General features: G+C 37.0%; 120 protein-coding genes, 3 tRNA genes and 3 other annotated features (2 of these 126 only partly in view). Of the genes, 18 read left to right on the forward strand and 105 right to left on the reverse strand.

Going from position 1 to position 115,343, the window contains the following annotated elements; all coding sequences use genetic code 11:
- Positions 1-933 carry the 3' portion of a type 2 isopentenyl-diphosphate Delta-isomerase gene (fni, locus tag AC6UDE_RS04135; protein ID WP_500696708.1) on the forward strand. 93 nt of this gene lie to the left of the window's left edge, so 933 of the gene's 1,026 nt are visible here — the last part of the coding sequence; its start codon lies off the left edge, out of view; the stop codon is at positions 931-933.
- Positions 934-972: 39 nt separating this feature from the next.
- On the opposite strand, the gene AC6UDE_RS04140 is transcribed toward fni, so the two are convergent.
- The gene (locus tag AC6UDE_RS04140) at positions 973-2,316 is read right to left on the reverse strand and encodes an RsmF rRNA methyltransferase first C-terminal domain-containing protein (RefSeq protein ID WP_500696709.1); all 1,344 of its coding nucleotides are present in this window, start codon (positions 2,314-2,316) and stop codon (positions 973-975) included.
- A 15-nt stretch (positions 2,317-2,331) separates the two neighbouring features.
- Entirely contained in the window at positions 2,332-3,828 is a 1,497-nt protein-coding gene (glpK, locus tag AC6UDE_RS04145) for a glycerol kinase GlpK (protein WP_500696710.1), read from the reverse strand.
- A 137-nt stretch (positions 3,829-3,965) separates the two neighbouring features.
- Here glpK and AC6UDE_RS04150 point away from each other — a divergent pair, with 137 nt between their 5' ends.
- Positions 3,966-5,396: a C69 family dipeptidase gene (locus AC6UDE_RS04150; RefSeq protein WP_500696711.1), complete on the forward strand. Its 1,431-nt coding sequence runs from the start codon at positions 3,966-3,968 to the stop codon at positions 5,394-5,396.
- A gap of 58 nt (positions 5,397-5,454) precedes the next feature.
- Entirely contained in the window at positions 5,455-6,978 is a 1,524-nt protein-coding gene (gene yjeM, locus AC6UDE_RS04155) for a glutamate/gamma-aminobutyrate family transporter YjeM (RefSeq protein ID WP_500696712.1), read from the forward strand.
- A gap of 40 nt (positions 6,979-7,018) precedes the next feature.
- On the opposite strand, the gene rplS is transcribed toward yjeM, so the two are convergent.
- From rplS to AC6UDE_RS04230, 15 genes are all read right to left on the reverse strand, one after another.
- Complete coding sequence (gene rplS / locus AC6UDE_RS04160; RefSeq protein ID WP_500693725.1) at positions 7,019-7,378, reverse strand: 50S ribosomal protein L19; 360 nt, start codon at positions 7,376-7,378, stop codon at positions 7,019-7,021.
- Positions 7,379-7,487: 109 nt separating this feature from the next.
- Positions 7,488-8,240, reverse strand: a complete 753-nt coding sequence (gene trmD, locus AC6UDE_RS04165) for a tRNA (guanosine(37)-N1)-methyltransferase TrmD (RefSeq protein ID WP_500696713.1) — start codon at positions 8,238-8,240, stop codon at positions 7,488-7,490.
- 2 nt (positions 8,241-8,242) lie between these two features.
- On the reverse strand, positions 8,243-8,758 hold the full coding sequence (gene rimM / locus AC6UDE_RS04170; RefSeq protein ID WP_500696714.1) for a ribosome maturation factor RimM: 516 nt from the start codon (positions 8,756-8,758) through the stop codon (positions 8,243-8,245).
- 55 nt (positions 8,759-8,813) lie between these two features.
- Positions 8,814-9,062 carry a KH domain-containing protein gene (locus AC6UDE_RS04175; protein WP_500696715.1) on the reverse strand — a complete coding sequence of 83 codons (249 nt, stop codon included), beginning with the start codon at positions 9,060-9,062 and terminating at the stop codon, positions 8,814-8,816.
- A 10-nt stretch (positions 9,063-9,072) separates the two neighbouring features.
- Positions 9,073-9,351 carry a 30S ribosomal protein S16 gene (rpsP, locus tag AC6UDE_RS04180; protein ID WP_500693721.1) on the reverse strand — a complete coding sequence of 93 codons (279 nt, stop codon included), beginning with the start codon at positions 9,349-9,351 and terminating at the stop codon, positions 9,073-9,075.
- Positions 9,352-9,440: 89 nt separating this feature from the next.
- Positions 9,441-10,886 (reverse strand): signal recognition particle protein, encoded by a 1,446-nt coding sequence (gene ffh, locus AC6UDE_RS04185; RefSeq protein WP_500693720.1) that lies wholly within the window; start codon positions 10,884-10,886, stop codon positions 9,441-9,443.
- Positions 10,887-10,896: 10 nt separating this feature from the next.
- On the reverse strand, positions 10,897-11,238 hold the full coding sequence (locus AC6UDE_RS04190; RefSeq protein ID WP_500696716.1) for a putative DNA-binding protein: 342 nt from the start codon (positions 11,236-11,238) through the stop codon (positions 10,897-10,899).
- A 12-nt stretch (positions 11,239-11,250) separates the two neighbouring features.
- Positions 11,251-12,561, reverse strand: coding sequence for a signal recognition particle-docking protein FtsY (gene ftsY / locus AC6UDE_RS04195; RefSeq protein ID WP_500696717.1), 1,311 nt, complete (start codon positions 12,559-12,561; stop codon positions 11,251-11,253).
- A gap of 2 nt (positions 12,562-12,563) precedes the next feature.
- Positions 12,564-16,097 carry a chromosome segregation protein SMC gene (smc, locus tag AC6UDE_RS04200; protein WP_500696718.1) on the reverse strand — a complete coding sequence of 1,178 codons (3,534 nt, stop codon included), beginning with the start codon at positions 16,095-16,097 and terminating at the stop codon, positions 12,564-12,566.
- A gap of 13 nt (positions 16,098-16,110) precedes the next feature.
- Positions 16,111-16,842 carry a ribonuclease III gene (gene rnc / locus AC6UDE_RS04205; RefSeq protein ID WP_500693716.1) on the reverse strand — a complete coding sequence of 244 codons (732 nt, stop codon included), beginning with the start codon at positions 16,840-16,842 and terminating at the stop codon, positions 16,111-16,113.
- 80 nt (positions 16,843-16,922) lie between these two features.
- The gene (locus AC6UDE_RS04210) at positions 16,923-17,195 is read right to left on the reverse strand and encodes an acyl carrier protein (protein ID WP_500696719.1); all 273 of its coding nucleotides are present in this window, start codon (positions 17,193-17,195) and stop codon (positions 16,923-16,925) included.
- A gap of 12 nt (positions 17,196-17,207) precedes the next feature.
- Entirely contained in the window at positions 17,208-18,239 is a 1,032-nt protein-coding gene (gene plsX, locus AC6UDE_RS04215; RefSeq protein ID WP_500696720.1) for a phosphate acyltransferase PlsX, read from the reverse strand.
- A gap of 15 nt (positions 18,240-18,254) precedes the next feature.
- Entirely contained in the window at positions 18,255-20,285 is a 2,031-nt protein-coding gene (recG, locus tag AC6UDE_RS04220) for an ATP-dependent DNA helicase RecG (protein WP_500696721.1), read from the reverse strand.
- 76 nt (positions 20,286-20,361) lie between these two features.
- Positions 20,362-22,062, reverse strand: a complete 1,701-nt coding sequence (locus AC6UDE_RS04225; RefSeq protein ID WP_500696722.1) for a DAK2 domain-containing protein — start codon at positions 22,060-22,062, stop codon at positions 20,362-20,364.
- Between the two features lie 30 nt (positions 22,063-22,092).
- Complete coding sequence (locus tag AC6UDE_RS04230) at positions 22,093-22,455, reverse strand: Asp23/Gls24 family envelope stress response protein (protein WP_010021513.1); 363 nt, start codon at positions 22,453-22,455, stop codon at positions 22,093-22,095.
- Between the two features lie 193 nt (positions 22,456-22,648).
- On the opposite strand from AC6UDE_RS04230, the gene rpmB reads away from it, so the two are divergent.
- Positions 22,649-22,834 (forward strand): 50S ribosomal protein L28, encoded by a 186-nt coding sequence (gene rpmB / locus AC6UDE_RS04235; protein WP_500693710.1) that lies wholly within the window; start codon positions 22,649-22,651, stop codon positions 22,832-22,834.
- Positions 22,835-22,896: 62 nt separating this feature from the next.
- Here the strand turns inward: rpmB and AC6UDE_RS04240 are convergent, their stop codons facing one another.
- The 24 genes from AC6UDE_RS04240 to miaA form a co-directional block, all read right to left on the reverse strand.
- The gene (locus AC6UDE_RS04240; RefSeq protein WP_500693709.1) at positions 22,897-23,541 is read right to left on the reverse strand and encodes a thiamine diphosphokinase; all 645 of its coding nucleotides are present in this window, start codon (positions 23,539-23,541) and stop codon (positions 22,897-22,899) included.
- 2 nt (positions 23,542-23,543) lie between these two features.
- Positions 23,544-24,203, reverse strand: a complete 660-nt coding sequence (rpe, locus tag AC6UDE_RS04245) for a ribulose-phosphate 3-epimerase (RefSeq protein WP_500696723.1) — start codon at positions 24,201-24,203, stop codon at positions 23,544-23,546.
- Positions 24,204-24,205: 2 nt separating this feature from the next.
- Complete coding sequence (gene rsgA, locus AC6UDE_RS04250) at positions 24,206-25,111, reverse strand: ribosome small subunit-dependent GTPase A (protein ID WP_500696724.1); 906 nt, start codon at positions 25,109-25,111, stop codon at positions 24,206-24,208.
- Positions 25,112-25,120: 9 nt separating this feature from the next.
- Entirely contained in the window at positions 25,121-26,461 is a 1,341-nt protein-coding gene (rsmB, locus tag AC6UDE_RS04255; protein ID WP_500696725.1) for a 16S rRNA (cytosine(967)-C(5))-methyltransferase RsmB, read from the reverse strand.
- A complete protein-coding gene (gene fmt / locus AC6UDE_RS04260) occupies positions 26,448-27,392 on the reverse strand; it encodes a methionyl-tRNA formyltransferase (RefSeq protein ID WP_500696726.1) in 945 nt (314 codons plus the stop codon). Before fmt ends, rsmB begins: the two co-directional genes overlap by 14 nt.
- Positions 27,393-27,402: 10 nt before the next feature.
- A complete protein-coding gene (priA, locus tag AC6UDE_RS04265; protein WP_500696727.1) occupies positions 27,403-29,826 on the reverse strand; it encodes a primosomal protein N' in 2,424 nt (807 codons plus the stop codon).
- 20 nt (positions 29,827-29,846) lie between these two features.
- Positions 29,847-31,052 (reverse strand): bifunctional phosphopantothenoylcysteine decarboxylase/phosphopantothenate--cysteine ligase CoaBC, encoded by a 1,206-nt coding sequence (coaBC, locus tag AC6UDE_RS04270; RefSeq protein WP_500696728.1) that lies wholly within the window; start codon positions 31,050-31,052, stop codon positions 29,847-29,849.
- A gap of 104 nt (positions 31,053-31,156) precedes the next feature.
- Positions 31,157-31,360, reverse strand: coding sequence for a DNA-directed RNA polymerase subunit omega (gene rpoZ / locus AC6UDE_RS04275; protein WP_500695688.1), 204 nt, complete (start codon positions 31,358-31,360; stop codon positions 31,157-31,159).
- A complete protein-coding gene (gene gmk / locus AC6UDE_RS04280; RefSeq protein ID WP_500696729.1) occupies positions 31,360-31,977 on the reverse strand; it encodes a guanylate kinase in 618 nt (205 codons plus the stop codon). The genes rpoZ and gmk overlap by 1 nt, the downstream gene beginning before the upstream one ends.
- Before the next feature lie 82 nt (positions 31,978-32,059).
- Positions 32,060-33,766 (reverse strand): DNA repair protein RecN, encoded by a 1,707-nt coding sequence (gene recN / locus AC6UDE_RS04285; protein WP_500696730.1) that lies wholly within the window; start codon positions 33,764-33,766, stop codon positions 32,060-32,062.
- Between the two features lie 12 nt (positions 33,767-33,778).
- The gene (locus AC6UDE_RS04290) at positions 33,779-34,597 is read right to left on the reverse strand and encodes a TlyA family RNA methyltransferase (RefSeq protein ID WP_500696731.1); all 819 of its coding nucleotides are present in this window, start codon (positions 34,595-34,597) and stop codon (positions 33,779-33,781) included.
- Positions 34,598-34,604: 7 nt separating this feature from the next.
- Positions 34,605-35,477, reverse strand: a complete 873-nt coding sequence (locus tag AC6UDE_RS04295) for a polyprenyl synthetase family protein (RefSeq protein WP_500696732.1) — start codon at positions 35,475-35,477, stop codon at positions 34,605-34,607.
- Positions 35,464-35,715, reverse strand: coding sequence for an exodeoxyribonuclease VII small subunit (locus AC6UDE_RS04300; protein ID WP_500693697.1), 252 nt, complete (start codon positions 35,713-35,715; stop codon positions 35,464-35,466). The genes AC6UDE_RS04295 and AC6UDE_RS04300 overlap by 14 nt, the downstream gene beginning before the upstream one ends.
- Positions 35,715-37,064: an exodeoxyribonuclease VII large subunit gene (xseA, locus tag AC6UDE_RS04305; RefSeq protein ID WP_500696733.1), complete on the reverse strand. Its 1,350-nt coding sequence runs from the start codon at positions 37,062-37,064 to the stop codon at positions 35,715-35,717. The genes AC6UDE_RS04300 and xseA overlap by 1 nt, the downstream gene beginning before the upstream one ends.
- Positions 37,054-37,917, reverse strand: a complete 864-nt coding sequence (locus tag AC6UDE_RS04310; RefSeq protein WP_500695693.1) for a bifunctional 5,10-methylenetetrahydrofolate dehydrogenase/5,10-methenyltetrahydrofolate cyclohydrolase — start codon at positions 37,915-37,917, stop codon at positions 37,054-37,056. The genes xseA and AC6UDE_RS04310 overlap by 11 nt, the downstream gene beginning before the upstream one ends.
- A 91-nt stretch (positions 37,918-38,008) precedes the next feature.
- On the reverse strand, positions 38,009-38,407 hold the full coding sequence (gene nusB / locus AC6UDE_RS04315) for a transcription antitermination factor NusB (RefSeq protein WP_500693694.1): 399 nt from the start codon (positions 38,405-38,407) through the stop codon (positions 38,009-38,011).
- Positions 38,404-38,832, reverse strand: coding sequence for an Asp23/Gls24 family envelope stress response protein (locus tag AC6UDE_RS04320; protein ID WP_500695695.1), 429 nt, complete (start codon positions 38,830-38,832; stop codon positions 38,404-38,406). Before AC6UDE_RS04320 ends, nusB begins: the two co-directional genes overlap by 4 nt.
- A gap of 43 nt (positions 38,833-38,875) precedes the next feature.
- The gene (gene efp, locus AC6UDE_RS04325) at positions 38,876-39,436 is read right to left on the reverse strand and encodes an elongation factor P (protein ID WP_039143941.1); all 561 of its coding nucleotides are present in this window, start codon (positions 39,434-39,436) and stop codon (positions 38,876-38,878) included.
- A 114-nt stretch (positions 39,437-39,550) separates the two neighbouring features.
- On the reverse strand, positions 39,551-39,847 hold the full coding sequence (gene rpmA, locus AC6UDE_RS04330; RefSeq protein WP_010021538.1) for a 50S ribosomal protein L27: 297 nt from the start codon (positions 39,845-39,847) through the stop codon (positions 39,551-39,553).
- Between the two features lie 26 nt (positions 39,848-39,873).
- Complete coding sequence (locus tag AC6UDE_RS04335) at positions 39,874-40,194, reverse strand: ribosomal-processing cysteine protease Prp (RefSeq protein WP_500693692.1); 321 nt, start codon at positions 40,192-40,194, stop codon at positions 39,874-39,876.
- Positions 40,195-40,199: 5 nt separating this feature from the next.
- A complete protein-coding gene (rplU, locus tag AC6UDE_RS04340) occupies positions 40,200-40,508 on the reverse strand; it encodes a 50S ribosomal protein L21 (protein WP_500693691.1) in 309 nt (102 codons plus the stop codon).
- A 16-nt stretch (positions 40,509-40,524) separates the two neighbouring features.
- Positions 40,525-40,597, reverse strand: a sequence feature (ribosomal protein L21 leader region).
- A 100-nt stretch (positions 40,598-40,697) separates the two neighbouring features.
- A tRNA-Arg gene (locus tag AC6UDE_RS04345) sits at positions 40,698-40,771 on the reverse strand.
- A gap of 74 nt (positions 40,772-40,845) precedes the next feature.
- Complete coding sequence (locus AC6UDE_RS04350) at positions 40,846-41,370, reverse strand: hypothetical protein (protein WP_500696734.1); 525 nt, start codon at positions 41,368-41,370, stop codon at positions 40,846-40,848.
- On the reverse strand, positions 41,357-42,277 hold the full coding sequence (gene miaA, locus AC6UDE_RS04355; RefSeq protein ID WP_500696735.1) for a tRNA (adenosine(37)-N6)-dimethylallyltransferase MiaA: 921 nt from the start codon (positions 42,275-42,277) through the stop codon (positions 41,357-41,359). Before miaA ends, AC6UDE_RS04350 begins: the two co-directional genes overlap by 14 nt.
- A gap of 92 nt (positions 42,278-42,369) precedes the next feature.
- Between miaA and AC6UDE_RS04360 the strand changes: the two genes are divergently transcribed.
- Positions 42,370-42,546: a DUF3042 family protein gene (locus tag AC6UDE_RS04360; RefSeq protein WP_500693688.1), complete on the forward strand. Its 177-nt coding sequence runs from the start codon at positions 42,370-42,372 to the stop codon at positions 42,544-42,546.
- 43 nt (positions 42,547-42,589) lie between these two features.
- Here AC6UDE_RS04360 and AC6UDE_RS04365 read toward each other — a convergent pair whose 3' ends face one another.
- The 7 genes from AC6UDE_RS04365 to AC6UDE_RS04395 form a co-directional block, all read right to left on the reverse strand.
- Positions 42,590-42,994 carry a rhodanese-like domain-containing protein gene (locus AC6UDE_RS04365; RefSeq protein ID WP_500696736.1) on the reverse strand — a complete coding sequence of 135 codons (405 nt, stop codon included), beginning with the start codon at positions 42,992-42,994 and terminating at the stop codon, positions 42,590-42,592.
- 20 nt (positions 42,995-43,014) lie between these two features.
- Positions 43,015-43,977: an ROK family glucokinase gene (locus AC6UDE_RS04370; protein WP_500693686.1), complete on the reverse strand. Its 963-nt coding sequence runs from the start codon at positions 43,975-43,977 to the stop codon at positions 43,015-43,017.
- A gap of 1 nt (position 43,978) precedes the next feature.
- A complete protein-coding gene (locus AC6UDE_RS04375) occupies positions 43,979-44,206 on the reverse strand; it encodes a YqgQ family protein (protein ID WP_010021549.1) in 228 nt (75 codons plus the stop codon).
- 36 nt (positions 44,207-44,242) lie between these two features.
- Positions 44,243-44,917: a rhomboid family intramembrane serine protease gene (locus AC6UDE_RS04380; protein WP_500695700.1), complete on the reverse strand. Its 675-nt coding sequence runs from the start codon at positions 44,915-44,917 to the stop codon at positions 44,243-44,245.
- A gap of 10 nt (positions 44,918-44,927) precedes the next feature.
- Positions 44,928-45,461 carry a 5-formyltetrahydrofolate cyclo-ligase gene (locus AC6UDE_RS04385; RefSeq protein ID WP_500696737.1) on the reverse strand — a complete coding sequence of 178 codons (534 nt, stop codon included), beginning with the start codon at positions 45,459-45,461 and terminating at the stop codon, positions 44,928-44,930.
- Positions 45,462-45,516: 55 nt separating this feature from the next.
- The gene (gene rpmG / locus AC6UDE_RS04390; protein WP_500693683.1) at positions 45,517-45,666 is read right to left on the reverse strand and encodes a 50S ribosomal protein L33; all 150 of its coding nucleotides are present in this window, start codon (positions 45,664-45,666) and stop codon (positions 45,517-45,519) included.
- Between the two features lie 122 nt (positions 45,667-45,788).
- Entirely contained in the window at positions 45,789-47,852 is a 2,064-nt protein-coding gene (locus AC6UDE_RS04395) for a peptidoglycan D,D-transpeptidase FtsI family protein (RefSeq protein ID WP_500696738.1), read from the reverse strand.
- Positions 47,853-47,999: 147 nt separating this feature from the next.
- Here AC6UDE_RS04395 and AC6UDE_RS04400 point away from each other — a divergent pair, with 147 nt between their 5' ends.
- Positions 48,000-50,639: a YfhO family protein gene (locus AC6UDE_RS04400; protein WP_500696739.1), complete on the forward strand. Its 2,640-nt coding sequence runs from the start codon at positions 48,000-48,002 to the stop codon at positions 50,637-50,639.
- Between the two features lie 45 nt (positions 50,640-50,684).
- Here AC6UDE_RS04400 and greA read toward each other — a convergent pair whose 3' ends face one another.
- The 8 genes from greA to AC6UDE_RS04440 all read right to left on the reverse strand — a co-directional run bounded on the left by greA (position 50,685) and on the right by AC6UDE_RS04440 (position 58,472).
- Positions 50,685-51,161, reverse strand: a complete 477-nt coding sequence (gene greA, locus AC6UDE_RS04405) for a transcription elongation factor GreA (RefSeq protein ID WP_500693680.1) — start codon at positions 51,159-51,161, stop codon at positions 50,685-50,687.
- 63 nt (positions 51,162-51,224) lie between these two features.
- Complete coding sequence (gene udk / locus AC6UDE_RS04410; RefSeq protein WP_500696780.1) at positions 51,225-51,899, reverse strand: uridine kinase; 675 nt, start codon at positions 51,897-51,899, stop codon at positions 51,225-51,227.
- A gap of 12 nt (positions 51,900-51,911) precedes the next feature.
- Positions 51,912-53,039 carry an endolytic transglycosylase MltG gene (gene mltG, locus AC6UDE_RS04415; protein ID WP_500695705.1) on the reverse strand — a complete coding sequence of 376 codons (1,128 nt, stop codon included), beginning with the start codon at positions 53,037-53,039 and terminating at the stop codon, positions 51,912-51,914.
- A 13-nt stretch (positions 53,040-53,052) separates the two neighbouring features.
- Positions 53,053-55,464, reverse strand: coding sequence for a phenylalanine--tRNA ligase subunit beta (gene pheT, locus AC6UDE_RS04420; protein ID WP_500696740.1), 2,412 nt, complete (start codon positions 55,462-55,464; stop codon positions 53,053-53,055).
- Between the two features lie 14 nt (positions 55,465-55,478).
- Positions 55,479-56,516: a phenylalanine--tRNA ligase subunit alpha gene (gene pheS / locus AC6UDE_RS04425; RefSeq protein ID WP_500696741.1), complete on the reverse strand. Its 1,038-nt coding sequence runs from the start codon at positions 56,514-56,516 to the stop codon at positions 55,479-55,481.
- Between the two features lie 262 nt (positions 56,517-56,778).
- Positions 56,779-57,117, reverse strand: a complete 339-nt coding sequence (locus AC6UDE_RS04430; protein ID WP_500693676.1) for a winged helix-turn-helix transcriptional regulator — start codon at positions 57,115-57,117, stop codon at positions 56,779-56,781.
- A 17-nt stretch (positions 57,118-57,134) separates the two neighbouring features.
- Positions 57,135-57,617 (reverse strand): HDIG domain-containing metalloprotein, encoded by a 483-nt coding sequence (locus tag AC6UDE_RS04435; protein WP_500693675.1) that lies wholly within the window; start codon positions 57,615-57,617, stop codon positions 57,135-57,137.
- 87 nt (positions 57,618-57,704) lie between these two features.
- A complete protein-coding gene (locus tag AC6UDE_RS04440; RefSeq protein WP_500696742.1) occupies positions 57,705-58,472 on the reverse strand; it encodes a TrmH family RNA methyltransferase in 768 nt (255 codons plus the stop codon).
- 86 nt (positions 58,473-58,558) lie between these two features.
- Here AC6UDE_RS04440 and AC6UDE_RS04445 point away from each other — a divergent pair, with 86 nt between their 5' ends.
- Complete coding sequence (locus AC6UDE_RS04445) at positions 58,559-58,843, forward strand: acylphosphatase (RefSeq protein WP_500693673.1); 285 nt, start codon at positions 58,559-58,561, stop codon at positions 58,841-58,843.
- Positions 58,844-58,913: 70 nt separating this feature from the next.
- Positions 58,914-59,885, forward strand: a complete 972-nt coding sequence (gene yidC / locus AC6UDE_RS04450; protein WP_500695709.1) for a membrane protein insertase YidC — start codon at positions 58,914-58,916, stop codon at positions 59,883-59,885.
- Between the two features lie 87 nt (positions 59,886-59,972).
- On the opposite strand, the gene rpmF is transcribed toward yidC, so the two are convergent.
- From rpmF to AC6UDE_RS04575, 25 genes are all read right to left on the reverse strand, one after another.
- Positions 59,973-60,152 (reverse strand): 50S ribosomal protein L32, encoded by a 180-nt coding sequence (gene rpmF / locus AC6UDE_RS04455; protein ID WP_010021570.1) that lies wholly within the window; start codon positions 60,150-60,152, stop codon positions 59,973-59,975.
- Between the two features lie 42 nt (positions 60,153-60,194).
- A complete protein-coding gene (locus AC6UDE_RS04460; RefSeq protein ID WP_500696743.1) occupies positions 60,195-60,749 on the reverse strand; it encodes a YceD family protein in 555 nt (184 codons plus the stop codon).
- Positions 60,750-60,831: 82 nt separating this feature from the next.
- Positions 60,832-61,950 (reverse strand): nucleotidyltransferase, encoded by a 1,119-nt coding sequence (locus AC6UDE_RS04465; protein WP_500696744.1) that lies wholly within the window; start codon positions 61,948-61,950, stop codon positions 60,832-60,834.
- Positions 61,951-61,955: 5 nt separating this feature from the next.
- Positions 61,956-62,693 (reverse strand): class I SAM-dependent DNA methyltransferase, encoded by a 738-nt coding sequence (locus AC6UDE_RS04470; protein WP_500696745.1) that lies wholly within the window; start codon positions 62,691-62,693, stop codon positions 61,956-61,958.
- A 1-nt stretch (position 62,694) separates the two neighbouring features.
- Positions 62,695-63,054 carry a ribosome silencing factor gene (gene rsfS, locus AC6UDE_RS04475; protein WP_500693669.1) on the reverse strand — a complete coding sequence of 120 codons (360 nt, stop codon included), beginning with the start codon at positions 63,052-63,054 and terminating at the stop codon, positions 62,695-62,697.
- Between the two features lie 8 nt (positions 63,055-63,062).
- A complete protein-coding gene (gene yqeK / locus AC6UDE_RS04480) occupies positions 63,063-63,665 on the reverse strand; it encodes a bis(5'-nucleosyl)-tetraphosphatase (symmetrical) YqeK (RefSeq protein WP_500693668.1) in 603 nt (200 codons plus the stop codon).
- Positions 63,658-64,227, reverse strand: coding sequence for a nicotinate-nucleotide adenylyltransferase (locus AC6UDE_RS04485; RefSeq protein ID WP_500695712.1), 570 nt, complete (start codon positions 64,225-64,227; stop codon positions 63,658-63,660). Before AC6UDE_RS04485 ends, yqeK begins: the two co-directional genes overlap by 8 nt.
- A gap of 11 nt (positions 64,228-64,238) precedes the next feature.
- Complete coding sequence (gene yhbY, locus AC6UDE_RS04490; protein WP_500695713.1) at positions 64,239-64,550, reverse strand: ribosome assembly RNA-binding protein YhbY; 312 nt, start codon at positions 64,548-64,550, stop codon at positions 64,239-64,241.
- Positions 64,551-64,562: 12 nt separating this feature from the next.
- Positions 64,563-65,681, reverse strand: coding sequence for a ribosome biogenesis GTPase YqeH (gene yqeH / locus AC6UDE_RS04495; RefSeq protein ID WP_500695714.1), 1,119 nt, complete (start codon positions 65,679-65,681; stop codon positions 64,563-64,565).
- The gene (locus AC6UDE_RS04500; RefSeq protein ID WP_500695754.1) at positions 65,681-66,226 is read right to left on the reverse strand and encodes a YqeG family HAD IIIA-type phosphatase; all 546 of its coding nucleotides are present in this window, start codon (positions 66,224-66,226) and stop codon (positions 65,681-65,683) included. Before AC6UDE_RS04500 ends, yqeH begins: the two co-directional genes overlap by 1 nt.
- A 103-nt stretch (positions 66,227-66,329) precedes the next feature.
- On the reverse strand, positions 66,330-66,686 hold the full coding sequence (gene rplT / locus AC6UDE_RS04505) for a 50S ribosomal protein L20 (protein WP_010021582.1): 357 nt from the start codon (positions 66,684-66,686) through the stop codon (positions 66,330-66,332).
- 34 nt (positions 66,687-66,720) lie between these two features.
- The gene (rpmI, locus tag AC6UDE_RS04510; RefSeq protein ID WP_010021583.1) at positions 66,721-66,915 is read right to left on the reverse strand and encodes a 50S ribosomal protein L35; all 195 of its coding nucleotides are present in this window, start codon (positions 66,913-66,915) and stop codon (positions 66,721-66,723) included.
- A 41-nt stretch (positions 66,916-66,956) separates the two neighbouring features.
- Complete coding sequence (gene infC, locus AC6UDE_RS04515; RefSeq protein ID WP_500693664.1) at positions 66,957-67,463, reverse strand: translation initiation factor IF-3; 507 nt, start codon at positions 67,461-67,463, stop codon at positions 66,957-66,959.
- A gap of 38 nt (positions 67,464-67,501) precedes the next feature.
- Positions 67,502-67,626 (reverse strand) — a sequence feature (ribosomal protein L20 leader region).
- Positions 67,627-67,643: 17 nt separating this feature from the next.
- Positions 67,644-69,617 carry a threonine--tRNA ligase gene (gene thrS / locus AC6UDE_RS04520; protein WP_500696781.1) on the reverse strand — a complete coding sequence of 658 codons (1,974 nt, stop codon included), beginning with the start codon at positions 69,615-69,617 and terminating at the stop codon, positions 67,644-67,646.
- Positions 69,618-69,878: 261 nt separating this feature from the next.
- A complete protein-coding gene (gene dnaI / locus AC6UDE_RS04525) occupies positions 69,879-70,805 on the reverse strand; it encodes a primosomal protein DnaI (protein ID WP_500696746.1) in 927 nt (308 codons plus the stop codon).
- A gap of 2 nt (positions 70,806-70,807) precedes the next feature.
- Positions 70,808-72,151 (reverse strand): DnaD domain protein, encoded by a 1,344-nt coding sequence (locus tag AC6UDE_RS04530; protein WP_500696747.1) that lies wholly within the window; start codon positions 72,149-72,151, stop codon positions 70,808-70,810.
- On the reverse strand, positions 72,148-72,639 hold the full coding sequence (nrdR, locus tag AC6UDE_RS04535) for a transcriptional regulator NrdR (RefSeq protein ID WP_500693661.1): 492 nt from the start codon (positions 72,637-72,639) through the stop codon (positions 72,148-72,150). Before nrdR ends, AC6UDE_RS04530 begins: the two co-directional genes overlap by 4 nt.
- Before the next feature lie 17 nt (positions 72,640-72,656).
- Positions 72,657-73,250 (reverse strand): dephospho-CoA kinase, encoded by a 594-nt coding sequence (coaE, locus tag AC6UDE_RS04540; RefSeq protein WP_500696748.1) that lies wholly within the window; start codon positions 73,248-73,250, stop codon positions 72,657-72,659.
- Entirely contained in the window at positions 73,243-74,085 is an 843-nt protein-coding gene (gene mutM, locus AC6UDE_RS04545) for a DNA-formamidopyrimidine glycosylase (RefSeq protein WP_500696749.1), read from the reverse strand. The genes coaE and mutM overlap by 8 nt, the downstream gene beginning before the upstream one ends.
- Before the next feature lie 12 nt (positions 74,086-74,097).
- Positions 74,098-76,761 (reverse strand): DNA polymerase I, encoded by a 2,664-nt coding sequence (gene polA, locus AC6UDE_RS04550; protein WP_500696750.1) that lies wholly within the window; start codon positions 76,759-76,761, stop codon positions 74,098-74,100.
- Positions 76,762-76,854: 93 nt separating this feature from the next.
- Positions 76,855-77,556, reverse strand: coding sequence for a Bax inhibitor-1/YccA family protein (locus AC6UDE_RS04555; protein WP_500693657.1), 702 nt, complete (start codon positions 77,554-77,556; stop codon positions 76,855-76,857).
- Between the two features lie 12 nt (positions 77,557-77,568).
- On the reverse strand, positions 77,569-78,900 hold the full coding sequence (gene murC / locus AC6UDE_RS04560; protein ID WP_500693956.1) for a UDP-N-acetylmuramate--L-alanine ligase: 1,332 nt from the start codon (positions 78,898-78,900) through the stop codon (positions 77,569-77,571).
- 77 nt (positions 78,901-78,977) lie between these two features.
- Positions 78,978-81,296: a DNA translocase FtsK gene (locus tag AC6UDE_RS04565; RefSeq protein ID WP_500696751.1), complete on the reverse strand. Its 2,319-nt coding sequence runs from the start codon at positions 81,294-81,296 to the stop codon at positions 78,978-78,980.
- A 44-nt stretch (positions 81,297-81,340) separates the two neighbouring features.
- Positions 81,341-81,979 carry a YtpR family tRNA-binding protein gene (gene ytpR, locus AC6UDE_RS04570; RefSeq protein WP_500693655.1) on the reverse strand — a complete coding sequence of 213 codons (639 nt, stop codon included), beginning with the start codon at positions 81,977-81,979 and terminating at the stop codon, positions 81,341-81,343.
- A gap of 19 nt (positions 81,980-81,998) precedes the next feature.
- Positions 81,999-82,322 carry a thioredoxin family protein gene (locus tag AC6UDE_RS04575; RefSeq protein WP_500695722.1) on the reverse strand — a complete coding sequence of 108 codons (324 nt, stop codon included), beginning with the start codon at positions 82,320-82,322 and terminating at the stop codon, positions 81,999-82,001.
- Positions 82,323-82,404: 82 nt separating this feature from the next.
- Here AC6UDE_RS04575 and AC6UDE_RS04580 point away from each other — a divergent pair, with 82 nt between their 5' ends.
- The gene (locus AC6UDE_RS04580) at positions 82,405-82,737 is read left to right on the forward strand and encodes a hypothetical protein (RefSeq protein ID WP_500693653.1); all 333 of its coding nucleotides are present in this window, start codon (positions 82,405-82,407) and stop codon (positions 82,735-82,737) included.
- On the opposite strand, the gene trmB is transcribed toward AC6UDE_RS04580, so the two are convergent.
- The 3 genes from trmB to AC6UDE_RS04595 are packed head-to-tail and all read right to left on the reverse strand — an operon-like array spanning position 82,734 to position 85,329.
- Positions 82,734-83,375, reverse strand: a complete 642-nt coding sequence (gene trmB / locus AC6UDE_RS04585) for a tRNA (guanosine(46)-N7)-methyltransferase TrmB (protein WP_500696752.1) — start codon at positions 83,373-83,375, stop codon at positions 82,734-82,736. The two genes, AC6UDE_RS04580 and trmB, sit on opposite strands and share 4 nt — an antisense overlap.
- A 9-nt stretch (positions 83,376-83,384) precedes the next feature.
- Positions 83,385-84,608, reverse strand: coding sequence for an ABC transporter permease (locus AC6UDE_RS04590; RefSeq protein ID WP_500696753.1), 1,224 nt, complete (start codon positions 84,606-84,608; stop codon positions 83,385-83,387).
- Entirely contained in the window at positions 84,592-85,329 is a 738-nt protein-coding gene (locus AC6UDE_RS04595) for an ABC transporter ATP-binding protein (RefSeq protein WP_500695725.1), read from the reverse strand. Before AC6UDE_RS04595 ends, AC6UDE_RS04590 begins: the two co-directional genes overlap by 17 nt.
- 115 nt (positions 85,330-85,444) lie before the next feature.
- Here AC6UDE_RS04595 and AC6UDE_RS04600 point away from each other — a divergent pair, with 115 nt between their 5' ends.
- From AC6UDE_RS04600 to AC6UDE_RS04610, 3 genes are all read left to right on the forward strand, one after another.
- Positions 85,445-85,885, forward strand: a complete 441-nt coding sequence (locus AC6UDE_RS04600; protein ID WP_500696754.1) for an HIT family protein — start codon at positions 85,445-85,447, stop codon at positions 85,883-85,885.
- A 3-nt stretch (positions 85,886-85,888) separates the two neighbouring features.
- Positions 85,889-86,179 carry a hypothetical protein gene (locus AC6UDE_RS04605; RefSeq protein ID WP_500696755.1) on the forward strand — a complete coding sequence of 97 codons (291 nt, stop codon included), beginning with the start codon at positions 85,889-85,891 and terminating at the stop codon, positions 86,177-86,179.
- Between the two features lie 120 nt (positions 86,180-86,299).
- Positions 86,300-87,181, forward strand: a complete 882-nt coding sequence (locus AC6UDE_RS04610) for a peptidylprolyl isomerase (protein WP_500695727.1) — start codon at positions 86,300-86,302, stop codon at positions 87,179-87,181.
- Between the two features lie 36 nt (positions 87,182-87,217).
- On the opposite strand, the gene AC6UDE_RS04615 is transcribed toward AC6UDE_RS04610, so the two are convergent.
- The 7 genes from AC6UDE_RS04615 to AC6UDE_RS04645 form a co-directional block, all read right to left on the reverse strand.
- Positions 87,218-88,177, reverse strand: coding sequence for a 3'-5' exoribonuclease YhaM family protein (locus tag AC6UDE_RS04615; protein ID WP_500695728.1), 960 nt, complete (start codon positions 88,175-88,177; stop codon positions 87,218-87,220).
- Positions 88,178-88,192: 15 nt separating this feature from the next.
- Positions 88,193-90,754 (reverse strand): AAA family ATPase, encoded by a 2,562-nt coding sequence (locus AC6UDE_RS04620; RefSeq protein ID WP_500696756.1) that lies wholly within the window; start codon positions 90,752-90,754, stop codon positions 88,193-88,195.
- A complete protein-coding gene (locus AC6UDE_RS04625; protein WP_500696757.1) occupies positions 90,744-91,955 on the reverse strand; it encodes a metallophosphoesterase family protein in 1,212 nt (403 codons plus the stop codon). Before AC6UDE_RS04625 ends, AC6UDE_RS04620 begins: the two co-directional genes overlap by 11 nt.
- Positions 91,956-92,014: 59 nt before the next feature.
- On the reverse strand, positions 92,015-92,362 hold the full coding sequence (locus tag AC6UDE_RS04630; RefSeq protein ID WP_500693643.1) for a YlbF family regulator: 348 nt from the start codon (positions 92,360-92,362) through the stop codon (positions 92,015-92,017).
- A gap of 53 nt (positions 92,363-92,415) precedes the next feature.
- Positions 92,416-94,530 carry a transglycosylase domain-containing protein gene (locus AC6UDE_RS04635; RefSeq protein WP_500696758.1) on the reverse strand — a complete coding sequence of 705 codons (2,115 nt, stop codon included), beginning with the start codon at positions 94,528-94,530 and terminating at the stop codon, positions 92,416-92,418.
- A 100-nt stretch (positions 94,531-94,630) separates the two neighbouring features.
- Positions 94,631-96,322 carry an arginine--tRNA ligase gene (gene argS / locus AC6UDE_RS04640; RefSeq protein WP_500693641.1) on the reverse strand — a complete coding sequence of 564 codons (1,692 nt, stop codon included), beginning with the start codon at positions 96,320-96,322 and terminating at the stop codon, positions 94,631-94,633.
- A gap of 220 nt (positions 96,323-96,542) precedes the next feature.
- Positions 96,543-96,613, reverse strand: a tRNA-Gly gene (locus AC6UDE_RS04645).
- Positions 96,614-96,704: 91 nt separating this feature from the next.
- Here AC6UDE_RS04645 and AC6UDE_RS04650 point away from each other — a divergent pair.
- Entirely contained in the window at positions 96,705-97,040 is a 336-nt protein-coding gene (locus AC6UDE_RS04650; RefSeq protein ID WP_500693640.1) for a DUF1516 family protein, read from the forward strand.
- Between the two features lie 32 nt (positions 97,041-97,072).
- On the opposite strand, the gene AC6UDE_RS04655 is transcribed toward AC6UDE_RS04650, so the two are convergent.
- The 4 genes from AC6UDE_RS04655 to AC6UDE_RS04670 form a co-directional block, all read right to left on the reverse strand.
- Positions 97,073-97,786, reverse strand: coding sequence for an aspartate/glutamate racemase family protein (locus tag AC6UDE_RS04655; protein ID WP_500696759.1), 714 nt, complete (start codon positions 97,784-97,786; stop codon positions 97,073-97,075).
- Positions 97,787-97,790: 4 nt separating this feature from the next.
- Positions 97,791-99,047 carry a carboxylate--amine ligase gene (locus tag AC6UDE_RS04660; protein WP_500696783.1) on the reverse strand — a complete coding sequence of 419 codons (1,257 nt, stop codon included), beginning with the start codon at positions 99,045-99,047 and terminating at the stop codon, positions 97,791-97,793.
- A complete protein-coding gene (locus AC6UDE_RS04665) occupies positions 99,037-100,584 on the reverse strand; it encodes a UDP-N-acetylmuramoyl-L-alanyl-D-glutamate--2,6-diaminopimelate ligase (RefSeq protein ID WP_500696760.1) in 1,548 nt (515 codons plus the stop codon). Before AC6UDE_RS04665 ends, AC6UDE_RS04660 begins: the two co-directional genes overlap by 11 nt.
- A 210-nt stretch (positions 100,585-100,794) precedes the next feature.
- Complete coding sequence (locus AC6UDE_RS04670) at positions 100,795-101,253, reverse strand: MarR family winged helix-turn-helix transcriptional regulator (protein ID WP_500693637.1); 459 nt, start codon at positions 101,251-101,253, stop codon at positions 100,795-100,797.
- A 131-nt stretch (positions 101,254-101,384) separates the two neighbouring features.
- Here AC6UDE_RS04670 and AC6UDE_RS04675 point away from each other — a divergent pair.
- A tRNA-Leu gene (locus AC6UDE_RS04675) sits at positions 101,385-101,468 on the forward strand.
- A 111-nt stretch (positions 101,469-101,579) separates the two neighbouring features.
- Here AC6UDE_RS04675 and AC6UDE_RS04680 read toward each other — a convergent pair.
- The 3 genes from AC6UDE_RS04680 to AC6UDE_RS04690 form a co-directional block, all read right to left on the reverse strand.
- Positions 101,580-102,425 carry a glycosyltransferase family 8 protein gene (locus AC6UDE_RS04680; protein WP_500696761.1) on the reverse strand — a complete coding sequence of 282 codons (846 nt, stop codon included), beginning with the start codon at positions 102,423-102,425 and terminating at the stop codon, positions 101,580-101,582.
- Between the two features lie 104 nt (positions 102,426-102,529).
- Positions 102,530-103,801, reverse strand: coding sequence for a BspA family leucine-rich repeat surface protein (locus tag AC6UDE_RS04685; RefSeq protein WP_500696762.1), 1,272 nt, complete (start codon positions 103,799-103,801; stop codon positions 102,530-102,532).
- A gap of 297 nt (positions 103,802-104,098) precedes the next feature.
- A complete protein-coding gene (locus AC6UDE_RS04690) occupies positions 104,099-104,335 on the reverse strand; it encodes a hypothetical protein (protein WP_500693634.1) in 237 nt (78 codons plus the stop codon).
- Between the two features lie 588 nt (positions 104,336-104,923).
- Here AC6UDE_RS04690 and AC6UDE_RS04695 point away from each other — a divergent pair.
- On the forward strand, positions 104,924-105,151 hold the full coding sequence (locus AC6UDE_RS04695) for an SH3 domain-containing protein (RefSeq protein ID WP_500693633.1): 228 nt from the start codon (positions 104,924-104,926) through the stop codon (positions 105,149-105,151).
- Positions 105,152-105,182: 31 nt separating this feature from the next.
- On the opposite strand, the gene AC6UDE_RS04700 is transcribed toward AC6UDE_RS04695, so the two are convergent.
- From AC6UDE_RS04700 to AC6UDE_RS04710, 3 genes are read right to left on the reverse strand one after another with little or no spacing between them, the layout of a single operon-like run.
- Positions 105,183-105,683 carry a phosphatidylglycerophosphatase A family protein gene (locus AC6UDE_RS04700; protein ID WP_500693632.1) on the reverse strand — a complete coding sequence of 167 codons (501 nt, stop codon included), beginning with the start codon at positions 105,681-105,683 and terminating at the stop codon, positions 105,183-105,185.
- Positions 105,684-105,686: 3 nt separating this feature from the next.
- Positions 105,687-106,313, reverse strand: a complete 627-nt coding sequence (locus AC6UDE_RS04705) for a hypothetical protein (protein ID WP_500696763.1) — start codon at positions 106,311-106,313, stop codon at positions 105,687-105,689.
- Positions 106,314-106,327: 14 nt separating this feature from the next.
- Complete coding sequence (locus AC6UDE_RS04710; protein WP_500696764.1) at positions 106,328-107,002, reverse strand: CPBP family glutamic-type intramembrane protease; 675 nt, start codon at positions 107,000-107,002, stop codon at positions 106,328-106,330.
- 169 nt (positions 107,003-107,171) lie between these two features.
- On the opposite strand from AC6UDE_RS04710, the gene AC6UDE_RS04715 reads away from it, so the two are divergent.
- On the forward strand, positions 107,172-107,804 hold the full coding sequence (locus AC6UDE_RS04715; protein WP_500696765.1) for a deoxynucleoside kinase: 633 nt from the start codon (positions 107,172-107,174) through the stop codon (positions 107,802-107,804).
- A 36-nt stretch (positions 107,805-107,840) separates the two neighbouring features.
- Here AC6UDE_RS04715 and pepV read toward each other — a convergent pair whose 3' ends face one another.
- Complete coding sequence (gene pepV / locus AC6UDE_RS04720) at positions 107,841-109,244, reverse strand: dipeptidase PepV (RefSeq protein WP_500696766.1); 1,404 nt, start codon at positions 109,242-109,244, stop codon at positions 107,841-107,843.
- A gap of 110 nt (positions 109,245-109,354) precedes the next feature.
- Between pepV and AC6UDE_RS04725 the strand changes: the two genes are divergently transcribed.
- Positions 109,355-110,179 carry an NAD(P)H-hydrate dehydratase gene (locus tag AC6UDE_RS04725; RefSeq protein ID WP_500696767.1) on the forward strand — a complete coding sequence of 275 codons (825 nt, stop codon included), beginning with the start codon at positions 109,355-109,357 and terminating at the stop codon, positions 110,177-110,179.
- Between the two features lie 43 nt (positions 110,180-110,222).
- On the opposite strand, the gene AC6UDE_RS04730 is transcribed toward AC6UDE_RS04725, so the two are convergent.
- Together AC6UDE_RS04730 and leuS are read right to left on the reverse strand one after the other, a co-directional pair.
- A complete protein-coding gene (locus tag AC6UDE_RS04730; RefSeq protein ID WP_500693626.1) occupies positions 110,223-111,905 on the reverse strand; it encodes a putative polysaccharide biosynthesis protein in 1,683 nt (560 codons plus the stop codon).
- Between the two features lie 73 nt (positions 111,906-111,978).
- Complete coding sequence (leuS, locus tag AC6UDE_RS04735) at positions 111,979-114,396, reverse strand: leucine--tRNA ligase (RefSeq protein WP_500696768.1); 2,418 nt, start codon at positions 114,394-114,396, stop codon at positions 111,979-111,981.
- Between the two features lie 62 nt (positions 114,397-114,458).
- Positions 114,459-114,652 (reverse strand) — a binding site (T-box leader).
- 87 nt (positions 114,653-114,739) lie between these two features.
- Here leuS and mnmM point away from each other — a divergent pair.
- Positions 114,740-115,309, forward strand: coding sequence for a tRNA 5-(aminomethyl)-2-thiouridylate-methyltransferase MnmM (gene mnmM / locus AC6UDE_RS04740; protein ID WP_500696769.1), 570 nt, complete (start codon positions 114,740-114,742; stop codon positions 115,307-115,309).
- A 2-nt stretch (positions 115,310-115,311) separates the two neighbouring features.
- Here the strand turns inward: mnmM and AC6UDE_RS04745 are convergent, their stop codons facing one another.
- Positions 115,312-115,343, reverse strand: the end of a protein-coding gene (locus AC6UDE_RS04745; RefSeq protein ID WP_500696770.1) for an MDR family MFS transporter. Its footprint extends 1,438 nt past the window's final position; only the last 32 of its 1,470 coding nucleotides appear in the window; the start codon falls outside the window, past its right edge — the gene reads right to left on this strand; its stop codon occupies positions 115,312-115,314.

Raw genomic sequence — 115,343 nt, forward strand, 5'->3', positions numbered from 1 at the left:
CATTTTATGCCAGTAACATTCCCTGAAATGACATATCAGGATGTAGATATCTCAACTCAATTAGGCTCGCTGCCTTTAAGGGTCCCCTTCTACATTGAGGCGATGACTGGTGGCAGTGAGTATACCAAAAAATTAAATTTTCACCTAGCTTCTATCTCAAGGCGCTGTGGAATCGCAATGGCATCCGGCTCAGAGAGTGTAGCAATCAAACATCCGGAACTAATCGATACCTTTTCGATCATTAGAAAGCAAAACCCAGATGGACTGATCTTTGCTAACATTGGTGCTGGGACAACCCCAAAAGCGGCTGAGCAAGCAATTGATATTCTTCAAGCTAATGCATTAGAGATCCACGTTAATTCAGTTCAAGAACTCATCATGCCCGAGGGATCAAATTCATTTAACTGGCTATCCAATATTTCAAACATTGTCCAAAATATTAAAGTACCAGTAATCGTCAAGGAAGTTGGATTCGGGATGAGTTCTAAATCAATTCAAACCCTTTTGGACCTTGGAGTTGAATATGTAAACATTGGTGGTCGTGGCGGAACTAACTTTGCTCAAATTGAGAACTTCCGTCGTCATCAAAAAGAAATGGACTATTTTAAAGACTGGGGGATTACCACGGTGGAATCTCTCTTTGAATCCCAAAAAGTTCCTAGCATGAACATCGTAGCAACTGGTGGCATCACTAATCCCATGGAAATCGTCAAATCATTGTATTTGGGTGCCGATGCTGTTGGCATTGCGAGTCAGATTTTGGTGAAACTAATTGATGACGGTGAAGACGAGACCGTGAAAATGATTAACGATTGGATTATTGGCATTAAGTCCATTTTCACCGCACTAGGCGCACACAACATTAATGAACTGCGTCAATGTGAATCAGTAACCAGTCCAGAATTACAAAGTTACTTAAATCAACGCAAATAAAAAGACCTTCGTTTAAAAAACGAAGGTCTTTTTATTTTCTCATGCTTTAAACCTTAATCCCTTAGGGAAAAAGTTTTTTAACGTCCCATTCACGACTTTACCAAATCCAACACTCATTCCGCGACATTGAATTAAGTACCACCCCTTCTTTAAGTTGGGATCCACGGCAACGGTGTCACCATGGACATAACTCTGCCACTGATGATCAGTAATTTTAACGATGTTTTTTACGTCATTAGGATTAATTGCCAATGCCAATGCATACGAAGGCTCAATCCGATTCTTTTTAATCGTTCCAAGTGGCGTTCCGGGTCGCATTACTTTTAAACCATCTAAATCGGGAATTGCCGGATTAAATGAATAAAGGGTACTCCCAAATTCTAGAAGATCCTCTGTCAAAAAATCGCGCTTAAAGTTAACGTTACAGAACTCTTTCCACTCTTTTTTTATACTACTTGAGACGTTACTTCTTTGATGCTTAATCTTTTTGGATTTTCCAACATCTGTACTCTGCAACTTGGCAATAAAATGACCATCACCTTTAAATAAGTTAGGAAACAGACGAGCCGTTTTAGTTAACTCTTCGTTTCCATCCGCCCATTCCGGTTTTCCGTCGATCATCCCATCATACTTCTTAATCGGGAGAGCCTTAAAATCATAATTAGCTAAGATCCAGGCAATTATCTGTTCGTCTTCTTCTGGTGAAAAAGTACAAGTTGAATAAATCAATTGTCCACCTGGTTTTAACATCTTAACAGCTTCTCTTACAATGTCTTTTTGCCGCGCAGCACACTCTTTCGGATAATCAATTGACCAGTATTTTGTTGCGTCATGATTTTTTCTAAACATCCCCTCACCCGAACATGGCGCATCAATCAAAATTTTATCAAAATACCTTGGAAAATGCTTTGACAGGTTATGTGGATCTTCATTCAAGATTAACGGATCCCACACCCCAAACCGTTCCAGATTTTCAACTAGAACCTTAGCTCGGCTCCGGTCAATCTCATTTGATACAAGTAAGCCCTTGTTTTTCATCATACCAGCCAAATGAGTCGACTTTCCTCCTGGGGCAGCACACAAGTCTAATACCTGATCTCCCATACTAGGATCAACCACCTCTGCTACGTACATGGCAGATGGTTCCTGACTGTAAACGTAACCACTCTGATGCTCGACGGTTTTCCCGCTCACTTTCCCATAATAACCATTTTGGGTATAGGAAATCGGGCTTGTCATATCCAAACGAACATCAGCTTTAGTTTTGAGCGGATTAGTTCGAAAGGCATTGTAAGAATCTTCATCAAAAGAATCAATAAAACTTTGATAATCATCTTTTAACAGATTATGATATTTACTTTTAAAATCTTCAGGTAATTTCATACTGATAAGTCCTTATTATTCAAATTGCTTGGCAGCTCTCACGGCCATCTTCCATCCCTTGTATAGTTTTTTTCTTTTATCGCCACTCATATGTGATTCAAAAAAAGTACCAACACGCTTACTTCTTTTAATTTCATCAATATCCTTCCAAAATCCAACAGCCAAACCAGCCAGATAAGCTGCTCCCTGTGCCGTAGTCTCTGAAATTAATGACCGTTCAATTTGATCATTTAAAATATCGGCTTGAAACTGCATTAAGTAATCATTTTTAGCAGCTCCACCATCTACTACTAGTGATTTAACCGGAATCTTAGTCTCTTCTACCATCGTATCAAGAACATCCTTTGTTTGAAATCCTAACGATTCAATGGTCGCACGAACTAATTGATTACGCGTCGTTGATGATGTCAAGCCAAAAATCGATCCACGAATTTCCTGATCCCAATATGGTGCCCCTAGTCCAGTAAACGCTGGCACTACGTAAACTCCGTCACTCGTTTTGGCATCATAAGCCATTTGCTCAGAGGCCTTAGCCGATGAAATTAAACCCATCTCATCCTTTAACCATTGAATTGCCGATCCAGCCACAAAAATGCTACCTTCTAAAGCATATTTAACTTCTCCATTCAATCCGTAGGCAATTGTGGTTAACAATCCATTACTAGAAAACCTTGGCGTTTTTCCTGTATTCATCATAATAAAGGCACCCGTTCCATAAGTATTCTTCGTCATTCCGGGTTGTAATGCTAATTGTCCAAATAATGATGCTTGTTGGTCACCGGCAATTCCGGCAATTGGAATCTGTACCCCTAAAAATGAATATCCCTTCGTATATCCAAAGAAGTGTGACGATGGTTTCACTTTAGGTAACATTTTCTTAGGAATATCGAAGAGCTCTAACAGATCATCATCCCATTTCAAATCGTTGATGTTATATAACATTGTCCTACTAGCATTAGTAAAATCAGTGGCATGAACGGTTCCGCCGGTCAGATTCCATAGCAACCATGAATCAATGGTTCCAAATAATAAATCTCCATTCTCCGCCCGTCTCTGGGATCCCTTTACATGATCTAAAATCCATCTAATTTTCGTACCAGCAAAATAAGAATCAACAATCAGTCCCGTCTTTTGGTGAATTAAATCAGCGTAACCATCAGTTATTAACCGATCAGCAATTTCACTGGTCTGTTTTGATTGCCACACCACAGCGTTGTAGATGGGCTTTCCACTTCGTCTATCCCAAATTACAGTCGTTTCACGTTGATTAGTAATGCCGATACTTCGCACTTTATAGGGAGGAACTTCAGAGTTAATCAATACCTCAGAAATCACAGATTCAACGGCATTCCAAATTTCAATTGGATCTTGTTCTACCCACCCTGGATGAGGAAAAGATTGTTTAAACTCACGTTGTACTTTTCCCACAATCTGGCCATCATGATCAAATAACATTGCTCGAGCAGAGGTCGTTCCTTCATCAATTGCCATTATGTATTGCTTGCTACTCATATTTCCCCTCGTTTTTTCAAATAAATGTTATGTGTTAATTATACCCTAAGTAATTTAGCATACCAAACGTGAAGTTATACCATAACAAAGGCAATATGGTAGAATACTTACATGTGATTTAATAGGAGGCAATCTAAATGACAAGTTTTAATGAATATTCCGCATGTACCAGCATTTTAGTTGGAAAAGATGCTACGGTTGATGGCAGCACTTTAATTGGTCGCAATGAAGATGCTAAAGCATCATGGCCAAAACGATTTGTTGTCCATGAACATAAGGAGTTTCAGGATGATCAGGAATTCAAATCAACTGATAACGGCTTCAAAATGCCGCTACCAAAAACACGGGGAAAATACACTGCTACTCCCGAATGGACCGACCAAGACGGTTTATTCGAAGAGGATGGTATTAACGAATATGGGGTTGCTATGAGTGCAACTGAAAGTACGTACGCTAACGCACGTGTCCTAGGTTATGATCCCCTTGTAAAAGATGGAATTGGCGAAGAAGCCATGGTAACCGTAGTCTTGCCTTATGTCCATTCCGCAAAGGAAGCCGTCAAACGTCTTGGTAACATTGTTGAAAAATATGGGGCCAGTGAAAACAACGGAGTCCTTATGTCCGATAAAGAAGAAGTTTGGTACTTAGAGATCGGTTCCGGACACCAATGGATCGCTGAAAGAATTCCTGACGATGAATACGCCATCGTTGCTAATCAAATGGCCATTGAAGAAGTTAACTTTAAAGATAATGATCACTTCATGTGGTCACCAGGGATTAGGGACTTTGTATCAAAAAACAATTTAAATCCAGATCGTTCTGGTTTTAACTTTAGACACATTTTTGGAACCCATGACTTATCAGACACCTACTACAACACCCCTCGAGTTTGGTACGGACAAAAAATGTTTAACCCAGAAATCAAGCAGGATCCTACTTCCCAAAACATCCCCTTTACAAGGAAAAGTGAAGAATTAATATCGGCGCTCGATGCCCAAAAGTTGCTCAGTTCACACTATCAGGGAACTCAGTTCGATCCAATTGGTGCAGGCGAAGAAGCTGATCGAACTCGATTTCGTCCCATTAGTTTAGCCAAAACCCAAGAATCACACGTGCTCCAAATCAAACCTAATCTACCAATTGAAATTGGTGGAATTCACTGGCTTGCTATGGGTGTAGCGGCTCAGAGTACTTACGTCCCATTTCTTGAGGGAATTTCTGATACTCCCAAAGCATATAAGTACCACGTCAAGATGGATTTTGATCCTAAATCGGCTTACTGGATCTTCAAGCTAGTTGGAATCTTAGTTGACCCCCACTACCTTGAATTTGGTGACAAACTTAAAAACGTGCAACAAAATTTAATCGAACAATACGAACAAATCTTACAGCAGGTAGAACAAGAGTCCGACGGCTTGGATTCAACAGAACTAACTCAGCTTGCTAATGAGGCCAGTTCTAAGACAAGTAAACTCGCTTTGCGTAGCTTTAAGAACCTTGGTCAATACTTGATTACAAACTCAACGGATTTCTCTCCTCTCAACTATCACCAAGATTTAAATCTATAAAAAAAGAGAGTATACTTTATTAGTATTTCCATTAAATTTAATCAAGGAGAGTGACTTTATGTCTAAAGGGAAAAAGCAAAGTAAATTAGGCTTAATGTCTTTAGTTTTAATGATACTCACTGCGATATTTGGCTTTGGTAATACGACCGTCGCCTATGATCAAATGGGCTACGCCAGTATTATCTGGTACATATTTGGAGCACTAGTATTTTTCTTACCGGTTTCATTAATGTTTGCCGAATATGGTTCGACTTTCAGTAGTGCTAAAGGTGGAATTTATTCCTGGCTTAAAGAGTCAATTGGTGAACGCTTAGCCTTCATCGGAACCTTTATCTGGCTATCATCATGGATCATTTGGATGATCTCGACTTCTTCTAAGGTTTGGATCCCATTTTCTAACATTATTTTCGGAACGGACAAAACCCAAACATGGCATTTGTTCGGAATTTTTACCCCAATGCAAACAATTGGAATCCTTGGGATTGCCTGGATTTTAATTATTACTTTGTGTGCGAGTCATGGTTTTGATTCAATTGCTAAGATTGCAAACATCGGGGGAGTATTATCAATTGCTTTGCCACTGATCTTTGCTATCTTATCAGTAATTGTTTGGGTCTTAAATAAGGGCCAACTTGCTGAGCCAGTCAATGGCGCTAAAAGTTTCATTCAATCCCCTAATCCATTATTTGTAACCCCAATCGCCATCATGTCATTTGTTGTTTATGCGATTTTTGCGTATGGAGGAATGGAGTCAATTGGTGGAGTCGTTGATAAGGTCAAAAATCCTACGAGGACTTTTCCCCGTGGGGTCATCATTGCGGCAATCATCATGGCAGTCATCTATTCTGGATCCATTTTTTTGGTTGGTATTACAGCTAACTGGCATGAAGTTGTCGGAAAGGGTTCGGTCAACCTGGGTAACATCACTTACGTTTTAATGAATAACCTTGGTTATGTTTTCGCTAAAACCCTTGGCTTTTCAGCTGGATCAGCAATGGAATTTGGTCGCTTCATGGCCCGAGTAGCCGGTTTAGGGATGTTTATTCCATACTTAGGTTCTTTCTTTGTTCTGATATATTCCCCAATCAAATCATTTATTGAGGGATCCAATCCAGATTTATGGCCTAAAAAAGTGGTTAAATTAAATAAACATGGTATGCCAGGGTTTGCAATGTGGATTCAAGCATTTGTTGTTGTTGCCGTTATCTTTGTCATTTCTTTCAGTGGCAATAATGCTCAACAATTTTACTTAATTTTAACTGACATGGCTAATATTTCGACAACTTTCCCATACTTATTCTTAGTTGGAGCTTTCCCATTCTTCAAGAAACTAAAGAATGTTCCTCGTCCCTTTGTCTTTTACAAGAATCGAATTGCTACTAACATCATGGTAACCATTATCTTGGTTGTACTAGTGTTGGGAATTGGCTTTACTGCTATTCAACCAATCTTGACTCATGATTACACCACCGCCTTCTGGACCATTGTGGGACCACTAGCTTTTGCACTGGTTGGTTGGTTAATGTATGAATACAACAGTCGAAGAGGTACTAAAACTGCTAAAGAAATTGATGACCAATAAAAAAAGAGTTCGCAATGCGAACTCTTTTTTTTACATAAAATTAATGCTTACGACTTGCTTCTTTAATACGAGCAGCCTTACCAGAACGATCACGTAAGTAATACAACTTAGCACGACGAACTGAACCATGTCTAACAACATCAATCTTAGCAATTCGTGGTGAATGTAATGGGAAGATTCTTTCAACCCCAACTCCACTGGCAATTCTTCTTACTGTGTAAGTAGCTTGAATGCCTGAACCATGACGTTTAATTACAACACCAGTAAACTTCTGGATACGTTCGTTACTACCTTCAACAACCTTTACGGAAACCGTAACGGTATCACCAACACGAAATTCAGGAATATCTGAACGAAGTTGATCACTATTGATCTTATCAATCAATTTATTTTGACGCATAATCATTTCTCCTAACTAGCATTCTTATCTTCTCGACAGCGGAATACCGTTTTATTTAGCCATAAAAGACCACTTAAAATTATAACATACAAACCAAAAAACTCAATACTTACCGATCTTCTTCCTCAATTTTAACGTCCGCCAATAATTCCTTTTGCCTTTTTGACAGTTTGTTGTAATTAATCAGATCTGGTCGTCTTAAATATGTCTTTCTTAAAGATTCCTTCTGTCGCCAATCATCAATTTTTTGATGATCACCACTAGTTAAAATCGGTGGAACTTTTAACCCCCTAAAGTCTGCTGGTCGCGTGTATTGAGGATATTCAAGCAATCCACTTGAAAAAGAATCTCCTGGGGCTGACTCTTGATTACCAAGGACACCCTTAATGAGTCGAACGGTCGCATCAATCATTACTAGCGCAGGCAATTCACCACCCGTCAGGACAAAATCACCAATTGAGTACTCGTCAGTTACTACAGATTTAATTCGTTCGTCAAACCCCTCATAGTGACCACACAAAAAGGTTAAATGGTCCTCCCCGGAGAGTTTTGCAGCATCGTTTTCATCAAATCTTTTCCCTGCCGGATCAGTTAAAATGACTCTACCAGATGAATAACCCTGTTTTTCTGAAACTTCTTGAGAATGCGTAAAAGCATCAAGCATTGGTTGAGGCTTAAGTAACATTCCAGCTCCCCCACCAAAGGGGGTATCATCCACGTTATGATGTTTATTAGTCGAAAAATCACGAAAATTAGTAATATCAATATTTATGATTTCTTTTTCAATGGCCTTACCGATAATGGATTCACTCAAAGGGCCCTTTAAAATATTAGGGAAAAGGCTCAATATATCGATCTTCATCGTTACTGCATTCCCTCCATTAACTCAACGACTACTTTATGATTAGGAATATCCACTTTTTTTACGACCGAATCAATCTTTGGAAGTAACAAATCATCTTTATTTTCACGCTCCACTACCCAGACATCATTGGCAGGCATATCCATAATATCACTTATTACACCAATTTTATTATCATCTTTATCGATAACATCCATGCCGATAATTTGTTGATAGAAATATTCGCCTGGTTGTAAGTCAGTATTTTTTCTTTGCTCCGACGTAATTTTTAGGATGGCAGGTTTAAGGTATTCAACATCATTTATAGAATTGCGACCAGAAAAATGCAACAGAATAAATCCCTTATGGCTTCTAACCCCGTCAATCTTCAATTCTTCCATTTTTCCGTCTTTGGGGAATACATAAACAAGATTACCAACTTTAAAGCGTTGATCAATAAAATCAGTAGTAGGTTTTATTCGTACTTCACCTTTAATTCCCTGAGTATTTACTAATTTCCCAATTTCTAAGTAATCCATAGTTCACCTATTTCTATAAAAAAACTCTTAAATAAAAACGAGTTTTATCTAAGAGCTAATCTTTGCCATCATCAATAACGAGTTTAATTCGCTTTCCATCATTAACGTGAACACTATAAATTATGGTTCGAATCGTCTGAGCAACTCGACCCTTTTTTCCAATAATACGTCCAACGTCATTAGGATTGGTAGACAATATATATTCGCTAAATTGATCAGTATCCTGATGATTAATACTAATATCATCAGGATATTTAACTAATGGCTTAACGATTGTTTTAATTAAATTATCAAAATTAACCATAATCAATCACTTATTTCTTAGCTGCTAATTTAGCATCATGTAATTGTTTCATAATACCTGCATCTGACAAAATATTACGAACAGTATCAGAAGGTTTAGCACCTTTTTCCAACCAGTCCATGATTGATTCTTCTTTTAAAGTTACTTGATCAGGTTCAGTTAATGGATTGTAAGTACCAACATTTTCAATAAAACGACCGTCACGAGGACTACGTGAGTCAGCAACCACGATACGGTAAAACGGACGCTTCTTTGAACCCATTCTTCTTAATCTAATTTTTAATGACATAAACACACCTCCTAATAGTTTTCTTAACAGTTACTAATATTACCAATAAATATTAATGATGTAAAGGCTTTTTTCTTTACAGTCTGAAATTAATGTCTTTTTTTATTTTTTCGTCGCTTCTTTTTATTCTTTTTGATCTTGCGACTCATCCGCTTCATGGCGAGATTCGACAATTTACCAGTCATTCCTCCACCCATTCCAGCAGAATCCATCATATTTGACAAACCCGACATATTTCCGTTAGACACTTTGTTCATCATTTTCTTCATTTGATCAAATTGTTTAATGAGTCGATTGACTTGTTGAATCGGTTGAGCCGATCCGCGAGCAATTCGACGTCTCCTTGAAGGATTTAACACATCCGGATTGGATCGTTCCTCATCAGTCATTGAATAGATAATCGCTTTAATATGGTCTAAATCTTTGGGATTAACGTTTAAATTCTTCAATGCCGGATTATTAGCCATTCCTGGAATCATTTTAACCAAATCTTGAATTGGACCCATCTTTTGAATTTGTTCTAATTGATCAACAAAATCATCAAAATCAAAAGAATTTTCCTTGATTTTTTCGGTTAATTCCTTAGCTTGATTTTCATCATACTCTTTCTGAGTCTTTTCGATGAACGAGAGCATGTCTCCCATTCCCAAAATTCGAGAGGCCATTCGATCTGGGTGAAATACATCCAAATCATCTAACTTTTCACCTTGACCCACAAACATAATTGGTTTGTCAGTCACAGCCCTGATTGACAAAGCAGCTCCACCACGAGTATCTCCGTCTAACTTTGTTAGAATAACCCCGGTAATATCTAAAGCATCGTTAAATCCGACCGCCGTATCAACGGCATTTTGACCTGTCATAGCATCAACAACTAAAAGAATATCATTTGGATTGGCCACCTTTTTAATATTCTTTAATTCATCCATCAAGTTTTCGTCAATTTGAAGCCGACCGGCCGTATCAATTAACACATAATCGTTATTATTTTTGCTAGCTTCCTTTAAACCATCTTGAACAATTTGTACTGGGTCAACATCCGTTCCCTCTTGAAATACTGGAACATCAACTTGTTCGCCCACCTTTTCTAACTGTTCAATTGCTGCGGGACGATAAACATCGGCAGCGATCATTAATGGACGCGCATTATCTTCAGATTTAAGCCTTTTAGCTAATTTACCTGCTGAAGTAGTTTTACCTGCTCCTTGAAGTCCTACCATCATAATGACTGTAGGAATCTTGTCTGATTTAACTAGCGGAGTGGCAGATTCACCCATCATGTTAGTCAGTTCATCGTTAACGATCTTAACAATTTGTTGGGCCGGATTTAATCCTTCAAGAACGTCAGCGCCCTTAGCTTTTTCTTGAACCCTCTTTACAAACTGACGAACCACCTTAAAGTTAACGTCCGCTTCTAGTAATGCTAATCTAATTTCCCGCATTGTTTCACGCAAATCAGATTCGCTGACCTTACCTTTTCCTCTTAAGTTTTTAAAAGCTTTTTGTAATCGATCGGTTAAACCTTCGAAAGCCATCTTTTCACCCCTAATTTTCTTCCGTAATTTCTAAGTGATCCACTAACTCATTTAAGTGTTCATCATTTGGATAATACTTCTTAACGTAATCTCTAATTTCATCGGTTTGCTGATTGCGTAATACAAATAATTGATATAGGTGCATTTTACTTTCATAGTCTTCAAGAATTTGCTCAGTTCTTTTAATGTTATCATAAACCGCTTGGCGACTAATATTGAAATTTTCTGAAATCTCACCTAACGAAAAATCATCTGCATAGTATTCTTGAATGTACTCTGCCTGTTTCTTAGTGAGCAATTCACCATAAAAATCGTACAGAGCATTAATCCGATTATTCTTTTTAATGTCCATCTAAAGTCACCACTAATTATCTTGAATTAATCCCTTAAATAAACCGTCAATAAAGCTCTTAGAATCAAATTTACGCAAATCATTAACCGTTTCTCCAAGTCCAACGAACTTTACCGGCATATTAAGCTTATTTTTGATTGCAATTACAATTCCACCCTTGGCAGTTCCATCAAGCTTTGTTAAAACAATTCCCGTAATGTTAGTAATTTCATTGAACATCTTGGCTTGATTCAAAGCATTTTGACCAGTAGTTGCATCAATCACTAGCAATACTTCTTGAGGTGCGTCTGGAATTTCACGCTTAATGACCTTATCAATTTTAGCAAGTTCATTCATTAAATTAACTTTATTTTGCAATCTTCCGGCTGTATCAACAAATAAAACATCATAATTTTCTTTTTTGGCTTTATCTACTGCTTCAAAAACAACCGAAGCTGGATCACTACCAGCGGACTTTTTAACAATATCAACATCATCACGTTTAGCCCATTCATCTAATTGTTCAATGGCGCCCGCTCTAAATGTATCAGCAGCCGCTAAAAGCACCTTTTTATTTTGCTTTTTAAAATTATTGGCCATCTTACCAATGGTCGTCGTTTTTCCAACTCCATTGACACCAACAAATAAAATCACAGTTGGGCCAGTTTGAGATAATTTGATTGAACTATCTTTATCACTTGGTGCATCATACAAATCGATCATCTTTTGGACGATTAGATTTTGAACTTCTTTTGGTTTCTTGGCATTTTTTAATTTAACCTCTTCTTTTAGTTCATCAGTTAGTTGGATTGCAGTTTCAAATCCAACATCGGATTCAACCAGCGTATCTTCTAAATCATCAAAGAAATCATCATCAACTGAGCGAAAATTAGCAAATAGCGCATTTAATTTTTGTCCAAACGAAGACCGTGATTTTGCCAGACCATGTTCGTATGCTTTTTCAGTTGATTCAGGCTGCTTAGTTACATCATCAGTAGACTCTTTGACATCTTCATTTTTATTAGAAGAATGATCTGTATCAACCACAGACTGGCCTTTTTCATCTGACTTGTTATCGTCAGTGCTTCGAACACTATTTTTTGATGTTTGCGTTTGTTCTTCCGGTTCTTCAGAAACATCAGCTCCATCATTCTTACTCTCACTTGATCCATCATTTTTCTGACTAACTTCATTTTCTTCAGTTTGTTGAGAGTGGTCACCTCGATCAGAGGTGTCGTCACCAGTAGCCTTTGCTTTCTCATCTTCTCTTTTAGACTGCTTGGTTTCGTTCTCTTTGTCGTCAGATTCCTTCTTCTTACTTTTAAAAATATCAAATAAACCCATAATTATTCTCCTAGCTTTTTAGATTCATCCAAGTTGACCGAAACAACCTTAGATACACCCGAATCTTGCATTGTAACTCCATAAAGATGATCCGCATAGACCATCGTTTCCTTTCTGTGAGTAATTACAATAAATTGTGTATTATTCTTTAAACTCTGCATATACCGCGCAAAACGATCCACATTAGCAGGGTCAAGAGCAGATTCAGCTTCATCCAATATTACAAACGGAACTGGTTTTACCTCAAGAACCGAAAAAAGCAGTGCCAAAGCCGTTAGAGCTTTCTCACCACCAGAAAGTAAATTGAGATTACGGTATTTCTTTCCGGGTGGTTTTACCAAGATATCGATCCCAGTTGTAAGTAAATGATGCGGGTCATCCATTTTTAGTTTGGCTTCTCCACCACCAAAAATATTGCGAAAAATATGACTAAACGCAGTTGCAATTTTATCATAAGTTTCGCTAAATTTAACTTTTACCGTTTGATCCATTTCATTCATTATCCCAATCAGTTGGCTCTTAGATTCAATTAAATCATCAAGTTGATGATTCATAAATTCGTAACGGTCTTTCACTTCTGCATAGGCATCAATTGAATTAACATTAATCGGACCCAACTCGTCAATTTCAGATTGGATTGATTTAATCAATGAATCGATTTCGGGTAATGCAAGTTCCACCTTCTTCATTGAGCTAGTTCCTTTAATCATGTTATCGCGTTGATAACGCTCAGAATCAAGGTTATCTATAGCAGTTTTTAAATTCGATTCTAGCTTTTGAACTATTTCTGTTTGAGAAATTAAACGATCCTGAAGATCGGAAACTTGATGATCATATTTTTGATCATCTTGGTTAAACTTATCAATTTTTGAATTAAGATCGTTAACATCCCGCTTAGTACTTTGGATTTGTTGTTCTAGTTCGGGAATATTAGTTTTTACTGCCACCACTTCTTGATTAATTGATTGCTTAAGTCCATTTATACTATTGGCTAAGCTTTTTAATTGAGTTTCAAAATTCAACCTTTGTTTTAAAAGACTTTCCCTGCTGGACTTGAGTTGACTATTTTGTTCCTTTAAGCGAATCAACTTTTCTTTGATTTCAGATGATTTGATATTATTTTCGTTAACATTCCGAGTAAGTTTTTCAATCTGACTTTTGATTGAGGTATTCTTAGACTGATTTTGCTTAATTTGCATTTTTAAATCATTAATCTTATGAGAAAGATCAATCTCATTTACACCATCATCACTAGTTGTGTTTTTTAATTGTAATCGAATTGCATCAGCATTTCTTTGAGACTCCTTTAAACTACTTTGATTCATACTAATGCTTTTTTGTCTAGCTTGAATCTCTCCTTTTAATTCATTTAATTTTTGACGAAGTTCATCGTGCTTATCCTGCTTTATTGTGTGCTGATCTTGGAATTTTTTGATAGTCTCCTCACCAGCATTCATCTTCTGGCTCATTTCTTCAACTTGCTGATTTAAGTGGACCAATTTTTCTTTTTGACTTAATAAGCCAGTGGACTGGTTGTGATTTGATCCACCAGTGATTGCACCTCCAGCATTAACGACATCCCCATCTAAAGTTACCACTTTAGCCTTATGACCAATTGTCTTACTGATCTTTGTAGCACTTTTTAAATCAATCGCAATTATCGTACCACCCAACAGGTGATTCTTAACTCGTGTCATATTCGACGGCATTTTGACTAGGTCCGAAGCAATTCCAACAAGGCCAGAAATCGACTTTACCTCATTTAACACATTAGAGGATAAATAACGTTCATTAACGGCATTCATCGGTAAGAACGTAACTCTTCCCAGTTTCTTCTCGCTTAAATAATGAATTGCTTCTCTAGCGTCTTTAACGTTCTCGGTGATAACCTGCTGGACCTGGCTTCCTAGTGCTGTTTCAATGGCTAGCACATAACGATCAGGAACTTCAATAAAATCACTCACCGTTCCTTTAATCCCGACTAAATTTGCTTTGTTTTTTAATAAGTTTCGCGTTCCGCGATAAAGCGAATTATGATTTTCCAAGATTGACTTAATGCTGTCTCGTTCCGTTTTAGTCTCCTGAAAAACACGCAATGCAGCATACCAGCTTGCCTTTAATTCTTTTTCTTTATCACTTGAATCTGACAACTTCTTATCAACTTGCTTTAATTCATCCACCATTTGTTTCTGGTTGTTTTGAAGTTTCGATAATTCGGTCTCTTCTGAAGTGATTTCTTGCTTTAAAAGGTTGCTTTGATCTTCAATCGCATTAATCCGCTGGTACTTCTCTTTTACCTCACTATCACTACGCTTGGATAATTTTTGCATTAACTTTAAATTATTCTTGGCACTGGCTAATGACTGCATCAAATCTATGTAATCATTTCTTATATTTTCAAGTTCTGTTTGCTTTTCCAATAAATTTTGTTGAATAGGAGCCGTTTCAAGCTGCTTCATCTTATGAGAATAGTTGGAAATGAGAGCCTGCTTTTTACTAATTTGGCTTTGATTATCAGTAATATTGTTTTTAACGTTTCCCAGTTGCTCTTTTAAATCACTTACTTTACTTTCTAAGTCGTTAATCTTTTGTTGATTAAATTCACGTCGTTGCTGAGATAACTGCTGATCACTATGAGCTGATTCGAGTGATTTAGTGTCACTTAAAAGTTGATTTTGAAGTTGTTCACGCTTCCGAACTAAACTTTTAATCTTGCTCGTTAACCCTTGTTTGCGTTCTTTAACTTCCTTAACTTGTATTTTTAAATTAGTAAAAGTAGTATTTTGCTCTTTGAGCTCCTTTTCTAGATTCATTTTCACGTTTTCATGATTTTTAATCTTAATTACTAATTTAGAATACTTCAATTGATCAAGATACTTTTTCTTATTTAAATAGAGCGAAGCAGCATCACTTTGCTCCTTTAGAGGCCCAATTTGTTTGTCCAACTCGTTAATAATATCTGAGATTCGATCCAAATTTCCTTGAGTATCAGCTAACTTTTGTTCAGTTTCCACCTTTTGTTTTTTATATCGGTAAACCCCAGCAGCTGTCTCAATAATTGATCGCCTTTTTTCAGCATCATCATTAAGAATTTCGTCAACATTCCCTTGCGAAATAATTGAAAGGGAACCTTCACCTAATCCAGTATCCATAAAAAGATTATTAATATCCTTCAAACGACAATCTTTATCATTGATTGAATAAGAACTATCACCATTTCGATAAACTTTACGTGTGATTTTAATTTCGGTATAATCAGAATCCAAAAAATGATCAGAATTATCAAAATAAATGCTAACTTCTGCACGACTAAGAGCTCTGCGCCCCTTGGACCCAGAGAAAATGACGTCTAACATTTTTTTACCACGTAAAGTTTTGGCCGACTGCTCACCTAAAACCCAACGAATTGCCTCGATGACATTACTTTTTCCGCTACCATTTGGACCAACAATTCCAGTAAGCCCATCCTGAAAGTCAATTGTGGTTTTATCTGCAAAAGATTTAAATCCTGCAATCTCAATTGATTTTAACTTCACCTTAATGCCTCATTTACTTAATACTTGTGCTTACTCCCAGTTCATTGAGTGCTTTCTTTGCCGCTTTCTGTTCTGCATCTTTCTTGGAATGTCCTAACCCGACTCCCATTTCTTTGCCGTTAATTTTTACCGCAACTTTAAATTTACGGTCATTATCAGGACCATCTTCACTAACTAGTTCATAGTCTAAATCGACTGGGCCATTTTCTTGAACAACTTCCTGTAATTCAGTTTTATGATCAAAGAATTCGTCAAACCAACCCTCATCAAGCTTAGGAAAAATCACAATCTGACAAAAATTCCTCACCGTTTCTATTCCTTGATCGAGATACACCGCTCCAATAAATGATTCAAAAATATCACATAAAAGTGAGTCACGTTGTCTGGCATTCGCCTTTTCTTCACCTTTGCCGAGTCGGATATACTTGTCAAAATGACATTCACGGGCAAAACGACTAAAGCTATGCTCATTAACCATAGCAGCCCTTAATCTAGTCAGTCGACCTTGTGGTAATTCAGGAAAACGTCTAAAGATGTAGTCTGAAACCACTAATTGATAGACAGCATCCCCTAAAAACTCCAGACGTTCATAAAATTTTAATCCTTGACCGGGATGCTCGTTCACGTATGATGCTTGGGTCATTGCTTCATCTAAAAGTGCTTCATCGTTAAACTTAATATTAAACTTGTCTTTTAACAAGTCATCAAACTGCTTTTGCAATTCTATTTCCTCCAAAGGTAACATTTTTTCTTTTAATTATATCATTAATGCCTAAATTACGATAATTGCATAATAAAAAATGACCCGTCATAACAACGAATCATCTATTTCTTTGCAATGTGTTTTTTCGTTTTTGGATCAATATCTCGCATAATTACATCTACTAGATCGCCGACATCACTGATATTCTCAGTATTTTCACTGGTGAAAACATCGCCAAACTCATCCTCTAATTCAACGATAAATCCCGCCATATCAATAAAATCAGCGCCTAAATCATTAGTAAAGTTTAAGTCATTCGTTACCTTATCAACCGGAACCTTAAAACGACTTGAGGTGATTTCTGCTACTTTTTTAAATACTGTTTCTCTATCCATCAGTGATCCCTCCTACTGCTCACTATTTTTAATACTATCCATTTCATCAGTATGATTAGAAAAATAATCTTTCACTGAATCAACAAAATTAGAATTAATAATTTGCTGAATTTGAAGTATCGTATTTCTAATTGTCTTAGCCTTACTGCTACCGTGGCTCTTCACCACTGGGGCCTTTAATCCAAGCAGGACGGCACCCCCGTACTTAGTGTAATCCATCTTGTGGGCAATCTTTCTTAAAGTATCCTTGAGTAATAAAGCACCCACTTTGGACTTCACTCCACCATTTATAATGCCGTCTTTTAACATATTAATCATTGACAATGCAGTTCCTTCAATACTCTTTAAAACCGCATTACCGGTAAAGCCATCGGTTACCGCTACATCGGTAACTCCATCCAGCAACCCTCGTGATTCGATATTACCAATAAAATTAATGTCATCATTTTTTCTTAAAGCATGATACATTTTTTGATGGATCTTATTTCCTTTGTCAGACTCGGTGCCATTATTAATCAACCCAACCCGTGGATTTTTAATCTTTAAGACTCTTTCAGCATAATACTTACCTAGTAGTGCATACTGATAAACGTTAACAACCTTAGCATCAGCATTTGCTCCACAATCAATTAACGTGAAACCAGTATCGTTATCAATTACTGGTAAAGTAGTAACCAGTCCCGGACGATCAATTCCTTTGATTCTACCGATTATCAATAAACCAGCAACTAGAATGGCACCAGTATTTCCACAGGAATAAAATGCATCAGCTGTTCCATCTTTAACAGCTCGAGCAGCCATTACCAGACTTGATCCCTTTTTTTCTTTTACTGCTTTAACGGGTTCATCTTCCATTTTAATAACTTCATCTGATTGAATCACTTTGATATTTTCTTTGTTATTTAACAACGAATTGATTTTATCAGAATCACCAAAGAGTTGAAACTCCACGTGATCCATTTCATCACGAGCAAGCTCAATCCCTCTGACAATTTCATCAGGTGCATTATCGCCACCCATTGCATCAACAGCAATTTTTATCATTATAGGCAAAGCTCCTTAATCAAACTTAACATCTTGATTTAAAGATTTAAGTCTTTTTACTAACTTTCGATTTTGCGGTTCCTGTTCCCAGTTAACATCATCAACAATTTCTTTTGCAACGGTCTGCGCTGTGCTCAAAATATTAATGTCAGCAACTGGATCTCCAACTTTAAAGGTTGGCATTCCAGACTGATTTTTACCGAGAATGTCCCCAGGACCTCTTAATTCTAAATCTTTTTGTGAAATAAAGAAACCATCAGTTGATGAACACATCACATTCATTCGTTTTCTACCAGTTTCATTTTTAGGATCAGCAATTAAAATACAATAAGCTTGCTGGTCCCCTCGCCCCACACGACCCCGAAGTTGATGTAGTTGAGCCAACCCAAAATGGTCAGCATCATAAATCACAATGGTACTTGCGTTGGAAACGTCAACTCCGACTTCAATTACAGTTGTAGAAACTAGAACTTGTACCTTATTAGTCTTAAAAGCATCCATTACTTTATTTTTGTCTTCATCACTCATTTGACCATGGAGTAAGCCAACCGTGTATTTATCACCAAGTTCTTGCTGAAAGTTTTGGTATGTATCAGTCACGTTTCTCATATCCACTGCTTCAGATTCACCGATAAGGGGGACTACCACGTAAACTTGTTCTCCATGATTTAAGCGCTTTTTGACAAAATTAAGCATTGCATCAATCTGTTGATTCTTAATCCAAGCCGTTTTAATTGGTTTTCTACCACCTGGCAACTCATCAATTACCGAGACATCCATTTCACCATACGCTGTGATCGATAGAGTTCGTGGAATAGGCGTAGCGGTCATCGATAACACGTTTGTTGATTTACCCTTTTCTCGCATGGCCTTTCTTTGGTTAACTCCAAACCGATGCTGCTCATCAATGACAGCTAATCCTAAATTATGGTATTTAACCTCTTTTTGAAACAATGCATGAGTACCCACCACCAAGTTAATCTCGCCACTTTCAATACGGGGTAAAAGTTCATTTCGAGCGGATCTAGAAGTATCACCAGTCAATAGTCCAATACTAACACTAGTATCCTTAAAAAGATCAGCAAGTCCGTCAGCATGTTGTTCGGCTAAAATTTCAGTGGGAGCCATTATTACGGCTTGTTTCCCAGAAAGAACCGCAGCATAAATTGCGATAGCCGCTACAACCGTTTTTCCGCTCCCAACATCTCCCTGTAAAAGCCGATTCATCTGATATGGGCGCTTTAGATCAGATAAAATTTCTGAAATAACCTTTTTTTGTGCCAGGGTCAATTCGTACGGAAGAGAACTCACAAACGTCTGTAATTTAGCACGATTAATGGTTATCGCAGAATTAGGGGCCTGATTTTTCTGATGTTTTAAAGTTTGCATTCGCATTTGAAACAAGAAAAATTCATCAAACTTTGCGGTTCTACGTGCGAGTGCTGCTGCTCTTTGATTCTTTGGAAAATGCATGTTAGAAATGACACTTTTTAAATTTTCTAATTTATACTTTTTTAAAACCCAATTAGGAATGAAATCTTCAATTTGACCTTGGTACTGATCATAGGCTTCGGTTACCAATTGGCGAATGGTATTCTGGGTAATCTTATGGTTAGCAGGATAAATTGAACCAAATTTTTCGCCATCACCAGCTTTCAAAATTTTAATTCCGGCCATCGATTTTTTATTTGCATCAAACTTTCCGTAAATCAAAATTTCATCCCCGGCTTCAACCTGTTTCTTTAGCCACGGCTGATTAAAAAAAGACACCGGAATCACATCATTACCAACTAGTAACTTAATAGTTAAACGACTTCTACGTCTTCCAAAAAAATTAACCGTTGGATTGATAGCAACCTTACCCTTCAGAGTGACCACCTGCTGATCAGAAATTTCAGAAAGATCTTTAGTTCGAAAATCTTCATAACGAAATGGAAAGTATGTCAGTAAATCATAAATGGTCACAATCCCCAAATCATTTAGAGCTTCAACTTTTTTGGGACCGACTCCTCTAAGCGTTTCCACATGGTCATCTAACCCACTCATCAAATTCACCTCCTAAAAAGACTGTTAATCCACAAGGACTAGCAGTCTTATTAAGTATCTATCTATATAATATTACCTATTCAACGGAAATAATCAACGGATAAACTGGTTGATCCCCCTCATGAGTCTCAACTTCTAATTCATCGTCCACTGATAAGGCAGCGTTCGAAACTTTATCAGCATCATCCTGATCAGCGTCTTTTCCAAAAATAATCGTAACGTTTTCGCTATCATCATCTAACATTTTTTTCAGCATCTTAATAGCTGCATCATCTAAAGAAGAACCAAGGACCTGAATGTCTCCATCAATAATTCCCATGTAACTACCCTTTTTAATGTCCATTCCATTAATCTTTGTATCACGAACAGCAGTCGTCACTTGGCCACTTTTAACGGTATCTAAAGAGTCGTCCATCTGGGTCTGGTTTTCTTTAAAAGTATTATCAGGATCAAATGAGAACATCGCGGTTAATCCTTGTGGGATTGTCTTGGTGTGGACAACTTCCATCGGAATGTCTGTGATTCCCTGGGCTTGCTCTGCCGATAGGAAAATATTCTTATTGTTAGGGAGAACGATCGCTTTTTTAGCATTACTGTTATTGACAGCGTCAACAATATCTTGCGTACTAGGGTTCATCGTTTGTCCGCCACTAATGATGTTAGTTACTCCTAAGCTCTTAAAGAGCTTCTCTAAACCTGCTCCCGCAACCACCGCAATAATTGCTAAGTCACGCGGCTTTTTATGCTCTTTTTCTTCCTTTAAATCATCGGTCTTTTGAGCTTTTTCATCGCTTTCCATGATTGATTCTTGTTGCAGTCGCATGTTATCAACTTTAACGGTTGCTAAGTCACCAAATTGTTGTCCCCACGACAAGACCTTGCCAGGATGCTCCGTGTGAACGTGAACGCGAACCACTTCATCATCATTAATAACCAAAAGCGAGTCCCCTAATTTCGCCAGATAGTTATAAAAAGTATCGTAGTCGAATTTCTTGGTAACCTGCTTTCCCTTCCCAATTCGCACCATAATTTGGGTACAATACCCATAAACAATGTCTGCTGGGTTTAATTTACCTTGAGCACTCTTATGATGCTCAACATCAATCATTTCGTTCATTTCTTCAGAATTAGGTTGATGTTCACCTTTGTCTTCAATCTTTCGACCATTTAAAACATCATCAAAAGCTTGAAAAACAAATACCAATCCTTGTCCACCAGAATCCACCACTCCCACTTGCTTTAATACTGGGAGAAGATCTGGAGTTTTTTTAAGAGCTTTCTCAGAAGCATCAAGAATTGAGTCCATTACCTTTATAACATCATCAGTATCTGAAGCAGTATTTTCACCAGCTTTAGCAGCTAGTCTAACTACCGTCAAGATGGTCCCTTCAGTGGGTTTCATGACCGAACTATAAGCAGTCTTAGCTCCAGCGATAATAGCATCTGCAAATTCTTGAGCATCAAGATCCTTTTTACCTTCAACGTTTTTTGCAAAACCACGGAAAATCTGAGACATAATGACACCAGAGTTACCTCGCGCTCCCATTAATAGACCCTTAGCAAGTGCAGAAGCTTTACCGCCAATCGTATCATCATTTGATTTATCGACGTAACTTTCCCCACTTGATAATGACAAACTCATGTTCGTTCCAGTGTCTCCGTCTGGAACTGGGAAAACATTTAACGAATTAATAAAATCCGTATTATTATTAAGAACGACCGCGGCGGCTTGAACCATTTGGTCGAACTCTTTAGTAGTAATCTTAGTTAATGACACTATTATCAAATCCTCCTTATACTCAAACCACTAGTCGTTAATAACCTTAACACCCTGAACAATTACGTTTACTGAATCCGCATTAATCCCTAACATTGATTCCAAATTATATTTAACTTTTGACTGAACATTACGAGAAACTTCAGAGATCTTGGTTCCATAACTCACAATGACGTTGACGTCAACTTGAACTTTCTTGTTAACTTCTCTGACAACTACTCCTTTTGAGTAACTATCCTTTCGAAGAATTTCATTCATATTATCTTTAAATTGGTTTTTGCTAGCCATGCCAACAACTCCATAATTATCAGTTGCGGCACCGCCGACTACTGTAGCAATTACATCATTATCAATATCAATTGATCCATATTGAGTGTTTAACTTTACAGCCATCGTTTGCATCCCCCTTATCCTTTCGAGCTCATAACGATATCTAATGTTACCACACCCCATTATAAAACAAAAATATGAATCATGGTGTCAAGGACATTTACTTGAAAGAAACTTTGCATTTATGACGGTATTATGGTAAGTTATTTAGGTGAACTATTGAATATAAAAGAATTCCAAAGTAAGGAGGGATATTATGGCTAAGGATCAAATTAATGGTAAGAGAACTCATTTCGGCAATCGTCGTTCTCACGCTTTAAACTCATCAAGAAGAAGTTGGAAGCCAAACCTACAAAAGGTACGCATCTTAGTTGATGGTAAGCCCAAACGTGTTTGGGTTAGTGCCAGAACTTTAAAATCTGGTAAGATTACCAGAGTATAATCATTATTATTTTAATTAATTAATTAAAAAACAGTACAACCATTCAATGGTTGTACTGTTTTTTAGTCTCGGCTTTGAATCACCATCAATACTCCTTCATCAAAAACAAACGAAGCACTATCTCCAATAAATTCATTACTTGAATAAGAAGTTGGATACCCCACCCAATGATGATTTAATTGATATCTTTCATCATTGAGCGTTAAATGCATTGGTAACAGCGGACAAAAGTCTAAATATTTCATTCCAGTGATTTTCTTAATATGATACGACCCACTTAGAAAGTATCGGATTACATTTTGACTATCAATGAGTCTCAGCCTTGAAAGATAGGGTTTAATATTTGGCTTTAAGACCATCAAAAAATTGGTCAGCAAGTGATCAAGACGCCCGCCTGAAAAGCCATAAATATCGATCTCATTCTTAGGAAAATACTTGCCAGCGGTCCTGATACCCAATTCAGTATCAGTCTCATCCTTTACCGGATCAACCCGAATAACGTGCTTGGCTTTTTGTAATATTATTTTAAATTCCGAATCTGAAACCGAATCGAAGTCACCAACAGCGTATTCAGGAATAATGCCCAATTTGATTAGTCGTAAACTTCCTCGATCAACCCCAATGAAGGGACCCTTTATTTTTTTAGTCTTTAAGTTAGATGGCCATAACTCAATTGGTCCCCCAACAACGACATTTACCTTATTCATAACTAAAAATTAGTAGCGTTCTTAAGAGCCTGAATACGAGCAGCAGGATCTTTTGCATCAAAAACATATGAACCAGCTACAGCGACGTTTGCGCCAGCTTTATAGGCGTCAACCACCGTCTTATTGTTAACACCACCATCAATTTCAATGTCATAGGAATATGAATCATTTTCTTCACGTAATTTATTTAATTCTCTAACCTTACTAATCGTTTCAGGAATAAACTTTTGACCACCAAATCCGGGATTAACAGTCATCACAAGAACTTGATCAACCATGTACAAGACTGGCTTAATCATCTCCACTGGGGTTCCCGGATTAATTACGACTTCAGCTTTAACGTTTTTATCTTTAATCATTTGAAGAGCACGATGAATATGGGGAGTTGATTCAACATGAACCCCAATAATATCTGCGTTAGCATCAGCAAAAGTATCAATATATCTTTCAGGATTCTCAATCATTAAATGACAGTCAAGTGTTAATCCAGTAATGGGGCGAATCTCTTTGACCCAGCCTGGACCATAGGCAATCGCTGGAACAAACATCCCATCCATAACATCGATATGTAGTAATTCCGCACCACTCTTATCGACCTTTTCAATGTCTTTTTGTAGGTTTACGTAATCCGCACTTAAAATTGAAGGAGCAACTTTAATCATGTTTAATTTCCTCTTTTCTTATTATAAATTGGCTTTTGTGCTTTTAATAAATGATATTCTTGCAGATAATCATCATACCTGCTCGATAGAATTGTACCACTTTCAACCCCAGCTTTCACGGCACAACCAGGTTCATTAACATGCAGACATTCACGAAACTTACAGTTGGGTGAAGCACGTACAAATTCCGGGAAATAATTTTTTAATTCATTTGACTTAATTTCCAAAGTATCAAAAGAAGAGAAGCCTGGTGTGTCAGCAATCAAGCCGCTATTTACCGTTAGTAAAGACACCTTCCTAGTGGTATGCTTCCCTCGACTTAAAGACTTAGATACGACTCCAGTTTTAAGCTTTAACTTAGGGTCAATTTCGTTAAGCAGTGTTGATTTTCCTGACCCAGTCTGACCCATTACGATTGATTGTTTGTGAGGAAGTAACTTCGAAACATCGCTCACTGCATTTACATCATCTTTTTTATCAGGTAACACAACTTCATAACCAATTTTCCTATAATCAGCCGCAACCGTTTTAAAAAAATCAACCTGCGCTTTTGACGTTAACAAGTCAGTCTTACTAAGATAAATAATCGGGATAATCTTCTGCTTTTCGAGGGCCACAAGTTGCTTATCTAATAGTGAGAAAGAAAAAGCAGGTTCAATGGCTGAATTAACTACAATTGCTTGATCAGTATTAGCAACTGGTGGTCTAACTAATTGATTAAACCGTGGTAAAACCCTTAAAATGTATCCCTCGTTCACATTAGTTTCATCAAACTCAACCAGGTCGCCAACGATGGGTTTAATATTTCTTTTTCTAAAGTTCCCTCGTGCTCTCGTCCGGTACATTTTTTCATCGGACTCAACGTCATAGAACCCACTCAAAGATTGATAAATCTTGCCTTTTCTCACATTAATCTCCTATTGAATCCTCTGAAAGCCCGCGATAAAGAAGCCATCAGAATCATAGTCGTCTGGATAAATTTTTAAAGCATCTGTATCACGATTTGGCTTTAGGTCTTTTCTTGTCTTGACCCAAACCGGTTTAAAGTTTTGGTGCTGATCTAAAAACCTGCTGACATTCTCACTATTTTCTTGATTCATGATGGTACATGTACTAAATACCAACTGTCCGCCCACTTTGAGTGTTGGTGCCACAGCATTCAAAATTTCAGTTTGAATCTTTACAAGGTGTAAAACGTCATCAAGTGTCTTATCGTATCTAATCTCTGGTTTACGCCTCATCAATCCAAGTCCCGAACAGGGAGCATCAACCAGGATTTTATCAAAAGTACTTTCACCAAATAATTCAGAAACATTACGAGCGTCAATGGCATGAACTTCAATATTATCTTTCACACCCATTCGGGCTGCATTTTGCTCAATTTTGGTTAATTTTTTGAGGTGCAGATCTAAAGCTTCAACCTTACCAGTAGTCAAATATTCAGCAATTTGCGTGGTTTTACCACCTGGAGCCGCACAAGCATCTAGTACATAGTCATCATTTCTAATGTCCATGGATTGAACTGGCAACATGGCACTTTCGTCCTGAATCGTAAACAAACCCTCTTTAAACAGAGGACTACCACTAGCACTTTTACCAGATAAGATAAGCGCATGATCAGCTACTTCACTACTTCTAACCTCATATCCCTCTTGGAAAAATTTCTTCTTTAAATCATCATCAGAAATCTTACGATGGTTCACCCGGACTGATTGCTTAGCTGGCTGATTAATACTTTTAAGTATATCAACCGTCTTATCCATACCAAGTTGCTCATTAAGTTGCTTTACAATCCACAGCGGAACACTATAAAAGATTGAGTCGTAAGTGGCAGTGTCTTTAATTTTATCAATTGGAGGCAATCCATTTCGTTGGATGTGGTGAAGGACTCCGGTAACAAGTCGTCTAATACCATCATGCCCACGCTTTTTGGCAATCTTAATTGATTCATCAAAAATCGCACGATCTGGTATTTTGTCTAAATACTGCATTTGATAAATTGCCGTATACAGTAATTCTTTGACCCAACCATCAAGTTTGTCAGATCTTTTTACTAAATGGTCAACATAATAAGCTAACGTTAACCGGTGCTGAATCACACCATAAACGATATTAGTATACAGGGAAATATCTTTGGGACTCATCGTGCTAGAATCGATCACATTGTTGATTTGAAGATTAGAATATGCACCGCCATGAACACGCTCTAGTGTTCTTACGGCTAAGTATCGTGGATTACTTGAGTTATTTTCTGTCAATAAATTGATCTCCAATTTCTAATTTCTGGTTGCCGTTCAAATATTCGGTAATTGATTTTTTTGGCTTCCCAGACGGTTGAATTTCTTCAATTCCCAAAACCGTTCCGTTCCCAGCAGCAATTTTTAAATGGTGTTTATCTTTACTAACCACCTGACCAGGATCTAAATCAGTCTGCTCATCAATAACCGTTGTTTTCCAAATCTTATTTGGTTTCCCATTTACCATTGCAAATGCGGTCGGATCGGGTCTTAACGCTCTGACTTTTGCATCAACCAAACTAGCAGGTTGAGAAAAATCTAACTCTTCTTGTTCTCGCTTAATGTTTGGCGAAAACACAACTTGCTCTTCATCCTGTTTTTGGGGATGTGCAGTTCCATTAATAACTTCTTTTAAAGTCTTTAAGAGAAGGTCACGTCCCACTAAACTTAACTTTTTAAACATACTATCAGTATCGTCGGTGTTTTCAATCTTAACAGGTTGTTGAGCTAAAACGTCACCAGCATCCATCTTTTTGACCATGTACATGATCGAAATTCCGGTTTCTTTATCTCCGTTCATAATGGCATATTGAACCGGAGCCCCACCACGATATTTCGGCAGTAAAGATCCATGAACATTGATATCAGCAATTTGCGCTGCTTCAAGCAATTTAGTCGGCAAAAATTGGCCAAATGCAGCAGTTATAATAAAATCTGGCTTCATTTGAATAATTTCTTCCATTTCGGGACTTCCACCTAATTTTTGCGGTTGTAGTACCGGTAACCCCAAATCTTGACTAGCTTTCTTAACCGGTGATTCTTCAATTTGATGTTTTCGCCCAACCGGTCGATCTGGCTGGGTTACCACTGCCAACACTTTGTAGTTCTGATTTAAAGCTTTTAGGATTGGAACACTAAATTCAGGCGTTCCCATAAATACAATTGATTTCATAATAATTCACCTACATAAAACTGACTGGTTCTGGATCAATCCCGATCCGTAAACCCTTTCTAACTTCTTTTTGTGATATTTGTAAAATATGCTTTAAGCTTTCATTGAGCTTTAAGTCACGTTTGTACTTAATAATGATTTGGAAATAATAACGTTTTTTCATTCGAGCAATCGGCCTAGGGGTTGGCCCCAAAATAATGGTAGTTTGATCAAGCGACTTTTTAAGATAATTAGCAACCTCATAAGATTCATTAGCCGCCTGCCTCTCATTTAGTGAACTAATTGAAACTTTAATGGTAAAGAAGTATGGAGAATAATCAGCTAAATGTCTTAATTGCATTTCTTTTTGATAAAATGCTTCATAATCCTGGTCTTTAGCCAATTGAATCACATAATTATCTGGATTATAGGTCTGAATAATGACTTCTCCATCCTTATCAGCTCGTCCAGCTCGTCCGGAAACTTGAGTTAATAAATCAAACGTTCGTTCACTAGAACGAAAATCAGGTAAATCCAATCCAGTATCAGCATTTAGTACCCCCACCAAAGTTACATTCGGAAAATCCAGTCCCTTAGCAATCATCTGCGTTCCTAGTAAAACATCAGCATGATGTTCACCAAATTCACGAAGTAACTTCTCATGAGAACCCTTTTTCCGGGTTGTATCGACATCCATTCTGATTACTCGCGCTTTTGAAACGAGTTCATGTAATTGTCGCTCTACCTTTTCAGTTCCAGTACCAAAGTAACGAATATTTTTACTGTGACAGTTGGGACAATACTTAGGAATTGGTTCCTCAAATCCGCAGTAGTGACACTTCATCGTATGAGAATCCATGTGAAGCGTCAAAGAAATATCACAGTTGGGACACTTTAAAACATAGCCACAATCTCGACACATCAGAAAAGACGAGAATCCCCGACGATTAAGCATTAACACTACTTGTTCGTGCTTTTCAATTCTTTGCTTAATCGCACTAAGTAATTGGTGCGAAAAGATTCCATCATGAGTCTCTTCCTCTCTGGTCATGTCAACAACTGAAACTTCTGGTAAACGCCTTTGATTAATGCGATCGGGAAGGCGTAAAAATTTATAAACTCCCTTTCCGGCACGAGCCCTTGACTCAAGCGAAGGTGTTGCACTCCCAAGTACGACTGGGCAATGATGATAATTGCCACGCCAAATGGCAACATCCCGCGTGTGATAACGCGGATTATCATCCTGCTTGTAACTTGTATCGTGTTCCTCATCAAGAATAATAATCCCAATATCAGAAAGAGGAGCAAAAACTGCTGATCTTGCCCCTACTACTACCTTTGCCTTTCCATTATTAATTCTACGCCACTCATCATACTTTTCCCCGGTTGACAAACCACTATGAATTACAGCAACTTGATTACCAAACCGATTTTTAACTCGATTAACCATCTGGGGGGTTAAAGAAATCTCTGGAACTAACATCAACGCCGTCTCACCTAAATCCAGAGCCTTTTGGATGGATTGAAGATAAACCTCAGTCTTACCTGATCCAGTTACTCCTTCAAGTAGATAGGTTTCATTTTGATAGGCTTCAATGGAACGATCAATTTCACGAACGGCATGTGCTTGATCAACGGTTAACTTTTTTGGTTGATCAATTGTAATATCATGTTTGTACGGATCACGATACTTCTCAACCTGAACTTTTTTTATCCAATTCTTCTTTTCAAAACTGCTAATCGCTGAATTGGATATTTTAAGATCATTAACGAGGTGGGTCTGAATAATTGGTTGATCAGTATGGTGCTCTAAAACAGAAAGTAAGTTTAATTGAGAAGTGGCATTCTTACGAAGCTGTTTTTTTGCCTGACCAAAATCACTTAATTGATTTAAAATGGCCGTTTCCGTTTTCTTTTTGGCTTCATTTTGAACTTTGTAAATCACTTGGATTTTATTGTTCTTACGCAACTTAGCAAGTTTTCCCATCTCAGTACTATTAAAATGCTCCATGTCAAACGGAACCATACTCTGGTCTTTAAACTTATCATTAAGCTCTTGATCGGCAAGATTTCCAGTTGCTTTTACATAGGTTGTATATCTTGCCTTCATCGCATTAGGAAGCATGGTCAAAAGACAACTAATTCGAAAAGAATAAGTTGTATCAGCCAACCACTTAGAAAGTTCAATCATTTCGTCGTTCAACACTGGGCTCAAATCCATGGTACTATCAATCTTTTTGAGTTGATTAAGCTGGTCCGGTTTCTCATCTGTAATATCAACGACAAAACCTTCAACTTTTCTGTTTCCATTCCCAAATGGAACAATGACCCTCATGCCTCGTTTCAGTTGATCTTCTAATCCAGTAGGAATTAAGTATGAATAGGGTACATTTGTTTGCATGGTCGGAACATCAACAATCACTTTTGCAATTTTCAAATTACCCCTTCTTTCCATTCTTGCATATTACAGATTAGCTATAAAAGGTCAACAACGACATTTAACACTTCACTAGCAACTTTTAATTTAGACTCAACTTCTGTCTTTTTGACCAAACCATCCTTTGAGATGATTGAAACCTGATTATCATCACTATTAAAACCAATTAATGAATTGGAAACATCATTTAATACCACTAGATCTAATTTCTTTTTCATCAACTTTTGCTTAGCATTTTTAAGAGGATCATTGGTCTCGGCCGCAAAACCGACCACCACCTGATTAGGGTTCTTCTGTTGTGCCACTTTTGCAACAATATCATCGTTCTTAATTAGATGGAGATCTAAAGAATCATGGTCTTGATCCTTCTTGATTTTTTGTTTTTCCGCATGAGCAGGTTTAAAATCACTAACTGCAGCAGCCATAATCAAAACCTGATTATCTGAAAATAAGCGTTGTACCTGGTGCTCCAGTTGATCAGCAGAACTAACTTTGATAACTTTCACACCATCTGGAATCTGGCACTGACTGTTGGCACTTACAAGTGTCACTTTAGCCCCCATTTCTTTAGCAACCTCAGCAATTGCATATCCCATCTTTCCTGATGAATTATTTGATAAGTACCTAACCGGATCAATTGGTTCTCTAGTACCACCAGCAGTTACTAGTACATTAACCCCAGAAAGAGGTTGGTCATCATGATCATTTAATTGACTAACCACAAACTGATAAATTTCTTCTGGTTCAGCAAGTCGACCTAGAGCTGAATATCCTTCGGCTAGGGGTCCAACTTGTGGCTCAACAAATTGGATACCATCATCTATTAATCTTTGAATATTTCTTTGGGTAGCTGGATTTTTTAACATGACATCATTCATTGCTGGCGCAAAATACTTAGGGCACTCCATGGCTAACATAGTCGTACTTGCAAAATCATCCGCAATCCCATTTGCTGTTTTAGAAATAAAATCAGCGGTAGCTGGGGCAACAATTGCCAAATCGGCCCATTTAGCTAGCCCAATATGATTAATCGTTGTTGAGTCATCAAAATAACTTTGATCATCATAGACATCATTCTTCGATAAAACTTGAAAAGTTAATTTCGAGACAAATCGTTTGGCAAACGGTGTCATTACAACTTTGACACTAGCACCATTCTTTTTTAAAAGTCTCAATAAATAAACTGCCTTATAAGCAGCAACGCTACCAGATACAAATAAGACAATTTGCTTCCCGTTTAACAAAATTATACCCTCCAAAGTATTTCTTATTAATTATACTACACATCCCTTATTATTCATTTAATAAAAAAAGACCCTGTGATGAGATTCATCACAAAAGTCCTTTCTTACTTACTTTTTGGAGCGATGGTTAACACGCCGGCAGCAATTTCTTCCAACGCCATTCCAACTGATTTTACTGACTTATAATGGGGAAGCAATGGCTTCGCACCCTGATCAAGTTCTTCAGCTCTTTTGCTTGCTAACATAACGAGCGAATATCTTGAATCAACGTGTTGCAATAAATCTTCAAGTGGTGGATAAATAAACATTAAACTTCATCTCCTAATTTATTAAGATAATTTGGCATAACACGGTTTACCTTTAAACGTTCACTTTTAACAATTGTTTTAATTCGGTCTACCGCATTTGAAACCTTATCATTCACAACTGCATAATCATAGTTTTGCATCATTCGGATTTCCTTAGAAGCTTTTTCAATTCGTTTGTTGATAACCTCAATATCATCAGTCCCACGGCCAACCAAACGATCCCTAAGTGAATCAATGTCAGGTGGAGTTAGGAAAATAAAAACTCCATCGGGGCAGTTGGCACGCACCTGCATGGCACCATTAACTTCAATTTCCAGAAAAACATCTCTTCCTGAATCTAATGTCTCGTTTACGTATTGTAACGGGGTGCCATAATAATTGTCAACATACTTAGCATACTCCAGCATCTTACCATTTTTAATATTCTGTTCAAATTGATCCTTTGAAACAAAGTAATAATCAACCCCGTTAACTTCTCCCTCACGGGGTTTTCTGGTAGTCATCGAGATTGAATACTTGAAATCGACATCAGGATCATTAAAAAGGGCTTTTCTAACCGTTCCCTTCCCCACTCCACTTGGACCAGAAAGAACAATTAACATTCCTCTTTCACTCACTTAAACCGCTCCTTTTTCGTAACTTCTTTATATATATTATGCAATTTATAAATCAATTAATCAATAAGAGATAAAATGAATGCTATTTAATTTTTTGTCTTTTTTGTTGATTGGCCAAGTTTAAAAGTTCAGAAGCGTGTTCCATGGTTAACTTAGTAACTGTGGTTCCTGCTAACATTCTAGCAAGTTCCTTAACTCGTTGCTCACCTGATAAGGGTTGAACCGAAGTTTCCGTTCGATTATTAGAATCAACATGCTTCGAGATGAAATCATGATTATCAGCCATGGCGGCAACCTGTGGCAGATGGGTGATACACAAAACCTGGGATTTCTTACCAATTGCACTAATTTTATCAGCAATTGCTTGAGCCACTCTTCCCGAAACCCCCGTATCTACCTCGTCAAACACGATTGAAGTTACTCCTTGGACGCGGGAAAAAATCGTTTTAAGAGCTAACATAATTCGAGAAAGTTCACCACCAGAGGCAATTTTGGATAACGGTGCCATGTCCTCACCCGGATTCGTTCGGATGTAAAACTCAACTTCTTCAATTCCATTTCGATTAAAAGTATCTTTAGGTAAATTGGAAAAACGAACTTCGAACTGCGTTTTATCCATGTACAAATCAGCTAATTGTTGATGAATTTCATCCGTTAACTTTTCGGCTTGCTGATATCTAATATCACTTAACTTTTTCCCAAGTTTATTTAATTCTTTGACAGAAGCATTGAAGCGTTCTTCTAAATTATTGCCACTCTTTTCATCCGTCTCCATATCAGTTAATTCACCAGAGATTTTATCGTAATACTTTAAAATCTGTTTAATCGAATCACCGTATTTTCGTTTTAACTCAAAAATAGTATTTAAGCGTTGCTCAACTTCGTTCAATCTGTCAGGATCAAACTCCAAATTATCCATCTGATTACTAATCTCTCCAGAAGCATCTTGCAGCGTATAATAAGCATTTTTAACATTCTCAGAAATTGACTTAAACTCATCATCTAACCGTTCTAAATCTTCAAGAGCATTCATGGCATCCCCGATCATATCAATCGGACTAATACTTTCATCACCATTAATATCATTAAAACTTCTTCCTAGACTATCGCTAATGGCTTGAAAATTATTTAAACGATCCCTTTCGGCTATCAGATCTTCTTCTTCGCCATCCGTTAAATCAGCCGTTTCAATTTCATTTACCTGGTACTTAAGCATATCAATGCGTTGAGCCCATTCTTTTTCATTTTTATTTTTATTATTCAATTCTTTCTTTAATTTAAGGTATTTTTCATATTGTTCCTGATAAAGCTTAAGCGTAGGTTTGAGGCTGTCGCCAGCAAATTCATCAAGTAACCCAATGTGCTTATCAGGTTGCATCAGCGCTTGATGTTCATTTTGTCCATAAATATCAACCAAAGTTTCGCCAACTTTTTTTAGCGTATTTGTATTCACCAATATGCCATTGATGCGACATACGTTGCGGCCATTACGATATAATTCACGCTGTAAAATTACCGTATCATCATCATGTTCGATCCCAAATTTATCCAACACATGAGCAGTAAGACCATCTTTAGGAATGGCAAACATTCCCTGTAAAATTGATTTGTTCGCACCCTTTCTAATAAAGTGAGACGATCCCCTACCACCAGCAAGTAGACCAACGGCATCAATAATAATCGACTTTCCTGCACCAGTTTCTCCTGACAGAACTGTCATCCCTGAGTAAAAATTAACTTCCAATTGATCAATAATCGCAAAGTCTTTGATTGAAATTTCCTGTAACAACTTCTCACCTTCTTAATTATTTAAACTTTTATAAGCCCGATCCATGACACCTTCAACTGCAACATCGTTTCCTACTTCAGGGTCATCAGATGACTTTAGATGAATCAAGAATTCGATATTCCCTTCACCACCCTTGATGGGAGAAAAATCAAGTCCTAAAACAGAAAAACCAGCCTCAGTCGCAAACTGAATGACGTTAGTAATCACCTGTTTATGCACGTTTTTGTCCCTTACAATGCCATGCTTACCAACGTTTCCACGACCAGCCTCAAACTGGGGTTTTATTAATGCCACTACTTCCCCATTTTTAACTAAAATTGATTTTAAGGGCTTTAAAATTAATTTAAGAGAAATAAAAGAAACGTCAATTGAGGCGAAACTAGGTTCTCCACAAGTAAAATCTTCTGGTTTACTGTACCTAAAATTAGTATTCTCCATTACAACAACACGAGGGTCGTTTCTAAGCTTCCAAACTAATTGGTTTGTCCCAACATCTAAGGCGTAACTCAATTTAGCTCCATTTTGTAACATTACATCCGTAAATCCACCGGTGGAGGATCCGATGTCCAAAACGATTCTATCACGAACACTAATATTAAAACTTTTGAGTGCTTTTGCTAATTTTAATCCACCCCGACTGACAAAGGGAAGTGCATTTCCCTTTAAATGCAGCTTGGTTTCAACTGGAATCTTCACCCCAGGCTTATCCATGCGTTGTTCATTTTTTCCAAGTACTTCACCAGCCATGACGGCTCTTTTTGCCCTTTCGCGTGTGTCAAACAATCCTTGCTTGACAAGTAAGACATCAACCCGCTCTTTATCCTTTGCCATTATAACCTCACTTTTTCACCACAAAATAAGATAAAAATGAATCTAACAAATCGGGTGAAAATTCATCCGGTAACTTACTTAATGCCTCTTGACTTTTACTAACAGTCTCATCTAATTTTTGAATTGCTCCATTAATTCCCAACAAATTTACATACGTATTTTTATCAACATCATCCTGATTTTCAAGGTTAGGAGCATCTTTAATATCATCAAATATTTGAAATGCTAGCCCAAAATTCCAAGCAAACGCAGATAAACATTTCCGACTTGCTTGATCAGCATCAGCAATGGTCGCTCCTGCTATAACACAATAATGAAACAGCTCACCGGTTTTGTTTCTATGTAAATGCATTAATTCATCCAGATTCAAATGTTGGTTATCTGAACTAACATCTACAGTTTGACCAGCTACCATTCCGTCTGGACCAGCAGCATGGGACAATAACTGAATCAATTGAACTTTTTTTACAGCTGACAAATCAGCTCTTGAAAGCCAGTTAAACGCTAACGTCAACAATCCGTCTCCAGCTAAAGTTGCAATATCAGCGCCAAATTTTTTGTGATTGGAGAGTTGACCACGACGATAATCATCATTGTCCATGGCTGGTAGATCATCATGAATTAAAGAATAGGTATGAACTAACTCAACCGCAGAACTGGTTTTAATGGTGGACTCGTCAACTTCGTAATTCAAAGTTTTTAGGGTGGCTAACGTCAATAATGGTCGTAATCGTTTTCCACCAGCCATCAAAGAATATTTCATGGCATCTACAATTAATTTTATCGAGCTCGACTTATCAATGTTTGTTTCTAAAGTTTGATCGATTTTCGGAATATATTTATCTTTAAATTCTGAAAGAGTTTGTTTATTGGGTGTCATCACTGTCTCCACCTTGTTGATCACGATCAAATGGGATTTCATTATCACTGTCATCCATCATTTTAGTAAGCGTTTTTTGTGCATTTGAAAGTGTCTTTTGCATTTCGTTACTTAACTCAACTCCATCTTTAAATTCTGAAAGGGCTTTTTCTAAAGGTACGTCCCCCTGTTCAAGTTGATTAACAATTTCTTCTAATTTATCCATATTTTCTTCAAAAGTTGGTTTTTTATCTGCCATTATTTACTGTCTCCTTTAAGTCCAACATGATCAACGGTTGCACTAGCACTTCCATCACTGAACTGAATACGAATGTGTTCATCCTTTTTTAAATCCTTAGCCGACTTAACTAATTTCTCATGATCGTTTGTAACCATCCCATATCCAGAACTCATTAAACGTAGTGGGCTTAGATGGTCGAGTGCACTGACGTTTGAATTTAACTGATTCCGTTTTGTTTTCAAAATCACTTGAACGGACTTTTTCATCGATTCAAGATAATAATTAACCTGTTTTTGGTTTGCATTGATGCTATGAACCGGTGAGTTTAATTTTAGTTGTTCTAAATAAGCTTGAAGTTGATTATGGTAATGATTTAGTAAATCTTTCATGTTAGTACCCAGTTTGGTATTTAAAGTATCTAATTGCTGGACATAGGATTCATAAAGACGTTCGGGCTGGTTAAAAACGTAAGAATTCATTACTTTATCGTATTGTGACCTCGAACGGGCCAAAATGTTATCCATGGCATTATAAATCCTAGTCTGTTTGGTCTTTAAATCAAGAATTACATCACTAAGCACAGGAACTGCCAACTCAGCAGCTGCGGTCGGGGTTGCTGCCCGTTTGTCAGAAACTAAATCAGCAATCGTTGTATCAGTTTCATGTCCAACTGATGAAATCACTGGAATTTTACTATTATAAATAGCTCTTGCGACAATTTCTTCATTAAATGGCCATAAATCTTCAATAGAACCACCACCACGACCAATAATAAGAGTATCAAATCCACCAATTTCGTTGACTCGGTTAATTTGATGAGCGATCTCACTCGCTGCATTCTCACCCTGAACAGCTGCTGGAAACAGGACAATTTGAGCAATCGGGAATCTCCGTCTAACAGTGGTGATGATGTCCTTAATAACTGCACCACTTTGAGACGTGACTACGGCAATTCTCTTAGGATACATTGGAAGAGGTTTTTTATGAATTTCCTCAAACAAGCCCTCTTTGGCAAGTTTATTTTTTAACTGTTCGTAGGCTTCATAAAGTTGACCCACTCCATCCGGTTCCATGTGATCAATATAAAACTGATACATTCCGGTTTTTTCATACACGGAAACATGTCCAGTAACAAGGACTTTCATTCCCTCCTCTGGCATGAATTTAATCTTAGAGAAGGCCGATTTAAACATGGTAACGTTAATTTTTGAGTTATCATCCTTTAAACTAAAATATTGATGAGTTGGTCGCAAGCGAAAATTGGAGATTTCACCGGTAAGATAAACTCGTCCTAGGTATGGATCAACGTCAAATTTCTTTTTGATATACTGTGTCAAAGCTGATACAGTTAAATATTTACTTGCCACTCTTTTTGCTCCATTCACACATATCAACCGTTTGTTGCATCAAGGTTGCGATTGTCATTGGTCCTACGCCACCCGGCACCGGAGTGATATATTCGATATTGTCACTTTTTGATTTGTATTCGACGTCGCCAGCCAATTTACCATTCTCATCCATATTTTGACCAACGTCAATAACAACGGCACCTGGTTTAAAATCATCATCATTTAATATGGCATACTTGCCGACCGCTGAAATAACTACATCAGCTTGCTTCGTGTACTTTGAAACATCATCAGTGTGGCTATGAACGTCAATCACGGTTGCATCGGCGTTAAGCATCAACGCTAACATTGGCTTTCCAACAATTGAACTACGGCCAACAATCACAACGTTTTTACCATCTAAGTCAATATGGTACTCCGATAGTAAAGTCATAATGCCCTTCGGAGTACATGCAACCGGGTAATTCTCCTTAAGATTAAGAAATAACTTGCCGACATTAACGGGATGAAAACCATCCACATCTTTTGTAGGATCAATTGCCTCAATCACTTTGTCTTCGTTAATATGATCAGGAAGTGGCGATTGAACTAAGATTCCATTGATTTCAGGGTTCTCATTCAAACTTCTCACAATTTGGATCAATTCGTCTTGCGTGGTTGATTCAGGTAAAGCTTTCTTAACGGAATAGATGCCTAACTCTGTTGCCTTTTTTTCTTTGCTTCGAACATATCTTTGACTTGCCCGGTCATTTCCAACGATTACTACCGCTAATCCTGGATTAATTCCAGCTTGTTTTAGTTTAAAAACTCGCTTTTTTGTTTTTAAGTTCAGGTCTTTTGCAACCTTTCTGCCATCAATTATGCTAACCACGAAAACATCTCCCGATACATTATTAGTACAATTCTAGCATATTATTTTTGTTCTAGCTAAATGTAAAAAAATAAGAACCCATAACGGGTTCCTATTTTTCAATCGCACTATCTAAAACGCCATTAATAAAGTTTCGTGACTTATCATCACAAAACTTTTTAGCTAATTCTAAAGCTTCATTAATGGCAACTTTATTTGGCGTTGCTTCTTCATACTTAATTTCATACAGCGCAATTCTTAAGATAATTAGGTCAGCTTTACTAATTCGATCAATCGACCATTTATTCGCTAAGTGATCCGTAATGATCTTATCAAGTTCACTCTTATGCTCTCTTACCCCATTAACGATTTCCAAGTAATATTCTGGTGCCCTTACATCTTCATTTGTAAGATAATCAAAAAATTCACTTGGTTCAACAGCATCATTACTTTCCATCGCAAATAAGGTTTGAAAAGCTAACTCTCTAATTTGATGTCGACTTATTTTCACTTTTTATCCTCATTATCGAATAATTTATCAGTATCAACTTTGCCAGTACTCTTTGGAGGAATCATTCCCTCAACGTGAACATTTACGGAACCGATACGAAGGTCAGTCATAAACAACAACTGTTGTTTTACTTGGTTTTGAATCTCTAAAGCAACTTTAGGAACCGAAACCCCGTAATTTAGGTATACAAAAATATCAACATTCAATTTGCCATTCTTAATTGCTAATCTGATGCCCTTACCGCGCTCTTTTCTTCCAAATAATTCGTTAACACTGGAAGAAAAACTACCACGCATCCGGTTAACTCCTTCAACTTGCACGGCCGCAATTCCAGCAATGACCTCAATCACACGAGGTGCAATTTTAATCGACCCTAGGTCTGATTTCTTATTGTCGAGTGTAATGAAACTTTCGTCTGCTGCCATAATATAACCCCCAATTGGCTAAATAATCAGATCATTCTGACCATTATGCCCGAGAAATGTAAGTACCGTCATCAGTATTGATCACTAACTTATCACCCTTATTTACAAAGAATGGAACTTGAAGCGTTAAACCAGTGGTCATAGTAGCGGGTTTAGAACCACCGGAAGCAGTATCACCTTTAATCCCAGGCTCAGTATCCGCTACTTCAAGTGTGACCGTCTTAGGCACTTCAACTCCCAAAGTTTCACCGCCGTACTGAATAACTTGAACTTCCATATTTTCTTGTAAGTAGTTCATTTCTTCTTTAACTTGCTCTCTTGGAATCGTTAGTTGTTCATAATTATCCATGTCCATGAAGACAAGTCCACTACCATCATCATAGAGGTATTGCATCTTTTTGGTTTCAATGTTAGCTTTTTCAACTTTAGCACTAGCCCGAAAAGTTTTTTCCTGAACGGCTCCCGTCCTTAAATTCTTTAACTTAGTACGAACAAATGCTCCACCCTTACCGGGCTTTACGTGTTGAAAACTAACAATCTTCCAGATGTTATTGTCAGCTTGAATGGTCATACCATTTTTTACTTTTACAATTGAAATTGACATTTTCATGCCTCCCACATATTTATGTTCCTATCATATCAATATCGATCACGTAAAAGCAAGTTACGATATTGATAAAAAAAGAGACCCCTGCATTAACGCTAGGCCTCTTTGGATTTACTTAGTTGCTACTTCTGCTTCAGGGTAAACAGAAACTTGACGTTTGTCACGACCTAAACGTTCGAAACGAACAATCCCATCAACTAAAGCAAATAATGTGTCATCTCCACCACGTTTAACGTTCTTACCTGGATAGATATGAGTTCCACGTTGACGGTATAAGATTGTACCAGTTGTTACTGATGAGCCATCAGCAGCTTTAGTCCCTAAACGACGTCCAGCTGAGTCACGACCATTAGATGATGAACCACCGGTTTTATGGTGAGAGAAAAATTGTAGATTCATTTTTAACATGCGTTTACACCTCCAAATTAAAAGTGTTATTTTACTTCAACGTAATTCGAATACTGTTTTGAAATATCCATAAGTCCATTCATAAAGCTTTTAAGTAACGTTTGGACCTTAACATCATTCAAATGTTCAACCGGAATCTTAACTTGGAGATATCCTCCATTTTTTTCATCCTGTTCTACATATGGATCAATGTCACAAACGGTAATTAACCCGTTCACAGAAGAAATTGCTAACGCTGATACTGCTGCACAGACGATATCATGCCCATACTCACCAGAATCAGCGTGGCCAGTCACTTTAAATCCAGTTATTAAATTATGATTTAAATCAAATGTAGCTTTAATCATATGGCTTAAGCGTTAATCTTGTTGATAGTAACCTTAGTATAAGGTTGTCTATGACCCTTCTTTGATTGAGCACCCTTTTTAGGTTTGTATCTAAAGATACGGATCTTCTTACCCTTACCTTGCTTATCAACTTTTCCTTCGACTGAAGCACCATCAACTAATGGTGAACCAACCTTAGGGGTCTTGCCACTAACAAAGACAACATCATCAAAAGTAACCTTGTCACCTTCATTAGCATCAAGTTTTTCAACAAAGATGGCTTCACCTTCAGAAACCTTGTATTGCTTGCCACCTGTTTCAATAATTGCGTACATGTAGTGCACCTCCTTATAATTTGCTTAGACTCGCCAGTATTAAGTGCCTAATGGGCCTTAAAACTCAAACTGAGCGGTTGTAGCTGTGGAAGTCCACAATTACAACATCATAAGTATATAAAAATTAATGTTATAAGTCAAATAAAAAAGGGACACGCCAGATATTAAGCGTGTGCCCCTTTTTCGAGATGTCGCAGGAGCGATTCGAACGCTCGACCTACGGTTTAGAAGACCGTTGCTCTATCCAGCTGAGCTACTGCGACATAAACTCAAACAACAAGAATAATTATATTGAATATTAAACTATAAGTCAATGGTTTTTGGTACATTGCTTGATTTAATGATCATTTAAAACCAGCTTTAAATCATCTTGCAGTAGACTGTTAAATCTATCGGTAATTGTATCTGGACTAAAGCCTAAATCAACAATGCCGAACTTTAAGAATAAAGTCCAAGCGTGCTTATATCCGATCTTGCTTTTCTCATAATAACTTTTTAGTAACATATTCAGCATTGATAAGTATAAAGAATTAAGATCATCAGTCTTTTTCATTCTTAATAACTTATTTAACATCTCATCATCCACAGTAATCACATCCACCCAACTTTGTAGGTTAGCAATTAGCAAAAAATCCCTGAGAGTCCTAATGTAACTTTCGAGCTGGTTGTCACGATTGTTCTCGGAACTAGTGATGTCTGTTTGAAGCATCCCAGAATTTTTAGCCAATTCAGAAAAGTGAATGTCTAACGAAACGTAAGAACTTGAAACATGAGTTCCGGGTTTCCAGATTGTTTGATTTTTAGCATCTAATTGCCGATATAAGTTGACTGTATCAGAAACCATTTTGTTAATATCCATCATTATTTTGCCACTCCTTAATTTGTTGTTCAATTTGAGTAATTTCTTCAGGATGTTGAATTAAATCATACCAAGTAACATCCATCTTGTTCCTAAACCACGTTAGTTGTCTCTTAGCGTAGTGTCTTGAGTCTTGCTTAACATCTTCTACTACTCGATTCAAATTTTCGTTACCATTGAAATAAGGGATGAATTCGCGGTACCCAATTCCCTTACTAGCAGGAATTTTACTCCCACCATTTTCAAAAAGCCATTTATTTTCTTTAATTAACCCGTTTTCCATCATCTGGTCTACTCGTTGATTAATCCGCTGGTATAGGACATCACGACGCGTATTAAGTCCCACAATCAACTCATCATACTGCTGTCCCTGATTATCCTGCTTGGAAATTGGCTTTCCACTAACAAGGTATACTTCGAGAGCCCGTAAAATGCGTCGTGTGTTTTGCATAGGTGTCTTTGATGCCGTTACGGGATCAACCTGATTTAATTTATCCCACATTTTCATTGGACCAAATTCGTTAAGTTCATTAATCAATGTTGCTCTAATTTCAGGATCATTCTTACTTCCTAAATTTAATCCCCTTAAGAGTGAATTAAGATAAAATCCAGTGCCACCAACAATAATTGGAAGATGCCCTCGATTCGTAATTTCCTTAATTAATTTTTCAGCAGCTTCAACAAAATCAACCACCGAATATTGTTCGTCAACATCAATGATGTTTATTAAATAATGAGGAATTCCCTGTTGCTCCATTCGAGAAATCTTGGCAGTACCAATATCTAGATGACGGTAAACCTGCATTGAGTCGCCAGAAATAATTTCTCCATTAAACTGTTTTGCAATTTTAATTGATAAGTCCGTTTTTCCAACAGCCGTTGGACCAACAATCGCTAATAATTTGTTCATAAATTCACCTAATTAATGATGTTCTATACTGGATATATTAGCGCAAATAACGCATAATGGACAAGTAGATAATAAAAAAGGAGGCAATGACTATGAGTAAATTTACACAAGGATTTACTACAGGAGTTGCAGCATGTATTGGAATCGCTGCAGGAGTTTGGCTTTCATTCAAGAAAACGGTGGTTCAACCAATGGAGGAACAAGAGTCCAAAATTAATGAAAACCGTAAAAGAGCAAACAGAAAAAGTCATTCAGCTCATTTAAGTTAATTATTAATAATAAAAAGAGAACTCGATCGAGTTCTCTTTTTATTTAACCCTTTTTAATTTTGCCATCCCATCGCTGGTAACCCTCGTTAAGAATTGAAATATTTTTAAAACCCTTTTTGTGAAGGAATTTAGCAGCTTTCATACTCAAAGTCTTATTCTGATCGTACAAATAAACTGGTAGATCTGGTCTCAGTTCTTGATAAAAACTTCGAAAAGTTGAATATGGCATGTTTCTTGAACCAAGAATATGACCATCATTAAAAGCTTTACTTTCACGTAAGTCAATAACTTGCGATTTGCGAATCCCACTTTGAAATTCATCTTCATTTAAAAACTTACAATAGCGTTTGGCCATTAAAATAGTAAATTCATGGTATAACCACCAAATTAACAGAACCACTCCTAGAGTGATCAGAAAATAAAGAACTGAAACTATCACACTACTCAATTAAAATCTCTCCAATACTTTTATCTAAATTGTAATGCTAACGAAGCTGCACCAATTACCCCAGCATCATTACCCAACTGAGCTAATTTAACTTTAGTTGAATCTCTAATTGATGGAAAGGCATTTTCCTGGAAATATCTAGTAGTTGGTTGAAGCAAAGTGTTTCCAGCATTCGAAACCCCACCACCGATAATGATACTTGCTGGGTTCAAAGTATTCCCAATATCAGATAAGGCTAATCCAAGGTAAAAACAAATCTTATCCACAACCTGATTAGCAAAAATGTCGCCATTATCTGCTAGGTAAAAAACCATTTTTGAAGTGATTTTTTCATCAGTATTTTCGAGATCCTTTAACCGTGAATGTCCCTTAAAATCTTTAGACATATCCTTAGCTACGTGAACAATTCCAGTTGCTGAAGCGTACTGTTCTAAGCAACCCCTTTTGCCACAGGTACAAAGGTAACCATTTGGTTGAACAGCAATGTGTCCAACTTCACCTGCTCCACCATTAACACCATGAAGGAGTTTACCGTTAGCAATGACTCCACCACCAACTCCAGTTCCTAACGTAACAAAGACTACGTCGTCTTCAGTACTGCCTGCACCCTTCCAGTATTCACCTAAGGAAGCCACATTGGCATCATTGTCTAATTGAAATGGTAATCCAACCCCATTCTGAATCAATTCTCGAACTGGTTGTTCATCTTTCCAGTTAAGGTTAAAAGCTTCGGAAACTGTCCCCTTTTCACGGTTTACAGTTCCTGGTGTTCCCATTCCAATTCCAACAAAATCATTAATGGTTTTGTCAGAATCCTCGATATGTTTGTTGATTGACTTAACAATATTCTCAACGATGTGAGCGCCCTTATCACTAGTATCAGTGAGTACTCTCCATTTATCAAGAACCTCACCATTTTCGTCCAAAAAAGCCATTTTAGTAGTGGTACCACCTAAGTCAATTCCAATCAAATTCTTTGCCATTCTATAGACCTCCCGTCTCATTTTTAGATTTTAAGTTTTTTTCTTCAATCCTGTGTTCACGTGTTAATACTAGTTTTGCGGATGTAAACTCTCGATCACTAACTACATGAGCATCATGAAGATGGTCGAGTTCTAAGGCCATTACTTCAATATCCCAAAGTCGTTTACCGACATATACATATATTCCAAATTTTTTTAACAGTTGTTGAACATCATATAGAGTTGTCATTTTAATCATCATCCTAAATTAACTATGTACAACGTGTCAACGAACAGAACCTAAATAGTACATTATTATTATACCAATAATTAAAGCGGTTGCATAAAATAATCTCATAATTTTATTTAAATTGATATTGTGCTTTAATCCTACAACAAAACTAATCAGGTAACCACCAATGAATCCGCCAATATGACCAAAAATATCAATACCAGGCGTAAAGATATCAAATACAAGGTTAATTACCACAAAAAGAATAAACGTCTTTGCAGTACTTCTGACAAATGAATCACCACGATACTGAAAAGCAATCATCAAAAAGGCACCGAATAATCCAAAAATAGCGGTACTGGATCCTGCTGAAATTCCACTTCCAAACGCGAAGCTCATTAAATTTCCACAAAATCCTGCAACCATAAAAATGACAAAATATCTTAAATGACCAACGATTGGTTCAATTAATTTCCCCAAATAATATAAAGTGATTCCATTAATTAAAATATGTTGAAAACCAATATGAACAAAAATGGGAGTAATTAGGCGCCACCACTGACCATCTTTTACTAAGGGGTTATATTGCGCACCAAACTTTAGTAGATTAACGGTGTTCTCTGAGCCACCACTTAAAGTCATCATTAAATATACAACTACCATGATGAACAGTAATAAGTACGTTACCCAGGGATAATTATTGACTCTTTTAAGTTTTTGTTTGATCATCTTAAATCCTCTAAAAAATAATCCGATCCAATCTAACGTCAAATGGATCTGGCTTCCAATTTAGCTCAGGAACGATTTGTGCTTTTTGGGCCAGTGAAACCTTATAGCCGTCAAATCGAGATAAATAACGATCATAAAATCCCGCACCATAACCAATTCTCTGATTACTATCAGGATTAAAAGCAACTCCTGGAACCACCATCAAATCAATCAAATTACTGATGATCGTCTTTCCATTAACGGGCTCCCAGATCCCAAACTTAGTCTTTTGAAACTTTAAAGTATGGCTAAGCTCAACAAACTCCATCTGATGCTTAGGAAGTGTATGAGGAACCACCACCTTTTTCCCATCATTTAAAGCCGCAAAAATGATGGGAGCTGTAGGAATCTCAATGGCTGTATTCATGGTTGTGGCAACCACCTTGGCGTTCTGCCATTCTTGAAGGTCAAAGAGCGCTTCATACAACCCATAAAAGAATTGATCCGATGGCTTAGCATTTTTCATTCTTTTTAAAACCAATTCTCTAACTTTATTTTTATTCATTTACATCACCCATTAATTTTATAATAAAAAAGATTTTGGGTAAAAACCCAAAATCTTATTTTGTTTCGCGATGTAAAGTAACTTTTCTATCACGTGGGCAATACTTTTCTAATTCTAAGCGATCGGGATTATTTCTACGACTCTTAGTTGATAAGTAATTGCGTTCGTGGCATTCAGTACATTCCAAAGTGATATGAACACGCATGTCAAATACCTCCAAACATATTCGTTTTTTATAACTAATTCAACAATCATAATATTAACATCTTTAGCACTATATATCCAGTCTCATTTACAGAACGTTAAGTAATTTTACTTAACAGTATTTTATGGCTTATTCTGAACATCATCCCAGTATGCTTGATAAATTTGTTTAGCAAGATTCAAGTTATTACTTTCAGCGTCAACCGGGAGATTAGGAATGGCTAATGCGACCACTACCTGTGGATCCTTTGATGGTGCATAAGAGGCCAAACTCAGAGTAACAGTTGGTTTACCATTGTAAAATGTTTGGGCAGTACCCGTCTTAGCAGATACTTCGGGAGATAGGCTTGACAAATCTCCACCGGTTTTATATTTATTGGTACCATGAACTACTTGATACAATCCCTGTGTAACAACGTTTCGTTCTTGTTGTGTCATTGGAATTTCATTTAACACCGTTGGCATCGTCGTATTCTGAACAGCTCCAAGTTGTCCGTTCTTGGTATTGGTTGATCTTACATTTTGAACCACATGTGGCTTCAAACGATATCCGCCATTAGCAATAGTGGACATGTATTGGGCTAATTGAATCGTAGTGTACGAATCATAGTTACCAAATGATTCATCCAAAGATTTCCCAATATTAGCAAACGTTGATGGTCCTTGAATGCCAGCAGTTTCACCCGGTAGATCAATCCCAGTCTTAACACCTAAACCAAATTGATTGAAGTAGTTTCGTTCGATGTTAAAAATGTTGGGACTCATGTTAAGTGATCCTCCTGCTTTATACCTGAAGCCCCCTTCTTTCATAGCAAGTTGCATCATGTAAGAGTTAGAGGAAACCTCTAGAGCACCCTGGGCGTTAACCGGCATATTGGCCTCACCATTTTTGTTAAACCAAGAACTCTTTTTAGCTCCACCAATATCAATTGGCATATCTTCCATTGTACTGTTATTCGGTGTAATAACCTTATCCATTAGGGCACCTGAAACCATCGCACCTTTAACAACCGATCCCATTACAATGGCACTGTTGATGGTTCCTAATTCGTTTGGTGTTACTTTACCAGTCTTAGGATCACGGTTAACACCAGCCATTCCAATTACCGCACCGGTCTTTGGGTTCATAACAACGGCATAAGCTCCCGTTGAATCACCAACGCCACCAGACTCTGCACCCTTAACCAAATCTTGGAGTTTATTTTGAAACTTAGAGTTAATGGACAACTGAAGATTCTGGCCCCGTTGGCCTGGATACTTCTTAACTTCTTTAACAATCTTGTTATCCCCTCCAACTTTAACCTCGGTCTGGGACTTAGAGCCACGTAAAATTGGTTCATATTGTTGTTCCAAATTACTTTGTCCAACTGAATCATTTCTTGAATACCCTTCAGCTAAAAGTTCATTAACCCGATCAGAAGGTAACCCCGTTTTACTTGATGAAACATTTCCAACAATACTTTGAATCTCGTTTCCAGATGGATAATCACGAGACCAACTTGTTCCAACCTGAACTCCAGGCATTTCAGAAGCATGTTCACCAACTTCAGCAATTTCTTTGTTACTTACACCATCAGTTTTAATGTTGGTAGTTGATAATTGATAAGCCCCACTCATTTCCGTAAAAATAGCAGCTGCGTTCTTCATTTGAGGAGTAACCTTTACAATTTTCCCATTTTGGATCATATCTAAAGCTTTATTATAAGCTGCTTGTGGCGCTAACTTTGTTCCATTAGGAACTTCCTTAGTAGCGTTTGTAAGGTTAGTCTTATCGGCCAAGTAGTATTCACCAATCTGCTTTTTAGTAAGCCCTTTAGTTGGGAGGGTGATGTAACTCCCAAGTTTATTGGCATCATTATAAATCTCCTGGGGCATTACGCTTAATCCCTTAGTATAGGTGATGGCCCGATGAGTTTTGTTACCAACTAAAACTTTCCCGGTTGAGTCATAGATCATCCCACGCGGAACATTACCATACTTAACTGAATTATCGCTCTGATTAACATCAGATTTATAAACTGATCCTTGAAAAATCTGCATGTATGCTAGTCGAAATACTAAAACTGCAAACAATATTCCAACAATTGCGAAGATAAAATTCAGTCGAAATGGAATTTTGGAATTACCGTTTCGCCGGCTTGAATCCCGACTCCTTCTTCTAAATAACCGATCAAAAAAGTTTCTCACGATGCTAACGCTCCTTAACTAATTAATAACTCGAATTCATCACTTATGGCGCTTTTCTTAATTTATATATGATACTCTATTTATTAGAAAAACGACAAATCTAATCTTATTATAATTCATTGCTTTATAAATTAATGAGGTAATTAAATGCTTAACCAAAAAATAAAAAAGAGCCTATCTAAAAACTTCGCATTAATCCTAAGCTTTTTAATACCACTAGTTATTATGGCATTATACGCAGCATATCGCAATATGGCACCTTTCGGAAATAATACGATTTTAACGGTTGATTTAGGACAACAGTACATTGATTTTTTTGCATATTTTAGAAGAGCCATCTTGCACCATCCTTCATCAATTCTTTATTCGTTTTCTAACGGACTAGGGAATGAAATGATCGGGACTTGGGCTTACTATCTAATGAGTCCATTAAACCTTATCTTACTCTTTTTTAATAACGCATCCCTCCCATCAGGGATTCTCATCCTATTACTTTTAAAGATTGGCTTATCTGGTTTGACCTTTACCATTCTAGTTCGCAAACTTCATCTTACTAATTCTTCACTCATACTGTCATCATTTGCAACTGCATATGCATTAAATGGTTGGATGATTGCAAATAACCTAAATATCATTTGGCTCGATGCCATGATTTTACTTCCTTTAATTGTGCTTGGTTTAGTTAAACTCTTAAAAAACAACCAAAAACTACTTTTCATTACATCATATACCGCTATGTTGATCATTAACTATTATATGGCATACATGATTACGATTTTTATCGTAGCACTAACTATCTACTATTTAGCCGTCCATGTTTCAAATATCAAAGATATGTTTGTTGGATTTTTGCGACTAGTCGCAAATGGATTAATTTCGGTGGGATTAGCTGCTTTCATTCTTCTGCCAACCATTTATTCACTGATTAACTCCAAGGGCCAGGAATTTTCTGATAAATTGAACTTTAAATTTGAATATCCAATGCTTGACTTAGTAACTAAATTTGCTCCTGGTGCTTTTAATTTTGACCAAATGCCCAAGGGCTTACCAAACCTTTTTATTTCAGAAACGATTTTGGTACTATTTTTGTTCTTTTTTGTTAATAAAACCTTTTCCAAAAGAACTCGAGTTTTAACTTTGGTAATGACCATCTTTTTACTGTTTTCAACGTGTTTTCAGCCACTCGACTTATTTTGGCATGCATTTCAGTTTCCAATCTGGTACCCCTACCGTTTTTCGTTTGTAATATGTTTTTGGTTCATCATGGTCGCGCTAGTTAGCTTATCTCACATTCAGGCAATTAGTTTTAAGCAAATTGGAACGTGGCTCATAATTTTATTGCTTGCACTAATGGTCGCTTATACCACCATTAGAATGCCTCAATATAACTACCTTAAATGGTTCACAATTGTGATTGAGGGACTTATGATTTTAGCCGCCATCATCGTTTTATTAACCCACTTCCGGAATGAAAAATGGTTTAATTTGGGTGTTTTTTCACTAATTGTCTTTGGGATTACCATTAATCTTATTCTCTCTTTAAATAACATCTCATACTTAAGTAACTCAGAATACCGTGGTTACGTAAATAAATTAGATCATGTCACAACTTACCTGAAACATCATTCTTTAGATGGCCCATATCGAATCAGCAAAGACTTTTCCCGAACTAAAAACGACCCCTTTAACTTTAATTTTTATGGTGCTTCATTATTTTCATCCGTCATGAATCCTAAAATGTCTGATCTAGTTGGAAAAATTGGTCAGCCAAATGGCGATGGCGTAATCGAATATTCCAGTGGGACTATGGTTTCAGATGCACTGCTCTCAATGAAATACCATCTGGCTCGTCCCTACACAGCTTCAGTTGACGTTCCAGGTATTAGAGAATTCCCAGAACGATATGACCAAAACTCATACAAAAACATGGGATCATCTGAGGGATTCTCAATATACGAAGACCCGTATGCGTTACCAATGATGTTTAGAGCCAGTAACCAATCAATCCACAAAAATGCTGCCAGTCCAGATCCCATTCAATACCAAGCACAATTATGGTCAAATCTAACGGGGGACAACCAAGTCCAAAGTCACCTCTTTTCGAGCAGTAACTTCAATCACGTCAGATATAACAACGTAACCAAACACAATCAACTTACTGGCACCATCTTCAACAAAGTCAACGTCTTACAGCCGGCGTCGCTTGATCTCACGTTTAAGCCAAAAACTAATGACTCTTACTACTTAACGATGGGAACAGCGTTAAATAACGGTAACTGTGATTTATCAGTTGATGGTAACCAACTATCACTTAGTCCTGAATCTAATTCGACTAAGATCATTAACATTGCCAATAATGCAAAAAACAAAAAGATTAAAGTAAAAATCAGCTTGAAAAAGTCATCACTTTGGTTAGAAAACTTTACTTTATACCAGCTAAATAATTCTTTATTTAAGCAAACCGATCGAAAACTTCGATCGGGAACCAAAAAAATATCCAGCCCAAACGCACGAACGGTAAAGGCTGATATAAAGACAAACGGTTCTAATTCAGTAATTGCTTCAAGTATTCCGTATTCGAAGGGCTGGAGTGCCCAAATAAACGGAAAGAAACATTCAATCACGAAATGGGATCATTACTTCATTGCACTTAAAACTGGAAAGGGAATGAAGCACATTCAGCTTTCATATTGGCCACCATTCTTAAATATAGGAATAATCATTAGTGCTTTGACACTTCTCACCTTAATTTTAAGAAGTTGGTTTAAAAAAAGATATAATAAATAGGGCAATCGTCACTTGAGACGATTGCCCTATTTTAAATTAAAATTATTATTTAACTGATAATATCTTGACATGCATTACGCCAGCAGGAATATCAATATCAACGTTTTCCCCTACTTTATGGCCAAGCAAAGCCTGTGCAATTGGAGAATCATTCGAGATTTTTCCACTCATCGGGTCAGCTTCAGCAGCTCCGACAATTGTAAATGTCTCTGGCTCTTCATCAGGTAATTCCTTAAACTGAATTTCTTTTCCAACGGTCACTTCATCTTCGTCGGTTTCTTCTTTATCAACCACTTGAGCATATTGTAACATGTGTTCTACCGTGGCAATTCTGCTTTCTAACATACTTTGTTCGTTTTTGGCAGACTCGTATTCAGAGTTTTCAGATAAATCGCCGTAACTTCTAGCGACTTTGATTCGATCAACAATCTTTGGTCTTTGATTGACCTTTAAATCTTTTAATTCAGTTTCGAGCTTTTCTTTCCCCTCTTCAGTCATCGGGTACATTTCATCTTCAGCCATTCTTACACCTCACTATTTTATTCAAAATTAAAATACCATTTAAATTAAAGTTTGGCAACTTAATTATATTGTCGTATCAATTGCATTACTAATCGGATCGTCACCAATGTCATTTAAAATTGACTGAATTTTAGTAACTAGTAAGTCAATCGCTACTTGATTTTTGCCACCCTCAGGAATAATTATATCAGCATATCGTTTCGTGGGTTCAACAAATTGGAGATGCATGGGACGAACGGTTGCTAAATATTGTTGAATTACCGAATCAAGCGTTCGACCACGTTCTTTGGTATCCCGCTCAATCCGCCTAATGACGCGAATATCAGCATCAGTATCTACATAAACTTTAATATCCATTAGGTCCCGGAGCCTTTTATCATCAAGGATTAAAATCCCCTCAACAATAATTACATCACGTGGTTCTTGAGTAACAGTTTCACCACTCCGGGTGAATTTGGAATAATCATAAACCGGTTTCTCAATTGATTCATAGTTTAACAGCTGCTTCAATTGCTTAACCATTAAATCAGTGTCAAAAGCAAGCGGATGATCGTAGTTAACCTGTCTTCTTTCGTCCATCGTCATATTGGATTGATCCTTATAGTAAGAATCTTGCTGCAAGATTGCAATTGAATGTCCCAGCAAACGATTCAAGATTGACCTACTTACCGTAGTTTTGCCACTACTAGAACCTCCAGTAACTCCAATAATTACAGGTCTTTTTTTGCTTTTCACTATTTTAATCCTCCACTATCGATCCATATGAGTTTTAATGTTATTTTGCTGTTCTTTTAAGGTTTTAGCGTAATAAATCTTTTTAGTTTTCGGATCGGCCAAGAAATATAAATATCCTTTAGACATATCAGTTGGATATAGCACAGCTTGAACTGAGCTTATCGAGGGATTATCAAATGGTCCAGGACCAAACCCTTTATTAACATAAAGATTATATTTGGAATTAACCATTAAATCACGTTTTGAAAGTGTCTTTGAGTTTTTATGAAGTGCATACAAAACGGCCACATCCGATTGAAGTGGCATCTTTTTTTCAATGCGATTTCTTAACACACCAGCCATCTTATTACGATCATTTTGACCTACACCTTCACGTTCAATCAAAGATGCTAACGTTAAAGTTTGCTGAACCGTCAGCTTTTGCTCTTTCATTCTTTGATAATATGGACCATACATTTGATTGCTTTTAGCGAGCATTAAACTGACCATCATCTTTAACGACGAATGTTTAGGGACGGGATATGTCGCTGGATAAAGGTATCCTTCAAAAAGATAACGGGTCCCCTTGGCATCTTTAGCGGACCCCAGTAATTCTGGATAATCCTTGGTCATTTCATCAAAGAAATTACGATTCTTCATCAGGGAAATAAATTCTGCCCTAGAAAAATCGGTATTTTTAGCCACAATATCCGCAATTTGGTCGATGTTAGCTCCTTCTGGAACGGTAACTTTACTATCAGTGCTTTGAATGGGTTCGAAACTTCCACCCTTTTGTAAACTCTTGGCAATCGTATCTAGGGACATTGACGGCTTTAATTGATAATATCCTGACTTAAAACTAGTGATGTTGTGTGATTTTACATAGTAATTAAATACCATCCCACTTTTAACTACCTCTGACTTCTGTAAGATTGCCCCAATCTTTTTGGTGGAAGCGCCTCTTGGAATGTTAACTTGAGTCACTTCATTATCATGAGGATCCAGTGGTTGAAGTGAAGTTTTAAAATAGTGATGTCCAAATAACGCAATTGCAATTACTAAAATTACAATAATTGCAATCACAGAATAAATAATTTTCTTCCCAAATGAACTAGTTTTAATTTTGGAAATAAAACCACCCAAATGCCTTTTTCTCTCACTCATTATGAATCCACCCTTATCTAATCTCAGCGCTTAATTCAGTGGTCAAACGTTTTTGAATTTTATCGACCGCTTTATCAACAGTCTCGTCTTTCAAAGTGGCGTTAGGATCTTCAAAAATCAATGAATAGGCAATTGATTTTTTGCCTTCAGGCACATTTTGCCCCTGATATACGTCAAACACAGTAGCATTTTGTAAGTAGGCCCCACCTCTTCTAATAATTACATTATATATGTCCTCATTAGTAATGGTACGATCCACTAACATAGCAATATCACGATGAATAGCAGGGTACTGACCAACCTTTTGGTATTGTTGTCCAGACTTAGGAGCCGCATTTAAATAATCAAGGTCAAGTTCAAAAACATAGGTTTCTTTAATCTTAAATTGTTTAGTGACTTCTGGATGAACTTCTCCCACAAAACCGATGATGTGATCATCTAGTTTAACAAGCGCTGTTCTACCTGGATGCATTTCGAGAATTTTATCAGTCGCAACATAAGTAACGTCACCCTTTAAGGAAAGACTTTCTAAGTATTTTTCGAGAATTCCCTTAATTTGATAAAAATCAACTGACTTAGCTTTCTGGTCCCAGCTTGGAGCAACTAACGATCCAGAAATGGCACCAGCAATATGTTCCACTTCGTCTGGTCTTATCTGATCAGGAGTTTGCTTATAAAAAACACGACCTTGCTCATAAAGTGGCACATTAAGCACGTTTCGAGCCTGGTTATATGCCACATCATCCAATAATCCTGAAATTAAATTCATACGTAAAACGGCATGATCCTCTGTCATTGGCCACTGCAAATTAGTTTCATGACTACCATTTACCATAAACATCTTTGCCTTGGCTTTTGTAGTTAACGAATATGACATAGCATGCGTTAATCCAAGTCCCTCAAGTGTTTCTCTAGATTTTCGAATCATTAATTGCTTTGGTGTTAGTCCACCTTCAGTCGTTTGAGTAATGGGTAATGTTGACGGAATATTGTCATATCCATAGATTCTGGCAACCTCTTCAATTAAGTCAGCATCAATTTGAATGTCCCAGCATCTAGTAGGAACCGTGACCGTCAGATCGTCTCCAGATGCCTCAACTGAGAAACCTAGACGTTTAAAGATTGAAATGATTTCCTCGTCACTAAGATTAGTCCCAAGAACGTGATTAATGTGAGAAGTTGAAATTGAAATCACTCGTGGCTTAACCTCAACATCACTCCCACTAACAACCCCTTGTTGAGATTGACCAAGAGCTAAATCTTGGGTCATTCCCGAAGCATACTCAAGTGCTTGTTCAACGTTTCCATGGTCAATTCCCCGTTCAAAGCGTTGTGAGGCATCCGTGTGTAAGAGCTGTTTTTGTGCCATCTTCCTGGTTTTAACTGGATCAAAAACTCCTGCCTCCAATAAAATATTTTTAGTGTCAGAAGTAACTTCCGAATTCTTTCCACCCATTAATCCTGCTAAAGCAATTGGCTGGTCAGCCGCAACAACAACATCCGTGTCGGTTAATTTACGGTCATTGCCATCTAGAGTCGTAATTGACTCACCATCTTTAGCATTTCTAACCTCAACCTTATTAGTTTTTAATTTGTCAAGATCATAGGCATGCATTGGCTGTCCAACCTTAGTCATAACAAAATTAGTAATATCAACGACATTATTGATTGGTTTAATGCCCGAATTCCATAATTTAATTTGAAGCCAAAGTGGACTAGGCTTCACGTTTACGCCCTTAACAACTTTAAGCTTATAAATTGGCGCTAAATTAGTATCAGCCTTTGCTGAAACAAATTCCTCGCTGTCGTGTGTTCCAGTTGGAGCACTAGCATGTTCGATGAAGTCAACCGACTCATTAAATACCGCCCCAAAATCATAAGCAGTTCCACGAACACTTAACATGTCTCCACGATTAGGAGTGACGTCCAAATCAATTAACGATTCATTCATTCCCAAATAGTTATAAACCTCATCACCAATCCGGGCATTATCTGGTAAAAAATAGATTCCGTCTTTCCATTCATCAGGTACCAATGACTTATCAAACCCGATCTCATCTAAGGCACAGAGCATACCATTTGATTCAACCCCACGCATCTTGGATTTTTTAATTTTAACGTTATCGGCAATTCGAGCGCCAGATAAGGCAACAATAACCTTTTTGCCTACCTGAACGTTTGGCGCACCACAAACAATCTGAATCGGTTCATGTTCGCCGACATCGACCTGCGTAATGTGAAGGTGATCTGCATCGGGGTGATCCTTAATGGACAAGATTTTTCCAACCACGATTTTCTTTAATCCATCACTCCGCTTAAAAACGGAGTCAACTTCAACTGACGTTTTTTCAATTTTGTTAGCTAGTTCTTTTGGAGAAAGCTTAATTTGAACGTAGTCTTTCAACCATTCATAAGATATCAGCAAATTTATTTCCTCCCTTAATCAAATTGTGACAAGAAACGTAGATCATTAAGATAAAAGTCTCGAATATCGTCTACTCCGTATTTCAGCATGGCAAATCGGTCGGGACCCACCCCAAAGGCAAATCCACCATATACACTACTGTCTACTCCAGCCATTTTTAAAACGTTAGGATGAACCATTCCTGCCCCAAGGACCTCAATCCAACCAGTATTTTTACATACATCGCAACCCTTTCCATTACAATTAAAACAGGTAATGTCTGCTTCAACTGATGGCTCGGTAAACGGAAAGTAACTTGGTCTGAGACGGACTTTAAATTTATCCCCAAACAATTTGTGTGTCATTACCTCAAGAGTTCCCTTTAAATCGGCCATCGTAATGTGCTTATCAATCACAATTCCCTCTACCTGATGAAATTGGTGAGAATGAGTTGGATCATCAGTATCACGTCTATAAACTACGCCCGGGGAAACCATCTTTAAGGGGCCTTTAGAAAAATCATGTTTTTGAAGTGCTCGTGCCTGCATCGGTGAGGTATGAGTTCTCATTAAAATATCCTTGGTAATATAAAAAGTATCCTGCATGTCTCTTGCGGGATGGTTCTTCGGCAGATTCATCATTTCAAAATTATAAACTTCCTCTTCTACTTCAGGACCCGAAAGAACCTGGTAGCCCATTCCAATAAAAATATCATCAATTTCATCAATAATTTGTTGGATAACATGAGGATGCCCCTTTGGAACCGAGTCACCTGGCAGGGTGACATCAATCTTTTCATCCTTTAACTTTTGGTTTAGAGCGGATTGATCTAATTCCAATCTTTTGGAATCAATCTTTTTTGAAAGTTCGTCTCTAACTTTATTCGCCAAGCTACCAATCTTTGGTCTTTCTTCGACTGGAAGTGATGATATTCCATGAAGGGCTTTTGTAATTGAGCCCTTTTTTCCTAAAAGTTTCACCTTTAAATCATTTAAAGCTTTACTATCACTAGTAGCCTCAATATCCTGCAACCCACTGGATTTAATTTGTTCTAAATCTTCTTTTAAAGCCATACTAACCTCCAATTCCATAAAAAAAGCTCCATCCCAAAAAAGGGACGAAGCATCGCGTTACCACCCAAATTCACACCAAAGTGCGCACTTATAATGATGAATAACGACATCGACCGAACATTTTAATATTCAATGCTAACATCAAAAAGCGAATTCAACCGTAACGTCCAATTTCAGCTAACATGAACTCTCTGTGTTCGTCGGTCTACTACTTCTTTTATCATTGTATTTAAATAAATATTATAGCAATTTTTATCACTGGTCAAGCATGATCAGGATCACACCACTTGTCAGACCATCCATGAACCGCCTTCATAATCGGACGAAGCTCTTCACCCTTAGAAGTTAACTGATAATAAACCACTCCAGAGTTCTTATCAGCTTGTCTTTTTACGATTCCCACTTTAGCCAACTCTTTTAAGCGTTCGGTCAATACACGATCACTACATTCCTCAACTTTATTGGCTAATTCGCGAAATCGAAGTGGTCCGGCTAATAAAAATGATTCAATGATTAAACCGTTCCATTTTTTCCCTAGAATTTGAAACGCCACTTGAAATTTAGGACACAAATGAATGATTTCTTTATCAGTTAAATCCATTCTCATATCCTCCTAACTTATCTTTTTAATAATCCTTTAACTTTTTTCTTCATCGGTGAGAAAAATTCATCAACTGCCGAATAATCATCAACAAGTGAAACAATCACACTTTCCATGTACTTGGGTCTTGCAAGGGTTAACCCCCACATATGTTTTAGAATAATATCTTGTTCCTTCGGAGTGATATCAGTGATCTTTTTGGCGTTTCTTAGGGCAACACGGGGATGAATATATGCATGTGAACCTAAATCAAACTTAGTGGTTCGCCAATCATAATAGAATAGATCATGCAATAATCCGCCACGGGCAGCCGCTCGATAATCTAAATTCATCTTTTTAGCAATTTTATAACTCTCATAAGACACTGCAATTGAATGCTTCAATCTAGTCGAATGGTGATGTTGGGTGTAATCACCTAATTTTTGAATTTGCGGACTTTCTAACAAATCAGAAATGATTGAAACATATTCAGGGTCATCTTTCCACGATTCTGTTTCCATACTACATTACTCCAATCCGTCTCTAGGTTAATTCTACCCAATTAGATAAGTTCCATTCAATCATAAGGACTCACTTTAAGAAACAATTTAATTTTTGATTCGAAACATGATAACAGCAGCCGCAATTGCCACATTTAAAGATTCAGCCTTCCCCTCAATGGGAATATACAAATTATCATCAGTTAATTTTAGTAAGCCAGGGCTCATTCCATTCCCCTCATTACCCATAATTAAAGCGAAATCATTTTTAGAAGGGACATCTCGATAGTTAATGGCACTGGAATTAAGCTCTGTCCCATATACCTTAATTTTTAGCTTCTTAAACATCTCAACGGCATGTTCTAGATTCATTTTAATAATCGGAAGATGAAACTGACTTCCCTGCATGGCACGTAAAACCTTCCCGTTATATTCACTAGAAGTTCCGTCACCAAAGATCACTCCAGAAAAACCTGCGGCATCCGCTGTCCTTACCATCGTTCCGATATTACCGGGATCTTGAACGTTATCAAGCAGAAGCCAAGCTCCGCTAACTTTAGCAACATCAATCTTTGGTTCTTCAATCTTACACACGGCAAAAATTCCTTGAGTTGTCGAAGTATCACTTAATTCAGTAGCAACTTCATCTGATATAACAATGATATTTTCACCAGAAAGGTCATCTCCATGAGCCAAATATTGATCTTCGGTTGCTAAGATGGTTACCAACTGATCTGCTTTAAGATAATTCATTGCCTCGGATACCAGATGCCAACTTTCAATTAAATATTCCCCACTCTTTTTTCTTCCTTTACTGGTATGTAACTTTTTAATATCTTTAATGGTTTGGTTTTGTTTAGAATTAATTCTTTCCATTTATATTCCCCTTAAAATGAATTAGAATTGATATTGTTGTTCTTATAATATCACAGTTACGGTAAACGCTTTTAAGGAGAATCATTTTGTCAAACAATCAGTCAGTCAAAATAATCGTTTCAGGACTTGTCCAAGGCGTTGGATTTCGATATAGTACTAAAAAAATCGCAGATCAATATTCGATTACTGGAAGTGTCCAAAACATGCCCAACGGAACCGTTTTAATCATCGCAAATGGGACTAAATCGGAGTTAGACGATTTTATTCATTCAATTAAAACTGCACCCAATAGTTTTGCTAAGATCCAAAACATTAAAACACAGTCAATTAAACTTCCAAAAGTTCCAAATTCATTTTCAATTAAAATCTAACTTGAAATTGCTGAAATATTCTTATTAGGTTAGTATGTAACATGTTACTTAAAAGTTAGGAGTTAACTAAATGAAAAAAATTAAGAAACTAGGTTTATTCGGTTTTATTGCCATGGTTGGCATTTTTTTAACTGGATGTGTAAGAACCGATTCAAAGGGACGTCCCTTTGGATTCGTTTATCATTATTTAGCCGTTCCCGGGCAACACGTTATGGATTGGCTAGCACAATACGTTGGTGGCTATGGATGGGCCCTGATCGCAATTACCGTAATTGTTAGAACTTTGCTTTTACCAATGATGATTAGTCAGATGAAAAAATCTACTATTCAACAGGAAAAAATGAATTTGGTTAAACCACAAATGACCAAGATTCAACAACTCCTAAAAAAAGCAACGACCAAAGAACAGCAGGTTGCCTTAAATCAGCAGATGATGCAACTCTATAAAGACAACGGAATCAGTATGACAGGTGGAATTGGATGCTTGCCATTATTGATCCAGTTGCCAGTGTTTGCTGCTCTGTATGCAGCTATTCGTTACTCACCTGAAGTTTCTCATACCGTCTTTATGGGCATTAAACTAGGCCAATCCAGCATCTTATTAGCCGTCTTGTCGTTTCTGGCTTATGCACTTCAGGGATACCTTTCAACCGTTGGGATCCCTAAAGAACAGAAAAAGCAAATGGCGATTATGATGTTAATTAGTCCGATCATGATTCTATTTGTTACTCTTTCATCCCCAGCTGGATTAGGAATTTACTTCTTTATTGGCGGATTATTTGCCTGCGTTCAGACCTTTATCATCAATTTGTCCCGTCCACGAATTAGAAAACAAATTAATGAAAAAGCCCAAAAGAATCCTCCCAAAGTTGTCATTCCAAAGGAATTAGAAGAAGAGATTGAGACAGGGGCCGAACCAAGTTCAACAACCAGCTCCAAAAATACAGTTTCTAAATCTGGAGAATCCGAAACTGAGATTGAACACGAAAACAACCGAAAACGTAATGCGGGAAAACAACAGCATCATAATCATAACGAGTAAATAAAACCGACAATTAAATTGTCGGTTTTTTATTACAAAAAAAGAACTTCAAAAACCCATGGTGTTTTTGAAGTTCTTTATTTTAAATTAACCCTTTTTGGCAACTACTTCTTTACCGTCATAGTAACCACAGTTAGGACATACAAAATGTGACTTACGTAGTTCGCCACAGTTAGGACATGGACTCATGCCAGGAACTGATAAACTGTCATGCGAACGACGCATGTTTCTTCTTGCTTTAGAAGTTTTTCTCTTTGGTACAGCCATTATTCACAACCTCCTCTTAATTTGATTTCCACTAGTGAATTTTTAAGTCTTGTCATCGTCTGAAGGTTTGAAATCCTTTAATTTTGCAAGACGTGGATCAACATTTTTATCTTCTTCCACCTGTCGATTAAAATCATCTTCAGAAATAACTTCCCAGTCATTTCCTTCAGGCATTGCTTTGCCTTTTTGCTCTTCTGGTGAAAGAACTTGCATCGGAATGTTGACAATTATGTTATCAGCAACTGCTTTATCAAAATCAATCATCAAGTCATCACCAACAACTAACACTACTTCTTCATTATCATATCGATTTAACGCAGTTTCAGTTAACACATAAATCTCACTAATGTTAAAATCCATGGGTAACTTAACTGGGGTTAACGATCGTGAAGAAGGAACTGTTACACTACCCTTGACGTGAGCATCTATAATCACATCTCCCTTGTCAGGAGTAGCAGATACATCAACGTCAAAGGAAGTGGCATCAAGAATACTTTTCGGATATCGATTCATTAAATCGTCTTTTAAATCCACTGTCTCATGGGTTGTAAACGGCTCTTTCTTATATCCTAGTAGTTTTTCAAATGACCACTTCATAATTTAACCTCCAATGCAACACGACTAATTATACATACCATAAAATTCATTGTCAAGGTCCTATCCTTGATAGCACGGTCTTCTATATAACAATGGGATAAGTAAATTTATCTTGCATTCGACCATTGATCATTCCATAAAGAATTCCAGAACGGCATTCTAGTTCCAACGTATTATTAAATTCTTCTTTTCCAATTCGATCAACGATCGGATATGGGATTGCTTTTTTAACTTGATTCAGATAACTTTTCCCGGTATCGTTCATTCCCAAAACTCGGACAACTGGATTATAACTAATCATTTGTGTTTTCTTTATTTTAAATAACGTATAGACCAGCAGTCTTTGAATCCTAGTGTAGGTATACCGTTTTGTCTTAACATCTTTAATAAACGCCTGATAGGTTGTGTCTTTGACCGCCATTTGCTTTAGACGATTCTCTAATCCTTCAGTCATCTGATAAATTTGATTTAAATCAGCTATCGAACTCTGAGTCAATTCATAACGTAAAAAGGGCCAAAAATCTGACCAGAAAACTGGTTTTTCGTTGTCTAGGACGACAGAAGAATTGGGAATAAACTTTTGGTAACGATGATCATGTGATTTAATTGAAGCGCGAATAGCTTTGCCACTCGCAATTTTTCCACTCAACTCTCCACTATTATGCTCACTACTGTACCGTTTAACCGGAACTAGCTTTAAAGGGGAACCCAACTTCTGATTGGCCTTTGCATACCAATACGCAAGTGTATCATTTGGCTTAATTAAATCAATTCCACTCTGTTCTTTAATTGTTCGTTGAAATAATTTTGGATAGGAAAAATTATAATTATGAAAATTATCAGACGGATGAACGTCAATAGATGCCAACTTCGTAAAATTCCAGTCACTGTGCTCACTACCAAACGATAAGTATGAACAGCCCAAAGCTTCTACAAGTTTCATCGACCGCTCTGCAAAAATACTGGCAGGTTGAACCGCATCCGATATTGGAAGTTCAATTACTAAATCAACTCCGTTATCTAAAGCCATCTGAGTGCGGATCCATTTATCATAGATAGCTGGCTCACCTCTCTGAGTCCAATTACCACTCATAAATATTACCGTTACATCCGCTTCAGTTCGTCTTTTAGCTTCCTGTAATTGATAAAGATGACCATTATGGAAAGGATCATATTCGGTTATTATTCCAACAGCTTTCATTTGGATTATTCCTCACTACATACAAAGAACCAACGGGTAGTATCATCTTTAACCTTATCTTTTCCAAAGTTACTCGTCACCTTAACGTTATTAAATCCGACTTCATTCAGTGCCTGAGTGTATTCTACCAAGGGATAGGTTCGTTCTTTATGGGTTTCATTATATTCATCAAAACCGTTAATATTCCGATTGTAATCAAAAAAAGATAGATCATGTTCCACTGAATGAGGAAAATCACCAACAAAGGTATTCCACATAAAAGCATGGTCACCATCGTTGGTGTTAAACATATAGCCTGGATAAACAACATCGGTCTGATAAGGGGTGATCACATCAAATAAGAATTTACCATTCTTAACAAGATGTCCTTTAACCTGAGCAAACATTGTTTTAACTTGCTCAATATTTTCTAAATAACAAATCGAATCGTCAAAACACGTAATGGCACCATAATTGGGTACACCATCCAGGTCTAGCATATTGGCATTAATTAACGCCACGTCAAACACATGGCTTTCATTTAAATGATCATTTGCGATGGCCAGCATATCATCCGATAAATCAGCTCCAGATACGACATAACCTGCTTTTTTTAAAGTAACCAAAAGACGACCAGTCCCACAGGCTAAATCTAAAATATGCTTTTCTTTAGGGACGTTATCAGCTACAAACTCATACCACTTTCGATATAGATGATTGTCAAATAATTTATCATAAAATGACGCAAACTCAGAATAAATCATATCAGTCTTCACTGACCCAATCAGTTATATCAAGATCAGGAGCGTCAGACCAAAGCTTCTCTAAGTTGTAAAAGGACCGTTGTTCACTCTTAAAGACGTGAATAATAATATCACCGAGGTCAATTAATACCCAAGATCCTGTATTTAGCCCTTCGACCCGTAAAACTTCAACGTGCTCCTCACTCAATCGATCAATAATATCATTTGCGATTGCCTTCACCTGACGAACACTAGGAGCATCCATAATGACAAAATAACGACCGACCAACGACAATTCTTCAATGTCTAAAACCACAATATCGTGGGCGCGTTTACTATCAGCAGTTTCAACAATATTTTGTAAAATCTTATTATTATCCATATAATCCCCTACTTTTTACCAGCAACAATTACATTAAAAGCTGTAATCGCACCGGGATAAATTGCCTTTCCGTTGCTTGCCAAATATGAAATGGTACTTTTAGTTTGATATTTAACACCATCCCATAAATTTTGATTGGTAATCTTACGAGCTTTTTCAACCCCATCAAAATCACGGGCCGGCTCAATGTAGTCAGCCATATAAGTAATCTGTGCAACTTTGTCCATGTCAGGCGATGCGATCGTATGATATTTAATCGCGTTTAGAATTCGACTATCATGAATCCCAAGTTCTGATTCCACAATCAGATAACCCACGTAGCCATGCCAAATAGCATTTCCATAATTAAGTAGTTCTGGATTCAAATGATGGGACTTAATAATGTCAATAAATTCCGAATCCGGCCGTTGTTTGGCATAATCATGAACCAGACCACTAAGTCCAGCTAAAGTTTCGTCCACATTAAACTCTCGTGCTAAGGTAATGGCGGTCTCTTCAACTCGCAAGCAATGTTGAAACCTTTTCTCTTTTAACGTCGCTTTTAGTTTGGCAACAATTTGATCACGATCATACTTAGAATATTTTTGATAATTAATTTTCTCTTTATCCATATAAATCATGCTCCTTAATGTACCGTAACACCGCATCTGGCAACAAATATCTGACACTTTCACCCTTTTCAAGATGTGATCTAATTAAAGACGATGAAATAGCTATCTCAGGTGAGTCAACAAAACTTACTGGGTACTTAGAAGACTCAGAATTACCCGGACGATTAACACCAACAAATTTAACCATTTTAATAAGATCATCAATTCGATACCATTTTGGCAGATATTCGACCATATCGCCACCAATGATAAAGTAATAATCAACATCGGGATGAATTTTAGTTAATTCCTTAATCGTATCATAGCTATAACTTTTCCCCTTGCGATTTACTTCAATCATTTCAATTTTAAAATTAGCGTTATCCCTAATGGCTAAATTAATCATGTTAACCCGATCAGAAGCATCAATTGCGGACTTATGATCAACATGTGGTGGCAAATAATCGGGCATAAATAGAACTAAATCGAGGTTTAATTGGGTTAAAGCTTGTTCAGCCATAATTAAATGACCATAGTGAATGGGGTTAAAAGTTCCACCTAAAATTCCAACCTTTTTGCGCATCAATCAATCTCCTACAAATTTGCCACTTCAATCGATAATTTACGATAATTGTCCTTACTCGATTCCTTAAACAATAAAAGTGTCTTACCAATCGTTTGGACAACTTGGATGTCCGAGTTATTCTCAATAAATTGTTTAACGTCACTCACATCCACATCGGCAGACTGTTGAAGATTAATTTTAATTAATTCACGGTGATCAACAGCATTTTTAACTTCATTCATCCAAGTCTCATCTAACCCATTCTTTCCAACTGAGAAAATGGGCCGCATATGATTCGCTTTTGCTCTTAAAAATCGTTTTTGTTTTCCCTTTAAATTCATTATTAAATACTCCTAAAACATTGCTTTTCTAACTAACACTGACACACCCTTAGGAGCATATCCAGCAACCGTGGAGCCTTTCGGGACGGTAATCCATCCCAGTCCTTCAATCACTAAATCACTTCTGTCAGTAATTTTAAATTCATGTCGTTTTAACCCAACGACGTTGTCCTTACCAGTTGGTGGGGTCAATAATTCACCGGCATGCTTCTCAAAAAATTCATCAGCATTTGTTAATTTGGTTCGATGAATCATCAGATTATTGTCAGCATAAACGGTAAAGCCATGACGTTCCCCCGAGATAAAATCAAACCGGCCAATCGCACCTAAGAATAACGTCTGCCCTGGATCCAACTGATAAGTCCTGGGTTTAATCCGTTTTTGCGGTGAAACATACTTCAAGTCTTTAGAACTTAAATAGTGAGCCATCTGATCTTCATGAACGACACCAGGTGTATCGATCAATTCTTTTCCATCTTCCAACGGTATTTTGATCAAATCGAGGGTAGTACCAGGAAACTTAGAGGTCGTAATAACCTGCTTCTCACCAGTGCTTTGTTGGATAATTTGATTAATTAAGGTAGATTTGCCAACGTTAGTTACTCCAACCACATAGACATCTCGGCCCTTCTGATTTTTTGAAATGGCTTTTAACAGATCGTCGACTGATTGATTCGTCTTGGCAGATACTAATTCAATATCAATGGGTCTAATTCCATTCTTATTTGCCATTTGACGTAACCAATCTTTAACTTTGTTCTGGTTGAACGACGATGGCAACAAGTCTAATTTGTTACCAACTAAAATAATCGGATTGTTACCAACAAAGCGCTGAATCCCAGGAATCATACTTCCATCTACATCAAATACATCCACGACGTATACTACTAACGAATCAGTGTCGCTAATTTCACTCAATAACTTTACAAACTCGTCATTTGAGATGCTAATTGGTTCAATTTGATTATAATGACGAAGCTTAAAACAACGCTGACAGTATAATTTTCCAGAATCAATTCCCTTCTTGATTGCTGATTTAGGCGTGTAACCAGCCTGTTTCGGATCGGTATCTTGAATTTGTGCCCCACACCCAATGCAATATAAGGGCTCATTATTTTCATCATTATCCATTAATCAATATCATCCTTCCACTTTAAATCACTGTACTTTCGCATCAATTGTGCATATACAAACGTTTCAAAGAAACGATTAATCCGTGTGTTCCACGCATCTGAAGTAACCAATGGCTTTACCAAAATACTTCTAATTCGAGTATTGTTAGCGGCCCATATATCCGTTAAAATTTGATCTCCCACCATTACCACTTGGCTTCGTTTTAAACGATACGTTTTAAGAGCCCTTAAAATCCCAAAAGTAAGTGGTTTTAAAGCCCGGGCAATAAATGGTAACTCAAGACTAGTAAGAGCTTTCTCTAGTCTTTCCCGATTATTATTTGAAACCACAATCACCCTGATTCCATGATCTCGAACTCTTTTGAGCCAATCGCGCAGTTCTACGGTTCCCTCAGGATTATTCCACGGAATTAGGGTATTATCTAAATCGGTCAGAATTACATTAATCCCGTAACTTTCAAGTTTTTCTGGGGAAATTTGATAAATATTGTTAACCATCCAAGTCGGTTTGAATAATGATAGCATATAGACCTCTCTGTAAATAAGAATTGATGTTTCTATTTTAAATCATTTATGTATAGATTGGGAGCATCCCAATCCGATAAAAAAACTTCCACCAAACAAGAGCGGTGAAAGTTTTTTAGGCTTATTTTAATGCTGCTTTGGCTTTTTCCGCTAATGCAGAAAAGGCATCAGCATCGTTAACTGCTAAGTCAGCTAACATTTTTCTGTTCATATCGATGTTAGCAAGTTTCAAACCATGCATGAATTTACTGTAACTTAATCCATTATTTCTAGTGGCGGCGTTAATTCTTGCAATCCAAATCTTTCTGAAATTACCCTTATTGGCACGACGGTCACGAAAGGCATATTCCTGTGACTTCATTACTTGATCTTTAGCAGTTTTGAATAAACGATGCTTAGCACCGCGGTATCCCTTAGCTAATTTAAGAACACGCTTACGACGATTACGTGTGGTAGTTCCACCTTTTACTCGTGGCATATTAAAATCCCCCTATACAAACTATATTATTCGCTTATTTTTGTAGTAATTCTTTGTAAGTCTTCAAGTTTGACTTAGCCATCATACGTGTTCCACGTAAATGTCTACGTTGTTTCTTAGTTTTACCGTGAAAACGGTGACTAGTGTAGGCATGACCACTCTTTAAACCACCATTAGCAGTTTTTCTAAAACGCTTTGCGGCAGCACGATTTGATTTCAATTTTGGCATATTATATTCCTCCTCATCGATTCATAACCCAATTAAATGAGTTATTTCTTTTCATTCTTACTTGGTGCAAGCATTAAGAACATACTTCGGCCATCCATCTTTGCTCGTTGAGTTACATCGGCAACGTCAGAAGTAGCTTCCGCCATTTTATTTAAGACATCTCTTCCAATACTTTTATGGGTAATGGCACGTCCCTTAAATCTAATAGAAACTCGAACACGTTCACCCTTTGTCAAAAACTTTTTGGCATTTTTAAGTTTGGTGTTGAAGTCATTACTATCAATCGTAGGACTTAACCTAATTTCTTTAACACTAACAGTTTTTTGACGCTTTCGAGCTTCACGCTCTTTCTTTTGGCGATCAAACCGATATTTCCCGTAATCAATAATCTTGGCTACAGGTGGTTTTGCTTTGGGAGCAACAACAACTAAATCCAAATTAGCTTCTTCAGCAATTGACAAAGCTTCTTTAGTAGATTTGATTCCTAATTGATCTCCATTAGCACCGATTAATCTCAACTCGCGAGCATGGATACCCTCGTTAACCATCTTATCTCTTGCTATGGTAATTCACCTCCAGGTAATTTTAAGCAGAAAAATAGCGGATGCTACAGAGCACCCGCTACACCTAAAAACATTAGGACTTTCATTCGTAGATTGCCCAGCGATCAAAATCACTCAGGCGAGAAGCGGGAAGCTTCTGCTTTTGACTACATAATAGTACCAATTTTATTTAATTTTGTCAACTGACTTAGACTCTTCATCATCATTACGTGAGTAAGTAGCAATATCATGAAGAACTTCTGAAATAAAGTCATCAATTGACATATCTTTACTATCGTCTTCACCATACTTACGAACAGAAACCGTATTATTCTTAATCTCATCATCACCAACAACTAGTGTATATGGAATCTTCTTGGTTTGTGCGTCACGAATCAAGTATCCCATCTTTTCACCACGTTCGTCGACATTGGAACGTAAGTTTAACGCACGAAACTTTTCGTTTAATTTACGTGCGTAATCTCCGTGTTTTTCATCACTAACCGGGATGATTTGAATTTGATCGGGTGCAAGCCATGTCGGAAAAGCACCTTTATACATTTCAATCAAATAAGCGGTGAATCTTTCCATGGTAGAAACAATTCCTCTATGAATCATAACCGGACGGTGTTCCTTACCATCTTCACCAACATAATGAAGATCAAATCGTTCCGGTAACATAAAGTCAAGTTGAATGGTAGATAACGTCTCTTCATTTCCTAGAGCCGTCTTAGTTTGAACATCAAGCTTAGGACCGTAAAATGCAGCTTCACCCTCGGCTTCAACGTAATCAAGGCCCAAGTCATCCATAGCGCCCTTTAACATCGTTTGCGCTTTGTTCCACATCTCATCATCGTCAAAGTACTTTTCGGTATTCTTGGGATCACGATAACTTAATCTGAACGTATAGTTATTAATGTCAAAATCATGATAAACTTCCATCATCAAATTCAAGATTTTTTTGAATTCTTCTTGAATTTGATCGGGTGCAACAAACGTATGACCATCATTTAAAGTCATTTCACGAACTCGTTGAAGACCACTAAGTGCACCAGACTTTTCGTATCGATGCATCATTCCTAGTTCAGCAATTCGTAGAGGAAGCTCTTTATAAGAACGAATATGATGATTGTAAATCTGAATATGAGATGGACAGTTCATTGGACGTAATTCCAACATTTCGTCATCATCCATCTTCATTGGTGGAAACATGTCGTCTCGATAGTGATCCCAGTGACCAGATTGCTTATACAAGTCCAAATTAGCTAATACTGGGGTATAAACATGTTGGTAACCATGAGCAATCTCTTTATCAGTGATATAACGCTCAATTGTACGACGAATCGTTGCACCTTTTGGCATCCAGTAAGGAAGACCAGCCCCAACCTTTGGATCGACAAAGAATAAGTCGAGGTTATTCCCAATAACACGATGGTCACGCTCTTTAGCCTCTTTACGCTTCTTCAAATCTTCATCTAGGTCATCAGCTTTAAAGAAGGCCGTGCCATAAATTCTTTGAAGCATTGGATTGGATGACTTACCTTCCCAATAAGCACCAGCAACAGACAGGAGCTTAAAGTGTTTTAGATCTTTCAAACTTGGAGCTACTACCCCTTGAGCTAGCGTCTTAACCCCATCGATACTGTAAAAAAGAATATTATCAGAATCAATGTTGGCAATTAGTTGTGCTTGATAAGGATCACCATCAACTTCTTTTAAAGCGTCATCCTTACTTAGATAAACCCTTTCGACCGTAGCATTATTTTTGATGATCTTTTTCATTTTATCAGCTAATTCATCAAGTTCATCTGAACTAACTTGACGATCTTCCTTGTCAGTATCAACAAAGAAACCATCTTCATCAGCGGCAATTTCACCAATGCGAATATCATGATACTGTTCTTTGACCGCCGTTTCCAGTAACTGAGCAGCACCCTGTCGTAGGATTTTAAGACTCTCATCAGAACCGGAAGTAATGATGTCAATCTTGCCACCATCTTTTAGTGGTTGCATCAAATCAACAACTTTTCCATCAATCTTAGCCGCAACTGCCTTTTTGGCTAGACTAACTGAAATTGACTTGGCAATATCTGCCGCAGTAACCCCCGAATCAAATTCTTTCTTGTTACCATCTGGAAACTCAAATGATAATTTAGCCATTTTACTCATTCCTTTCATAAAAAAAGTCCCTAGTAAATCAATACTAGGGACGCCATTAGCGCGGTTCCACCCAAATTCGTCCATTTATCTGGACATCTCGTTTAAAACCTATTTATTAATGTCATTTAATAAAGGTGGTAAGTAAGTTACTCCGAACAGATAGTTTCCAGAAAACCTATCCTCTCTGTGAAATTCGTAATCACTCATGTCCTTAACAACTAACAGTCTAAACAACGACCTGTCACATGTCAAGAATAATCATTATTTATTCCTGCGATTCGTACCATCAAGTTCAATGGGCTTTGCTAAAAATTTAATTCGTTCCATCAATCGCTTAGCTTTAAGTGGTTCCACATCTCCCTGAGCATTAACCTTTAAATGCTCTTGTTCCAATTGATCCATGGAAAAGTTAGAACTAAAAAAGGTGGGAAGCTCATTTTGCATTCGATACTCTAAAATAACCCCAAGAATGTCGTCTCTGATCCAAGATGACATTGAGTCTGCTCCAATATCGTCAATCATCAAAATTGGAGCAGTTTTAATTTCATCCAGCTTACCGCCAACTTGATTGTTTCCAATTGCATTTTTAATTTCAACGGCAAAACTTGGAAAATGAATCAAAACCGAACTATAACCGTCAGAGGCCAAACGATTGGCAATTGCTCCAAGTAAATAAGTTTTACCTACGCCAAAGGGACCGTATAGGTACAACCCCTTCTGAAAATGCTGAGGATTATTTTCATATGAACCAATAAAATCAAGTGCTCCTTCCAAAGCTTGAGCTCGTTCAGCTGTCTGTTCATAGTCACTTAAATTTGCCGATTTAATTTCTTTGGGCATTGAAATGGACTTAATGCGTGACGCAAATTGTTCTCGCTTCTGCTTGTTTAACAACGCTTGCGTAGGTTCGTACGAAACGTCAATCAAATGGTCACTTAAAACCAAGGTTGGTTGGTATCCCTTAGCAAAGTTAGCGTTTCCCTCTTCCAACTTTTTCTTTTCATTGACAAACTCATACAGTTTTGATGCCGACCGTTTCACAACATCATCACTTAACTCACTCTCATTGTCACTTAAAAATTGTTTAACGTCTGGATCAGAATAAACCGAATTCATTAACTGTTGGTAATTATGATTCAAATTTTTCTTTTTCATCAATTGGCTCATCTCATCACTAACATTCTTCATGATTACTCATCCCCAGACTTTTTATTTAATGAATTTAATTTCTCAGCAATTCGTTTTCGCTGAGTAGTCGAAATTTTTTCATTACCCCGACTTTTATTTTCCTTAGCCCAGTCAGGCAATGTTTCTTTGACATTTGTACGTCTTCGGTATCTTCTTTGTCGCTTGTTTTTACTTTCAGTAACCTGTTCCTGACGGTGCTTAATATCGTCAATCGCTTTCGATGCACTATTAATTTTTCTTTGCGCCCAATCATTTGCAATGGTGTCAATTAAATTTTTATTAATGGTAGGTTTCCCCTCGTCAATCAAGATGTGATAAACAAGGATATTGATCACTCCATTACTCAAAGTATTGCGATTAATAAGTTCAGATAAAATCCTTTCTTCAGCGGAAGTAGTAAAACCACCTTTTTCACTCTTTAAAGAATCAAGAAATTCTACTGGAGCGGAAGAATCAGCAATTTGGGCCAATTGCTGTTCCTTGGCCGTTAGCTTACTTTGTAACTTGTCTGCCTCATGGACATGGCTTTGATTGGATTGATTTTCTGCTGGAGCCTTTATTTGATTTCGTCTAGAAATTAATATCTTAAACTTTTTAGGGTCAAAACGATTGTTAACCAAGTTACTGGCCTTCTCAATGTATTGTGCCATCTCAAGTTCACCAATTCCATATAATCGGTTGGTGTTACTAAAGAGTGTCTCATACTTTTTAACACTTTCATTTTCGACAAAGGACTTATCCAAAATATTCATCAATAGCTTAAAGTCAAACTGATCGTTTGAAAGCTTATCATCAAAAGAATCTTTTTTTACATCAGTCTTGTCTCGAACTGCCTTGATTACACTTGGTTGGTCATTTACTTTCTCATTATTAACTGAAAATACTTGCAGGAAATTACGAGTTTGATCATCTAACCCACTAAAATCAAAATGTTCTGGTAAGAGTTCATCTGAAAGTTGTAAATAGCGATCTTCACCAACCATTTCAAGTAATAACAGACTCAAAAGACTATCACTAAAGAATTGGTCAGGATTAAGTGGCAGTAAAAGTTGATACTCATACAAGTCGATTTCAAAAGAATGATCAACATACGTCTTAAGCAAACCGGATCCTTCAAGTTTCATAAGTGAATCATCTAGTTCTTTGGCATCAATGCTAAGATCAGACATTAATTCAAAATTAACGTGCTTCTCATCATCAATTAACCATAAACAATTGTATAAGGCATATGCATTTTTACCAATGACGGGCATGTACAACAAATCAACATAATGACGTTCAACATCACTAATGGGCTGTGATCGATAAACTTTAAAATCAGTTTTAGGATTAATTCCGTTGATCATTCTTTATTCTTATCCTCATTATTTTCGTCTTCATCATCCATTAATTCTTTGAGTTTATTATAAAAGACTGACATATCCTTAAATTGGCGGTAAACACTTGCAAACCGAATGTAAGCAATTTCGTCAACTTCTTTTAGTCCTTTCATAACACCCTCACCAATAGTTTGGCTAGCCACTTCATGGCTACCGTCATCAGCGTCATAAGCTATTTTTTCAACCTTATCAACAATATGGTTCATCTGTTCCATCGAAACTGGACGCTTTTCAGATGATCTGACAATTCCACGCAAAATCTTAGAACGATTAAATTCTTCTCGATCACCGTTCTTTTTTACAACTAACAAGGGGCTTGATTCAATCACTTCAAACGTCGTAAACCGAAATCCACATTCTTCACATTCCCGTCTTCGACGAATACTTTCACCATCTTTGACCCGACGACTTTCTAAAACCTTTGAACCGATATGATGACATCGTGGACATTGCATTTTTTCACCTTCACTAATTACATAACACTTACTAAATCATACCAATCTTTAACCGACGATTTCAATTGATCGAAAGTGCCAGAATTATCAATACACCAATCAGACAGTCGTGCTTTTATTGGTTGTGCCCATTGAGCACCAATCATTTTACTAGCTCGACTTATTGAAATATCATTTCTTCTAACTAACCGTTGCAGTTGAACAACTGGATCACACGTAATCATCAAATTAGCATCAGTTAAAATCTGAAATCCATTTTCAAAAAGGGTGGGAGCATTTAAAATCACTAAACGTTGATCGTGTAACTTGTTTATCCGAGTATTAACTTCACGAAAAAGGTATGGGTTAACAATTTGGACTAACTTTTTCATACCATCACGATTTGAAAAAACAATCTTACCCAAAACACCTCGATCAATTTGCCCGTTACTTTTAATCACTAAACTGCCAAACTGCTCACTAATTTGATGAATTAACTCTTGATTATCTTGTTCCAATTCATGTGTGATGGAATCTAGGTCTAATGTAGAAACCCCTAAAGTAACTAAATAATCACTTGCAGATGATTTGCCGGTTGCAATTCCACCGGTTAATCCAATAACTTTACTCACTTAGATCACCATGAACTTTTTGACAATGAGGACAGAAACTAGTACCTCTTTGTGCAACCTTGATTTTTTCAATGGGAGTTCCACAACGCTCACACGGCTGTCCCTTTTTACCATAAACATGAAGATGATTTTGAAAGCTGCCCTCTTCACCAAAGGCATTTTTATAAGTAAACACCGTTGTTCCATGACCCTTAATGGCTAACTGAATTTCTTTAATGATGTTTTCCCTTAAAGTTTCAATTTCCTGATCACTTAAATAGTTAGTAGCCTGTTCCGGATGAATCTTAGATAACCACAAACTTTCATCAGCATAAATATTCCCAATCCCAGCAATGTTAGATTGATCTAATAAAAATGCCTTAATTTTTCGGTGAGACTTATGCAGTTGCTTCTTTAAATAATCAAACGTTAAATCATTCTCAGTTGGTTCCGGTCCAATTTTATTCAATCCTGACAAATCATAAACCTGAGAATCCTTAACTAAATTCATCTTTCCAAATTTTCTTGTGTCATTGTAACGAAGCTTTCGACCATCGCTTAAATGAAAAACAACGTAAGTATGTTTTTGATTCTCAGTACCCTCAGGTACCACATCATATTTACCTTCCATTCGTAAGTGAGAAACTAAAGTATAATCGTCACTTAGCCGGATTAAGAGGTATTTACCCCTCCGATCAATTTGTAAAATATCCTTACCAGCTAACAAATCTTCAAATTCTTTTACTGGTAAATTCAACATTTTTGGATACAAAGCATCCACGGAAACAATCTTTTTACCCTGTACAAGATTGGTTAACCCTCTTCTTATCGTTTCAACTTCAGGTAACTCAGGCATTCCTACACCCCATTATTTTTTTATATCATACCAATTTGGTCCGTAATGACTTTCAACTTTTAGCGGTACATCCAGATCAACCGCAGAATCCATAACACTTGGAACTAATTTTTCTAAAATTGGAATCTCTTCTTTTGGTGCTTCAAAGATTAGTTCATCATGAATTTGCAGTAACATTGTGGCCTTTAAACTGTGTTTCTTAAGTTCTTTTTGCATTCTGATCATTGCAACTTTAACAATATCGGCAGCACTTCCCTGAATGGGTGAGTTCATTGCCGTTCTTTCGGCAAACGAACGTTTCTGAAATTGCTTAGAATTAATATCCGGCAGGTAGCGTCGACGTTTCATGATGGTTTCAGCATACCCATGATCTTCGGCGAACTTAACGCTATCTTGGGTGTATTTTTTGACCCCTGGATATTCCTTAAAATATTTATCAATAAATGCTTGAGCCTGTTTTCGTGATATGCCAGTATTTTTAGCAAGTCCATAAGCACTAATTCCATAGACAATCCCAAAATTGACAGCTTTTGCTTGTCTTCTCAACTCGGGAGTAACATCCTCGTTGCTTGGAAGTTCAAATATCCGTCGTGCGGTCGCTGCATGAATATCTTCCCCATTTTTAAAAGCTTCCTGCATGTTCTTATCTCCAGAAATGGCAGCTAAGACACGTAATTCAACTTGAGAATAATCCGATGAAAATAGTTGCCATCCCTTATGACGAGGAACAAACGCTTCACGAATTTTGCGACCTTCTTCAGTTCGAACTGGAATATTTTGAAGGTTTGGATCAACCGAGGACAATCTTCCGGTTTGAGTTAAGGTCTGCAGATAACGGGTATGAACTTTATGATCACGAGAATAAATGTCTTTTTTGATTCCATCAATATAAGTTGAAATCAATTTTGACAGTTGCCTGTACGCCAGGACATTATCGACAATCGGATTCAGACCCGCAATTTTTTCTAACACATCAACCGACGTAGAGTACCCTGTTTTGGTTTTTTTCACAACTGGTAATTTCAACTTATCAAACAGGATTTCACCTAACTGCTTTGGTGACCCGATGTTGAATTCTTCTCCAGCCTCGTGATAAATCGACTGCTCAATTTCTGATAAATGCTCAGTAAATTTACTCTTCAATGCTTCAAGGGTATCTACGTCCACCGTAATTCCTTCAATCTCCATTGCACTTAGCACATAAGACAATGGAACTTCTATGTTACGGTACAAATCTAATTGATTGTGTTTCTTTAAATCATCAATCATTTTATCTTTTAAATCATTAATTGCCAATGCTTTCCTGACAATGTGAGCAAAAAAAGTCTCATCATTTTCTGGCAGCTGTTTTTTCTTTCCAGTTCCATAAACCTCACTATCCGGTTTAACCCCATAATATCCGTGCCGATTAGCCACTTTAGCCAAATCATTACTATTATCAAGGGTATTCAGTAAATATGAAGCTAATAACATGTCAAAATCAACGTTATTTAACTGAATATGTTCGCGATTGGCAGCCACAATTTGCGCCTTAGCATCGAAAACATTTTTTTTAATATCGTGATTTTCTAAAATGCCTTTTATTTTCGGATCATCTAAAAGATCAATATCCTTACTTACAAACCAATGATCCTTATCCCCAATAACAAAACCAACAAATGGAGCAGTATGGTAATTTTCATCCAACATTTCAATGTTAAAGACAACATCTTCTGACAAGTGATCTAACTCGGCTAAATTGTCTTTATTTAAAATCGTATATTTAACATCTGGAAGTTTCTCAGTCGACTGACTCTCTGATCCTTCCATTTCCTTTAAAAAGGATTTCATGTTCATTTTCTTATAAAAATCAACTAACTTATCATTATCGGGACCATCATACTTTAAATCCGATAATGAAATTGTGAGGGGAACATTGCAGTCAATGGTGGCTAATTTTTTAGACAAAAATGCCTGGTCTTTATCCTTAATCAAATGCTCTTTCAATTTTTTACCAGAAACTTCATCGATATGATTATAAAGATTATCAATACTATCAAATTTTTGAATTAACTTGATAGCGGTCTTTGGACCAACTTTTTCAACACCCGGATAGTTATCCGAGTTGTCTCCCTGAAGACCCTTTACGTCAATAATCTGTCTAGGAGTAATCCCCATCGTCTCTTTTACAAAGTCTGGCGTGTATTTCTCAATTTCACTCACACCTTTCTTTGAAATCGCAACAGTAACTTTATCCGAACAAAGTTGGGTAAGATCACGGTCTCCCGTTATGATAGTAACTTGATAGCCGTCATTAGCCGCTTTCTTTGAAAGCGTCCCAATAATATCGTCAGCTTCATAGTCTTGCAATTCATAGGTTTTAATTCCCCGATCATGGAGCAGATCCATTACAAATGGGAATTGTTCACGTAATTCGTTGGGCATTTTTGCCCGTCCGGCTTTATAATCTTCGTACATTTTGGTTCTAAAGGTTGTTTTACCTGCATCAAAAGCGGCAAGAGCTGACGTTGGCTGAACATCCTTTAAAATGTCATCTAGCATTCGATTAAAACCATAGATCGCACTGGTGTGCAATCCGTCTTCATTGGTAAAACGTTCCAAGGAAGTAAATAACGCAAAGAATGCTTTATACGTTAAAGAATTTCCGTCAATTAATAATAATTTCTTGTCTGCCATAAAATTCTCCTTTAGAATTAATTACTATTATTTTAACACTTATAATCAGTTCAATTGCGAAAAAAAACATGGTCAATCGACCATGTTTTTTTATTAATCTCGATTATTTCCAAAAATACCAAAGACCTCAAGAAGAAATGTAAATAGGTTTAGAAAATCAAGATACAACTGAAGTGCCCCAGAAATTGCAAGTCCGTTTACATTAATGTTACCAGAGTACTGCATGTACATTTTCTTTAAGTTTTGTGTATCAGTAGCACTCAACGCCGTAAAAATAATGATCCCAACGGCTGAAATAAATAACTCAATCCATGGATTTCTCAAGAATAAGTTAATTACCATCGCAATAATTAAAGCAATTAATGCTGCAAACAATTGCGTGCTTAACTTGGTTAAATCTCTGTGAGTAGTGAAACCAATCGCACTCATTACCAAGAAAATACTAGCACTGGATACTAACGCTGCTCCAATGGTACCAAGATTAAAGGCAATGAAAATGTAGCTAAGTGAAAGCCCTGTTAAAACCGAGAAAACCAATAATCCGATAAAGCTTAACGTCGGATTACTTTGTGCAAATCCCGAAATCACAAAGGAAATTATGAACCAAACGATTAAAATTACTAATCCTGAGGCTCCACTACTGATGTTCGGCATAAAAACACTACTTAAATACGCAGAAATAGCAGAAATTAAAACCGCAATTCCCATAATCCCATATACTTTGGTAAAAAACGCGTTGAGTCCAGCATTATCGCCAACTACCCGACGACCACTTTCTCCATCAAAATTATTCATTTTTATTCTCCTTTAATTAACCTTCTTACTTAAATGACTTAACAATTCCTCATAGGCTCTTTCGTACTTTTGAATATCTCCAGCACCCATAAATATTACCACGGCATCGTGATATTGCAACAGTGGAGACATGTTTTCTTCCTCAATTAAGCCACCATCTTTGGTAATTTTATTAACCAAATCCTCGCTCTTAACGTGTCCCGACTTTTCTCTTGGAGAACTATAAATTTTAGTAACGTATACCTTATCTGCTTTGCTTAACGTTTTAGCAAAGTCATCAAGATAGGCAATCGTTCGACTAAAAGTATGGGGTTGAAAAACAGCAATGATCTCCTTATTGGGATATTCTTGTCTAGCGGCATCTAAAGTGGCCTTAATCTCAGAGGGATGATGTGCGTAATCATCAATAATTGTCATATCGCCAACTTTAACTTGAGAAAAACGACGCTTAACCCCCTTGAAAGTTTGAAGTTCACGTCTGATTTCGTCCAAATTAACGTCTTCAAAATATGCAACAGCAATTACCGCCAAAGAATTTAAGACATTGTGTTCTCCATACAAAGGAATACTGAATTCCCCTAGGTCCTTTCCGTCATATTTAACGTGAAAAGTCGATCCAGCAGTTGTTCGCTTAATATCCACCGCCTGAAAATCGTCATCATCACTAGTTCCATAGTAATAAATTGGAACTGAAGCTTTTAACTTCCGTAAATTCTGATCATCTCCCCAAGCAAAAATAGCCTTTTTAACTTGGTTCGCAAAGGTTTGAAAGGCGTCAAAAACGTCCTCAATTCCGGTATAGTAATCCGGATGATCAAAATCAATGTTAGTCATAATGGCATAATCCGGATAAGTTGCCAGAAAATGGCGGCGATACTCGTCGGCCTCATAGACAAAGAAACGCGCATCAGTGGTTCCTTTCCCAGATCCATCACCAATCAGATAATCAGTTGGTGCGATCCCGCCTAATACGTGAGAAAGTAGTCCAGTGGTACTGGTTTTTCCGTGAGCACCACATACTCCGATGCTCGTGTACCCCTCAATTAATTCTTCCAAGAAATCAGGATAACTATAAATTTTTAGTCCTAACTCTTCGGCTCTTTCAATCTCCGGATGCGTATCAGGGAAAGAATTCCCTTTAATAATCGTCATTCCCTTTTTAATATTATCAGGATTGAATGGTTCAATCTTAATTCCAGCATTTTCTAATCCTTGCTGAGTAAAGGTATATTTTTCAATGTCAGAACCCATGACCTTACAACCGCGATCATGGAGAATGAGTGCCATCGCACTCATCCCAGTACCCTTAATTCCTACAAAAAAATAAGTAGTGTCTTTATTTATGTTAGTCATTTAGTTGGAATTCCCCTTTTTATTGTCTGGTTTAATAATACCAATTAAAGTAATGAAAATCTAAAAATTTAAATATTCAATTTAGCAAGTTCATTTTTCGTCAAATAAACATCTCGCGGTTTAGATCCATGCTCACCTGAAATAAAATTATTTTGCTCCAAATCATCAATAATACTTGCAGCACGATTGTATCCAATGGAAAACACTCGTTGCAATTTTGAAGTTGAAATTCCATCTTCGTCTGCAATATAACTCAAAACTGATTTCCACAAGTCATCATGTTGTTGAGCTTGTTCTGCACTTTTAAGCAATGATTTGGGCTGAAACTCGTACTTTGGTGTTTCCTGACTTCGAACTTGATCACAAACTCGCTCAACTTCTTGGTTAGTAACAAAAGCACTCTGAAGTCGCACCGGTTGACTGGCACCACTACCCAGATAAAGCATATCTCCCTTACCAAGTAGTCGTTCAGCTCCGCTTTGATCAATGATTGTTCTTGAATCAATCTGGCTTGACACCATAAAGGCAATTCGTGTTGGAATATTATTCTTAATGGTCCCAGTTACAATATCAACGCTCGGTCTTTGAGTAGCAACAATCAAGTGAATCCCAGCTGCCCGAGCTTTTTGTGTAATCCTAACAATATAATCTTGGACTTCTGTTGATGCAACCATCATTAGATCAGCAAGTTCATCAATCACAACTAGGATTTGAGGCAACTTATCCGCATCACGGCCATTTTTATGTGCCGCTTGATTATACTGAGTTAAGTTTCTTACCCCAGCAGCAGCTAATCGCTCATAACGGTTGTCCATTTCCTCAGTAACCCATTTTAAAGCAGCGGAAGCCTCTTTCGGATCTGAAACAACCGGAGTTAACAAATGTGGAATCCCATTATATGGCGCTAATTCAACCGCCTTAGGATCAATTAAAATCATCCTTAAATCACGAGGCGAATTGCGATACAACAATGAAACAAGCAAACTGTTTATGAACACACTCTTTCCAGATCCCGTTGCACCAGCAATCAAAGCATGTGGCATTTTTTGAATATCGGCAGTCTTAGAAGCGCCACCAATACTCATCCCTAATGCTACTTCTAACGGTGAATGACTAGATTCAAATTCATTTGAATCTAGAATCTCTGAAAGCATCACTGGTCTAGGCTTTGGATTAGGAATCTCGATTCCAACCGTCGACTTACCAGGAATTGGAGCCTCGATTCTAATATCTTTGGCTGCTAGGGCCATCTTTAAATCATCAGTTAGGTTAGTGATTTTGCTTACTTTAACACCAAGTTCCAACTTAACTTGAAATTGAGTAACGGTCGGTCCATCGGTCCAATCAACTACGTGACCATGAACCCCAAACGCCTTTAATGTATCATCAAGTGTTTGAACTTGCTTTTCAATCCATTCACTCAAACCATCATCAGAAGTCGAAATTGGTGGATTAAGTAGGTCACGACGAGGAAATTGATAATTAGTCTGATCCTCCTGATTGCTTGAAGTATCTGACAAATGCCTATGATTCGTTGTGGTTTCACTTTTTGAATCAGTAAGTTCGTTAGCAGGTTGAAGAAGTGCTTTTTCCTCATCTTGACGCTTATCAGTACTATCAATTGGAGAAAACGTCTTCTCGTTATCGCTTCTTTCATCAGGTTCTTTTAACTTATCTTGTGGATCCGATTCACTTAAAGTGGGATTACTTGATACCGTACCTGATGCGTTTTGATCATCATTATCTCTTCTATCATCACTAAACAGAGCTAGATTAGCCGCTAAGCCACTCTCCTCTTTAAAGATATCTGCGAGCGAGTGGCCTAATTCACGTTTACTGGCTGAAGATTCTTTATCATCTTCAGAGTTATCCACAGGCTTAGAGTTATCCACAATGTTTTCATTCTTATTTACATTTTCTTTAACAATTGGTTGAACGTCATTTTCCCATAAATCTAGATCATCAGCTGGAACGGCAGTTGGATCCTTAGGATTTAGATAAAGAACAAAATCATCATCATTCTTCTCCAATTCAACGGCTGCATCTTGATATGGTTTTCCGACTGACTGATGAACGGAATAGAAATTACTATTTTGGTTACGGGAACGCGGAGTAAATTCTTTTGTTCTTTCCACTAAGGAATTTCGGGACTCAACATAGTGCTTTTTATCATCTTTAAATCGCAACTGAAATCCGCTCTGATACTTTGGTTGATAACGAGACTGATAGGCTGATTGTTTAACATTAGAATCGTCACTACGGATAATTTCTTGATTTGATTTTTTTGTTGTTCTATGAAAATCATTGATTTTTTTATCGCTACTCTTAAAGGGAACTTTCCCATTAAAGTATTTACGATAAAATGCCGGTCCATCATAATGTTCCAATTTAATCACCCTTAAAGAATTATGTATAAAAAAACGAATAGAAACTATTCGTCAAAAAGATTTTTTGCTTTATCAAAATCAAATGGTTGCCCAACTTCATAAGAATCGGGTAAAACTAAAGCTCCTGGTTTATCGGGTGCATTAGGAATGTCTAATTCTCTTCCAGAACAAATCATTCCATCACTTTTTACCCCACGAAGCTCTCCTGGCCAAATAATTTGTCCATTTGGCATCATGGCTCCAACTTCCGCTACGACAACTTTGATTCCCGGTCTCATATTGGGAGACCCACTAACAAGTTGCAGCATTTCCCCATTCTGGACTTTTGTTTGAGTTATGTGAAGATGATCAGACTTCGGATGATCTTCCATTTTTTCAACGTAGCCAACCACAAACTTTGGTTCGGTACTAGTAGGTAAGAAAGTTTTAAACCCAGCCTCTTTCAACGCATCATTTAAAACTTCAACATCGTTACTTGAAAGATCAACTTTTCCATTCTCTGATTTTAAGTTACCTAAAATCTCACTGGCATTGAAAAAATTATAGCCAACTACGTGTCCCTTCTTATCTTTAATCTGAACAATATCATTTGATTTTGATATTTTCTGTGGTTCCGATCCTTCTCCAAGAATGACAACCAAAACATCACCCATTTGGCTTGGATTATAACTTGCGATCATCAAATTTAGCTCACCTCCGAATTTATTGTGGAAGAGATTTAATAAAATCTTCTACTTGTTCCTTGGTTTTTCGATCTTTATTAACCAAACGACCAGTCTCAATCCCATTATCAAAGGCAACGAAGCTTGGAATTCCAAAAATGTTCATTTCCTTAGCTAAATCGATATTTTCATCCCGATCAACTGCAATAAAGTCATAGTTTGGAAAATCTTTTACAATTTCTGGCATAGCAGGCTTGATAAACGCACAATCTGGACACCATGTGGCAGAGAAAAATAGGATGTACTTTCCATGCTTAATTTTTTGCTTTAATTCGTTAAGATTCATTACTGGTAATTGTTCCATCGTATCCCTCCTAAACATTAATATTATAACCCACTCGTATTAAAAATGTTATATAATAAATTCAACAAATTCAATCGAAGGGATGCTTTTTATTATCATAAAACACAAACTAGCTTTTATTACTGGATCCGTAATTGCGGGAGTTTCGCTGTATTCACTTATTAAATTCAAGCAAGAACGCGACCAAGATCGGGTTAGACGTCACTTGTCCGATACATTAAGCAAAAAGTTTGATAATAGTGAGTTGTATGGTTACTGGATCGACTTTAACCAAAACGAAGATGGCCAGTTCCTTGGCGGAATCAACATTTTAGACGATGATAACCATGACATTAAATCATATGGATTTACATTCGATTTGACCACAAATAACCTCGATAACGTTCAACTTTTAAACACAAAGTCGATTAGTTAATCAACAAATTGGGCTACAATCTTATAGATTGGGCCCTTTTCTTTAAATTTTTCTTCATATTCAGTTTCTACATTATCTTTAGCAGCATCGCTAGCATGCAAGTCAAGATTAACGGATTCAAACTTCATCCCAAAATTATTCAAACTAACCAACGAATACTCAAATAATCCACGATTATCAGTTTTAAACTCCAGTTTAGCTTGGTCAGGTAACACCTCTTGATAACTCTTAAGAAAACGCGGCGAGGTAAGTCGCCGTTTTGTATGTCGTTTCTTTGGCCAGGGATCAGAAAAGTTGAGAAAAATCTTTGAAACCTCGCCCTTTTTAAAAATGGTGTTCACAAGGCCGCCATCAGTATGAATCAATTGAACGTTATCTAAACGACTATTTACGACTTTTTTTAGTGCCATTGCAATTACTGACTTTTGAATTTCAATCCCAATAAAATTAATATTGGGATTTTTTTCTGCCATTTCAGTAATAAATTTTCCTTTACCACAACCAATTTCGACATAAATTGGGGCGTCTCTAGAAAAACGTGTTTCCCACTTTCCCATGTATTTTTCTGGATCATCAACAATTAATTCAGGATGATCTAAAATAAATTGATTTGCCCAGGGCTTATTTCTAACTCTCATCATTTAACCTCAGTTTCTAATTTGTTTAACTTTTTTATTTAAATAGGGAATCGTTAAGACATATCCCTCAACAATCCAAATTACCACCGTTATTAAGATTACAGGAACCGACATCCGGGCGATTAACATTGCAATCAGGAGGATAAAGCATTCAAACAAAAGTAAAATTTGAATGATCTGTCGAAAATCCGTCAGCTGGATCTTCTGACTAACCGGATAAATATGGGTAAACACATTACTTTCAAAATGCTCATAAAATGGGATTAACTGAAATCCGACTAAATAAACAAAAATAATTGTCATTAACGAAACAATAATTTGATTAGGAATAATCAATACCAAAATAACGGCAATAATTATTAAGCGAAAGTAAAGAGACCCTGGTCCACTGTCTCTTAATAATGATCGAAGATACAAATTCGAATAGACGTGACCTTGATCTTTTTTTAACAACTTAAAAATTGGATCCAAGTATTTTCTGCGGTGAATCCGACCTGAAAGTTCAGGGACTTCGGTGAATAAACTATAAAAATGATAAATCCGATTCATACGAGAATCTTCATGTTCAATTGCATAATTCCAGTTTAAGATCTTATTTTTGGTTAGAATAGCGACATACATTAACAATGCAGCCACAACTAATGCTAATAGTGCAGCTATAAAAACATTAAAGTACAATGCTAATACCAGAATAATAAGGGGGATAACCCACTCAGTTACACCGGCTAATACTACATGTCGATTTAACTGAAAATAGAGTTTGATTACTTGATATGACATCCAACCGGTTTTCAAAAGCAAAATTACGATTAACAACCCGATTAACTCTGAAATTGTCCAACCAATCGAAACGCTTAAAAATGGCATTAGTATAAACCACGTTACTAAATCAATCAGCAATGCCATAAACAAACTATAGAGAAATGCTCCCTTAAAGTAACCAGCAAATTGGTATTCCTTAGGGGCCATAAAAACCTTATCAGCGGACTTGATTAAAGTTGCCAATCCACCAAGTTGAAGCACCACTAGTAAAATCAAAATCGCAATCGGGCGCTCCCACCATAAATTGCCTGATAATTGCTTTAAAAATCCAGAGTAAGCGTAGCCCAGACCACCCACAAAGAACATAATCGCAATCACAAAAAAATCGTTAAAAACATATTTAAGGTATTTAGTCATTTCGATTAAATGATTGCTTAACCTTTTTTGGAAAATCCTATTCATTTTTATCATCCCTTGCTAAAGACAGATAAATATCTGAAAGTGACTTCCCATCATTGGGATACTCTTTTCTAATCTGTTCCATCGTTCCTTCCGTTTGAATCTCACCTTTGTTAATTAACACAAAACGATCACAATACTTTTCTGCGGTATCAAGAACATGAGTCGACATTAAAATACTGGCACCCTTACTCTTCTTTTCTTCAATCAACTGCAAAAGATCATCGACCGCGAGCGGATCGAGACCTAAAAATGGTTCATCAATTACATAAAGCGACGCATTAGTAATGAACGCACAAACAATCATCACTTTCTGACGCATTCCCTTTGAAAAGTTGGCAGGAAACCAATCAAGTCGTTTATCCAACCGAAAAGTCTTAAGTAACTGATTAGCTTTCTCCCACGCTACTTGTTTATCCAAATTATAAGCCATGATAGTAGTATCAATGTGTTCTTTTAAAGTTAATTCTTTGTATAATACTGGCATTTCCGGAATATATGCAATTTGTTGTTTGTATTTTTCAATGTTTTGACCAATCTGCAAACCATTGACTTTAACGGTTCCAGTAAATGGCTTCATGAGTCCAATAATATGATTAATGGTAGTTGACTTCCCAGCACCATTTAAACCAATTAAAGAAACTAATTCGCCATCATTAACATCAAAAGTCTCATTTTTTAAGACTGGCACACTAGAGTAGCCACCAGTCAAGTCTTCTACTTGCAAACTCATATTTACCCTTCATTTCTTTTCATTATTGTAATCAGTATACCATAATTGCTTGCTATCACTTATTATGCAGGTAATGTTAGTGTATAATTGGATTAACTTGAAGGGAGAGATTTATATGACTGATTACGATCCAAATTGCGTTTTTTGTAAAATTGTCAAGGGTGAAATCCCTAGTTATAAAGTTTATGAAGATGACGAAATTCTTGCATTTTTAGATATTTCCCAAACAACTCCTGGCCACACTCTGGTGATTCCTAAAAAACATATTCAAGATATTTTTCATTTTGACTCCGCTACAGCGGGTAAAGTATTTGCGAAAGTGCCAGAAATTGCACGTGCGGTCAAAAATTCTAACCCAAACATCAAAGGAATGAATATCGTTAATGATAACGGGAAAATTGCCTATCAATCTGTTCCGCATGCTCACTTTCATTTAATTCCCCGTTACAGTGTGGATGATACTTTTTCAATTAACTTTTCTGATAATTCTAAAGAATATGACGAAACTAAATACCAAGAAGTTGCCAATTCAATTACCAAACAATTGGGGGATTAACTCATGAAAAAAAAGACCGCTTGCTTAGTTAGTGCCGGAATAATAGTTGGTGTTTCTGTTACGGGTCTACTACTTTTAAAAAGGAAGTCTAATCCCACAGATAACGTAACCACTGCCGACCTTAAAAGCATTTTTCATTCAGCTAGTTCAGTTAAACAAAATTTAAACCAATTCACAAAAGCTTTAAATGATGCAAAACCAATAATAGATGGTCTTAATCGTGACGTACAGGAAGCCCAATTTCAGCTAAAGCCTAGAATTGATCTTTTATCTAAAGAAATAAATAACATTTAATTTCAATTAAATTATTCGACCAAATATTAATTTGCATCAAATATATGTTATATTAAAAATAAATGGAGTACTGAATGTCTTGAGTACTTTAATATTTTGAAGAAATGGATGTGCTAATATATGAAGAAAAAATGGCTCGTTGGAGTTGCAGGATTACTTTTAAGTGTTTCACTGGTTGCCTGTGGTAGTAAAACAGTTGCTACTACTAGTGGTGGTAAAATTACAGAAAGTCAATATTACAATAGTATGAAGAAGACCCCACAGGGTAAAACAGTTCTCCAAACTATGATTTTGAACAAAGTTCTTAACAAAGAATATGGTAATAAAGTCAAATCATCTCAAGTTGATGACCAATTTAACCAATACAAGTCACAATATGGTTCTCAATTTAAAACCCTTCTCAGTCAACAAGGTTTAACTGAGAAAAGTTTAAAAGAACAAATCAAAGATAATCTTCTGTTAAAGCAAGCTGTGATTGCTAACACAAGTTTCTCTGACAAAGATTTGCAAAACCAATTCAAGAAATATCAACCTAAAGTAACCGTTAATGAGATTACCACCAAAAATCAAGGTGACGCTGAAAAAGTAATTTCTGGTTTAGAAAACGGTCAAAAATTCTCTGACTTAGCCAAGAAGTACTCAACTGATGCTAACAAGAAAGACGGCGGCAAGATGGCTCCATTCGATAATATGGATCCAAGTCTTGACAATAACTTCAAAAATGCTGCCTTTAAACTCAAAAATGGTGAATACACCAAAGAACCTGTCAAAACTAAAGCTGGATACCAAGTAATCCAAATGGTCAACCACCCTTCCAAGGGTAAATATCAGGATCACAAAGCTGAATTAAAAGACCAGTTGGCAACTGAACGCATGAGCGATAGTAATGTCTTACACGCTGTCGTTTCAAAAGTTCTTAAAGATGGAGATGTAAAGATCCAAGACAAAGACTTACAAAACATCTTGGCTGATTACACATCAACTCCAAAACCAATGAAATAATCAATCATAAAAAGAAAATGGTCAGTAACTTTTAAGTTACTGACCATTTTCTTTTTTATCAGGTTTATAAAACTTATTTCGATCCATTCCAAAAATTCGTTTACTAAATGATCCTGCTTCCGTATCATTTAAAGCCCCAGTAATCATGTTAATTGAAGCATCAAGTTCATCTAAATCATGGAGAATCTGCGCTTCCAGCAATTCAGGCGTAACCGGGGATCCATACTCCTTAATCCCATGATGTGAGAGCACCATATGTCTTAAAAGTAATAAATCTTCAGAATGCTGATCGATTTTTAGTTGGTCAGCAGCTTCAACAATTTCCCCATCAATAATACTGATATGTCCTAACAGATCACCTTCACTAGTATAAGATGTCGAAACGGGTCCTGACAGCTCAGTAGTCTTGCCTAAATCATGAAGGATGGCACCTGCATACAGAAGTGAAGAATTAACTTGTGGATAGAGCTTAGCGACTTCCTTGGCCAGCTTCAAAATCGAAATGGTGTGAAATGCTAATCCGCCTGCATAAGCATGATGATTCGATTTAGCTGCCGGAAAAGTAAAGAATTCATCTTGGTGCTTTTTAAGAAGTACCCGAACAATTCGATTCCACGTTGGATTAATAATTTCGAAAATTGTCTGACCAATATATTCTTCCATCTCGGAACGAGTCATTTGAGCATGTTGCATAAACTTAGATGGATCACTGGGTTCACCAGATTCTGTTTGTCGAAGATGATTAATCTTAATTTGTGGACTTCCCTGGTAAGCTTCCCGTTTGCCATTAATGTGAACGACCTGCCCAGCTTTAAAAGTCTTTACATCCTCATTACTGGCACCCCAAAGTTTTCCACCGATCTCTCCGGAATTATCTTCAAAAACAAACGAAATGAATTGTTTTCCGTTCTTAGCAATTCTAGTATCGGCCGACTTAACCAATACAAACGCATCGATTTCTTCATCCATTTGATATTCTTTCAATTTTTTGCTCATTTGACTCCACCTCCACTACTTTAATTCAATTAAATGATCGCCACTTACATCGTGTCTAATTCGATCATCAGCCGTAAAATAAATCACCTGCGTGCTTTTAGCCAAAGCTTTCATTAATTCAATTGCCTTATCAGTTCTAAAGTGATCAAAGTCAGCAAAACCATCATCAATCATAATTGGCATTGGATATTCATCACTAAAAGCCAACGTTAACGCAAAAACCAACGATAAGTATAACTGCTGCATGGTTCCTTTTGAAAGTTCCTCAACCTTGAACTTAACTCCATCAGAGTTAACAACCGTAATACTTCTCTTACTATAATCAATTTTACTATAATGACCGTCCGTTAGTGTTTCAAAGAATTTAGCTGCATCCTTTCTAACTTTAGGAATTCTTCCACTACTAGCGGCATCGAGTACTTTTTCAATCCACTGATTAGTTAACTGGTAAACCAACCATTTTTGAACCAATTCGTTAACTTTAGTATCCATACTGGCCAATTCCTGGGTCAATGAATCAAGCGTCCCATCTTTTTCCATGTTATTAATTTGCACGTTAAGTTGCGCCAACCGATCAGATTGATCGGAAAAATCCGCGTCCAACTGTCCAATTTGTTTCTGAAGGTCATTAATCACGTTTTTTAACTGATTAACATTATCGTATTTTTGTAATCTTTCAACAATTGTTTGATCAAGTGAGTTTTCTAACTCCATTTTACGTTTGTTTTTATCCGTAGCGATCCGCTGCTCATCGTATAATTTTTTAAAATCACTACTACTTGCAACGTTTCGTTCCCTTAGGAAATGGTCAAGCCGATCACTTACTTCTTTCAACTGCTCACGATGGCGATCAACCATTGAAGTTAAACTACTCAATTCATGGCTCACCTGTTCTGCATTTCGCTTTTGATCATTTACATTTGAGATGAACTGTTTAATTTTACTTAACGCTACCATTTCATTATCGGAATCACTTAAGCCAATTTTACTGGAAGCAAAATTCCAACGATCGAGGTAACTCTCAACTTTCTCATTCATTGTCTTTTGGTTTCCAATGAAATTCTGTAAACTATCACGATCTAAGTCACGTCGTTTAATGGAGTTTTGTAAAGCACTTGTCCATTGGTTAAATGGAATACTTTGGATGTGATGCTCGTTTCCCATTTGACCCAACTCTTGCTCAATCTGAGTCAATTTTCGCTTTAAATGGTCAGTATCATTCTCCTCTTTAACTGGTTGGTTCGATTTTTGCACATAACGATAAATGCCAAAACCAATACACAATAACCCAATGACCACCAAAATAGGAAGAGTTACTCCACCCATAAAAATTCCAATTCCAATAATTATTAGACCAACCGCATCAGTAATTAATGATAACGAATTATCTCCGCTCTCATTTGTGGGCATCGCATGAACCTGATAGTTTATTTGTGCTTTTACATTTTGATACTCATCTATTAAGGTCGATATTTTGTCAATCTCATCATCATTAAACGGAATACTTTCACTTCCACCAGCATCAAATTCATCATTAGCCAGACGAGTCTGATATGTTTTGATATCATGATCAAGCTGTTCAATCCGTCTGACCTGTTGGATTTGGCCGTCCAGTTCTAAATATAAATTACGAATTAAATCAGCATTATCATTGTAAAATTTCAAATCAGAATTGGATTCCTGATGCGTATTCTTAAAATCAATAATGTTTTGTTCATCATTCTTAATATCTAATTGAATATTACTAATCTTATTTTGGATGTCTTGAAATGTTTCAAAGTCATGCTCAGAAAAGCCGTGTTTAACCGCTAATTTATCGTCTTGTAATTGTCTTAATTGAGCATATTTATCCCAGTTCGCTAAATCTTGATTAACCTGATTTAATCGCTCAGAAAATTTATTTCTTTTATTGCGATTCTGAGTCTTTTTTTCTTGTTCTTTTTTAGCTTGAATGGTCAATTCATGGTACTTGGGATATTCATTACTGGCTTCATGTACTTTCGCGTTCAATCTTTCTCGATCAACTAAAAGTTGGTTTAACTCAGGCTTTTTACCAGTCGGCTTATAGATCTTACCACCATTTTCCTGATTTTCGTCCTCTAGTTCAATCCAGTTATCAATCCCTACGACCCCAACACGCTGGATTCGTTTTGACAATTCTTCACGATTTAATCTCGAAATATCATTTAAATCAACGTTGCCAAAATAAAACAGGTTATCATATGATTCCCGATTGATTGGACCTAAAATTTTATCCAAAATTCCAGCAGGTAATTCATTTTTATTTTGATCAAAAACGGTTAATAACCCACCATTTTTACCTTCATTTCTTTGAACAAGATAAGTAGTTCCATTTTGTTCAACCGTTAAACGACCACCCATTTTATAGTCATCTTTGGGAGTGAAGTCTCGCTTACTCCGACTGTCCCGAAAGCCAAATAAAACATCTTTAATGAAATTTAAGAGGGTTGTTTTTCCAGCCTCGTTTCTACCATAAATAACCTGGAACCCACTAAAGTTCAGTGTTAAATTATGAAGTTTTCCAAAGCCGAATACTTCAACTTTTTTAATCCTCATCCTTCACGTTCCCTTTCGTTTTACTAGTAATTAAATTCATACTTTCATCAAGTAATTTAGAGATGGCTTCATCACTTAAAAAGTTGTCACGAATGTAAGAGTGCTTAAAAAGCTTCTTCGCCAAATTTTTAAGGTTTTCTTCATTATAAACTTCATGCTTAGTGTCATCCCAGAATTTCTGATCTAGATCATTAAATTTCATCCCAGAATTATCAACAACGTCAATTTCATAAACCCAAGCATTAAATCGTTCAAAATCATATTGTAACTTTTCCTTAACCCGGTCGAGCAGTTCTTCTGATGAAAAATTGGCTTCTTCGCTCATATTTAACTTCACGCTCAACAAATTAAGCTTAGAAAAATCACTCGACTCAATTTTCTCCATAATTTGATTAACGACCGCTTCTTCTGAGTCAGTTCCCCGTAAATTCATTGAAAGATTTGACCAAATGAGCGGACAGGTGGGTTCAAACTGAACGTTTAAACCTCCATTAGTCTCATCACTGACTAATAAGTACCCTTTTTCACCCATTTCATTTTTATGACGGCCCTGGATATTCCCCGGATATTCAATTAAGGGATGATGACCTAACTGCTGACGTTTATGAATATGCCCTAATGCCCAATAATCATATCCCAAATTTTCCATTTCGTTAATGGTAAACGGTGCATACTGTGAGTCGTTGCCACCCTTAATAGCACCGTGAACCATCCCAATTTGGTAGTCAGCGTTTGAACGTTCTGGAAATCCAGAGATAATATCATCTGAAATATTCCTAGTAGCGTAACTAAAACCTGTAATAGCAACTGTTCTTCCGTCTTTAAGAGTCAATGTGTGCGTCGTCACTTCTTTGGGAAATACGTAAACATTAGCCGGAAAATTGAAATTTTTAGCACCTTCACTTTGATAATCATGATTACCAAACGAAAGAAGTACAGGAATATCATGTTCATCCAATCGTTCTAACTGTTTAATCAAAAAACTAATGGCTTTGACACTTTGGTGACTACTGTCAAATAAATCTCCCACTAGCAAAACAAAATCAACATCATCTAAAATGGCATCATCAATAATCTTCTTTAATGAATCGAATGGAGCCTCGTGCAAAATGTCCCACAGCTTACTCGGAGTGGTAGCATCCTCTCTGATTCCTAAAAACGGACTATCCAAATGTAAATCTGCCGCATGAATAAACTTCATTATAATTTCTCCCATACAAAAAAATCGGAGCACCAATGGGCGCTCCGATTAACGATCAATTAAGCTTCATACATATCACGTAAAGGCTTAGTAATTAACATATTAGCATCATCAATGACTTTGCCCATTGCTTTTTCTTTACCCATCAATTTTTTGATGATATCAAGACTGTTCATTTTATTGGCAAGATCTTGAGCTTTTTTCATATCATCTTGCGAAATTTGTTGACCAGCCATTTGCTTTTGTCTTAATTCATTTTGATTAGTTTGAAAGTCCTTAAATGTCTTAAAAGCATCTTTGTCCTTCTTTAACTCATCGTATGTGGCTTGGAGTTCTTTAAATTCATCAGTCTTTACTAGTGCATCCTGTAAAGTTTGTGCGTCTTTCATTACATCATTTTCTGCCATAATTATTTCCCTCCTTAAATATTGTTACAGTGTATATTTTAACATACGTAAAGCTATCGGCCTAGTAAAGCTTTCGCACCGCTAATAACTTCTGAGGCACCCTTTTTAATTCCACTGGCACCTTCTTTAACGATTCCCTTAACGACTTTACCAGTATCATTAGTAATACCCTTAAATAGTTTAGAATTTTGCGTATCATTATCTTCATCACCATCACGTGCCACCGTTTGTGCGTCTTGGACACCAAATTGGGTTCCCTTGGTGTACGGAAGAATTTGTTGCATTTGTGTCTTGTACAACGGACCAACGTCGGTCCCAGTCAAATTCTCTAAATGATGCGTAGAGTTGGTACTATCAAAGCCTTCCCAAGTTGCTACCACAACGTTAGGAGTGTATCCGATGATCCATTTATCTTTGGTAGCATCGGAATCTGGAGTATTATCAGCCTCAGTACTTCCAGTTTTTCCGGCAACTTGATACCCGCTCGGTTTAGCATCAACACCAGTTCCATTATCAAAGACACCAAGCATCATACTTGTCATCTGTCGTGCCGTTGAAGGAGACATGATTTGTTTTGAACTTGGATGTTCATTATCAACGACCGTCTTCCCTGTCGAATCAACGATCTTAGTAATATAGAACGGCTGTGAAATTTTCCCTTTATTAGCAAAAGCAGTATAGGCACCAGCCATTTGTTGTGGGGAAACTCCGTTGGACAAGCCCCCAAGGGCCAATGCTAGATTCTTATCCTTATCCGTGACCGGTAAGTTGAATTTTTTAACCGAATCGTATCCCTTGTTTACTCCGATCTTATTTAATAACCAAACTGCGGGCGCGTTCATACTCTGTGCCAGAGCTTGGTACATCGGAACTTTTCCTGTATAAACATCATTGTAATTATGCGGAGTATAGTGGTTTGATCCATACGATTTCTTCTGGTTTTCAAGTTCAGAATCATAATAATACCCGTTTTCAAGAGCTGGCGTATAGACCGCAAGTGGTTTCATCGTCGAACCAGGCTGACGTTTAATATCGGTCGCACGATTATAACCACGGAAAACCGTCTTACCACGTCCACCAACAACCGCTTGAACCCCACCATTTTTTGGATTCAAAGCAACTGATGCAGCTTGGACCTTGGTCCCATCCGAAGCATCATTAGGAAACAAATTAGGATTTTTAAAATCAGTCTGAAAGCTTTGCTGCTGTTGCTGATTTAGATTCGTATAAATTTTATACCCATGATTCATGATGTCAGATTCAGTTAATCCATATTTTGAGATAGCCTCATTAATAACAGCATCAAAATAATAGGGATATTTATACCCATTAGTAGAACGATAGGAATTTTTAGTGTTCAACGGCATGGCTTGGTATTTTTTTGCCTCTGAATTAGTGATTTTATGGTTCTTTGCCATTAAATCAAGAACCACATTTCTCCTCTGACGTGCCGCCTCCGGATGATCAATCGGATTATTACTAGGATTCGATAGCATCCCTGCTAACACAGCTGCATCCTGGACCGGTAAATCTTCCGCAGACTGCCCAAAGTATCGCTTCGAGGCATCTTCGACCCCATACACGCCATTACCAAAGTAAGCGTTGTTCATATACATCGTCAAGATTTGGTTCTTTGAATAAACGTTCTCAATCTCGATTGAAATGAATAATTCTTTAAGTTTTCTGGTTAAAGTTTGTTGCTGGGAAAGAAAAGTGTTCTTGGCTAACTGCTGCGAAATTGTACTTCCTCCACCACTAATGTAGTCACGACCCAGTACCCTATTCTTAATTGCAAGTAAAATGGCTCTCCCGTAACCACTAACCGAATAACCATGTTCCTTATAGAAATTACGATCTTCCGTCGAAAGAATCGCATTAGGAATATTTTTTGAAATCTTATTCATCTGAACGTAAGTACCCTTTTGTGCGTACAATTTGCCAGCTTCTTGGTGATGTGAATCATAAATCACAGTCGATTTTGATAAATTAGACTGAAGATCACGAACGTGCGAAGTCTTTGCCACAATCGTCAAATAACTACTTAAAACCAAGATAACGAATAAAACAACTACAATAATCCATCTCGTAATTTGAAATCTACGCCAGAATTTTCTGAAGTAACCCCAAATTTTTTTAAATATTGACTTACTTTTGCTGTTGTTATCCATAAAAGTCCAAATCTCCTTTTATCATTAAATGCTATTGTAACACATGGACATTAATGGATTTTAAAAGATAAAGTGGATGTCAATTGACATCCACTTTATTCTACATTTGATCGGGTGCTTTAATTCCCAACAATCTTAACGACTCTTTTAATACAATCGCAACACTTTTAACAAGGTCGAGACGGGCGTCTTGCTCATCATCGTCCGCTAAAATCTTAGAATGAGCATAATATTTATTGAATGACTTAGCTAGTCTTAGCGAATACTTAGCAATATCAGAAGGCTCGAATTCATTTCGAGCTTGTTTTACAACTTCTGGAAAAGCCTGAAGTAACTTAATGACTTCAAAAGCACCTGCATCAGTCAATTCATTTGCTGATTCATCAAATTCTTTTTTACCCGACTTCCGCAAAATACTCTCAGCACGAGCATGGGCATACTGAACGTATGGGCCAGTCTCACCTTCAAATTTTAATTGGTCTTTAAGTACGAAATCAATGCTATTGATTCGCTCACTCTTAAGATCACCAAAGATAATGGCACCAACCCCAACTTGTGTAGCCACTTCATCTTTATTTGGTAAATCAGGATTCTTCTCAGCAATTTGTTGTTTTGCCATGGTAATTGAATCATCTAAAACTTTGTTTAATAAAATAATATTTCCACGTCTAGTTGAAAGCTTTTTACCATTAACCGTAATTAAGCCAAACGGGATATGATGAACACCATCCGCATTCTTTATGCCCATCTTTTTTAAGACAGCTTTTAGTTGATGGAAATAATTAGTTTGTTCGGATCCCACCACGTAGAGATTCATGACCGGATGATACGTCCGTTCACGGTATAACGCCGTTGCAATATCTCGGGTAATGTAAAGAGAAGCCCCATCACTCTTTAAGATCAGCGCTGGATTTAGGTTAGCGTTACTTAAATCGACCACTTGAGCTCCTTGAGATTCCTGAAGCAATCCATCTTTTTTTAGGATGTCAACCACTTCATCCATTTTGTCATTGTAAAATGACTCACCATTATAGGTATCAAATTTAACGCCCAGTTTTTTATAGGTATTATTAAAAGCCTCTAACGACACATCCCTAAACCACTTCCATAGTTTGGTAGCTTCGGGATCACCATCTTCGAGTTTTTTAAACCATTCGCGTGCTTCTTCGTCTAGTTCAGGATTTTTCTGATCTTCCTTATGAAATTTGACGTAATACTGAACTAAGTAATGAATTGGATGACGCTTTACGTCCTCTTCATTTCCCCACTTTAAGTAAGCCGTAATTAACTTACCAAATTGGGTTCCCCAATCACCTAAATGATTATCTTTAATTGTTTTATATCCATTTTTTCTTAAAATTTCGGAAATTGAATTTCCAATCACAGTGGAACGAAGGTGTCCCATTGACATTGGCTTAGCAATATTTGGAGAAGACATATCAATGGTCACGGTCTGATCCTTGCCATCGTAATTATCACCATAGTGCTCTTTATCCGTCAAAACCTCTGACATGACTTGCTTACTAACTTTTCCCTTATCCAAGAAGAAGTTAACGTAAGGACCAACGGCAACGACTTTATCAAACTGACTTCCATCAACATTATTGACGATATCCTTTGCGATCTGTTGAGGAGCTTTATGTAACTCCTTAGCTAGAATAAAAGTTGGAAATGCTAAGTCCCCGTTATCTGAAGTTTTCGGTTTCTCAATTTTTCCGTAAATATCACTCGTTGAAATTTGGTTGTTAGTTGCATCAGCAACTACGTCTGCAACTTGTTGTCTGTAATCCATAATATCCTCCTCATAAATAAAAAGCCTCTTACATTAATTAAATCAATGCAAGAGACGAGATTACCCGCGGTACCACTCTATTTGGAAATACCCACTCATTATTAAATTTGTATACCTAGAAAGGACGCCTTCCCAATCACAATTTATCTAACTCACATCAACTTAGATTTGCTTTGAAATTATAATTAGTACTACACTCTCATCGTTGGTAGCTTCCCAAAGCGGGTGACGGGAATCGAACCCGCGACGTAAGCTTGGGAAGCTTAAATTTTACCACTAAACTACACCCGCAATACGTGTATAATTATATCATGAATTATACCCCTTGTCATCAAGACTTCTACAGAGCTGTATGATAAAATTCAAGTGGAGGCTAAACATCATGTTAATCTACATAATTACTTTACTATGGATTCTTTTATTAATCTCACTAACAATCGGAATCACGCGTAAACAAGACAAAAAGATTATTAAGGGTGTCGTCTATACGCGCGCGTTTTACATTCTTTTGTTGATTAGTGAAGTGGTTTTTACCCTGAATCACTTTAACGAGCATCGTTATTTGGTCTCTTTAAGTTTTATAATGACAATCGTCGCGATTTCTTTCATTGATATTTGTTACCAGAGAAAAATCCAAGGTAATTTAAAACCCTATGTAATTTTATTGACACTGATTTCAATTTTAATCTCAATTGGGCTTTTGTTTTTCATTCAATAACTACTAAAAAATCATCCAATCACTTGGATGATTTATTTTTTTTGCATTTTTTCAGCTAATCGAATTGATTCATCAACTAGCTCCGCTTGCGCATCAATCACAGGGTAATCATGATTACCAGCTCGTTCTTCTGCTACCGAAATCTCAGTACAACCTAAAATCACCACATCGCTATCCAATTCATTAACCATTTGATTTAAAATATGATGATATAATTTTGGATCGACATAATCCTGCTCCTTAACACCTTTATAAATTAAATCCATCGTTTCATCCGCAATTTCAGCGGTAGGGTGCACAACTTCATATCCAGCTTTAGTAATTTCTTTATCATATACCTTGTCCTTTAGAGTTCCCTTAGTGGCAATTAGCCCCACTCTTTTAGCGTGTGGAAACTTCTTAGCAATTGCGGCTACCGCTAACCTAGGCATATGCAAAATTGGAACATCCGTCATACTCTGTAACTGATCATAAAAATAATGGGCAGTATTACATGGTAACGCAAAAAATTCTGGTCCCAGTTTGCTCTGTTGTTTAATATCTTCTTCAAGTGGCACTAGTGGACTCGGATTATTTTCTGGATCAGTAATATAATCCGTCCGGTCTGGAACCGTCGCATGATTAACTAATATATAATTTAAATAATCCTGATCACAGTGAGCTGGGGTCCGTTGATTTAGTAAATGAACATAGCTCTCAGTCGCTTGGGTCCCCATCCCACCAATAATTGTGAAAAACTTTTTCATTATCTTATTCCTTATTCATATGAAAATATTTTTTGAAGTTTTTTGCGTAATTATGGTCCATCCATTTCATAAGTAGCCAACGCATGAAGTTTTCATCCTTTTTATACCAAAAAGTCGTTCCCCACTGACCTTTTTTGATCAGCTCTTCCGCCTTCTTTTTATCTTCATTATCTCTAGCATACTTACAAAAAACACGATTGGGAACTCCTAACCATAAATAATATTTCTTTGGATCTTGATTGGCATACACTGTCTTTTGGTCCGCTAGGTCATCTTGAACGTAATCACGAACCACCCATTGAGCAAGGTTATATCCATTTAAGGTCACAAAGAAACTACTGCGTCCCTGTCTCAAATTAATTTCAAACAACTTGTACGTGTCGTCTCTAACATCATACTTCATGTCAAAATTAGCATAACCAGTAAATTCAATCGACTCTAAAAACTGTTGAATCTGATCATAAATCCGTTGATCAAAGTCAGGAATAATCGTGACGTAGTTACCAATTGCAGACGGTGCAGGATCTTCTAAAAGGGGATGGCCTAAACACATCATCTTCACGTGATGATTCTTGTCAACATAAGCATTTAAGACCCGCATGTTGCTGTCATCACCTGGGATGAAATCTTGGACGATCAAGTCTGAAGTATAACCATTATTATAAATTTTTGAAACAATGTCACGATACTCGGCATCACTTTTAATGGTAAAAGCTTTCTTTCTTCCCTCAAAACGGATATCCAACCATTCCACGCTATTGGTTGGTTTAAGTGCAATTGGATAATCAAATGGTTGATCGAAGTCGTTATCTTCAAAATTGCTTTTGGAAATAATTTTGGTGCCAGGATATGGCATTCCATACTTATCACACATTTTATAAAAATTTTCTTTACTATTAAGTTGTTTTATTAACGAATAATCAACGTATGGACAGACAAAGACATCTTCTAAATCTTTCTTATGTTTAGAAATTAACTCAGCATAACCATCCCCACATCCAATTAAAATGACCGGTTCTTTGTGGTTGGCATACTTCTTTTTTAACTTTTTCATCTCTTCAAACCATACTGGATCCTCACTAAAGCCGGGAATAAACGTCAGATCCACAATTTTGGTAAATCTTGTGGGGGCTAATCGTTCCTGGGCATAAGCCTTGACACGCTTACCATACAACTCGTAGAAAGAACGCGCCATCCCGTACACATTAAAGTCACTTCCAAGTAAGATCGGAGTGAAATCTGGAACTTTCTCATTTATCATTACCATTTAAACCCTCCAAGTAATCTTCCACGATAACCGAATCGGTTGGATAAGGTGTATCAACACCATTAATCTTTTGATAAGGATCGCGTCCTTTACCCGCTACTACAATAATATCTCCACGTTTACCAAAATTAATGGCCTTTTTAATGGCTTTTTCACGATCCATTTCGAAATGAACGTCAACCTTATCATGATCGATATGACTATCAATTTCCTTTGCAATCTTCATGGGATCTTCATAAGCGGGGTCGTCAGTAGTTAAAAACGCTACATCGGCATTTTGAGTCAACGCCTTGCCAAATCCCTCTCGACGGTCAATTCCCTTATTGCCCGGGCTTCCAACCACTACAATAACTTTTCCACTAGGGTCTTGTCGTTTTAAAAATCCTAGTAATGCATTCATACTAGCATAATTATGAGCATAATCCACATGAACGTTCCCATGGTTTTTAGACTTAAAGATTTCCATTCTTCCAGGAATTTTTGCTCCTGCCAAACCATCTAACATATCACCACGTTTAAAGCCAGCAAGTCCAGCCGATATGATCGAAGCGGTTGCATTGGATTCATTGTAATCACCTGGAATACCAATGCGATAATTTCCGTCTAAGCCTAACTTTTTAGCTTTATCAGAAATGGAACTTAATTGAATATCGTTATCAGTCAAGCTATCTGAAACTGGCTCGTACGTGAAATCAAGGTCGATTTCAAGTTGTGGAGTCGTCCCCTTTTTACCAAACAAATAAATATTTTGGGGATCAGTTGTGGTTTTGGCAGCATAATAAATATCAATCAGGTGGTCTGAATCGGCATTCAAAATGCACTTATTTGAATTAACCAAGAGTTGTTCTTTACAGTGCAAATAGTTTGCAAAAGTCGGATGCTCGTTTTCCCCAATGTGATCGGGAGAAATATTTAAAAAATTACCTACGTTATACTTTAATCCAAAAACCCGATTTTTTAAGTATGCCTGAGACGAAACTTCCATAATGAGATATTTCATCCCATTATCGACAGCGGATCTCATATTCTTAAAAATATCTAGTGATTCTGGAGTAGTTAGATGTGACTTAAATGTTTGATCTGGTTCATTACCAACCACGGTATTGATAGTTGAAAATAAGGCGGTTTTATTCCCACTCGCCTTCCTAATTGCATCCCGAGTGAAATATGAAGAGGTCGTTTTCCCCTTAGTACCCGTAAAGGCAATGATGAACAAATCGTCTTGTGGATAATTGAAAAATGCAGCAGAGATCAAAGACATTGCTTTTTGAATGTTAGTAACCAAAATCTCATTCATTCCGTTACTTTCAGATAAATGATCTTCACACACGATTCCAGTTGCTCCAGCCTTTTTTGCTAACGTAACAAATTCAGGCTTAAAGTTTCCCTTTCCAAAGAATAAGGTTTTCGGTTTTATGTCTCGTGAATCATAACTAACATAGTTAAAATCATTATCATTAGTCTGATTAACTGATTTTAATAAGTCATGTTCACGAAGAATATTTTTAATTTCTTGAATGCTTAGTGACAAAAAATTCAGCTCCATTCCGCTAATTTTTGTAATGGAAATCCAAATAAATCATTCGGACTTTAATTTTGTTTTTAATTTACTCCTAGACAATTCTACCAAAAGAAAGAGATAATGACTAACTCAAAACCAATAATGAAAACATAAATTAATATAATAAAAAACATTCTGCGTAAACTAAATTAATTCCAGTTCACACAGAATGTTTTTTTACTACTTAACATCTTTTAATTTTTGTTCACTAACATTATCCAATCGGTCACCAACTGCATTCACCATCTTCAAACATTTTTCAATATCATCCTGGCTCATATCCAAAACAGAAAAACATTGATTAACGTGTTCATATACTTTATCACGACGTTCCTTAGCGTATTCTGTAGTATCAACGATGACAACTCGTTCATCTTTATGACTACGTGTTCTTGTCACCCATCCCTGCTTTTCAAGCCGTTTTAACAACGGGGTTAGAGTCCCACTATCTAAGTCTAAGTAAGATCCAAGCTCACGAACGGTCATTGGGGCATGTTCCCATAACACCAACATGGTAATGTATTGTGGATAAGTTAAATTAAATGGAGATAAAACGATTTGGTAGTACCGACTAAACTTTTTACTTGTATTATAGATTCCAAAGCACAATTGGCTTTCAATCTTACGTGGTTCAACCATTATAATCTCTTCTTTCTAAAAACTCTTGTACTATCTTATATTTTACACAATTAAATAATAAATACAAGGATACCACAAAATTGAGTGTTTATTTTACGACATTTTTATTGTATGATTGAAAGGTAGTAATTGCCCGAGTGGCGGAATTGGCAGACGCGCAGCGTTCAGGTCGCTGTTCAGTTTACTGAGTATGAGTTCGAATCTCATCTCGGGCATTCGTTACTAACAAGACGTTATCAAGCTTATTGATATCGTCTTTTTTCATTAATAGTAATTAAATTATGTAAACAAAAAGAGTGGACAATTGTCCACTCTCTCACTACTTTTTATCTAATATAATCGCCTAGATCGTAAATTAATTGGTTCTTAGCTTGGTAATAATAATTGCGTAATGGATGAAGATGGTTATTTTTAACTATCCATGGCTTATCAAAATTAGTGTAATGAATAATCACAGGATGCTTAAGTGCGTCTGCCTCAGCTGCTCGACGTTCTGGGATAGGATTTAATCCACTCTCACCCTTAACTAAATGACTTTGCAAATTATACTTAGGGTCAAGTTTCTTCCAGTGTCCATTAAAAATGGCATTTAGAGCATCTTGGTCTTGATACTTCAGCATATCAGGTTTATTAATTGCCAACCTTCTAACCTTTTCAGAAGTATCATTATCATTCCAAGCTTCTGTATCAATTAGTAACAATCCGGCATTGAAATACTGACCCGGTGCATCACTAACGTGCATCTTTTTTAACCGATCAACGTAGCCAGAGTCCTCAACGGCACCAACAATATTGCCATCAAGATCGGTATTAAAAAGATTTGAAATATCACCCACACATACCATGTCAGCATCCAAATAAAGGATCTTAGGTTCATGAACTTCTTCAGGAATCTCAATTCGATAGTAAGTGTTTTCCTTAATTGCACTATCCGGAGATTTTACATTAGCATCCTTATATGCAGCGGTGTTGGGTTGCAAAAAGTTAATTGCCTTACAGTTGTCGTAGACTTTTTCCAGGGCCTTTAACAAATCAGCACTGTTGGAACTTAAATGATCATTAACAACGTAAAACGTGAAGCTTGACTTCTTATTACGGTTCAATATTGACGAATAGTTGACTGCCAGCGGTATCGCCATATTGTTATCAGTAGTAGATGCAATCGTAATCATACACATTATCTCCTTCAAAAATATTTGAAACTATTTGGCCACTTGTAAAAATAAGTATCACTAATTTTCGTAGCGATATTTATAAAAGTGGACCACTTTATGACCTATCTATTTCGAACAACAACAACGTTTACCGTCGCATTTTTACTTCCAATGGTAATGGTAGCGTTATTATTCTCAAATCGATATCCAGTTGGAGCAATTAAAATTTGCTTTTCACCTGGGATACCAGTAACTGAAGTTGCATTCACGTACTGCCCCTTTTTATTTACAAAATTAACTTGTTCAGTTATGGAAATCGAAGGGACATTGTAGTTGGTTGCCCAAATCCAATTACCGGGATGTGATTGCCCATCTGCAAGACTTAAATTATTCTGCAATTGATTGTTATTATCAATGTTCATCCAATTGGGTGATTTAACAGTGTAATCTTTTCCGTCAAATACAAACTGGGTACCTACTACCGGTTCTGGAATAATTGGACCTGCACCAGGTGCATCAGGAGCCTTTAAGATTGTCTTATCACCTAACTTAATTTGGTGAAGATTATTATCACCCTTCATGAAAGCGGACAATCCATTATATTTACCCTTAGAAGCTGCCTGAGTATCGAAGCTAGTTAAATCTAGGCTTTGTAACTGATGGTCATCCTGAAACATATTACTCAAACTACGATTATTAGGATTAATTTTAAAACTCGTTAAACCGGCAATGTTTTTAACAGCATAGTCATAAACAAACATTGAACTCATATCAATAACTTTAGAAGTGTCAAAATGACTGACGTCGATGTCTTTAAGAAGAATATCGGCACCAAACATCAGTCTCATACGATTAACATTTGAGGTGTCAAAGTGAGTGACATCAATACTTTTTAGTGCTGTATCACCATTAAACATATAATCCATACCAGATACTTTTGATGTATCCAATTTATCGAGACCATTAATAGTTTGCAGGTTTTTTAAACCTTGATTGCCTTGGTGGAGTGGGTCATCATCTGCCGATTGAGAAAAAAGATAATCAGAATTTGATGGGGCATACATCTTATCTTGGATATTAATAACTTGCGCATCATTTAAAGCCTGACGTAAATCTCCAAGTTGTGAATATGCATAGGTTCCCAAGGTTTTATCTTTACCGCTCAACGTTAAAGTCCGATTGATCTCATTATAGTTCCAGTTGACCTGTCCCCACGTACCACTATCATATCTTAATTTAGAAATCCTAGGTCTAGCTTGTGAGGTCACTTCCTTAGTATCCGTTGCTGCTGCATATGTAGTTTCAGTGTGATTTGCTGGACTATTCATCTGCAAGCCAAAGAATAAACCAACGGTCACACCTGCGATTAATGCTCCCTTAATTACCTTTTTCATTAGATCATCTCACTCTCTTATATTTCCTTACACTTCTAAAGTAGGCCATAAATGCCGTCATGTCAACATTTATGCTTTATCATGTGAAAAAAATACCATAATAATTACATTAATTATGTAAAAAGAGAATAATAATGTGCGTTATTATTCCCTCTTTTAGTTTCTATAAATCTATATCATTGGATTTATATAGTTATAATCTATCCATAAAAACATTGATTAAACTATCACCATGCCAATAAAAATCATTGGAGTCTATGTAAGAACCAGAAGTATTAGCTTCTGGCTCTACAATAACTAGTCGTTTAGACGAATAGTAGCGTGATAAGAACTACCATCTGTGGCCTTGCCAAAATAATCGTCTGTAATCGAGCGAAAAACCATTTTCCCGTTCGGTAAGTTCAAATATTCGGCATCATATGGAAAAACAACGGAGTAATTGTTTTTATTTCCAATACTGTAATAGTAAATAGTTCTACCACTAAGCCGAACGCTTCGATCTGTACTTGGAACTACTAGTTTAAACTCCTTCATTATGACTCACCTCCTTTCCCATCAAAAAAGGTCATACTACGAAGTAGCATGACCTAAATGGTATTTCAGAGTATTCATCATATTGAAATACGAATAAATTCGCATAGTTGTTTTAATTTCAAATCTTATAACAAGACATAGGCTATCATTAAATGATTTTTCACGTACTCAATAACACTTATCTTCCACCAACTTATCATTTATGACAGTATTAATTACGGTGTTAAAAGCTTCTCACACTTTCTAACACCACGTGAACACTATTTCCTACATTAGCATTCACAAAATTGTCTAGTTATTTTTAATCTCAACATTCAATATTTCATTATGAATCTCTTACTGCTTACTTCACAATTTAGATTATAAACTTTATTAAAAACAACGACAATAGAGTCTTAAATTTCACAAAACATAATTATAATACCTTGATATCAGTATTTATCCTAATTATTAATTCACTTTTGTCTCATAATATAATAATTATTATTATATAATATAACCAATCAGTCGCTTTATTGACAAAAATTTACTGCATAATTTTAGCGATTAAAACATAATTTGATATAATTAACCAATGGAGGAAATAATATGAAAACAAAAGCTTATGAAACTTATAATTTAGTTGAATACGATAAAAATCTTCCTTATGAAGTTGGCGATTTAGTCGAAGTTACATTTGTTAACCCAACTGGCTTAGGTGATAACCAAGACGATTGGTTAAAAGTCGTGAGACATGACGTTGGTGAATCAACCAGTATTCATGATGAATTCAGGTTTAATTCAAAATGCATCAAAGCAGTAAAGAAGTCAAACTAAAAAAAGGTCCTCACTTTTGTGAGGACCTTTTTTAAGCATTATCATGTGCAATTTTAGCGGCAGTAGCGCCAGCAATAGCTCCAACAATATCATCAATAAAAGTATTGACAATTTGACCGTTTGTATCGAGTTCTTTTACAATTCCATTTTTATTAGTGTCAATTTCACCATAATTAGTAACCCCAATCGTCCCATAGATTGAAGCAATTCCAAGTGCCAACGTTTCATCAACGCCAAACACCCCTAAATCATGAGAGACAATGCTTTCAAGTGGCTCTTCTAACTCGCCATCTTGTGCTAAACGATCCAGTTCAAGCCCTACCATTGCGTTATTCAATACTTCCCTTTTATGCAAAATATCATTAACAATCCCACAAACATAGTCTAAATCAGGAACATTTGAATATTTTTTCTGTAAATCAATTGCAATCTGTGCAATATCTTTAATCGTTACTCCATGTTCATTCAGTCGCTTAAGCACAAAATTATACGCCTGAGTATCAGGATATTTATAGTCTCCTCGATCTACCATTAGTTAATCTTCCTCCATATCTTTCGTCAGGGTCATATCGTATTCGTTTGGATAATTATCTTGAGTAATCATCATTGTCATTACACTTTTATCCTTAAGATGACCCTTTATAATTGCATCAACATACATCTCTTTATGAAAATCTCTTTGAAATTCGGCAAAACTCGATAAAAATCTAAAGTTCAAAACCACGTCACTACTATTTCTAGAACTTGAAACGCCAATAACATCTATTATTTTACTCTTCTTCATCTCGTTAACTATCGGAATAACGACATTCTTATAAAATACTTCAACTTCACGTAATTTTTGAGTTAAATTATGAATTCGTTGATTAATTACGTTACACTTCTGAAAGTCAGTATTATTCAACTCTTTCATCCCATTCAACAAATAATCCTTATCATTATTGAGTAAGGCATTTTTTAAATCCTCTGACTTTTGATCGTCATCCCCATCGTTTAAAACACTAGCTAATTCATCAATTGTGTTCACGTCATAATCATTTTTGAGTTGATTAAGATTCATGATCCAGTGTAAATACTGCTTTTTAAGCTGCTCCAACTCTTCATCAGCCGCCATTAATTGATTCTTTAATTGATTAAAATAATTAAATTCAACTACGTCCATTTTTCACTCCACCACTATAAGACTGCCATTAGCATAAATCCGGTTGCAATTAGGTTATTTAAAAAGTGGACCCCAATCGAAACTTCAATTTTCCCCGTTTTCTTGTATACATACGCTAAAATCATTCCCAAAATAGCATAAATCATAAAACTAATCACGTTAGAACTCATATGACCACAAGAAAAAAGTAACCCACTAAAAACAATTGGCAGCCAAAACGCATTTTGATTAAAAAAGGCATTAATAAAAAATCCTCTAAACACCAATTCCTCTAACACTGGGGATAAAAAAATCGCCGAAAAGCTCATCAAGACCAACACCGTCATGTTACTTTGAAAAAGACTTAAAATGGCATTATTATTCTTTGTTCCCAGTTGGTTAAAAATCAATTTATTTAAAACTTGAAGCACAATCTCAATAACAAAAAAGCTAAAGATTGACAATAAAATAATCTTTAAATCGTGACCAGTAAGCCGATGACTTCGTTGTCTGTACACACTCCGATAGGCCCATAGCGCTAAACTAATTACGACAAGAAAAATAACAATGTAAGCGGCTCCATAAAGAAAAGCCTTGAATCCATGATAATCGTGAATTCCAATCATTTGAACTGGTACTTGAACCGCAAAAATCAAAAAAATTAGTCCAATAAATACAACGGCTCTTTTCAAAAATTTAATTAAACTCATTTCCCACTTCATTAATCCAATTCATCTCCAAATTTTTCCACTAACATAGAATACCATAATAATAACGTCTGAAACAAAGAAGGAAAATTAGTGTTCAAATCCATCGTTAACCTAACTGATTCGAAATGATATACTAAAAGACGTTATTAAACTAAAAGAGGAGCTAAGCATGGTGATTATTACAGCTGGAATGATTGGTGTCGGTAAGACAACCTTAACGGGAAAAATTGCCGCACATTATGGAACAGAGCCCTTCTACGAGCCAGTAGGAGACAATCCTGTTTTGCCACTTTATTATAAAGATCCAAAACAGTATGGTTTCTTACTTCAAATATACTTTTTAAATAAACGCTTTTCGATGATTAAAAAGGCGTTAAAACAAGACAACAACGTGTTGGATCGATCTATTTACGAAGACGCTCTTTTCACCAAAGAAAATAATGCTGAGGGAAATATTTCTGACGTTGAATTAGAAGTTTATTTAAAGCTACTTGACAATATGATGGATGAACTTAAAGAGCTTCCAAAAACAAGTCCTGACCTTTTAGTCTATGCCTACAGCGATTTCGACACCATTCTATACCGAATCAAAAAGCGTGGTCGTGACTATGAACAATGGGACAACGATCCAGGACTAGAAGAATATTATTACAAAATGTGGAAAGCTTACCAAAAATGGTATGACGAATATAACGTCAGTCCTAAGATGAAAATCAATCTTCAAAAATACGATCTAGAAGATCCCCAAAACGTCTCTAAGGTATTGGAAAAAATTGATGAAAAATTAAAAACGATCCGATAAAAAAACTTTGAACATGACGTTCAAAGTTTTTTTGTCCTACTTAGATAATTCATAAATTGACTGACCGTAAATCGACATTGCCAAAATCAAATCATTAACAGGTGTGTATTCGTTAGCTTGGTGCATCGTGTCCTCTGTTCCTGGGAAAAGTGCTCCAAAGGCAACCCCACGTTTCATCATTCGCGCATACGTACCACCACCAACAACTTCTGGTTGAGCGTCATCCTGATCAGTTTGATCGCGATAAACACCCATTAAGGTTTTTACAATGGGATCGTCTGCATCAACAAAGTGGGGCACCATTTGCGAAATTTGTTTGGTTGACCCGTTAAACCGATCAGCGGCATCTTGAACTTTAGCTAAAATTTTATCAGTCGTAATCCCCTTTGGATACCTAAAGTTAGTGTTAACCATCCCACCATTTTCATGATCAAAATTCATTAGACCGACGTTCATGGTTAGTTCCCCCATCACATCATCAGTAAAATTAAGCCCCAATTTATGAGCACGAGAATCATCATGCAGTTTTTCGTCGATGAAGTTCAGGATATTAGCACCACTAGTATCAAAACTATAATCAACCAAAAAGTCAGCTAAATAGGTTCCAGCATTGATACCGTTCTTAGGTTCCATTCCATGGGCTGCTTTCCCCACTACACTGATTTTAATATTGTTCCCTTCGATTTCATAGCTTCCAGTTACGGGAACCCTATCTAAATATTTTTCAAATTCATCGGCCATTTTGGAGACATCCGCAGCAACAACGTCAGCTTCTGCATCACGTGGTACCATATTTTCACGCAATCCGGCATTAAAATGCATCAGAGTGTTCTCACCATCACTTTTATTGGAAGCAAAATGCGTTTCAAGCGTCACATTACCCTTTTCCCCATTGATCAAGGGAAATTCGGCGTCTGGCGAAAATCCAAATGAAGGGTCTGGTTCAACCTCAAAATAGCGTTTCATTCCAGTCCAGTCACACTCTTCGTCCGTTCCAATTATCAAGCGAATTTTGACCTTCGGTTGAATCCCTGCATCTTTAAGCATTCTTAATCCATAATATGCGGCAAGTCCTGGTCCTTTGTCATCAGAAACTCCTCGACCAATTGCATTGTCACCCTCAAGCTTTAGTTCGAATGGATTGGAATCCCAACCTGCGCCACCGGGCATCTCATCAGCATGTGACAAAATTGCCATGGTTTCATCGCCTGAACCATACTCAATATATCCCACTACGTTATCAATGTTTTTAGTGGTAAACCCATCACGATCACCAAAAGAGAGAAACTGTTGTAATGCATGAGCTGGACCTGGGCCCAATGGGTATTCGTCCGTTGCGTGCTCCAAGTCCCTCGAACTATCAATTGAAATCAATTTTTTTAAGTCATTTAAGTAATCATCTTTGTAATTTTGTGCTTTATCTTTCCAGTCAATTGCCATGTTATACCCTCCTACTTAGTTATTCCTTATTCTAACATAATCAAGAAAGTAACAACTCATTTGGACAACATTCAACCAACGCATGATATAATGCATTCGAGGTGAACAAAATGAAGAAAATTGATAAATCAATTCTAACTAAAACCATCCGCATTCGACCCAAAAATAGTTTTAAAGGAACTTACGGTAAAATCGCTTTAGTTGGTGGAAACGAAAACTTTGGTGGTGCAATCATAATGAGTTCGCTTGGAGCAGTTTACTCTGGCGCTGGACTCACAACTACTATCACGGATCCAACGAATCAAAGTGCGCTCCACTCTTGGCTACCCGAAGCAATGTTTGCAGACTATAACGACACTGATCAAATGGTTCAACTCATTAAAGCTATGAAAGTTATTACCATTGGCTCTGGGCTTGGGACCGATGATCATAGTTGTGAAATTATGGAAACCGTATTTGATAATGTCACCCCTGATCAAATCCTCTTAATTGATGGTTCGTCCATCACGATGATCGCTGAACGTGGGTTAAAATTACCACAAGCCAAATTAATTTTTACCCCGCATCAAATGGAGTGGCAACGTTTATCCGGAATTAAAATGGCCGATCAAACTGAGGCACGTAACCGAGAAGCCCGCGACAAAATTGGTGGGATTGTCGTTCTTAAATCTGATCGTACTCAGGTTTATACCCCAGATGAAGTATACCAAAATACGACTGGGACGCCTGCTCAAGCAACTGGAGGGATGGGTGATACTCTTGCAGGAATTATCGGTGGATTCGTTGCCCAATTTGACGACGAGGTTGATGCTGTTTTAGCAGCCGTTTATTCCCACAGTGCAATTGCCGATGAACTAGCAGCCACTCAATATGTAGTTCTCCCTCATCAAATCTCACAACAGCTTCCACGCTTCATGCATGAACACGAAGCATGAATTTAACTTATAAAAAAGAAGATCCTGACTGGATCTTCTTTTTTTATCGAATGTGTAAAAACTTCCTCACACTTTGCATCTTATTTCCTAAGACCTTATCAGCTACCCGACTTTTAAGTACCAAGAATAGGTACACAAATCCACCAGCTAACGTAGCCAAAATCGAAACAAACAAACTGATTAGTGAACTATTGTAATTGACTACCATCCCAAACAAGAAGTTAGCTCCATAAACTACAATTAAGGCCACAAAGTATGTGATCAAAGCAAACGCTAAAATTTTAACAGAATTAGATTTAATACTACTCATTTCCAATCCAAACTCATGTCTTAAGGAATGCACAATCAAATAGTTAGCAACTGTAAATCCAACTGCGGTTGCCATTAAGGCTCCAAAAGCTCCAAAGAAGTAAACTAAAGGAACTTGCGCAACTAACTTAATTACAATTCCAACCACAAAGTATTTAACTGCTCGTCTATTTTCAGAAATTCCTTGCATTAATGCGGTAACCACCGTAAACAAGCCTAGACTAATTGAAATGATAGCAGAAAACGTTAAAATGTCCGCTCCTAAATCCATATTGGCGGTTCCATAAAAGGTTCGGTTGATCGGACCAGCAATAGCTGCCATCCCTAAAGCTGCAGGAAGCATGACAAATTCAAATAAAATTAACGCATTACTAAGTTGCTTACTAATTGAATGAATGTCACCTTTGGTTCGGGCTTCAGAAAGCAACGGAACTACGGTAATTGCCAAGGCGGAAGCTAACGAAACCACAATCATAATCAATTTATTCGCATTAGCCGCAAAAATAGCATAAATATACTGTAAATTAGTATTAGTATAATTAGTTGCCCAACGCATAATACTAAAAAAGGAATATTGGTCAATTAATTGAAAAATGGTAATGCCAGAACCAAGAATAATAAACGGAACCGCTTGACTAATAATTTCTTTATAAAGATCGTTAGTCTTAACGTTAATAGCGTTATCACTTGAAGCAATAAGCCCCTGAAAATGATCACGTCGTCGCCAGTAATACCATCCTAGTGCTAAAAAACCAAAAATAGCACCGATGAAGGCGGCAAAAGTTGACTGGGTAACGGCGGTTACCCAACTTCCGTGGATCACGATCATAATGAAGAAGGCTGAAGCCAACATGTAAATGACACGCGCGAGTTGCTCAACAAATTGTGACATTGCTGACGGAGCCATCTGTTGGAAGCCTTGAAAATATCCACGAGTTAAACTCATCGCAGGAATAATTAGGACGGCCCATGCTAACGAACGAATCACCGGAACCGCATTTTTACCCCCACTACCAGCTAAGATTGGAGCAAAAAAATAGATTAAAAGTGCACAAACGACTCCGGTAATAACCGAAAGGGTAATTCCCTTCTTATAAAGTCGCGCACTTACCCCATACTCATTTAACGCATTATAATGGGCCACTTCTTTTGCAACCGCCGACGGAATCCCCGCAATGGCAATTGTCAAAAACTCACTATAAATGTTGTAACCCATGGTATACAACGTGTTGGCAAGCGGAAACAATGACGCTCCAAAAATCAATCGCCAAGGAATGATGTAAATGGCACCAAGAATTCGTGAGAGGATGCTTCCAATGGTCATCCAGGCTGATCCTTTAACCATCTTACCTTGTGATCTTTCACTATCTTCAATTTCTTCTTTTTCTAATTCATCTTGTTCGAAATCGTTGTTCACAAATTTCCCCTACTTTCACGTTACAAATATAAATTTTAACCATTTCGAAAAATAATTTCAAATTTATTCAAGCTTAATTTGCAACAATATTAACAATTTTCTTTGGAACGACGATTACCTTTCTAACAGTCTTTCCATCAAGGAATGATTTAACATTTTCATCATTTAAAGCAACTTTTTCAGACTCGTCCTTCCCAGCATCCACGCTAACTTTAATGTGACCTCTTACTTTTCCATTAACCTGAACCACCAGTTCAACTTGGTCTTCTTTTAACTTACTTTCGTCAGCTTCTGGCCACTTGGCAAGTTCAATGGAATGATCATGACCCAACTTTTGCCACAATTCTTCAGCAACATGTGGCGTAATTGGTGAAAGAAGTTTAATGAACCCTTCCGCGTACTTTTTAGGTAACCTTTGTGCTTTATATGCATCATTGATGAAAACCATCATTTGAGAAATGGCAACGTTAAAACGCATATTTTCAAAGTCATCAGTCACCTTTTTAACGGTTTGGTTATAAACCTTATCAAGCTTTCCGTCATTATCATCAACGATCACATCACTTGCCGTGTCATCATCATTCATGTACAAGCGCCAAACTCGTTTAATCCAGCGGTTGGCACCAACAATTCCATCGGTATTCCACGGTTTAGATTCAGAAAGTGGTCCCATAAACATCTCGTACAAGCGCAACGTATCAGCACCGTACTGTTTAACAATGTCATCGGGATTAACTACATTTCCCTTGGACTTTGACATTTTTTCATGATTAGTACCAAGAATCATACCTTGATTAACTAATTTTTGGAACGGTTCTTTTGTCGGAACCACCCCTAAATCATAGAGCACCTTATGCCAAAACCGCGCATACAACAAATGAAGAACAGCGTGTTCAGCACCACCGACGTACAAATCAATTGGAAGCCAGTACTTCAATTTTTCTGGATCAGCAATCATTTTATCATTATGAGGATCAACGTATCTCAAGTAGTACCATGAACTGCCGGCCCACTGTGGCATCGTATTAGTCTCGCGCTTACCATGACGACCGTTCTTATCTGTCACGTTCACCCAGTCAGTAAGATTGGCTAACGGACTCTCTCCGGTTCCAGACGGTTGAATGTCAGCCGCTTTAGGAAGCCGTAATGGTAACTGGTCTTCTGGAACTAAGGAAGTTGTGCCATCATCCCAGTGAATTACTGGAATGGGCTCACCCCAGTAACGTTGGCGACTAAAAATCCAATCACGTAATCGATAATTAACCTTTTTATTACCAGCATGATGATCCCTTAACCATTCGATAATTTTATCGATAGCTTGTTTTTTATTCAATCCATCAAGAAAACCGGAATTAATGTGAACCCCATCGCCCGTGTAAGGTGCATCATCAACATCACCACCCTCAATCACTGGAAGGATGGGCAGATCAAACTTCTTAGCAAAATCAAAATCTCGTTGATCATGAGCGGGGACGGCCATGACTGCACCGGTTCCGTAACTTGGCAGAACGTAATCACCAATCCAAATTGGAATTCTCTTTTGGTTCACAGGATTAATTGCGTAAGCTCCAGTAAATACTCCCGATTTATCTTTGTTTAAATCAGTTCTTTCAAGATCTGATTTAGAGGCAATTTTAGCCCGGTAGTTTTCTACATCGGCCTTTTGTTCTGGTGTCATAATTTTATCTACAATCGGACTTTCCGGTGAAAGCACCAGGTAAGACACCCCATAAATAGTATCAGGACGAGTAGTAAAGACTTCGATCTTTTCATCTTCTTCATTTACATCAAATGAGATACTAGCCCCAACGGAACGGCCAATCCAATTTCGTTGCATTTGTTTAATGCTTTCAGGCCAGTCTAAATCGTCAAGATCATCCAGCAAACGGTCAGCGTAGGCAGTGATTTTCAAAACCCACTGTTTCATAGGTTTTCTGTAAACGTCATAACCACCACGTTCAGTTTTTCCATTAACAACCTCTTCGTTTGAAACAACGGTTCCACCCATGAAATCAGGAGCCCAATTAACCTCAATCTCATCTTCATAGGCTAATCCCATTTTGTACAACTTTTCAAAAATCCATTGAGTCCATTTATAGTAATTAGGATCCGAAGTATTGACTTCACGATCCCAATCATAAGAAAATCCAAGCGATTTAATCTGACGTCTAAAATTGTCAATGTTTTTCTTCGTAAAATCACGTGGGTTGTGACCGGTCTTTAACGCATATTGTTCTGCCGGCAGCCCAAAGGCATCCCATCCAATTGGATGAAGGACATTTTTACCCTGCATCCGTTTAAAGCGCGCCATGATATCAGTGGCAGTGTAACCTTCTGGATGACCGACATGAAGCCCCTGACCTGATGGATAAGGAAACATGTCTAGCACGTAATATTTATCTTTCTCTTGTTTATCACTGGTTTTAAAAGTTTGGTGATCATCCCAATACTTTTGCCATTTCTTTTCAATTTTTGAATGATCGTAAGCCATCAAATTCACTCCTTATTAGTTCATTAAAAATCACCATAAAAAAAGCCTATAGAAAAACAATTCTATAGGACGAGGTTCCGCGGTACCACCTAAATTTCTCATAAGAGACCCTTGATTCCATAACGCGGAAAAACGTTTAACTTTTAATTCGGTTAAAACTTCGATGATAAGTTCAATCATTCTATTTCCAAGTTTGCATCACCCACTTGGTTTCTGAAAAATAAAACAATCTAATACTTCACCTACATGATATATTATATGATTAAATAAACTCTACCAAATTTTATCCAAAAAAACAAGTTAATCACAAACAACTGATATAATAATCAGTGAGGTGTTTCAAATGAAACTACAATCAGCATTAAATTTTAGCCATACTCTACTAAAACAAATTGTTAAACCAGGTGAAACCGTAATCGATGGAACGGCCGGACTAGGCCACGATACCCTTTATTTAGCTCAACTCGTTGGTAAAAACGGCCATGTTTTTAGTTTTGATATTCAACCGAATGCCGTTTTAGCTACCAAACAACGCTTAACGAAATATGGTGAGCAAAAACAATGTCAAGTTATTCTTGATGGGCATGAAAACGTTAAGAAATACGTTCAGAACAGTCCAATTGCGGCCGCAATTTTCAACTTAGGATACCTTCCCACTGGTGACAAAAGAATCATAACAAAACCCAAAACCACCATTAAAGCTATTAGTGATATTCTTGAATGTTTAACTCCCAACGGAATCATCATTTTAGTACTGTACTATGGTCACGCTGGCGGCAAAGAAGAAAAGGAGCAGGTTTTAAAATTTGCTAGTAGTCTCAATCAGCATAGGTACCACGTTTTAAAATATCAATTTATCAATCAAATCAATGATCCACCAATCCTAGTGGCAATTCAAAAACGAGCTAAGTAATGTTAGTTCGTTTTCTTTTGCGTGTTTTTATGGT

Source organism: Fructilactobacillus sp. X2R5C3 (genome assembly GCF_059901325.1).

Bases quoted from the DNA above. Each gene is read 5' to 3' on its own strand.
- rpmF (WP_010021570.1), bottom strand. From the start codon at position 60,152: ATGGCTGTACCAAAGAGAAAAACTTCTAAAGCAAGAAGAAACATGCGT.
- AC6UDE_RS04530 (WP_500696747.1), bottom strand. From the start codon at position 72,151: ATGATCAACGGAATTAATCCTAAAACTGATTTTAAAGTTTATCGATCA.
- mutM (WP_500696749.1), bottom strand. From the start codon at position 74,085: ATGCCTGAGTTACCTGAAGTTGAAACGATAAGAAGAGGGTTAACCAAT.
- AC6UDE_RS04240 (WP_500693709.1), bottom strand. From the start codon at position 23,541: ATGAATAAGGTAAATGTCGTTGTTGGGGGACCAATTGAGTTATGGCCA.
- AC6UDE_RS04470 (WP_500696745.1), bottom strand. From the start codon at position 62,693: ATGATTTATTCTGAGTTTGCGTCATTTTATGATAAATTATTTGACAAT.
- AC6UDE_RS04460 (WP_500696743.1), bottom strand. From the start codon at position 60,749: ATGAAGTGGTCATTTGAAAAACTACTAGGATATAAGAAAGAGCCGTTT.
- AC6UDE_RS04360 (WP_500693688.1), top strand. From the start codon at position 42,370: ATGAGTAAATTTACACAAGGATTTACTACAGGAGTTGCAGCATGTATT.
- AC6UDE_RS04685 (WP_500696762.1), bottom strand. From the start codon at position 103,801: ATGAAAAAGGTAATTAAGGGAGCATTAATCGCAGGTGTGACCGTTGGT.
- AC6UDE_RS04610 (WP_500695727.1), top strand. From the start codon at position 86,300: ATGAAGAAAAAATGGCTCGTTGGAGTTGCAGGATTACTTTTAAGTGTT.
- AC6UDE_RS04190 (WP_500696716.1), bottom strand. From the start codon at position 11,238: ATGGACATTAAAAAGAATAATCGGATTAATGCTCTGTACGATTTTTAT.
- nrdR (WP_500693661.1), bottom strand. From the start codon at position 72,639: ATGCAATGTCCACGATGTCATCATATCGGTTCAAAGGTTTTAGAAAGT.
- AC6UDE_RS04680 (WP_500696761.1), bottom strand. From the start codon at position 102,425: ATGATTACGATTGCATCTACTACTGATAACAATATGGCGATACCGCTG.
- AC6UDE_RS04715 (WP_500696765.1), top strand. From the start codon at position 107,172: ATGGTGATTATTACAGCTGGAATGATTGGTGTCGGTAAGACAACCTTA.
- AC6UDE_RS04630 (WP_500693643.1), bottom strand. From the start codon at position 92,362: ATGGCAGAAAATGATGTAATGAAAGACGCACAAACTTTACAGGATGCA.
- mnmM (WP_500696769.1), top strand. From the start codon at position 114,740: ATGAAACTACAATCAGCATTAAATTTTAGCCATACTCTACTAAAACAA.
- AC6UDE_RS04210 (WP_500696719.1), bottom strand. From the start codon at position 17,195: ATGGATAGAGAAACAGTATTTAAAAAAGTAGCAGAAATCACCTCAAGT.
- priA (WP_500696727.1), bottom strand. From the start codon at position 29,826: ATGGAAAGAAGGGGTAATTTGAAAATTGCAAAAGTGATTGTTGATGTT.
- AC6UDE_RS04370 (WP_500693686.1), bottom strand. From the start codon at position 43,977: ATGGCAAAGAATTTGATTGGAATTGACTTAGGTGGTACCACTACTAAA.
- fmt (WP_500696726.1), bottom strand. From the start codon at position 27,392: ATGAAATCAATTGTATTTATGGGAACGCCTGAATTTAGTGTTCCAATC.
- polA (WP_500696750.1), bottom strand. From the start codon at position 76,761: ATGGCAGACAAGAAATTATTATTAATTGACGGAAATTCTTTAACGTAT.
- yjeM (WP_500696712.1), top strand. From the start codon at position 5,455: ATGTCTAAAGGGAAAAAGCAAAGTAAATTAGGCTTAATGTCTTTAGTT.
- AC6UDE_RS04615 (WP_500695728.1), bottom strand. From the start codon at position 88,177: ATGAGCAAAAAATTGAAAGAATATCAAATGGATGAAGAAATCGATGCG.
- AC6UDE_RS04440 (WP_500696742.1), bottom strand. From the start codon at position 58,472: ATGGAAAGAATTAATTCTAAACAAAACCAAACCATTAAAGATATTAAA.
- AC6UDE_RS04435 (WP_500693675.1), bottom strand. From the start codon at position 57,617: ATGGAAACAGAATCGTGGAAAGATGACCCTGAATATGTTTCAATCATT.
- AC6UDE_RS04230 (WP_010021513.1), bottom strand. From the start codon at position 22,455: ATGGCTGTAAAGTTAAACACTCAATATGGATCAATTGATATTGATAAT.
- AC6UDE_RS04555 (WP_500693657.1), bottom strand. From the start codon at position 77,556: ATGAATAATTTTGATGGAGAAAGTGGTCGTCGGGTAGTTGGCGATAAT.
- AC6UDE_RS04635 (WP_500696758.1), bottom strand. From the start codon at position 94,530: ATGGATAACAACAGCAAAAGTAAGTCAATATTTAAAAAAATTTGGGGT.
- AC6UDE_RS04465 (WP_500696744.1), bottom strand. From the start codon at position 61,950: ATGAAAGCTGTTGGAATAATAACCGAATATGATCCTTTCCATAATGGT.
- AC6UDE_RS04625 (WP_500696757.1), bottom strand. From the start codon at position 91,955: ATGAAGTTTATTCATGCGGCAGATTTACATTTGGATAGTCCGTTTTTA.
- AC6UDE_RS04705 (WP_500696763.1), bottom strand. From the start codon at position 106,313: ATGGACGTAGTTGAATTTAATTATTTTAATCAATTAAAGAATCAATTA.
- AC6UDE_RS04380 (WP_500695700.1), bottom strand. From the start codon at position 44,917: ATGATCAAACAAAAACTTAAAAGAGTCAATAATTATCCCTGGGTAACG.
- yidC (WP_500695709.1), top strand. From the start codon at position 58,914: ATGAAAAAAATTAAGAAACTAGGTTTATTCGGTTTTATTGCCATGGTT.
- AC6UDE_RS04725 (WP_500696767.1), top strand. From the start codon at position 109,355: ATGAAGAAAATTGATAAATCAATTCTAACTAAAACCATCCGCATTCGA.
- rpoZ (WP_500695688.1), bottom strand. From the start codon at position 31,360: ATGTTTATTTATCCACCACTTGAAGATTTATTGCAACACGTTGATTCA.
- pheS (WP_500696741.1), bottom strand. From the start codon at position 56,516: ATGGCTTTAAAAGAAGATTTAGAACAAATTAAATCCAGTGGGTTGCAG.
- AC6UDE_RS04300 (WP_500693697.1), bottom strand. From the start codon at position 35,715: ATGGCAGATAAAAAACCAACTTTTGAAGAAAATATGGATAAATTAGAA.
- rimM (WP_500696714.1), bottom strand. From the start codon at position 8,758: ATGGATTACTTAGAAATTGGGAAATTAGTAAATACTCAGGGAATTAAA.
- AC6UDE_RS04175 (WP_500696715.1), bottom strand. From the start codon at position 9,062: ATGGTTAATTTTGATAATTTAATTAAAACAATCGTTAAGCCATTAGTT.
- miaA (WP_500696735.1), bottom strand. From the start codon at position 42,277: ATGAACAAATTATTAGCGATTGTTGGTCCAACGGCTGTTGGAAAAACG.
- trmB (WP_500696752.1), bottom strand. From the start codon at position 83,375: ATGAGAGTTAGAAATAAGCCCTGGGCAAATCAATTTATTTTAGATCAT.
- rpe (WP_500696723.1), bottom strand. From the start codon at position 24,203: ATGATTAAAGTTGCTCCTTCAATTTTAAGTGCGGATTACGTAAACCTA.
- AC6UDE_RS04295 (WP_500696732.1), bottom strand. From the start codon at position 35,477: ATGACACCCAATAAACAAACTCTTTCAGAATTTAAAGATAAATATATT.
- ffh (WP_500693720.1), bottom strand. From the start codon at position 10,886: ATGGCTTTCGAAGGTTTAACCGATCGATTACAAAAAGCTTTTAAAAAC.
- rnc (WP_500693716.1), bottom strand. From the start codon at position 16,842: ATGTTACCTTTGGAGGAAATAGAATTGCAAAAGCAGTTTGATGACTTG.
- AC6UDE_RS04430 (WP_500693676.1), bottom strand. From the start codon at position 57,117: ATGGATTTAACTGATAAAGAAATCATTCATTTGTGTCCTAAATTTCAA.
- AC6UDE_RS04605 (WP_500696755.1), top strand. From the start codon at position 85,889: ATGAAAAAAAAGACCGCTTGCTTAGTTAGTGCCGGAATAATAGTTGGT.
- AC6UDE_RS04140 (WP_500696709.1), bottom strand. From the start codon at position 2,316: ATGAAATTACCTGAAGATTTTAAAAGTAAATATCATAATCTGTTAAAA.
- AC6UDE_RS04600 (WP_500696754.1), top strand. From the start codon at position 85,445: ATGACTGATTACGATCCAAATTGCGTTTTTTGTAAAATTGTCAAGGGT.
- AC6UDE_RS04695 (WP_500693633.1), top strand. From the start codon at position 104,924: ATGAAAACAAAAGCTTATGAAACTTATAATTTAGTTGAATACGATAAA.
- AC6UDE_RS04620 (WP_500696756.1), bottom strand. From the start codon at position 90,754: ATGAGGATTAAAAAAGTTGAAGTATTCGGCTTTGGAAAACTTCATAAT.
- infC (WP_500693664.1), bottom strand. From the start codon at position 67,463: ATGGTTAACGAGGGTATCCATGCTCGCGAGTTGAGATTAATCGGTGCT.
- AC6UDE_RS04700 (WP_500693632.1), bottom strand. From the start codon at position 105,683: ATGGTAGATCGAGGAGACTATAAATATCCTGATACTCAGGCGTATAAT.
- dnaI (WP_500696746.1), bottom strand. From the start codon at position 70,805: ATGAAGAATGTTAGTGATGAGATGAGCCAATTGATGAAAAAGAAAAAT.
- recG (WP_500696721.1), bottom strand. From the start codon at position 20,285: ATGAGTGGGTTAGATGACCATGTGGAAACGCTTAGAGGAGTCGGTCCC.
- glpK (WP_500696710.1), bottom strand. From the start codon at position 3,828: ATGAGTAGCAAGCAATACATAATGGCAATTGATGAAGGAACGACCTCT.
- AC6UDE_RS04335 (WP_500693692.1), bottom strand. From the start codon at position 40,194: ATGATTAAAGCTACATTTGATTTAAATCATAATTTAATAACTGGATTT.
- AC6UDE_RS04290 (WP_500696731.1), bottom strand. From the start codon at position 34,597: ATGGCAAAGGATAAAGAGCGGGTTGATGTCTTACTTGTCAAGCAAGGA.
- plsX (WP_500696720.1), bottom strand. From the start codon at position 18,239: ATGATAAAAATTGCTGTTGATGCAATGGGTGGCGATAATGCACCTGAT.
- argS (WP_500693641.1), bottom strand. From the start codon at position 96,322: ATGGATTACAGACAACAAGTTGCAGACGTAGTTGCTGATGCAACTAAC.
- AC6UDE_RS04400 (WP_500696739.1), top strand. From the start codon at position 48,000: ATGCTTAACCAAAAAATAAAAAAGAGCCTATCTAAAAACTTCGCATTA.
- yhbY (WP_500695713.1), bottom strand. From the start codon at position 64,550: ATGAATTTAAAGGGAAAACAAAAACGATTTTTAAGAGCAAAAGCGAAT.
- AC6UDE_RS04670 (WP_500693637.1), bottom strand. From the start codon at position 101,253: ATGGTTGAACCACGTAAGATTGAAAGCCAATTGTGCTTTGGAATCTAT.
- rplU (WP_500693691.1), bottom strand. From the start codon at position 40,508: ATGTACGCAATTATTGAAACAGGTGGCAAGCAATACAAGGTTTCTGAA.
- rpmB (WP_500693710.1), top strand. From the start codon at position 22,649: ATGGCTAAGGATCAAATTAATGGTAAGAGAACTCATTTCGGCAATCGT.
- ftsY (WP_500696717.1), bottom strand. From the start codon at position 12,561: ATGGGTTTATTTGATATTTTTAAAAGTAAGAAGAAGGAATCTGACGAC.
- rplT (WP_010021582.1), bottom strand. From the start codon at position 66,686: ATGCCACGAGTAAAAGGTGGAACTACCACACGTAATCGTCGTAAGCGT.
- rpmA (WP_010021538.1), bottom strand. From the start codon at position 39,847: ATGTTAAAAATGAATCTACAATTTTTCTCTCACCATAAAACCGGTGGT.
- AC6UDE_RS04650 (WP_500693640.1), top strand. From the start codon at position 96,705: ATGTTAATCTACATAATTACTTTACTATGGATTCTTTTATTAATCTCA.
- efp (WP_039143941.1), bottom strand. From the start codon at position 39,436: ATGTCAATTTCAATTGTAAAAGTAAAAAATGGTATGACCATTCAAGCT.
- AC6UDE_RS04320 (WP_500695695.1), bottom strand. From the start codon at position 38,832: ATGGCAGCAGACGAAAGTTTCATTACACTCGACAATAAGAAATCAGAC.
- AC6UDE_RS04710 (WP_500696764.1), bottom strand. From the start codon at position 107,002: ATGAGTTTAATTAAATTTTTGAAAAGAGCCGTTGTATTTATTGGACTA.
- AC6UDE_RS04350 (WP_500696734.1), bottom strand. From the start codon at position 41,370: ATGATGGATATTAACAAAATGGTTTCTGATACAGTCAACTTATATCGG.
- rsfS (WP_500693669.1), bottom strand. From the start codon at position 63,054: ATGGATAATAATAAGATTTTACAAAATATTGTTGAAACTGCTGATAGT.
- AC6UDE_RS04655 (WP_500696759.1), bottom strand. From the start codon at position 97,786: ATGAAAAAGTTTTTCACAATTATTGGTGGGATGGGGACCCAAGCGACT.
- rpsP (WP_500693721.1), bottom strand. From the start codon at position 9,351: ATGTCATTAAAAATTAGATTAAGAAGAATGGGTTCAAAGAAGCGTCCG.
- AC6UDE_RS04575 (WP_500695722.1), bottom strand. From the start codon at position 82,322: ATGGAACAATTACCAGTAATGAATCTTAACGAATTAAAGCAAAAAATT.
- greA (WP_500693680.1), bottom strand. From the start codon at position 51,161: ATGGCTGAAGATGAAATGTACCCGATGACTGAAGAGGGGAAAGAAAAG.
- AC6UDE_RS04385 (WP_500696737.1), bottom strand. From the start codon at position 45,461: ATGAATAAAAATAAAGTTAGAGAATTGGTTTTAAAAAGAATGAAAAAT.
- rplS (WP_500693725.1), bottom strand. From the start codon at position 7,378: ATGCGTCAAAATAAATTGATTGATAAGATCAATAGTGATCAACTTCGT.
- AC6UDE_RS04660 (WP_500696783.1), bottom strand. From the start codon at position 99,047: ATGATAAATGAGAAAGTTCCAGATTTCACTCCGATCTTACTTGGAAGT.
- mltG (WP_500695705.1), bottom strand. From the start codon at position 53,039: ATGAGTGAGAGAAAAAGGCATTTGGGTGGTTTTATTTCCAAAATTAAA.
- rpmG (WP_500693683.1), bottom strand. From the start codon at position 45,666: ATGCGTGTTCATATCACTTTGGAATGTACTGAATGCCACGAACGCAAT.
- AC6UDE_RS04580 (WP_500693653.1), top strand. From the start codon at position 82,405: ATGCTTTTTATTATCATAAAACACAAACTAGCTTTTATTACTGGATCC.
- pepV (WP_500696766.1), bottom strand. From the start codon at position 109,244: ATGGCAATTGACTGGAAAGATAAAGCACAAAATTACAAAGATGATTAC.
- AC6UDE_RS04375 (WP_010021549.1), bottom strand. From the start codon at position 44,206: ATGACAACTCTATATGATGTTCAACAACTGTTAAAAAAATTTGGAATA.
- yqeH (WP_500695714.1), bottom strand. From the start codon at position 65,681: ATGGATAATGATGAAAATAATGAGCCCTTATATTGCATTGGGTGTGGG.
- yqeK (WP_500693668.1), bottom strand. From the start codon at position 63,665: ATGGATAAAGAGAAAATTAATTATCAAAAATATTCTAAGTATGATCGT.
- trmD (WP_500696713.1), bottom strand. From the start codon at position 8,240: ATGAAGATCGATATATTGAGCCTTTTCCCTAATATTTTAAAGGGCCCT.
- AC6UDE_RS04590 (WP_500696753.1), bottom strand. From the start codon at position 84,608: ATGATAAAAATGAATAGGATTTTCCAAAAAAGGTTAAGCAATCATTTA.
- rpmI (WP_010021583.1), bottom strand. From the start codon at position 66,915: ATGCCAAAATTGAAATCAAATCGTGCTGCCGCAAAGCGTTTTAGAAAA.
- AC6UDE_RS04150 (WP_500696711.1), top strand. From the start codon at position 3,966: ATGACAAGTTTTAATGAATATTCCGCATGTACCAGCATTTTAGTTGGA.
- AC6UDE_RS04595 (WP_500695725.1), bottom strand. From the start codon at position 85,329: ATGAGTTTGCAAGTAGAAGACTTGACTGGTGGCTACTCTAGTGTGCCA.
- thrS (WP_500696781.1), bottom strand. From the start codon at position 69,617: ATGGCTAAATTATCATTTGAGTTTCCAGATGGTAACAAGAAAGAATTT.
- AC6UDE_RS04690 (WP_500693634.1), bottom strand. From the start codon at position 104,335: ATGAAGGAGTTTAAACTAGTAGTTCCAAGTACAGATCGAAGCGTTCGG.
- leuS (WP_500696768.1), bottom strand. From the start codon at position 114,396: ATGGCTTACGATCATTCAAAAATTGAAAAGAAATGGCAAAAGTATTGG.
- AC6UDE_RS04485 (WP_500695712.1), bottom strand. From the start codon at position 64,227: ATGCGCAAAAAGGTTGGAATTTTAGGTGGAACTTTTAACCCCATTCAC.